Here is a 113288-nt window from a genome sequence, read left to right on the forward strand (position 1 = left end):
GAGCAACGAAGGCAACGCCGAGTGGGCCGCCGAGCTCTCGCGCAAGCGCCAGAAATGGTCGCCCAACATCAAGACGCACCGCGAGGCGATCGACGCCGAGCAGGACAAGCTCGCCGCGATCGAGAAGAAGCTGTTCCTGCCGCTGACCGACATCAAGGAAATCAACCGCGCCATGTCGATCGGCGAGGCCAAGGCCCGCCGCGCCAAGAAGGAGATGGTCGAGGCGAACCTGCGCCTGGTGATCTCCATCGCCAAGAAGTACACCAACCGCGGCCTGCAGTTCCTGGACCTGATCCAGGAGGGCAACATCGGCCTGATGAAGGCGGTGGACAAGTTCGAATACCGCCGCGGCTACAAGTTCTCGACCTACGCCACCTGGTGGATCCGCCAGGCGATCACCCGCTCGATCGCCGACCAGGCGCGCACCATCCGCATCCCGGTGCACATGATCGAGACGATCAACAAGTTGAACCGCATCTCCCGCCAGATGCTCCAGCAGTTCGGCCGCGAGCCGACGCCGGAGGAGTTGGCCAAGGAGATGGAGATGCCCGAGGACAAGATCCGCAAGGTGCTCAAGATCGCCAAGGAACCCATCTCGATGGAGACCCCGATCGGCGACGACGAGGACTCGCACCTGGGCGACTTCATCGAGGACACCAACGCCTCCTCGCCGATCGAGTCGGCGACCGAGACCGGCCTGATGGAGACCGTGCGCGACGTGCTCGCCGGCCTCACCCCGCGGGAAGCGAAGGTGCTGCGCATGCGCTTCGGCATCGACATGAACACCGACCACACCCTCGAGGAAGTCGGCAAGCAGTTCGACGTCACCCGCGAGCGCATCCGCCAGATCGAAGCCAAGGCGCTGCGCAAGCTGCGTCACCCGAGCCGCTCGGAGCAGCTGCGCTCGTTCCTCGACCTCGAGTAAGCGCGATCCGAAGCATCCGACGACGCCCGCCTTGCGCGGGCGTCGTCGTTTCCGATCATTCGTGTGCCAGCATCGATGCAGCGTTGGCGGCCGGCCACCTGACCGCTACCATGCATCGCCTGCCTTCGTGGCACACAGCGTCGGGCCTATAGCTCAATGGTTAGAGCAGGGGACTCATAATCCCTTGGTTCCAGGTTCGAGTCCTGGTGGGCCCACCAACCTATGTGCAGACTGCACAACTTATGCGTTAAAGCATAGGGAATCGTCCCGATGGCCAGCTTTTGAGGGGGCGGAGTCAAGTTAGAAGTGCGTCATCGATCGCCTGCGCGAGGTCATGCCGCCCCAGCGCGCGCATGAACATCTGCGCGAGCGGCAGCACATTTTTTTTGATAAAACAGGCCCAGCGGATCGTTGATACGGCCGCTTAAAACCTAAGAGTCACTTTCTAGCTGCCACGATGTAGATAGTATATAAACAATGCTAATGAAGACCCGATTAAAACAACGGAAAGCACCACTCCATACCAGAACAATATCGGGTGCTCATTCCTTTTAACTTGAATGTATAGTAATCGTATATTACCGACCCTCAGGCCGTTAACCATATCGTAAACGAAGAACGCGGCTGCGAACAGAAATATGCCCGCATCTCGCAAGTCAGTGTTCACAGGCGGCCTCTTCTTCTAAAGTCGCACTTGACACTTGACCAAGAAGCGAGCTAGCAGCCGCTCTTTGAGCCATTCCCAAATCCGCAAAACCTTTACCTACGGCTCCGGCGCTGATTTTGTCTACTAGCCCCCCCATAACCAATGCTCTAAGCCCTGCCGCTCCTCCGCGAGCATATCCCTTTACCGTATCTCCGAATGTTGACAAGTTGCCACCAAACTCAATTAGTCTGGCGGCAGACGCATCAATCGGCACTTCGACCTCAAATCCTTCTGGCGCGAAAAATTCAGCTACGGCATCCACAGCGATAATTCCAACACCGATCTGCGAGGTTGTTGATCCTAGCGAGGACAGCTGTTGCCCTAGTTGTACCAATTCAGCTTTGGCGGCGGCACATTTCTGCTCGTCGCATAGGCCTAACGGATCGAAAAGCATTAGCGGATCATTTCTTACGTAAGTGTAGGTATTGATACCACCGCCTAAACCCGAGAGGTCACTTTCCAAGTACCGCCCCAGTTGTGTGTTGTAGTCTCGGAAGCCGTTATTCCACGTTGCTGTCTCTGCATCGTCTGCGATAGGTTGCCATTGGCATCGTAAGTCCGGCTATGGTTGGTCGCCCCACAGGTGGATACGGCATCGTCGCTCACCTGAGACAGCTGACCGTTATAAGCACCACCCGAACCGTCGGTGCCATCGTAAGTCAGGACCGAACGATGACCGAGCGCATTGGTGACCGTGGTCTGCACGTTGCCAGCGGCGTCCTTGCCGTAAACGACGGCAATACTTTCGGAATTATCGGCCAGGTAATTACCTGTCGCCCATCCATAATAAGGATCGGTCGACGTCGAATCGTACGAGGTGTAGTCATAGGGCGCGCCGTTGTAGTCGACCTCGGTCAAGAGGTTAGGCAACACCGATAGTGAATACTTGAAAGAAACCGTTGTGGCCGGAGTGCCCGGGTAAGTTATAGAAAGGAAATTGCCGCTTCCCGTTTCTTGTAACGTATAAGCGTTGCCCGCAGGATCGGTCACAGTAATGGGACCGGCCGTTCCGTAAAAAATGGAGTAGGACTTGCCGCTGCTGTGCGTGACCGTGTCGGTGATGCCGCTGGATGACGATGACTCGGTAATGATCCAGCTGATACCCGAAGAATTCGTGATTGACTTAAGATCGCCGTTTACGTCAAAAACCTTGGTTGTCGCGTCTTCATCGTGAAGGGTGTACGTTGACGACGCACTGTCGTACGACAATGTAGCCAATCCACCGCCGCCATTTTCTGTATAAGGCCCGCCCTGCGGGGCGCCGTTGAAGGTTATTTCTGACCCATCAGGGCGTAGATAGATCAGCGCGCTGCATATCGGCTCCCCGGTCTGCTTGCTGATAAAGCAATGAGCTGCATTGAGGGTGTATTGCAGATTGGTTGACCAGTAGGGATTCGATTGCGACTGAGGGATTTTCAGCGCCGAATTGTAGTAAAGGACGAGACTTAACCCATTTCCCCTGGCAGGGCAAAGACCGGATATGTTTCAACTTTCGTGCCGCTGTTCAGGACAATGGGCCTGGCTCCGAAATTCGAGCATCCACTTCTATCTCTGGGCTCTTTATTTGTCGGCGATTTGTTGTTGTTCTGCGTAAGCGGAGCACCACCATTGCCATCGCTAGGCCCTGTGTCCCCAGCCACCCCCGTGTCTGGAACGCCGCTGTTATCGTGGACGCCCTCAGAATTTTGCGTTGAGGTAACGCCAGTAGTGGGGGGTAGGTCTACAGTTACTTGAATGGTGGGAAGTTTCTTGACTTCTGGAACATTTTTGACCGCGGCGACCTGCGGCGACCAAAGCGCGGAGCTGAATGCAATTCCGCAGAGCAGGGTTGTCTGGACCGAACCCGCCATCCAACCAAAACGCAACTTACCCAGCCGCGATCCTTGCGAAGTCATGCCTTGTCCCCTATGAGGCTCACGCGTTGCACGCGAGCGATGCGGTGTTGACACTACCAATGCCTTTGGCTTAAAGGCAACTACGCAAGAAATTTCGCTTTTAGAACTAGTTTTTACGCAAATCTCTTCGCTCGCCTGCAGAGACCCGGCGGGTCATGGATCGCCAATAACTCCATTTGGAAGATGCGCGGACACGCTCCGGCCGCCCTTGCCATGAGGAGGTATAGGAGCAACACCTGTTTGTGGGTTTGAAATTGCCTCAGAGACAGGGGCTGGTCGACCACACACAAGTGTCCTCGTCGCTAGACCAGTCCACCTCGTATCCGCTTCTGGCGACCCAATGGGTGGTGGCAGCGCAACCGGGGGGCGCGCACTCATGCAGCTGTCGTGGTGCTTGCGCCTGTCGGCACACCAAGCAGGTGTTGCAGGGCCTCGCTTGGCAGGCCCACTTTCTCCTACGGCCCCACGCTGGCCACGTTATAATTTGACGTTACGGTCCAGCTATGCGTTCGCGAGCAGCACGCCGCGCATCGCTCTTGTCCGTTCCCGCCGGTCGCCTGGAGCGGCGCGGCTCCACGCCTGCGAGAGGTCCTGAAGTGTCCGATAGCCCGAAGATCATCTACACGCTGACCGACGAAGCGCCCTTCCTCGCGACCCAGTCGCTGCTGCCGATCGTGCAGGCGTTCGCGCATACGGCGGGCATCGAGGTTCAGACGCGCGACATCTCGCTGGCCGGGCGCATCCTGTCGCAGTTTCCCGAGTACCTGAAGGACGACCAGAAGATCGCCGACGACCTGGCCGAGCTCGGCCAGCTGGCCACCACGCCCGAGGCCAATATCATCAAGCTGCCCAACATCAGCGCCTCGGTGCCGCAGCTCAAGGCCGCCATCAAGGAGCTGCAGGCGCAAGGCTACGCGCTGCCGGACTACCCGGACGAGCCGCACGGCGACGTGGAGAAGTACAACGTCAAGGCGCGCTACGACAAGGTCAAGGGCAGCGCGGTCAACCCGGTGCTGCGCGAGGGCAATTCGGATCGCCGCGCGCCGCTCTCGGTGAAGAACTACGCGCGCAAGCATCCGCACAAGATGGGCCCGTGGAGCGCCGACTCGAAGACGCGCGTGGCGCACATGGACGGCGGCGACTTCTACGGCAGCGAGCAGTCGGCGACGATGGACAAGGCTGGCAGCCTGAAGATCGAACTGCTCGCGAAGGACGGCACCGCCACCGTGCTCAAGGAAACGGTCGCCGTGCAGGCGGGCGAGATCGTCGACGCCGCGGTCATGAGCCGAGCCGCGCTGGCGCGTTTCGTCGACGCCGAGATCGCGCGGGCCAAGGCCGACGGCGTGCTGTTCTCGCTGCATCTGAAGGCCACCATGATGAAGGTCTCCGACCCGATCATGTTCGGCGTGGTGGTGGGCGAGTTCTACAAGGACGTGCTCGGCAAGCACGCGGCCGAGCTCAGGCAGATCGGCTTCGACGCCAACAACGGCATCGGCGACCTCTACGCGCGCCTGGCCCAGCTGCCGGAAGACAAGCAGGCGGCGATCAAGGCGGACATCCAGGCCGAGTACGCCAAGCGCCCCGCGGTGGCAATGGTCAACTCGGACAAGGGCATCACCAACCTGCACGTGCCCTCCGACGTGATCGTCGACGCCTCGATGCCGGCGATGATCCGCGACTCCGGGAAAATGTGGAACGCGCAGGGCCAGCTGCAGGACACCGCGGCGCTGATTCCCGACCGCTGCTACGCCGGCATCTACCAGGCGGTGATCGAGGACTGCAAGGCACACGGCGCGTTCGACCCAGCCACCATGGGCTCGGTGCCCAACGTGGGCCTGATGGCGCAGAAGGCCGAGGAGTACGGCTCGCACGACAAGACCTTCCAGGCCGCCTCCGCCGGCACGGTGCGCGTGACCGACCAGGATGGCCGCACGCTGTTCGAGCACGCGGTCGAGGCCGGCGACATCTGGCGCATGTGCAACACCCGCGACGCGGCGATCCGCGACTGGGTCAAGCTCGCCGTCACCCGCGCGCGCCTGAGCTCCACGCCTGCCGTGTTCTGGCTGGATCCTGCGCGCGCGCACGATGCGCAGCTGATCGCCAAGGTCGAGCGTTACCTCAAGGAGCACGACACCGCGGGCCTGGATATCCGCATCCTGCCGCCGGTCGAGGCGATGGCCTTCTCGCTTTCGCGCATCCGCAAGGGCCAGGACACGATCTCGGTGACCGGCAACGTGCTGCGCGACTACCTCACGGATCTCTTCCCGATCATGGAGCTGGGCACCAGCGCCAAGATGCTTTCGATCGTGCCGCTGATGGCCGGCGGCGGCCTGTTCGAGACCGGCGCCGGCGGCTCGGCGCCCAAGCACGTGCAGCAGTTCCTGGAAGAGGACTACCTGCGCTGGGACTCGCTGGGCGAGTTCCTCGCGCTGGCCGCCTCTTTCGAGCACCTGGCCGAGCGCTACGGCAACCGGCGCGCCGCCGTGCTGGCCAAGGCGCTGGACCAGGCCAACGGCAAGATCCTGGACAACAACAAGTCGCCCGCGCGCAAGGTCGGGGAGCTGGACAACCGCGGCAGCCACTTCTACCTGGCGCTGTACTGGGCGCAGGCGCTGGCCGCGCAGGACGAGGACGCGCAGCTTGCGGCCACCTTCGCGCCGCTGGCCAAGGCGCTGGCCGACGACGAAGCGACCATCGTGGCCGAGTTGAACGGTGCGCAGGGCAAGCGCGTGGACATCGGCGGCTACTACCACCCGGACCTTGCGCGCACCGGCGCCGCGATGCGGCCCAGTGCGAGCTTCAACGCCGCGCTCGCCAAGCTGGGCAAGTAGCGCCATGCGGGGCCACCGGCTGGCGCTGGGGTGGATGCTGGCGCTGGCCGGCGGCGCGCCGTTGCACGCGCAGTCGGCGCCGGCCGCTGCGTCCACCGTGAACGCGGTGGACCTGCCGACGGTCTCGGTCAGCGGCGTGCAGCCCGGGCCGGGCCTGTGGAAGATCAGCCGCGGCGGTCACGTGATGTGGGTGCTGGGCCTGGTGCCGGCGATGCCTGCCCAGGTGCAGTGGCGCTCGGACGACGTGGCCGCCGCGATCGCCGGCTCGCAGGAGCTGCTCGAGCCGCCGCACGCCGAATTCGAGGTCAAGGCGGGGTTCTTCGCCAAGCTGTTCCTGCTGCCCTCGGCCTATGCGGCGCGCAAGAACGAGGATGGCCGGCGCCTGCAAGAGGTGCTGCCCGCGCCGCTGTACCAGCGCTGGCTGGCGCTCAAGGCGCGCTTCATCGGCCATGACAACGGCATCGAGCGCTGGCGGCCCATGTTCGCCGCGATGGAACTGGAAAAGCGCGCACGCAACGCCTACGGCCTGACCGGCGATGCGGGCGTGCGCAAGGCGGTCGATGCGCTGGCCGAACAGCACGGCGTGCCGCGCATACACGCCGACTACAAGGTGGTGATCGAGCATCCGCGCGACGCGCTCAAGGCCTTCCGCAAGGCCGGGCCGCAGGACGTGGAGTGCTTCGCGCGCACGCTCGACAGTGTCGAGCACGACCTGCCGGCGATGAGCGCGCGCGCCGATGCCTGGGCCGTCGGCGACGTCGAGGCGCTGCGGGGCATGCCCGACAGCCAGGCGCGCGATGCCTGCGTGCAGGCGCTCTCGGCGGCCGGGTTCGCCCGCCAGCTGGGCATGGCCGACGTGCCGGCGAAAGTCGTCGCCACCTGGGTCGCCGCCGCACGCGAGGCGCTCATCACCCACCAGCAGACCTTCGCCCTGCTGCCGATCGACGAGTTGCTGCGGCCGGGCCCCTACCTGCAGGCGCTGCGGGCGGACGGCGACACGATCGAGGCGCCAGACGACGCAGGGCCGGAGGCGGGCGAAGCCTCACCCGCCAAGCCCGCATCCGGCGGCTGAAGGCTCAGGCTTCCGCGCTGGCCATGTCCAGCTGCGCGATCTCGTCCGGCGCCAGCGAGAGCCGCACCGCACCCAGCAGCTCGTGCAACTGCTCCACGCGGGTGGCGCTGGCGATCGGCGCGGTGAGGCCGGGGCGGGCGATCAGCCAGGCCAGCGCCACCTGCGCGGGCGTGGCGTGGTGCGCAGCGGCGACCCCGTCCAGCGCGGCGAGCACGCGCAAGCCTTGCGGGTTGAGGAAGCGCCTGGCCGCGCCGCCGCGTGCGCTGCTCTTGGCCAGATCCGCCTCGCTGCGGTACTTGCCGGAGAGGAAGCCGCTGGCCAGCGCGTAGTAGCTGATCACGCCGACCTGCTCTCGACGCACCAGCGGCTCCAGCTCGCGCTCGTAGCCGGCCCGACGCAGCAGGTTGTATTCGGGTTGCAATGACTCGTAGCGCGGCAGGCCGTGCTCGGCCGACACCCGCAGCGCCTCGGCGAAGCGGTCGGCGGTGTAATTGGAGGCGCCGATCGCGCGCACCTTGCCCTGCTCGATCAGCCGTCCGAACGCGCCCAGCGTCTCGGCCAGCGGCACCGAGGCGTCGTCCTCGTGGGCCTGGTAGAGGTCGATGCAATCGATCTGCAGGCGCCTGAGCGAGCCTTCCACCGCCTGCTGGATGTTGACCGGCGACAGGCCCGGCTGCTCGGCCCACTTGGCCACCTTGGTGGCGATCACCACCTTGTCGCGCTTGCCGCTGGCCTTGAGCCACCGGCCGATGATCGTCTCTGACTCGCCGCCCCGGTTGCCCGGCACCCACGCCGGATAGACGTCCGCCGTATCGACGAGGTTGAAGCCGGCATCGACGAAGGCGTCGAGCAGTTCGAAGGCGCGCGGTTCGTCCACGCTCCAGCCGAACACGTTGCCGCCGAAGGCGAGCGGGGCGATGGAGAGCGGCGAGCGGCCGAGCGGACGCAGTTGCATGGTGATTCCTGTCGCAGCGGGGATCCTTATGCAGATGGAGCGGCGCCCGCAGGGAATCAAGCGTTGCCTGGTGCGCGCGACCCGCCAGGCAACGCCGTGGACTGTGGGACTAGCCGATCAGCGCGGCGCGCACCACCGCGCGCCAGCGCAGCATCGGCGCTACCGGCTTGGCGGCGGGCGCACGGCGGCCGCGCGTTGCCGGCGCGTCTTCGCGCCAGCGCAGTTCGGTGGTCGGCAGGGTGTGGCCGTGCAGGTACAGCAACTGCTTCCAGAGCGGTTTCATGGGGAAGTCCGATGGGGTTGTTGCTTTGGGGTGCGCTCAAGGTACGCCGCGGGCGAGGGGCCAAAAAGCGATATATTCGCAAGTCAGCCTTGACCGGAATTCAAGGGTGAGGGCGTTGAACCGGGCTGCCGCCGCGCTGCGGCAGGCCGCCTGCCTGGCAAGGAGGAGCACCGATGAAAGGCATCCGCTGGAGGGCGCCGCGCCGCGCCTCTTTCACCCCGAGCCCGTTTCTTTTGGGCCTGTTTCTTTGCCTGTCTCTCATGGGCCTGTTCACCCTGGATGCGATGGCCACCGCCGCCGCCGCGGCGTCGCCCTCGCCGGCCGGCCCGTCCGCCTCGCCCGACGCCCGTGCGCATGCCCTGCTCGCCCGGATGACGGAGGCGGAAAAGTTCCAGCTCATCCGCAGCGCGTTCGGCGAGCCCGACGCGGCGCATGGCCTGGCCAAGCCGGCCGGCGCGCTCGGCTCGGCCGGCTATGTCGCCGGCATACCGCGGCTGGGCATCCCCGCGCAGCAATTGAGCGACGCCGGCCTGGGCGTGGCCAACCCGATCAACGTGCGCCCGGGCGACGGCGCCACCTCGCTGCCTGCGGGCCTTGCCACCGCGGCCAGTTGGGACCCGCAGGTGGCCTATGCCGGCGGCGCGATGATCGGCGACGAGGCCTGGCGCAAGGGTTTCAACGTGCTGCTGGCCGGCGGCATGGATCTCGAGCGCGAGCCGCGCAACGGCCGCAATTTCGAGTACGCGGGCGAGGACCCGCTGCTGGCCGGCACGATGGTCGGCGCCGCGGTGCGCGGCATCCAGGACCAGCACGTGCTCGCCACCGTCAAGCACTACGCGCTCAACGACCAGGAAACCGCGCGCAACACCATCGACGCACGCATCGACGAGAAGGCCATGCGCGAGTCCGACCTGCTCGCCTTCGAACTGGCGATCGAGCGCGGCAAGCCCGGCGCGGTGATGTGTTCCTACAACAAGGTCAACGGCGACTGGGCCTGCGAGAACCGCTTCCTGCTCGAGCAGGTGCTCAAGCATGACTGGGCCTATCCCGGCTACGTGATGTCCGACTGGGGCGCGGTGCACAGCGCGGCGAAGGCCGCCAATGCCGGGCTCGACCAGGAATCGGCCGCCGAGGCGTTCGACAAGGAGGTCTACTTCGGCAAGCCGCTGGAGCAGGCGGTCGCGCGCGGCGAGGTGAGCCAGGCGCGGCTGGACGACATGGCCCTGCGCATCCTGCGCAGCATGTTCGCGGTGGGCCTGATGGACCATCCGCCGCAGCCGGGGCCGATCGACCAGCAGGCCCACCTGGCGGTGGCGCAGCACGCGCTGGAGGCCGGCGCGGTGCTGCTGCGCAACCAGGAGGCGTTGCTGCCGCTGGCAAGCGAACTGAAGTCGATCGCCGTGATCGGCGGCCATGTCGACAAGGGCGTGATGGCCGGCGGCGGCTCCTCGATGGTGACGCCATACGGCGGCAATGCGGTGCCGGGCCTGAAGCCGGCGACCTGGCCGGGGCCGGTGACGTTCGATCCGTCCGCGCCGCTGGCCGCGGTCCAGGCGCTCGCCAGCGGAGCGAAGGTGGGCTTCGCCAGCGGCGACGACGTGGCCGCGGCCGCCGCGCTGGCCGCGCAGGCGCAGGTTGCGGTGGTGTTCGTCACGCAGTGGGCGGCCGAGTCGTTCGACGCGGCCGACCTCAAGCTGCCCGGGAACCAGGATGCGCTGGTGGATGCGGTCGCCCGGGCCAATCCGCATACGGTGGTGGTGCTCGAGACCAACAGCCCGGTGGCGATGCCGTGGCTCGATCGCGTGGGCGCCGTGCTGCAGGCCTGGTATCCGGGCAGCGCCGGCGGCCCGGCCATCGCGAACCTGCTGTTCGGCAAGGTCGATCCGTCCGGCCGGCTGCCGATCACCTGGCCGCGCGCACTGGACCAGTTGCCGCGACCGCAGTTGCCGGGCGCCACGGCCGGCATGGCCGCGGCGACCAGCGTCGACTACGGCATCGAAGGCGCCGACGTCGGCTACCGCTGGTTCCAGCGCACGCACCGCGAGCCGCTGTTCCCGTTCGGCTTCGGCCTTTCCTACACCCGCTTCGCCCACGGCGAGCCGGCGGTGGAGGTGCGCGACGGCCGGCCGCGCGCGCGCGTGACCGTGCGCAATACGGGCAAGCGCGCCGGCGCGGACGTGGTGCAGATCTACGTGCAGGTGCCCGGCTCGCCGGTCCGCCGTCTGGCCGGCTTCGGCAAGGTGGCGCTGGCGCCGGGGCAGGCGCGCGAGGTGAGCATCGAGCTGGAGCCGCGCCTGCTGGCCGATTTCGACACGGTGACGCGGCGCTGGGTGATCCACGCGGGCCGCTACGCGGTCTACGCCGGCCGCTCGGCCACCGAGCTTTCGGCGCCGCACTACGTGCAGTTGTCCGAACGCCGCCTGTAGCGCCGGAGCGCCCGATGAGCCAGATCCCGCTGGGCCTGCTGCAGCAGTTCGTGCGCGTCGCGCGTCTGGGCAATCTTTCGCGCGCCGCGGCGCAGGCCCACCTCACCGTCAGCGCGCTGAGCCACCAGGTGCGCCAGCTGGAGGATCGGCTCGGTCGCCGCCTGTTCGAGCGCGGGCCGCGCGGGGTGACGCTCACAACCGAAGGCTGCAGCCTGCTCGAGGCGGTGGGCGGGCACTTCGACGGCATCGACCACGCCCTCGCGCGCTACCGCGAGCGCCGGCACGACTCGCTCACCCTGAGCGCGAGCTCGGGGATCATGTCCAGCTGGCTGGTGCCGCGTCTGCCGGATTTCGTCGCGGCGCACCCGGAGCTGGAATTGAACCTGCAATCGAGCTCCACGCTGGTGGACTTCGAGCGCGAGCCGGTCGACGTGGCGCTGCGCTACGGCCGCGGCCAGTGGGACGGCCTGCGCAGCGAGCGACTGTTCGGCGAATGGCTGGCGCCGGTCGCCACGCTCGAGCTGGTCGCGCGCATGGGCGCGGCCGACCCGCAGGAGCTGGCCGCATGGCCGCTGCTGGGCGACCCGGGCAACCGCTGGAACGACTGGTTCGCGCACTTCGGCGGCGAGCCGCCGAAGCGCTACGTGGCGCACTTCGACAGCACCGACGCGCTGCGCCATGCAGCACTGGAAGGCCTTGGCGTGGCGCTGGGGCGGATGGTCACCTCGCGCTCGCTGATCGACGCCGGCCGGCTGGTGGTGCTGGGCGAGCGCTACATGTCCGTGCGCGAAGCCTACTGGCTGGTGTATCCGCCGCGCTCGCAGGAACATCGCGGCCTGCAGGTGTTCCGCGACTGGCTGCTCGCCGAGGCCGACGCCTACTGCACGCAGATGCCGCGCTTGCGCGAGGGCGAAGCGGCCAGCGCCTGATGCCGCGCGGGCCGGCGGTTTCTTCCGCGGCGGCCGCGCGGCATGATCGGCGTTTGCCCTCACCCGCTGGAGCCGCCCCATGAAATCCCGTGCCGCCGTCGCCTGGGAAGCAGGCAAGCCGCTGTCGATCGAGGAAGTGGACGTGGCCGGTCCCAAGGCCGGCGAGGTGCTGGTGCGCATCGTCGCCACCGGCGTCTGCCACACCGACGCCTTCACCCTTTCGGGCGCCGATCCGGAAGGCCTGTTCCCGGCGATCCTGGGCCACGAGGGCGGCGGCATCGTCGAGGAGGTCGGCGAGGGCGTGGCCACGCTGGCGGTGGGCGACCACGTCATCCCGCTGTACACGCCCGAGTGCGGCACCTGCGAATTCTGCCGCTCGGGCAAGACCAACCTGTGCCAGCGCATCCGCGCCACCCAGGGCCAGGGCCTGATGCCCGACGGCACCTCGCGTTTTTCCAAGGACGGCAGGGCGATCCGCCACTACATGGGCACCAGCACCTTCAGCGAGTACACCGTGCTGCCGGAGATCGCGCTGGCGAAGATCGACAAGGCCGCGCCGCTGGAAAAGGTCTGCCTGCTCGGCTGCGGCATCACCACCGGCATCGGCGCGGTGCTCAACACGGCGAAGGTCGAGCCGGGCGCCAGCGTGGCGGTATTCGGGCTGGGCGGCATCGGCCTGTCGGTAGTGCAGGGCGCGGTGATGGCCAAGGCCGGGCGCATCGTGGTGGTCGACACCAACCCGTCCAAGTTCGACATGGCGCGCCTGCTCGGCGCCACCGACTTCGTCAACCCGAAGGACCATCCGGACACGCCCATCCAGCAGGTGATCGTCGAGCTCACCGGCGGCGGCGTGGACTATTCGTTCGAGTGCATCGGCAACGTGGAAGTGATGCGCTCGGCGCTGGAGTGCTGCCACAAGGGCTGGGGCGAGTCGATCATCATCGGCGTGGCCGGCGCGGGGCAGGAGATCCGCACGCGGCCGTTCCAGCTGGTCACCGGGCGCGTGTGGCGCGGCTCGGCGTTCGGCGGCGTCAAGGGCCGTTCGCAGCTGCCCGGCTACGTGGAGCGTTACCTGGCCGGCGAGATCCGCATCGACGAGATGGTCAGCCAGGAGCTGCCGCTGGAGCGCATCAACGAAGCGTTCGACGCGATGCACGCGGGCACGGTCATCCGCTCGGTGATCCGCTATTGATCCTATCCTTCCCCCGCGTCCGCGGGGGAAGGATAGGGACGCGGCCCTCCGCTAGAATGCGCGCGCTTCCGGCACCCTGAAGGAATTCCATGCAACGCACCGCCATCCTGGTCGACGGCGCCTTTTTTCTTGCCCGTTACCGCAAGGTGTGGGGCGAGCGCGACGCCAGCGACGCGCGCACGGTGGCCAAGACCGCGTTCGGCATGGCGCTGGAGCACCTGAAAGCGCTGGACCGACCGCGGGAGGCGCTCTACCGCATCTTCTTCTATGACTGCCCGCCGCTGGAGAAGGTGCTGGTGCGCCCGCTCAGCGGCGAGGCGGTCGACTTCTCGCGCACGGGCGCAGCCGCGTTCCGCCGCGAACTGCACGACCAGCTGCGCCGGCAGCGCAAGCTGGCGCTCAGGCTGGGCCGGCTGGCCGAGCGCGGCGAGTGGAAGCTCAGGTTCCACGCCTACCAGCAGCTGCGCGAGGGCACGCTGGCATGGGCGGACCTGGGCGACGAGCATTTCGAGCCGGACATGCGCCAGACCCAGGTCGACATGAAGATCGGCATCGACATCGCGGCGCTGGCCTACAAGCGGCTGGTCGATCAGATCGTGCTGGTCGCCGGCGATGCCGATTTCATTCCCGCGGCCAAGCTCGCCCGCCAAGAAGGAATCGACTTCATACTCGATCCGATGTGGCAGGGTATCGCCCCGGACCTGCACGAGCACATCGACGGCCTGCAGTCGGTCTGCCCGCGCCCTTTCTGAAATTCCAAGCGTTTCCCACGCGCGGCCCATACGGAGATCACCATGAAGACGCTGCTGCTTTCAGCCTTCTGCACCGCCGCCCTGCTGGCCGGCCCGGCCCGGGCGCAGGACCAGCCCGCCGACGCCCTGGTGCCGCCGACCAGCGCCAGCGACTACACCGCGGCCCAACTGGACCAGGTGATCGCCGGCGACTGGCGGTCGGCCGCCCACCGCGCGCGCGACGTCTACCGGCACCCGAAGGCCACGCTGGAATTCTTCGAGGTGCGCCCGGACCAGACGCTGATCGAGATCACCCCCGCCGGCGGCTGGTATGCGGAGATCCTCGCGCCGCTGCTGCGCGACAACGGCCGCTACGTCGCGGCCGAAACCCACCCGACCGCCGGTGCGGAGGCGCGCAACGACGACGACGCGCTGCGCAGGCTCTTCGCCGCGCACCCGGCGCAGTTCGACCATGCCGCGATCGTCGCCTTCGATCCGAAGGCGCCGGTGCTCGGTCCGCCGGCCTCGGCCGATCGCGTGCTGACCTTTCGCAACGTGCACAACTGGGCGATGGCCGGCAACGCGCCGGCGATGTTCAAGGCCTTCTTCGCCGTGCTCAAGCCCGGCGGCGTGCTCGGCGTGGTCGACCATCGCGCCGACCAGGGCGCCACGTTCGAGCAGGTCAAGAGCAGCGGCTACCTGCCGGTGGACTACGTCGTCAAGCTGGCGACCGACGCCGGCTTCGTGCTGGACGGCAGCAGCGAGATCAACGCCAATCCCAAGGACGACCACGACCATCCCAAGGGCGTGTGGACGCTGCCGCCGACGTTCGCGCTGGGAAATCAGGACAAGGCCGACTACCAGGCGATCGGCGAGTCCGACCGCATGACCCTGCGCTTCGTCAAGCCGGCCGCGCCGGCGCACGCGGGATCGGCGCCGTAGGGCCCGTGCTGATCGCGCTCAACAAGCCCTACGGGGTGCTCTGCCAGTTCTCCGGCGACGGCAGCCGTCCCACGCTGGCCGGCTACGTGGGCGAAAAGGACGTCTATCCGGCGGGGCGGCTGGACCACGACAGCGAAGGCCTGTTGCTGCTCACCGACGAGGGCGGCCTGGCGCACCGGCTGACCGATCCGAAGCACAAGCTGCCCAAGACCTACCTGGTGCAGGTGGACGGTGCGATCACCGACGAAGCGCTGGCCGCCCTGCGCCGGGGCGTCGTGCTCAACGACGGGCCGACGCTGCCGGCCGGCGCCGAGCACGCGGCCGAACCGGACTGGCTGTGGCCGCGCGATCCGCCGGTGCGGTTCCGCAAGGCCATTCCCACCAGCTGGGCCAGCGTCACCCTGCGCGAGGGGCGCAACCGCCAGGTGCGGCGGATGACGGCGGCGGTCGGTTTTCCCACCCTGCGGCTGATCCGCGTGCGGGTGGGCGACTATGCCCTGGACGGCCTGCCTCCCGGCCAGACCCGTCGCCTGCTCTAGCGCGGGCGGGTGTGTGCGGGCCCGGAGCGAGGCGCAAGCCTGGGGCGGTCCAGACCGGGTGCGCAAGGTGCGCTGGCCGTTCTTCACCCGCGTTGGCCGCATCGCCTGATCCCTCCTTGAGTCCGCCTGCAGCTCCCTCTCCCCTCCGGGGAGAGGGTTGGGGTGAGGGGTCGGGGCTTGCGGGGATACCGGCGAGCACTCTGTCGCTCCAGAGCATCCGATCGCCTTCGGCGCTCGGGTCACTTTCTTTGCTGGCCCACGCCCGCGCCCGGAGCGCGGGCGAACAGCGAAGCTGGCCCGAAGGGCGAAGGGCAGGATGCCCGGAGTAAAGAAAGTAACCAAAGAAACGGCCTGGCTCAGCCCGGGGAGGGATAAGAGCTAGGCGCCTTTTCGCCTTGTCGGGCGAATCTCTCGCTCTTAGAGGAGCTGCAGCCGCTTTACCGCGGGCGCTCGGGAGCTGAGGCGGGAGAGGCATGCGGGAGGTTGGGAGGGATCGGCTTTAGCAATCTGTACGTGGCGCGATTCGGCAACGCGGATAGGGGGTGCGCTATAGCCCGAAGAACGCCGTCGCCGCCGCCGTGCTGTTTGCCGCGGTCACTTCGGCGGGTTCGCCGCGGTCGCGCGCGACTTCCTCGCAGATGTGCTTCAGGTACATCGGCTCGTTGCGCCGGTGGCTCGGCTGCGGGCGTACGGTGCGCGGCAGCAGGTAGGGGGCATCGGTTTCCAGCAGCAGGCGGTCGGCGGGGATCTCGCGCACGAACTGCTTCAGGTGCGTGCCGCGGCGCTCGTCGCAGATCCAGCCGGTGATGCCGATGTGGCAATCCAGCGCCAGGTAGTCGTGCAGCGCCTCGCGGGTGTCGGTGAAGCAGTGCACCACCGCCGCCGGTACGCGGTCGCGGTAGCGCCTGAGCAGGGCGAAGAAATCCGCGTGCGCGTCGCGCTGGTGCAGGAACAGCGGCTTGCCCATCTGCGCGGCGATCAGGAGCTGCTGCTCGAATACGCGAAGCTGCACTTCGCGCGGGGAATAGTTGCGGTGGTAGTCCAGCCCGGTCTCGCCCACGGCGCGCACCTGCGGCAGCAGGGCCAGTTCGCGCAGGCGCGCGTCGGTGGCCTCGTCGTAGTCGATCGCGTGGTGCGGATGCACGCCCGCCGTGGCCCACAGCACGCCCGGGCGTTCCTGCGCCAGCGCCAGCGCCTCCTCGCTGCCCTCGCGCGAGGCGCCGGTCACCACCATCCGCGTGACGCCCTGCTCCGCGGCCCGTGCAAGGACTTGTGCGAAGTCGTGCCCGAAGGACTCGTGGGTGAGGTTGGCGCCGATGTCGATCAGCTGCATGGCCGGCCCGCAAAAGCGGGCATTGTTGCAAAGCGGCCCGGTTTGGCAAGCCATCGGTTCGTTGGCGGACTCCGCCGCCGCCGGCGCGACCACCATGATGCCGATAGGTGCCGCCGCGACCGCCGGTACGACGGCGCTGGATGCGGCCGCAGCGGCCAGCACCGCTACATGCCGGCCGCTTCACGTTTCGCTGAACTCGGCGGCGGGATGGTAGTCCGACCTTCCGCGGCCTCCCGCCCCCGTGCTCGCGCCCGGGCCGCGGGATGTGCTACCAATGGGTTTTCTCGTCGACGCAGGGGGTGTTGACGGGTTGGCGTGACTGGCGGGAGACACTGCATGTCGGCAGTTCCAACGCCGGCGGCTACCTGGGCGCTCACCGTGGACGACCGCGAAGCGGCTGTCTGCGCACTCCTGGTGTCGCGCGGCAACCTCAAGGACAGCGACCTCCATCGCGCGCGCCGCCTCCACGAGGAGGCGCCGGAGGGCACCCTGACCGCGCTGATGGCGCGGCTGGGGCTGGTGTCCGAGCGCGACCTGGCCGAGGCCTGGTCCGAACTGCTCGGCGTGCCGCTGCTCGTCGCGCGCGATGCCCCGGAAATGCCGCCGGCCGAGCCGGAGCTGTCCCTGCGCTTCCTCAAGCAGCAGCACGTGGTGCCGGTGCGCGAGGGCGAGGACGATCTGGCGCTGGTGGTGGCCGATCCGGCCGATCCCTATCCGCTGCAGGCCGTCGAGCTGGCCGCCGGCCGGCCGGTGGCGCTGCGCATCGGCCTGCGCTCGGAGATCGACGACCTGATCGAGCGCTACTACGGCAGTGGCCGCTCGGCCATGGGCACGATCGTGGAGAACCTGGGCGGCGAAGCAAGCGAGGAGGACGACGTCGAGCACCTGCGCGACCTGGCTTCCGAGGCGCCGGTGATCCGCCTGGTCAACCTGATCCTGCAGCGCGCGGTGGAGCAGCGCGCCTCCGACGTGCACATCGAGCCGTTCGAAAACCGCCTGAAGGTGCGCTACCGCATCGATGGCGTGCTGCACGAGGTCGAGGCGCCGCCGTCCTCGTCCACCGCGGCGGTGATCAGCCGCGTCAAGATCATGGCCAAGCTCAACATCGCCGAGCGCCGGCTGCCGCAGGACGGGCGCATCCAGCTGCGCGTGCAGGGCAAGGAGCTGGACCTGCGCGTGTCGACCGTGCCGACCGCCTACGGCGAGTCGGTGGTGATGCGCATCCTCGACCGCGAGTCGGTGGTGTTCGACTTCGCCTCGCTCGGCTTCACGCCCGAGTTCGAGAAGCGCTTCGTCGAGGTGCTGGAGCGGCCCAACGGCATCCTGCTGGTGACCGGCCCCACCGGTTCGGGCAAGACCACCACGCTCTATACGGCGCTGTCGCGGATCAATACGCCGGACGTCAAGATCATCACCGTCGAGGACCCGGTCGAGTATCAGCTCGAGGGCATCAACCAGATCCAGGTCAAGCCGCAGATCGGGCTGGATTTCGCCAACGCCTTGCGCTCGATCATGCGCCAGGACCCGGACGTGATCATGATCGGCGAGATGCGCGACCTGGAGACCTGCCGCATCGCGATCCAGTCCGCGCTCACCGGCCACCTGGTGCTCTCCACCCTGCACACCAACTCGGCCGCCGGCGGCGTCACGCGCTTGCTGGACATGGGCGTGGAGGACTACCTGCTCGGCTCGACCGTCAACGCGATCCTGGCCCAGCGCCTGGTGCGCCGGCTCGACCCGGAAACGGCGATCCCCTACGAGCCCACGCCCGAGGTGATCGCCGAATTCGAACTGGACAAGTACACCGACGAGCGCCCGATCCGCCTGTGGAAACCTGGCGGCAGCGCCGCCAACCCCACCGGCTACCGCGGCCGCCGCGCCATCGTCGAGTTCCTGGTGATGAGCGAGCCGCTGCGCCGGCTGGTGATGCAGCGCGCCGACGCCAGCGAGATCGAGCGGCAGGCCCGTGCCGAAGGCATGCGCACCATGTACGAGGATGGCATCGCCAAGGCCGTCGCCGGCGTGACCACGCTGGAGGAGGTGCTGCGTGTCACGCAGGAGGGCTAGCGCCCTGGCGGGCGTGGGAACGGGGAACGGGGAACGGGGAACATGCCCGTCACCCGTGCTCACCGTCGGCGCTCTGCAGGCTGCCTGCAGAGCGCGACGCGCCGGCTTCGCCGCGTACCGACCGTTCCCCGTTCCCTGTTCCCCGTTCCCCGCTGCGAAGCCATGACCCAGTTCCGCTACCGCGCCATCAGCGCCGCCGGCGAGGCGCTCGAGGGGCAGATCGAGGCGCCGAGCCTGGAGGAGGCGATCGGCCGCCTGCAGGACCAGGGCCACACGCCGCTGGAAGCGCGGCCCGCCGACGCGATCGGCGAGGGCTCGGCGCTCGCCGCGCTGTTCAAGCGCGGGCCGTTCACCGGCGACCAGCTGGCGCAGTTCACCCACCAGCTGGCGACCCTGCTCGGCGCCGGCCAGCCGCTGGACCGCGCGCTGGGCATCCTGCTGGAGCTGCCCGAGGGCGAGCGCGCCAAACGCCTGGTCGAACGCGTGCGCGACCGCGTGCGCGGCGGCACCACGCTGTCGCAGGCGCTGGACGAGGAGCACGGCGTGTTTCCCAAGCTGTACGTCTCGCTGGTGCGCGCGGGCGAGGCGGGCGGTTCGCTGGAGGACACGCTGCGCCGCCTGGCCGACTACCTGGAGCGCGCGCAGCAGCTGCGCGGTTCGATCATCAACGCGCTGATCTACCCGGCCTTCCTGCTGGTCGGCGTGCTCGGCTCGCTGGTGCTGCTGCTGGCCTACGTGGTGCCGCAGTTCGTGCCGATCTTCGAGGACATGCAGGTGCCGATCCCGTGGATCACGCGGGCGGTGCTGTTCATCGGCAGTGTGCTGCAATCGTGGTGGTGGTTGATGCTGCTGGTACTGGTGGGCGGGACGCTGGTGTGGCGCGCCCGCCTGCGCGACCCGGCCCAGCGCATGGCCTGGCACGCGAGGCTGCTGACCTTGCGCGTGGTCGGGCCGCTGCTGCTGAAGGTCGAGACCGCACGCATCGCGCGTACGCTGGGCACGTTGCTCAGGAACGGCGTGCCGCTGCTCGCGGCGCTGGGGATCGCCCGCCAGGTCACCGGCAACACCGCGCTGGACGATGCGCTGGCGCAGGCCGCCGAGCAGGTCAAGGGAGGCGGGGGCCTGAGCGCCGCGCTGGCGCGCTCGCAGCGCTTCCCGCGGCTGGCCCTGCAGATGGTGCAGGTGGGCGAGGAGGCCGGGCAGCTGGACAGCATGCTGCTCAAGGTCGCCGACACCTTCGACATCGAATCCAAGCGCGCGATCGACCGCCTGCTCGCCGCGCTGGTGCCGGCGCTGACCATCGTGATGACGATGCTGGTGGCGATCATCATGGCGGCGATCCTGCTGCCGCTCCTGAGCCTGACCTCGAACATTCAGTGACGTTGGAGAGACCTATGATTTATCAGACAAGGGAACGGGGGATGGGGAACGGGGAACGTCCATGCTGCGGCAGGGCTGCGCTTTTCCCGTTCCCGATTCGCCGTTCCCCGCGCGTCCAGCGCTCGCCGCGCGCCAAGGGCTTCACCCTGCTGGAGATGCTCGCCGTGATCGTGCTGATCGGCATCATCGGCGCGGTGGTGGTGACCCAGGTCGGCAAGAACGTGGACAAGGGCAAGTACGGCGCCGGCAAGGCCCAGCTGACCACGCTCAGCCAGAAGATCGAGAACTACGCGCTGGACAACGGCTCGCCGCCCGCGCAGCTGAAGGACCTGGTGGCCAAGCCGGCCAACGCGCCGAACTGGCAGGGGCCGTATGCCAAGCCCTCCGACCTGGTCGATCCCTGGGGCCATGCCTTCGGCTACAAGTACCCCGGTGAACACGGCAGCTTCGACCTGATCTTCTACGGCCGGGACGGCCAGCCCGGCGGCGACGGCTACGACAAGGATGTCGGGAACTGGCAATGAAGGCAGGGAACGGGGAATGGGGAACGGGGAACGTGCTGGCCTCAGAGGCCCGCCGCTCCGTGCCTGTTCGTGGCCGGAAGCGGGGCCTGCACGGCGGACCCGCATGTTCCCCGTTCCCCGTTCGCCGTTCCCGGCGCGCAACGCGCGCCCATGGCTTCACCCTCCTCGAAATGCTCGCCGTGATCCTGCTGATCGGCATCGCCGCGGCGGCGGTGTCGGTATCGGTGAGCCAGGGCCTGGCCAGCGCGCGCGTGCGTGCGGCCAGCATCGAGCTCGCGGCCGCGCTGCGCGCCACGCGCGCGCAGGCCATCGTCAAGGGCCAGGATCAGACCTTCGACGTGGACACCCGGGCCGCCAGCTACCGCGCCGCCGGCGGCAAGCCGGTGGCGCTGCCCAAGGGCATGCGCCTGTCCATCACCAGCGCGCGCGAGGACCAGCCCGACCGCCACACCGGCCGCATCCGCTTCTTCCCCGATGGCAGTTCCACCGGCGGCCACATCCTCCTGCAGCGTGGCGCGCGCCGCTGGCAGGTCAACGTGGCCTGGCTCACCGGGGCGGTGAGCGTGGTGACCTCGTGAGAACGGGGAACGGGGAACGGGGAACGGGGAACGTGCGGGCCGCTGAGGCCCGCCGCTCCGTGCCTGTTCGTGACCGGAAGCGGGGTCTGCACGGCAAAGCCGCACGTTCCCCGTTCCCCGTTCCCCGTTCCCCGTTCCAAACATCCGTTCCCCGCACCCCGCGCACCCAGCGCCCCCGCGGCTTCAGCCTGCTCGAAGTCATCGCCGCGGTGCTGCTGCTGGCGATCACCTTCGCCTCGCTGATGCGCGTGGCCGGCAGCTCGCTCAACCTCACCGCGCGCTCGGCCGAACGCAGCCAGGCGGCGATGTGGGCGCATAGCCTGCTGGACAGCGCTTTCGTGCTGGAGCCTATCCGCGCCGGCCGCAGCAGCGGCCGTTTCGACCCGCGCTATCGCTGGCAACTGGACGTGGAGCCCTTCCAGCCCGCGCCGACGGCGCCCGTCGCCGGGCCGCAACCGCAGTCGCCAGCCTCGCCGCTGAAGCTCTACCGGCTCGACCTGGACGTGCTGTGGAGCAGCGCCGGCCACGACTACAGCGCGCGCTTCAGCACGCTGCGCGTGGGTGGACCGCAGCCGGTGGCGGGGAACGGGGCATGAGCACCTCGCGCATCCGCGGCTTCAGCCTGATGGAAGTGCTTGCCGCACTGGCACTGTTGGCGCTGCTGCTGGTCGGGGTGTACTCGGGCATCCGCACCGCCTCGCACAGCGTGCGCGCGGGCAGTGCGGCGGTGGAACGCCTCGATGCGGTGCGCTCGGCGCAGGACTTCCTGCGCCGCGAACTGGCCCAGGCGATGACCCAGCAACTGGCCAAGAACCCCGATAACGACGAGCCGATCTTCTTCAAGGGCGATGCCCGCTCGATGAGCTTCGTGGCGCCGCTGCCGGGTTACCTCGGCAAGCTCGGCCCGCAGGCGCAGACGCTCGAGCTGGTGGACAACGGCAAGGGCGGGCAGCGCCTGCAGGTCCGCTTCGCGTTGCTGCCGCCGGGCGGCCAGCCGCTGCCGGCCGGCCCCCCGCAGGTGCTGTTGGATGACGTGCGCGCCGGCGGTTTCCAGTACCGCGGGTCCGACCCGCAGGGCCGCGTGGGTGCGTGGAGCGCCAGCTGGCCGCAGGGCGATCGCCTGCCGCAGCTGGTGCGCATCGACCTGCGCCTGGCCGGCACCGGCTACTGGCCGCAGCTGACCGTGCCGCTGCGCGTGGATGCTTCGGCCAACCAGCGCGCCTTCGCGATGCTCGAGCGCGAAGGCCCGGTGCTCGCCTGGAGCCGGCCGTGAACACGCGCGGCCTCCGTACCCAGCGCGGCGTCGCCTTGCTGCTGGTGCTTTGGGCCTGCACGCTGCTGGCGATCATGCTCGGCGGCTACGCCATGCTGGCGCGCTCCGAAGGCCTGCAGGCGCGCTACCAGTTCGCCCAGACGCAGGCGCAGTACGACGCCGAGGCCGGCCTGGCGCGGGCGATCTACGGCCTGCAGGACACCCGGTTGCCGCAGCGCTGGCTGGCCGACGGGCGGCCGTACATCTTCACCTTCGCCGGCGCCAAGGTGCGGGTGAGCGTGGTCGACGAAGGCGGCAAGGTGGATTTGAACAGCGCCTCGCCGATCGTGCTGCAGGGGCTGTTCCGCGCCGCCGGCGTGAACCCGGACGCGGCGCAGAAGCTGGCCGCTGCGGTGGTCGACTGGCGTGGCGCCGACCTCGGGACGAAGGTGGGCCTGGACGTCTATACGGCCAACGGGTACAAGCCGCGCCATTCGCCCTTCCTCAGCATCGAGGAACTGCAGCAGGTGGCGGGCATGACCCCCGCGCTCTATCGCGCGGTGGCCGGCGCGGTCACGATCTGGTCCGGTCGCGAGAGCCCCGATCCCAATACCGCCCAGTCGCTGGCGCTGGCGGCGATCCCCGGCATGACGCCCGAGCGCGTGGCGCAGGTGACCGCGGCGCGGCAGGCCACCCGTCCGGGCGTGGCGGGCCTGTTCGCCGGCAATGGGGTGACGCATAGTATCCGTTCGGAGGCCACGATGGCCGACGGCACGCGCGCCGTACTGCATGCCACCGTGCGCCTGCAGGGCGTGCGTGCGGGTGCGCAGCCCTACGCGGTGCTGCACTGGCGGGAGGGTGACCGCGAATGACGACCGCAACGCAATCGCTGCGTCCGCAGCTGGACCGCCTGCGCCGTGGCTGGCGCGCCTCGCCGCTGCCGCGCTTCTTCGCCTGGTGGGGCGGTGAACTGGCGGCGCTGCTGCCGGCCTCCTGGCGCAGGCTGTTCGGCGGCGGCGCCCAGTGGTACCTGCTGCAGCGGACCGACGGCCGCTGGGAACTGCGCCGCGCAGGCGAGCCGGAGCTGCGCGCGCAATGGCCGCGCGGCACCGAGGCGGCGATAGAACAGGCCGCGTTGTCGTCGGCCATCCGCGAGGTCGATCGCGAGGACCTGCGCCTGGCGCTGCTGCTGCCGGCCGCCGCGGCGCTGCGCCGGCGCCTGCTGCTGCCGCGCGCGGCAGCGGACAACCTGCAGCAGGTGGGCGCCTTCGAGATGGACCGGCAGACGCCCTTCCGCGTCGAGCAGGTGTACTACGCGCTGATCGAACTGGACACGCCCGCGCCCGCGGGTCGTTTCTTCGCCGAACTGGTGGCGGTGCCGCGCGACGCGCTCGACCCGCTGCTGGCCGAGCTGGAAGGCGCCGGCATCCGGGTCGACGCGGTGGACGTGGCGCAAGGCGCCGGTCGGCTCGGCGTGAACCTGCTGCCGCCGGCGCGGGTGCCGCGTCGCGCCAACCCCCGCCAGCGGCTCAACCTGGCCCTCGGCGCCGCCGCCGTGTTGCTGCTGGTGCTGGTGCTGGCGCAGTGGCTGGGCAACCGCACCCAGGCGCTCGCCGCCATGCAGGCGCAGGTCGAGGGCATGCAGGCCGAGGCGCAGCAGGTCGGCGCGCTGCGCCAGGAGCTGCAGGACAACGCCGGCGCGGCGAGCTTCCTGGTGAGGCGCAAGCAGACCCGCGTCACCATGCTCGACCTGCTGCTGGACCTCACCCGCCGGTTGCCGCAGAGCGCCTGGCTGGAGCGGCTGAGCGTGGACCCCAGCGGCCAGGTCGGCTTCCAGGGGCAGGCGCCGCAGGCGGCGGCGCTGATCGACGCGCTGAAGGATTCGAAGACCGTGCGCGACCCCAATTTCCAGGGCAGCATCCAGCCCGATCCGCAGACCGGCAAGGAGCGCTTCTACATGGTCGCGCAGCTGCGCCAGGCCGGCACGACCGCCAAGGGCGCGCCGGCCCGCGCCGCCTCGGAGGCGCAGCCATGAGGCAGCTCGTGCTCAAGCCGCGCGACAGCCGCATCGCCGCCGTGCTGCTGCTCCTGCTGGCGCTGGCGCTGGTGTACTTCCTGTTCATCCACTGGTGGTTCGTGGCGCCGCTGCGCCAGGTCGATGCGCAGATGGCCGAGCTGCGCGACACGCAGAGCCGCTATGCCGCGGCGATCGCCGAGAAGCCGCAATTGCAGCGGCGCATCGCCGAGCTCGGCGCAGGCCAGGCGGCCAGCGCCGCGTTCCTGCCCGAGGCCGACCCCAACGCCGCCTCGGCCGGCTTGATGCAGCGCGTGGTCGACGCGGTGGGCACGCATACCGCCGGCGGCGGCTGCGAGGTCACTCAGAAGATGCCGCTGCCCAATCCGCCGGAGGACGACAACAGCCCCTACCGCAAGGCGGCGGTGAGCATCAGCCTGCGCTGCGACATGGAACCGCTGGTGGCGGTGCTCAACGCGCTGGAGCAGGGCACGCCGTACCTGTTCGTCGACGACTTGAGCCTCTACCGCAACCCGGTCGCCGCGCAGCAGGGCAACCAGCCGTCGCTGGAGGTGCAGTTCACGCTCTCCGGCTACGTGCGTCCGGCGCGCACCCCGGTGGCCGCACCGCCCGCACCGGACAACGGCGCCGACAACGGGGAGGCGCCATGAACGCCGCCGCGCAACGCCGGCTCACCGCGCCGCTGGCGGCGGCGGTGCTGCTGCTGGGCGTGCTGTTCCTGGCTCTGCTCGCAGGCATCGGCCGCGGCGTGCACTGGGCGCCGCCGCGTGCGAGCGCGCCGCTGCCGGCGCAGCACGCCGCCACGCTGCCGCCGCCGGTGCCGCTGGAGCACTATGCGCCGGTGTGGCAGCAGCCGCTGTTCGATCCGGGCCGCAAGCCGGTGGCGCACGCCGCCAGCGGCGGCGGCCAGCTGGGCGACATGCAGCTGACCGGCATCATCGTGACGCCGACCCTGCGCATGGCCCTGCTGCACAACAAGCGCGAGGGCGAGAACGGCCAGGAACTGCGCGTGCGCGAAGGCACCCGCCTGCCCGACGGCAGTTGGACCCTGGTCGAGGTACGTCCGCGTTCGGCGGTGTTCGACTCCGCCAGCGGCCGCGTCGAGCTGCAGCTGCCGGTCGGCGCGCCGATCGAACAGACGCATGGCGGCCAGGAGCCGGCCGGTCGTCCGGCCGAGGCCTCCTCGGTGCCCAATGAACTGCCCGAGGGCTCCGGCCAGCGGCCCGCGCTCGAGCCGGAGCCGGCCAAGACTGAAGATCAGCCCGGCGCCATCCCGGCCGCTCCGCAGAGCGGCGGCGGCGGAGGCGAAGGCGGAGCGCCCTCCGGCGGCGCCGCCCTCTCCGCCCTGCGCGGCGGTCCAGCGAACGTGGACGTGAGCAACGACGAGCGCCAGGCCGCGCGCGTGCGCCAGCTCAGGGCCGCCATCGAAAAGCGCCGCGCCGAACAGGCCGCCGCGCAAGCAAATCAAGGAGAACGCTGAACCATGTCCACCCTAGCCCTGCACCGTCTGTTCCGGATCGGCGCGATAGCGCTGATGGTCTGGCTTGCCGGCTGCTCCAGCATGCCGCAGCCGCACGATGACTACGCCCTGCAGCGCGAGGCCGTAGCCGGCACCGAGAAGCCCGCGCCGGCGCCGCTGCCGCTCAACAACGGCGCCAATCCCGCCGAGGAGGGCAATCCGGCGCCGCAGGTCAACAATGGCACCGGCCAGTTCATCCGTCCGCAGGCGCTGGCGCGGCCGCGCCCGCCGGCACACGGCGAGAACGCGGTGACTTTCAACTTCGAGAACCAGCCGGTGCAGGCGGTGGTCAAGGCGATCCTGGGCGATTTCCTGAAGAAGAACTACACCATCGTGCCGGGCGTGCAGGGCAACATCTCCTTCTCCACCTCCGAGCCGATCGACGCCAGCCAGGCGCTGCCGGTGCTGGAGACGCTCTTGTCCTGGACCGGCAATGCGCTGGTGCAGCAGAACGGCAGCTACGTGGTGCTGCCGGCCAAGAACGCGGTGGCCGGCAGCCTGGTGCCGAGCCTGGGCGCGGTGGCGCCACAGGGCGGCATGCAGGCGCGGCTGTTCCCGCTGCACTACATCTCCGCCACGCAGATGCAGAAGCTGATCAAGCCGTTCGCGCGGCCCGACGCGATCCTGCTGGTCGACTCGGCACGCAACCTGCTTGTGCTGGCCGGCACGCCCTCCGAGCTGGACAACTACGCACGTACCGTGCGCACCTTCGACGTGGACTGGTTGAAGGGCATGTCGGTGGGCGTGTTCAGCCTGCAGCGCGCCAACGTCACCGACCTGATGCCCAAGCTCGATGCGATGTTCGGCAAGCAGGGCGACACGCCACTGGCCGGCATGCTGCGCTTCATCCCGATCGAGCGCACCAACGCGCTGGTGGTGATCAGCGCACAGCCGGACTACCTGCAGGAAGTGGGCGACTGGATCGCGCGGATCGACCGCGGCGGCGGCAACGAACCGCAGCTCTACGTCTACGACGTGCGCAACATCAAGGCCTCGGATCTGGCCAAGTACCTGGCGCAGATCTACGCCAACGCGGCCGCTGGCGGCAGCAGCGGCGGCGAGGTCGGGCCCGGTCTTTCCTCCGGCACGCTGGGCAGCGCCGAGAACGCCAACGGCACGCCGATGGGCAGCACGGCCGGCGGCTTCGGCAACAGTGGTGGGATTGCCGGCGGCGAAGGCGGCCTCAAGGGCGGCAATGACCTGGGCGGTGGTGGCGGGTTGGGTGGCAACGGCGGCGGCCTGCTGGGCGGCGGCAACAATGGCACCGGCGCTCTGGGCGGCACCGGCGCCAGCGGCGGCTTCGGCAACAACAGCGGCCTGGCCGGCGCGACCAGCGCCGCCAACGACCAGCAGTACAGCTCCGCCGACGGCTCGATCAAGATCAGCTCGGTAGACGCGAACAACCAGCTGCTGGTGCGCGCGCGGCCCTCGCAGTGGTCGGAGATCGAGGCGGCGATCAAGCGCCTGGACACGGTGCCGCTGCAGGTGCAGATCGAGACGCGCATCCTGGAAGTGCAGCTCACCGGCGCGCTGCAGTTCGGCGTGCAGTGGTACCTGGAAGGCCTGATCGGCGGCACGCCCAACAGCAGCGGCGGCATCACGCCGGGCCAGCCGGGCAACCAGCAGCAGTGGGCGCTGGGCAAGGGCGGCATGATCTACAACCCCAACAACGACTCGTTCTTCTACTCCTTCCTCAACCACGACCTGCAGGTCGCGCTGCACGCGCAGGAAACCAACGGCAACGTCAAGACGCTCTCGGCGCCCTCGCTGGTGGTGCTGAACAACCAGGTCGCGCACATCCAGGCCGGCGACCAGATCCCGGTCAACCAGACCTACTTCACGCCGGGACTGGGCACCATCGGCAGCCAGAACCCCACCACCATCGGGCAGGTGCAATACATCAGCACGGGCGTGATCCTGGACGTGCAGCCGCGCATCAACCCGGGTGGCCTGGTCTACCTCAACATCAAGCAGCAGGTGAGCGTGCCCTCGACCAAGGACACCAACGGCAACTACACCATCCAGCAGCGCGAGATCGCCACCCAGGTCGGCGTGCAAAGCGGGCAGACCGTGCTGCTCGGCGGCCTGATCCGCCAGGACGAGGGCAACACCGACACCGGCATCCCGGGCCTCAACCGCGTACCGATCGTGGGCCGGCTGTTCGGTTCCACCGACCGCCACCGCAACCGCTCCGAGCTGATCGTGCTGATCACTCCGCGCGTGATCGGTTCCAGCGACGACGCCAGGCGCATCACCGACGAATACCAGGCCAAGTTCGAATCGCTCGCGCCGCTGCGCGCCGAGCGCGCCAAGCAGCCGCCGCCGCCCGCCGCCTCGCCGGTCGACGTGCCGCTGCCCACGCCGCCGGCCACGCCCGAGCAACTGAACCAGCAGGCCGAGGCCGCGCTCAGGCAGACCGACTACGCTGCCGCGCAGCGCCTGGCGCTGGAGTCCTGGCGCAACGGCCCGCAGCACGGCGACCTGTGCGCGCGCAACTGGCAGATCATCGCCGACGTGCGCATACACCTGGGCGATACCGAGGGCGTGGCGACGGCGCGCAAATGGGTCGCGCAGTGCATGGCGGGGAAGTAGGGCGCAAGCGGTGACCCTCCCGTATCCGCTGGGGAGGGCTGCCGCGGCTTTTGCTCCTCCCCCGTTTGACGGGGAGGGTGCCCGAAGGACGGATGGGGAGGCCTTGCCCCAGCCCTTATCATCCGCGCCAATGAAGCAAGCCGATTTCCCCATCACGCCGCTGCTCGCCGAGCTGCGTGCTTCGCTCGACGCCCATCCGCGCCTGGTCCTCGAGGCGCCGCCCGGCGCCGGCAAGACCACCCAGGTGCCGCCGGCGCTGCTCGATGCCCCGTGGCTGGCCGGCCGCCGCATCGTGATGCTGGAGCCGCGCCGCATCGCCGCGCGCGCCGCGGCGCAGTTCATGGCCGCCCAGCGCGGCGAGGAGATCGGCCAGACGGTCGGCTACCGCATCCGCTTCGAGTCGAAGGTCAGCGCGGCCACCCGCATCGAGGTGGTCACCGAAGGCATCCTGACGCGGCTGATCCAGGACGACCCCGAGCTCGAAGGCATCGGCGCGATCCTGTTCGACGAGTTCCACGAACGCCACCTGGCGGGCGACCTGGGCCTGGCGCTCGCGCTCGAGGTGCAGGCCGGCTTGCGTCCGGACCTGCGCCTGCTGGTGATGTCCGCCACGCTCGATGGCGAGCGCATCGCGCGCTGGCTCGACGCGCCGCGGCTGTCCAGCCCGGGTCGCAGCTTTCCCGTGCGCATCGAGCATCCGCCCTCGCGCGCGCAGGAAACACCCGAGCACCAGCTCGCCCGCGTCGTGCGCCTGGCGCTGGAGGAGAACGAGGGCGACGTGCTGGTGTTCCTGCCCGGCCGCCGCGAGATCGGTCGCGCGCAGGCGCTGCTGGACAAGGCGCTGCCAGCGTCCATCGGAAAGGATGCGGTCGGCGCGGCTGATCGCGCTTCGCCGCCGGCTCCCGGGAGCGGCGGATTCGAGCTCGAGATCGTCGCGCTGCACGGCGAGCTGTCGCTGGCCGAACAGCAAGCCGCGCTGGCGTCGGCCGAGCCCGGCACGCGCCGTGTGGTGCTGGCCACCAACGTGGCCGAGTCGAGCGTGACCCTGCCGGGCATCCGCGCAGTGGTCGATTCGGGCCTGGCGCGCGAGCCGCGCTTCGATCCCAACTCAGGCTTCTCGCGGCTGGAAACGGTAGCCATCTCGCAGGCCTCGGCCGACCAGCGCGCCGGCCGCGCCGGCCGCGTGGCCGAAGGCACGGCCTATCGCCTGTGGCCGCAGAGCCGCCGCCTGGAGGCCGCGCGCACGCCGGAGATCGCGCAGGCGGAACTCTCCGGCCTGGCGCTGGAGCTGGCCGCCTGGGGCGTCGCCGGCGACGAAGGCCTGCGCTGGCTCGACCCGCCGCCGCCCGGCGCACTTGCGCAGGCGCGCGAGCTGCTCGCCTCACTGGGGGCGCTCGATGCCAGCGGGCGCATCACGCCGCTGGGCCGGCGCATGCTGGAACTGGGCGCCGCTCCGCGACTGGCCGCCGCGGCCCTGCGCGCGCCGGCCGAACTGCATCCACTGGCGGCCGATCTGCTGGCGCTGGTGGAAGCACGCACGCCGCTGCGCGGCGAGCAGGCGCGCAGCGACGATTTCCGTGCCCGCGTGGTCGCGTTGCACGCCTGGCGCGACCGCCGCGCCGCGGCGCCCTCGTCGTCGGCGCGCGCCGGCGTGGACCACGGCGCGCTGGCCGCCATCGAGCAGGCGGCCAAGGGCTGGCGACGACGGCTGGACACGCGCACCCCCGCCAGCGGCGTGCCCGACAGCCACGCCGTGGGCGACCTGCTGCTGCACGCCTGGCCCGACCGCATCGCCCGCCAGGACGCCGCCAACCCACGCCGCTACACGCTGGCCAACGGCCGCGGCGCGGTATTGCACGAGGCCACCGCGCTGCTCGGCGAACCGTGGCTGGTGGTGCTCGACCTCAAGCGCGAGGCGCGCGACAGCCTGATCCTCGCCGCCGCGCCGTTCGATCCGCGCCGGCTGGAGCAGGAGTTACCGCAGCGTTTCCAGCGCGAGCGCACGCTGGGCTGGAACGAAGCGCGCGGCGCCGTGGAGGCGTTCGAGGAACGGCGCTTCGGCGCCATCGTGCTCGAGCGGCGCAGCGTGCCGGTCCAGCCCGGGGACGCGCTACCCGCCCTGCTCGCCGCGGTGCGCAGCCGCGGCCTGGATGCCTTGCCCTGGAGCGAAGCTGCGCGCCGCCTGCGCGCCCGCATGCAGGCGCTGGCCGGCTGGATGCCCGAGCTCGGTCTGCCGGACGTGTCCGAACCGGCGCTGCTCGCCACGCTGGAGGATTGGCTGGCGCCGTACCTCGCCGGCAAGCGCAAGCTCGATGCGCTGGGCAGCGACGAGCTCTCGCAGGCGCTCGCCGCGCAGCTCGACTACGAGCAACGCCGCCAGCTCGACGCGCAGGCGCCCGAGAGCCTCACCGTGCCCAGCGGCCAGACGCGCAAGCTCGATTACGCGGACGGGCCGCCCGTGCTCGCGGTGAAGCTGCAGGAACTGTTCGGCCTGGCCGACACGCCGCGCGTCGCCGGCGGCCGCGTGCCGGTGACCCTGCACCTGCTCTCGCCGGCCGGGCGTCCGATCCAGGTGACGCAGGACCTCAAGGGCTTCTGGGAGCGCACCTATCCGGAAGTGAAGAAGGAACTGAAGGGCCGCTACCCGCGCCACCCCTGGCCGGACGACCCGTGGTCGGCCACGCCGACGCACCGGGCCAAGCCGCGCGGAACGTGACTCCATCGCAAGGACCCCCATCCGCCTGCTGGCGCCTGCCCCGTGAACGGGGGAAGGACCCACGCGTTGGGCTTGGGAACCCTTCCGCCACGAGGCGACGGGAAGGATTCACACGTGGGACTCACGATCCCTTCCTCCGCGAAGGGGGGGGAAGGCGCCCGCAGGGCGGATGGGGGCGACTCTGCGAAGAACCCGCACCTTTCGCCGGCCAGCGAACCGCCCTTGCCACCGTCGGCACTAGACTCCCGCCATGACCCAGGCCTCGCTCACCCCACACCAGTTGGCCGAGTTCGGCAGCCTGCTCGCCGAGCCGGCGCGCGCGGCGATGCTGCTCGCGCTGGTCGACGGCACCGCGCGGCCGGCCGGTGAGCTCGCGCAGGCCGCCGGCATCGGCGCGCCCACCGCCAGCGCGCACCTGAAGCGCCTGCTCGAGGGCGGCCTGCTCGCGGTGCAGGCGCAGGGGCGCCACCGGTATTACCGGCTGGCGAGCGACGAGGTCGCCGGCTGGCTGGAGGCACTGGCGCTGCCGCGCCGAAATGTGGCGCCGCCGACCGGCGATGCCGCCTTGCGTCGCGCACGCAGCTGCTACCGTCACCTCGCCGGCCAGCTCGGCGTGGCCCTCTGCGCCGGGCTGCTCGAACGCGGCCACCTGGCGACCACCAGCGATGGGCTGATGCTGGCGCCCGCCGGCGCCGCCGCGCTCGCGGACGCGGGCCTGGACCCGGCCGCCACGCGGCGCCTGCCGGACCTGCGCGGCCGCGGCTGCCTGGACTGGACCGAACGCCGCCTGCACCTGGGCGGTCCGCTCGGCGTGGCGCTCACCGGGGCCCTGCTCGAAGCGGGCTGGTTGCGCCACGCCACCCGCGGCCGCGCACTGCTGCCGAGCGCGGAGGGCCTGCGCCGCTTCGGCCTGCTCGGTGTGCGGCTGCCCGGCTGAACCGGGCCGTGACGCCCGCTCCGCTCCCCTCCGAGCGGGAGACGCGCTGCACGTGGGCGCCCGTTTCGGCATGTTCGAGCTAATGCGCGAGCACGAACCTGCTCCTTCTCTTGCCTCAGCCTCCGAGCGCCCGCGGTAAAGCGGCTGCAGCTCCTCTATGAGCATGCGACTTTGTCGACAACGCGAACAGGCACGTAGCTCATTTCTCGCCCCGGGTCGAACCGGGCCGTTTCTTTTGGTTACTTTTCTTTACTCCGGGCATCCTGCCCTTTGCCCTTCGGGCCAGCTTCGCTGTTCGCCCGCGCTCCAGGCGCGGGCGTGGGCCAGCAAAGAAAAGTGACCCGAGCGCCGTCAGGCGATCGGAAGCCCGCCGCAGGCGAGCCAAGTCGCGGAGAGCCCTCGCAAGTGCGACATGAAAAATCAGGCGGCAACGGCGATCCCCGCGAGCCCCGGCCCCTCACCCCAACCCTCTCCCCTGAGGGGAGAGGGAGCAAGGCAGGCTACCGCCCCAGCACGAAGCCGGTCAGCACCTGCGCGGTGGCCTCCGGCTTCTCCATCATCGGCATGTGGTTGCAGCCGCTGAGCAGACTGGAGCTGATCGAGGCGGCCTGAGTGAGGCCATCGCGCAGGCTGTCCAGCGCGGAGGGATCGACGATGCGGTCCTCGCGGCACCACAGGCCCAGCACCGGCATGGTCAGCCGGCCGAGGTCGTTCTGCAGCGAGAGGTAGTTGGCGGGCTGGCGCAGCTCGGCCAGGGTGCGCTCGATGAACGCGCGGTCCGCGCGGTTGCGCGCGACGAACACGTCCTCGATCCGGCCGGGCACCGCGGGCGGCTGCAGGAACGCCAGCTTCATCGAGGCCTCGTAGCCGGCGCGGTCGTCGTAGACGAACGGGTCCTTGCCGGCCAGCACGTCTCGGTCGAAGTCGTTCAGGCGGGACTTCAGGCCGTAGGCATCCAGCAGTGCCAGGGCCGCCACGTCTTGCGGATGCTCGGCCGCGTACACGCCTGCGATCGCACCGCCCATCGAGTGGCCGACCAGCACCACGCGCTGCAGGTTCAGAGCCGCCAGGAAGGCGTGCAGGCGCTGTGCCTGCGCCTGTACGCCGTAGCTGGCGCCCGCGTTGCGCGAGGACTCGCCCCAGCCCGGCAGGTCGGGGATCACCAGGTGGAAGTGCGCGGTGAGCTGCTCGGCCAGCGGCAGCCAGACCGTCTTGTCCGCGGCGAAGCCGTGCAGCAGCACCAGCGTGGGGCCGTTGCCGCCCTCGTAATAGCTCCAGTCGGTGTCGCCGGCGCGCAGCGCGTGCTTCTCCACGTGCGCGGCCATCGCCTCGCGCGTCTGCTGCGCACCCAGCAGCCACTGCGGCGCGAACAGGTAGCTGCCGCCCAGCAGCACGACCACCAGCGCCGCCAGCACACCCAGGAACTTCAGGCGACGCAGCAGCATGCGCTTCCACAGCGGACGGGTGTCGGGAGTTCGGTTCATCGGTGGCGTCCGGCTACTTCGACGATGCCTTGGCCAGGATCGACTCGATCGCGCCCTGGGTCATCGGGTGGTAGCCGTCCTTCGCCCGCGCGTAGGCGGCCTTGGCGTAGGCCAGGCCTTCCGGCGTGGCGGCGAAGGCCTTGTACACCGGCAGGGTGAGGTACATGCGGCCGATCCGCGTCATGTGCTCGCGCGCGTCCTCCCACACCGCCTTGTCGCCGGCGGCGATGGCGTGGCTGTACCAGCGCATGCCGATCTCGGCGTTGGGCGTGCCGGTGAGGTGCCAGGCGGCATCGAGCTGGCGCATCTTGGAAAGCGGCGGCGCGTCGGGCAGGCGGTCGAGGAAGTACATCCATTCCTGCGTGTTCCAGCCCTTGGCATCCAGTTCACTGGCATCCAGCGTACCGGCGAGGAAGGCCGCGCGTTCCTTGTCGATGGCGTCGAAGCGCGCCGAAGTCGGCAGCGGCGCATCGGCGGGGATGCCGCTCTGGTAGACCCATGCCTTGGCCTGCGCCCAGTCCATCTTGCCCGGATGGGTGTCGAACAGGTTGGCCTTCATGTCATCGAGCATCTGCTCGGTGGTGATCGAGGTGAAGGCGTGGCGGTGGAAGTAGGCCTTCAGCCAGGTGTCGAAGGTCTCGCGGCCGAAGCGCTGCTCCAGCGTGCGCAGGAACCAGGAGCCCTTGTCGTAGGCCACGTCCGAGAGCGAGTCGTCGGCGCCCACGCCGCGCGGATCGGGTGCGAGCTTCTGCGAGTTGGCGGGCATCTGCCCGATCGACTTCTGCAGCGCGCGCGCCGACAGCAGCGCCTCCTCGTCGGCCAGCACCTTGCCGTAGACGGCCTCGGTGATGCGGCCCTGCACGTAGGTGGTGAAGCCCTCGTTGAGCCAGATGTCGCGCCAGCTCGCGGCGGTCACCAGGTTGCCCGACCAGGAGTGCGCCAGCTCGTGCGAGACCAGCGAGACCAGGCTCTTGTCGCCGACCAGCACGGTCGGCGTGGCGAAGGTCATGTTCGGGTTTTCCATGCCGCCGTAGGGAAACGAGGGCGGCAGCACCAGGATGTCGTAGCGGCCCCAGGCGTAGGGCCCATAGAGCTTCTCGGTGGCTTCGATCAGCTTTTCGGTGTCCTCGAACTCGTGTGCCGCCTTGCCGGCCACCGAAGGTTCGGCGTACACGGCCGAGCGCGGGCCGGTCTCCTTGACCGCGATGTCGCCGGCGGCGATCGCCAGCAGGTAGGAGGGGATCGGGTGCGGCTGGTCGAAACGGAAGTCGCCGTCGAGCGGGTGCCGGGCGTCATTGAGCGCGCTCATCACCACGCGCACGTCCTTCGGCGCGGTCACGTGCGCGCTGTAGGTGAAGCGGATCGCCGGCGAATCCTGCAGCGGCACCCAGGAACGCGCGTGGATCGATTCGGACTGCGAGAACATGAAGGGCAGCTTCTTGTCCGCCGTCTGTGCCGGCGTGAGCCACTGCAGGCCGGAGGCGGCCGGCACGGTCGCGTAGGCGATGCGCACCTTGGCCGGGTGCCTGGGCGCCTGGATGGTGAGCTTGCTGCCCAGCTCCTTGTCGCGCGGCGCCAGCGCGAACTTGAGCGCGGTGGCGCGGCCGGCGGCGTCCAGGCCTTCGACCTTGGCGATCTTCAGGTCGCGCGTGTCCAGCACCAGCGAGGGCGCCTTGGGGTTCTTCCAGTCCAGCGTGAGCGTGGCCTGGCCCTCGAGCGCCTTGTGCGGGAAATCGACCGCCAGCTCCAGGTCCAGGTGGGTCACGCGGACCTGGCCCGGCTGCGCATACGAGTGCGGGTCGGCGGCCAGGGCGGACAGCGGCAGCACGAGCGCGCCGAGGGCGAGGGCAGGGATCACACGCATGCGAGGTTCTCGGATAGGGAAGGGTCGAGTATGCCATTGGGCCGCGCGCGGATGCCCGTGACACAAGGCCTGCCCCGCGCGCGCTCCGGCCGGGCGGCGGTGTGCCGCCGGTTCCCTTGGGTCCACGCCCACCGATCCCGAGCGCCCCGCTGCATGCCCGCAAAGAGGGCGAACGGTTGCGGGTTTTACTTCATAAATGTAATATAGCTGAAGCAGTAAACATCCCATGAGCAGCTTCCTACCCACCGAACAGCGACTCGCCGTCACCCGCCGGCGCCATCCGGCTTTTCCGCGCGGACCGGCCGTGCTGGTGCGCCTGATCAAGCACCTGCACAAGCGCATCCACGACGACGCCAACACCGCGCTCAAGGCGTTCGGCCTGAACCATCCGCAGTACAACCTGCTGATGATGCTGTACGGCACCGCGGACCATGCGCTGCACCCCTCGCAGCTGGCCGAGGCCGCGGGCGAGAAGGCGGCCAACATCACGCGGCTTACCGACGAGCTGTGCGAGAAGGGCCTCATCGAGCGCGCCGCCAGCGCGGACGACCGCCGCAAGCTGGTGCTCACCCTGACGCCCGCCGGGCTCGACCTGATCGAGCAGTTGTTGCCCTCGATCTGCGACCTGCTGGAGGAGCAGACCCAGGGCATGAGCGCGCGCGAACAGGCCGAGCTGGAGCGCCTGCTGAAGAAGTTCCTCGACGGCTTCGACCGCCGCGGCTGAAGGTCCCGCATGTCCGCCACCGCTACCGCAACCCTGCCGCGCAGGCCCTGGCTGGGCGCGTTCCTTGCCGAGGAGTCGCGCGCGTGGCTGTTCGTGGCCAAGACCCTGCTGGCGATGTACGTGGCCGCCTGGCTGGCCATGTGGCTGAATCTGGAGCAGCCCTCGACCACGATGATCACGGTCTCCATCGTGATGCATCCGCACAGCGGCATGGTGCTGGCCAAGAGTTTCTACCGGGCGCTGGGCACGCTGGCCGGCAGCCTGTTCGGGCTGGCGCTGATGGCGCTGTTTCCCCAGCAGCGGGAGCTGTTCTTCCTCACCCTTTCGCTGTGGCTGGCGCTGTGCGCCGGCGGCGCCACGCTGTACCGCAACTTCATGGCCTACGGCTTCGTGCTGGCCGGATACACCGCGGCCATCGTCACGCTGCCGGCGCTGGGCAATCCCCTGAACGGCTTCGACTCGGCGGTGATGCGCGTGAGCGAGGTGCTGCTGGGCATCCTGGTCGCTGCGGTGTTCAGCGACCTGCTGCTGCCGCAGCGGCTGCGCGTGGTGCTGCGCCAGAGCGCGCGCACGCAGTTCGCGCACTTCGTCGACTTCGTGCGCGACAGCACCGGCGGCGTGCTGCCACGCGCCAAGATGGAACAGGCGCACCTGGAATTCGTGCGCGCCGCCGTGCACCTGGAGGACCTGCGCACCTCGGTGATCTTCGAGGACCCGGAAGTGCGCACGCGCAGCGCGCGCATGCGCCTGCTCAACCAGCGCTACATGGCCGCGGCGACCAGCTTCCAATCGCTGCACCACCTGATCAACCGGCTCGCGCGGCGCGGCCGCGACGCGGTGGCGCAGGCGCTGATCGGGTCGTACCGGCCGATCGGCGAGGCGCTGTCCACGCCGCCGGGCGAGCGCCACGACCTAGCCGTGCTGATCCGGCGCCTGCGTGCCTGCCTCACCGCCCTGCCGGCGCGCATCGCCGCATTGCGCGCGCCGTTCGAGCAGCCGGCGGCGCGGCTGGAATTCGATACCGGCGCGGCGCTGGTGCTGCGCTTCGCCGAGGAGCTGGCCGACTTCACCGCGGTGGAGGCCTCGTTGCGCGCGGGCAAGCTGCGCGGCAGCGTGGAACGCGTGCATTTCCGCCGCGGCAACGACCTGGCCGGCGCGGCGGTGGCGGTGCTGCGCACCTTCCTCACCATGCTGGTGCTCGCCGCGTTCTGGCTGGCCAGCGGCTGGGCCTTCGGCGGCAGCGCGATGCTGCTGGCGACGATCTTCGCGGGGCTCCTGGCCGCCTCGCCCAACCCCATCGCCTCGGCCGCGCACACGCTGTATGGCTACGCCGCCGGCATGGCGGCGGGCTTCATCGCGGTGTTCGTGCTGCTGCCGGGCAGCGACGGCTTCGCCATGCTGGTCTGCGCCACCGCGGGACTGCTGCTGATCGGCCCCTATCTGAGCACGCGCGACACGCTGTCGGGCGTCGGCGCCGGCTACACGCTGGGCTTCGTCTACATCCTGGCGCTGAAGAACCCGATGGTGTACGACCCCGAACACTTCCTCAACGACGCCATCGCGCAGGTCGCCGGGCTGGGACTCTCCGGCGTCGCCTTCATGGTGCTGCCCGGCGTCACCGGCACGCGGTGGCAACGCCGGCGCCAGCTGCGGCTGTTGCGCGAGCAGGTCGCGCTGGCGGCGAGCGCGCCGCTGGAAGGCCTGGCATGGCGCTTCGAGAGCGTCGTGCGCGACCTGCTGCAGCAGGTGGTGGCGCACACGCGGCCGGACAGCGAGGAGTCGCGCCACCTGCTGGGCTGGTCGCTGGCGGTGCAGGAGAGCGGCCGCGCCGTGATCGAGCTGCGCCAGGACCTGTCCGGCAGGGAGCTGCCCGCCGCCGCCAACGATGCCGCGCTGCGCGCGCTGGACGCGGTGGCGCGGCTCTACCGCGCACCCGATGCCGCGCGCTGGCAGGCGGCCGATGCGGCGGTGCTCGGGGCCATCCAGGCCGCGCCGCGCGGGGTGGCCGTGCGCCGCCATCTGTACCAGTTGCGCAGCGCGCTGCGCGACGAGGAATCGCCGCTGGCTCCCTACCTGGGCGCACCGGAGGTGGCCGATGCCGCCTGAAATCGAGTTCTACGGTGTGCTGCTGCCCGGCCTGCTGCCGGTATTCCTGCTGAGCCTCGTGCTGATGGTGCTGCTGGATCTCATGATCGGCCGGCTCGGCCTGTACCGGCGCCTCTGGCATCCCTCGCTGCTGCGCTTCGCCCTGTTCGTCTGCCTGTTCGGCGCCGCCGGACTGCTGTTGATCCACTGACTCCCATGCCCACGAAAGCCGCTTCCTTGTTGAGATTCCTGATCACCGCCGCGGTGGTGGTGCTTGCCGTGCTGCTCGGCCACGCGCTGTGGAAGCGCTACCTGTACGCGCCGTGGACGCGCGACGGCCGCGTGCGCGCCGAGGTGGTGCGGGTGGCGCCGGACGTGTCCGGGCTGGTCGACCGCGTGGCGGTGACCGACAACCAGTTCGTGCGCAAGGGCGATGTGCTGTTCGTGATCGACCAGGCGCGCTTCCGCAACGCGCAGGCGCAGGCGCAGGCCAACCTGGCCGCCGCCGAGGCCAGCGCGCGCGCCGCCGGCGCCAACATCAGCGCGGCGCTGGCCAGCGCCAAGGCAAAACAGGAGGAATACCAGATGTATGCCGAGCAGGCCGCGCGGCGCCAGCAGATCGGCAACGTGATCTCGCAGGAGGCGCGCAACGACGCCGCCGCCACCGCCAGCGCCGCGCGCGCCAGCTGGCAGCAGGCGCAGGCCGGCGGCCACCAGGCCAGCGCCGCGCGCGAGCAGGCCGCGGCGGCGGTGGAGCAGGCGCAGGTGGCGCTGGACCGCGCCGACCTCGACCTGGCCCGCACCGAGGTGCGCGCTCCCGTCGACGGCTACGTCACCAACCTGGACGTGCGCGTGGGCGACTACGCCGCCACCGGCGCGGCGCGGCTCGCGCTGATCGACGCGCACGGCTACTACCTCTACGGTTACTTCGAGGAAACCAAGCTGCCGCAGCTGCGCGTGGGCGATCCGGTCGACGTGCGGCTGATGGCCGGCGGCGTGCGCCTGAAGGGCACCATCACCGGCATCGCCCACGGCATCACCGACCGCGACAATCCGGCGGGCGCCGACCTGCTTGCCGACGTCAACCCCACCTTCAACTGGGTGCGGCTGGCGCAGCGCGTGCCGGTGCGCATCGCGATCGACCCGGCCTCGGTGCCGCAGGGGATGGTGCTGGCGGCGGGAATGACCGCGACGATCGAGGTGCATCCGCGCTAGCGCGGACGCGCCGGGGAGTGCCGCCGAGGTCGTTTAGCCGGCCAGCCGCGCCAGCCGCAGCTCCAGCCAGCGTGATACGTCCGGCCACTCCCGTTCGAGCACCGAATAGCACACCGTGTCGCGCAGGCTGCCGTCGGGACGGCGCTTGTGCGCGCGCAAGACGCCTTCGCGCGTCGCGCCCAGCCGCTCGATCGCGCGCTGCGAATCGAGGTTGCGCCCGTCGGTGTGCAGCTCCACCGCCACGCAGCCGAGCCGCTCGAACGCATGCGCCAGCAGCAGCCGCTTGCAGGCGGTGTTGACGTGGCTCTTCTGCCAGCGCCGGGCATACCAGGTGTAGCCGATCGCCACGCGCGGCGGATCGCTGACGATGTCGTAGTAGCGCGTGCTGCCGACCAGCTCGCCGGTGCGCTTCTCGCGGATCGCGAACGGCAGCATGCGGCCCTCGCGCTGGCCGGCCAGCGCCTTCTCTACGTAGGCCGTCATCTGTCCCGGCGCGGGCACCGAGGTGAACCACAGCTTCCAGAGCTCGCCGTCGGCGGCGGCCGCTTCCAGCGCGGGGACGTGTTCGGGGTGCAGCGGCTCGAGGGCGACATAGGCGTCCTCCAGCGTCGGTGGCATGGGCATCGGTTCAGGCGTCAAGGTCGGGGATCAGCTTGCTTTCGAGCCGGGCGATGGCGTCCTTGAGCAGCAGCTTGCGCTTCTTCAGCCGGGTCAGCTGCAGCTCGTCGCGCGCCGGGTGCGTGGCCATGTGGCCGATCGCTGCGTCCAGGTCGCGGTGTTCCTGGCGCAGTTCGGCCAGGCGGCGGGCGATCTGGATGGGGTCCTGTACCTGCATGACGGACGAGGGCGGACGGAACAGGCGGCCAGTGTACGCCGCGGGGCTGCGCTAGTGGGCAAGGTACAATGTCGCCATGTCCTCCCCCGTTTGTCCCGAATCCCGCCTCGACCGCAAGCGGGCCCATGAGGCCGCGCGGCTGGCCAAGCGGTTGCGCCACCAGGTCGGCCAGGCGATCGCCGATTACCAGATGATCGAAGAGGGCGACCGCGTGATGGTCTGCCTCTCCGGCGGCAAGGATTCCTACACCCTGCTGGACATCCTGCTCTCGCTCCAGGCCAAGGCGCCGGTGCGCTTCGAGCTGATCGCGGTGAATCTGGACCAGAAGCAGCCGGGTTTTCCTGAACACGTGTTGCCCGATTACCTCGGCGCGCGCGGCGTGCCGTTCCACGTCATCGAGCAGGACACCTATTCCACCGTCGTGCGGGTGGTGCCCGAAGGCAGGACGATGTGCAGCCTGTGCTCGCGGCTGCGCCGCGGCGCGCTGTATCGCTGGGCGGCGGAGAACGGCATCACGCGCATCGCGCTGGGCCATCACCGCGACGACATCCTGGCGACGTTCTTCCTCAACCTGTTCCACGGCGCCAACCTCAAGGCGATGCCGCCCAAGCTGCTCTCGGACGACGGCCGCCACGTGGTGATCCGGCCGCTGGCCTATTGCCGCGAGAGCGACATCGCCGCCTATGCGCAGGAACGGGCTTTCCCGATCATCCCGTGCAACCTGTGCGGTTCGCAGGAGAACCTGCAGCGCAAGGCGATCGGCCGTATGCTTGCCGACTGGGATGCGCAGCATCCGGGTCGTTGCGAGAGCATTTTCCGTGCGCTGGGCAACGTGGCGCCCTCGCAGCTGGCCGACCGCAAGCTGTTCGACTTCGCCGCGCTGGGCGCGCGCACGGGCGCGGCGCGCGCCGACGTCCATGGTTGGCTCGCCGGCGAGCCGGAAACCGACGCTGGCGCCTAGACGTCCACCCCTTCACCTTCACTTTCCAGAGCGAGCCCAAGTCGTGTCCCACTTCGCTTCAGTTGAAATGGCCCCGGGCGATCCGATCCTCGGACTGACCGAGGCCTACCTGGCCGATCCGCGCCCGCACAAGGTGAACCTGGGCGTGGGGATCTACGTCGACGAGCAGGGCCGCATCCCGCTGCTCAAGGCGGTGCGGCAGGTCGAGCAGGCGCTGGCCGCCGACGCCAAGCCGCGCGGCTACCTGCCGATCGACGGCCTGCCCGCGTACGACACGCTTTCGCAGCAGCTGCTGTTCGGCGCCGAATCCCCGTTGCTGGCCGCCGGCCGCGTGGCCACGGCGCAGACCATCGGCGGCAGCGGTGCGCTGCGCGTGGGCGCCGACCTGCTGAAGAAGGCGCTGCCCGCAGCGCGCATCGCGATCAGCAGCCCGAGCTGGGAAAACCACCGCGTGGTGTTCGGCAACGCAGGTTTCGAGATCACCGATTACCGCTATTACGACCCGGCCACGCACGGCCTGGACTTCGCCGGCATGCTGGAAGACCTCGGCAGGCTCGAGCCCGGCACCGTGGTGCTGCTGCACGCCTGCTGCCACAACCCCACCGGCGTCGACCTGGACGCGCAGCAGTGGCAGCAGGTCGTGGACCTGGTGCGCGAGCGCAGGCTGCTGCCCTTCATCGACATCGCCTACCAGGGCTTCGACGAGGGCATCGACGCCGACGCGACGGCGATCCGGCTGTTCGGCGCCTCCGGCATCGAGGCCTTCGTGGTGGCCAGTTCGTATTCGAAGTCGTTCTCGCTGTACGGCGAACGTGTGGGCGCGCTGTCGCTGGTCGGCGCCGACCGCGACGAGGCCGCGCGTCTGCGCTCGAAGATGAAGCAGACCATCCGCGCCAACTATTCCAGCCCCGCCACGCACGGCGGCGCGCTGGTCGCCGGCGTGCTCGGCAGCGTCGAGCTGCGCGCGCTGTGGGAGGCCGAGCTGGCCGAGATGCGCGAGCGCATCCATGCGATGCGCGCCGGGCTGGTCGAGAAGCTGGCCGCGCACGGCGCGCCGCAGTTCGGCTTCGTGCAACGGCAGGCCGGCATGTTCTCCTACTCGGGCCTGTCGCGTGCCCAGGTCGAGCGGCTGCGCGAGGAGTACGGCATCTACGCGCTTTCCACCGGCCGCATCTGCGTGGCCGCGCTCAACCGCGGCAACCTCGGAACCGTCGCCGCGGCCGTGGCTGCGGTGAGCCGTTAATTCTCCACATCCCGCGAGCGCTTCGACTTCGCTGCGCTTCGACCCAGCGCCAACGGCTATCGGATAACCTCGACCGTTCGCCCCGAGCGCAGGCCCGCAGGGCCGACGTCGAAGGGCCGCTCGATCGAAGCGCAAGCCCCCAACCGGATCTTTCATGTTCTTCCGCAACCTCACGCTGTTCCGTTTCTCCCCCGCCGTCGCCGAGGACCTTTCCCGCCTGGACGAGGCCCTCGGCGAGCACCGCCTGCGCCCCTGCGGTCCGCTGGAGCTGTTCACCAAGGGCTTCGTGCCGCCGATCGGCCGCGGCGAGGAAGCCGCGCTCACCCACGCGGTCAAGCACTGCACCTGGGTTTCCGTGGGCGGCGAGGACAAGCTGCTGCCGGCCGCCGTGGTCAATGACGAGCTGCACCGCCGCGTGCAGAAGATCGCCGAGGAAGAAGGCCGCAAGGTCGGCGGGCGTGAGCGCAAGCGCATGAAGGAGGACCTGCTCAACGAACTGCTGCCGCGCGCCTTCGTGCGCAGCTCGCGCATGTCCGCCTATGTCGACCGCCAGCATGGCTGGCTGGTGCTGGACACCGCCAGCCGCAAGTCGGCCGAGAACGCGCTGACGCAGATCCGCGAGGCGCTGGGCAGTTTTCCCGCCGTGCCGCTGGCGCCGGAGGAAGGCCCGCGCGTGCTGATGACCGACTGGCTCGCCAACGGCACCCTGCCGGCCGGCCTGGCCCTCGGCGATGAGGTCGAGCTGCGCGACGCCGGCAGCAACACCGGCGCCATCGCCCGTTGCCGCAGGCAGGATCTGGAAAGCGAGGAGATCAAGGAGCACCTGCGCAACGGCAAACAGGTGTTCCAGCTGGGCCTCGTGTTCGACGACCGCCTGAGCTTCGTGCTGGGCGAGGACCTGGTGCTGCGCAAACTCAAGCTGCTGGACGTGGTGCTCGACGAGCTCGCCGACAGCGCCCCGGACGCCGCCGCCGAACTCGACGCCCGCTTCGCCCTGTTCACGCTGGAAGTCGAGCGCCTGCTGGGCAAGCTGGAGGAGTGGTTCGGCCTGCCGCGGCCCAAGGACGCCTGAAGCCCAAGTGGCGATCCTTCCCCTCGCGTTCGCGGGGGAAGGATCGGCCAAAGGCGAGTCTCAATGCGGCGTGAAATCAGCCGCGCCCGATCCGGCCTCCAACCCTTTCCTCACACCCCCCGTTGCAAGGTTATGCTCTACCCACGGGCGCGGATCATGGCAGCACAACTTCAAGGCGACTGGCTGGAACTGGCAACGGCGAGCGGCAGCACCATCCGGGTGCTCAAGGCCGCCCATCCGCGTGCACGGCGGCTGCGCCTGACGGTCACGCCCAAGGGGGCACGGGTCTCGTATCCGGACGGCACCCATCCCTCGCAGGTCAGCGCCTTCCTGCGCAGCCACGCCGACTGGCTGGAAAAGAAGCTCGACGAGCTCAACCTCATCGTCAAGCCGCTGCCGCCGCTGCGCGTGGGGCACGCCACCCAATTCCCGCTGCGTGGCGAAACCACGCTGCTGGACTGGGCCGAGGGCCCGTATCCGCGGGTGGAGTCGTTCGACGGCGGGCTCACGCTGGTGATTCCGCGGCCGCACACGCGCGCCCTGCCGGTGGCGCGCGGCCTGCTGGCCTCGCATTTCGAGGCGCAGATGCGCCGCGACGTGGCGCGCTGGATGGCCGGGTACGTGCCGCAGCTGGGCCTGGCGCCGACCTCGCTGCGCATCCGCCCCATGAAAAGCCTGTGGGGCAGCCTGGACACGCGCGACCGCATCAACCTGGACCTCGCCCTCGCCCTGGCGCCGCCGGCCGCGCTGCGCTACGTGCTGGCACACGAGCTGTGCCACCTGAAGGTACGCAGCCACGCGCCGCGCTTCTGGGCGCTGGTGGCCACGCTGTTTCCCAACTGGCGCGAACAGCGCGACTGGCTGCGCGTCAACGGCGCCTCGCTCAAGGCCGAGCTGGACCGCCTGGTGGCCGACGTGGCCGATTGAGGGACGGCGCCGTTCCGCTATGCGGCCGATCGGCCGATAATGCCGGCCTTGCGCCACTCCCGCCGCACCGTCCAGCGTGTGGCGGGGCCCTGAGGAGACGGCATGATCCCGGTAATTCTTTCTGGCGGCTCGGGCACGCGCCTGTGGCCGCTCTCGCGCGAGGCCTATCCGAAGCAGTTCCTGCCGCTGGTGGGCAAGGACACCATGTTGCAGGCGACCTGGCAGCGCATCGCGCCGCTGGCCTCCGCCGCGCCGATGGTGGTGGCCAACGAGGAGCACCGCTTCATGGTGGCCGAGCAGCTGCGCCAGGTCGGCTGCGTGCCCTCGGCGATCCTGCTCGAGCCGGTCGGGCGCAACACGGCGCCGGCGATCGCCGTGGCCGCCCTGCAATCGATGCGCGAGGGGGCCGATCCCTTGCTGCTGGTGCTGCCCTCCGACCACGTGATCACCGACGCGCCGGCCTTCCAGGCCGCGGTGCGGCAGGCCGAACCGGCGGCGAGCCAGGGCCGGCTGGTCACCTTCGGCATCGTGCCGTCCGGCCCCGAGACCGGCTACGGCTACATCCGCGCCGGCGCGGCGCTGGCCGATGGCGTGCGCGCGGTGGCGCAGTTCGTGGAGAAGCCGGACGAGGCCACCGCCAAGGGTTACGTGGATTCGGGCGAATACTTCTGGAACAGCGGCATGTTCCTGTTCCGCGCCTCGGTGTTCCTGGCCGAGCTGGAACGCCAGCAGAGCGCGATGCTGGCCGCCTGCCGCGCGGCGCTGGCGGGCGCCTCGCGCGATGCGGACTTCGTGCGGCTGGACAAGGCGGCCTTCGCCGCCTGTCCGTCCGACTCGATCGACTATGCAGTGATGGAGCACACCGACGCGGCCGCCGTGCTGCCCATCGACGTGGGCTGGAACGACCTCGGCAGCTGGTCGGCGCTATGGGAAGTGGCCGAGCAGGACGGCAACGGCAACGCCCACCACGGCGACGTGCTGGCGCAGGACTGCCGCAACACGCTGGCCTGGGGCGACGGCCGGCTGCTCGCGTTGCTGGGATTGGATAACGTGGTGGTGGTCGACACCGCCGACGCCGTGCTGGTCGCGCACAAGGACCGCGTGCAGGACGTCAAGGGCATCGTCGGCAGGCTCAAGGCCGAAGGCCGCAGCGAGCCGACCAGCCACCGCAAGGTCTACCGGCCTTGGGGCAGCTATGATTCGATCGACGTCGGCGGGCGCTTCCAGGTCAAGCGCATCACGGTCAAGCCGGGCGCTTCGCTGAGCCTGCAGATGCACCATCACCGCGCCGAGCACTGGATCATCGTCTCGGGCACCGGGCGCATCACCCGCGGCGAGGAAGTATTCACCCTCGCCGAGAACCAGAGCACCTACATCCCGCTGGGCGTCAGGCACCGGCTGGAGAACCCCGGCCGGCTGCCGCTGGAGCTGATCGAGGTGCAATCGGGCAGCTACCTGGGCGAAGACGACATCGTGCGCTTCGAGGACGTCTACGGGCGTGGCTGAAGCCCTTGTTCCTCCCCCCGCGAACGTGGGGGAGGTGCCCGCAAGGCAGGACGGGCGCGTTCTTCGCGCACGCCGTCACCGCGCCCCAGGCGAACGCTCGAAACTCCCGGCGTCTCCCGGAAACACCACCGGGCTCTCGTAGCCGTCGGCCGACACCGCCGACACGCCGAAGAACCAGTCGTCGATCACCACGTCCTGCAGCACTGCATGGTCCACGTCGCCGACCACGCGCGCGTGCTGCCACTGCGGCGCGGTGGTGTCGCGCCAGTGCACGCGGTAACCGGCGGCGCCGGGCACCTTGTGCCACATCACCGTGGTGTCGGTGGCCAGCGCGCCCTTGATGTCCACGCCGGTGGGCGGCGCGGGGGCGCGGGCCAGGCTCGCCAGGGTGATGGCGTTGAGCGCGGTGACCCGGGCCAGGTAGCGGAAGTCGATGCCGTCGAGGGTGTCGCCGTAGCCCGGGCGCAGGTCCTGGTGCTGGCGGGTGTAGTCCTCGTGGCCTTCGGTGACGCGCACGGCGGGGAAGCCAGCCTGCAGAAAGGGCACCTGGTCGCCGCCGCGGCCGTAGCGGTCAGTGCGGTAGACCATCCGCACGCGGAAGTCGGGCAGGTAGCTGTCGGCCAGGCGCTCCATGTAGCGGGCCAGGTTGCGCGAGGGCGAGTCCACCTCGCCGCCGTGATAGCGGCGATAGGCCGCCTGCTCGAGCGTCTCGTTGCTCTTGGTGCCCTCGGAGAACACGCGCACCACGGTGCTGTCGCGCACGCCGTTCTGGCCGCGGCTGTTGCCGACGATGTCGTTGTTGAGCTCAGCCTCCACCCGCCAGCCGTGCGCCACGGCGTAATCGGCCAGTACCTTGCCGCCGTACAGGCCCTGCTCCTCGCCCGAGAGCGCGGCGAAGACCAGGGTGGCGCGGTTGTCCTGCTTGGAGAGCAGGCGCGCCGCCTCGATCAGCGCGGCCACCCCGGAGGCGTCGTCGTTGGCGCCGGGCGCGTCGTGGCGGGCATCCATGACGTCGCTGGCACGCGAGTCCAGGTGCCCGGTGATCACGATCATCCGGTCCGGATCGCCGGTGCCGCGCTTGATCGCGACCACGTCCATGACCTCGACTGGCTTGGGGACACGCTCGCCGCTGAACTCCTGCGAGGGCGTGAGGATTTGCAGGCAGCCGCCGCAGTCGCGCCCGATCCGCTCGAAACGCGTCTGGACCCAGCGACGCGCGGCGCCGATCCCGCGTTTGTCCGAGCGGGTGTCCGAGAGCGTGTGGCGGGTGCCGAAGCCGACCAGCGCGGTGATCGTGGCGCGCAGTTCCTGTTCGCTGGGCGCACTGGCCAGCGCATGCAGTTCGGGGTGCTCGGCGGGCTGGGCGGGCACCTCGGCGGCCAGGGCCGCACCGCTGGAGGCAAGCAGGACGAGGGCAGGCAGGAGGCGGGCGAGCGACATGGGCGGATGTCCGACGTAGGACACCTACCTTACCGCGCCCTCCCGGTCGCGTACGGTACGCAAACCCGGCGCAGGCTCTGGCGCGGCCAACGGATCGAGCATGCATGGGCTTTACACATAACTCCATTGCGCGTAAACCGGAACCTTCCAGACTGCCCCGGTCGCAGCCGCGACGCCCTCTGGAGACCCGCCATGAAGACATCCACCTGCCTGCTCGCCCTGGTTCTCGCCTGCGCCTTCACCGGCGTGGCGCCCGCCATGGAGATGCCGTCCACCCACACTGCCGCCATGCCGGCCGCACCCAAGCTCGATGCCGCCCTGCGCTCGCTGTGGCACGGCCACGTCGTGCACACGCGCGACTACGCGCTGGCCGTGCACGCCCACGACGCGGCCAAGGCCAAGGTCGCGGCCGACGCGGTGGTCGCCAATGCCAAGCAGATCGCCGACGCGGTCGGCGGCTTCTACGGCAAGGCCGCCGGCGCACGCATGCTCGACCTGCTCGCCGGCCACTGGGGTGGCGTCAAGGCGCTGACCGACGCGCGTGCCGCCAACGACAAGGCTGCCGAAAACAAGGCCATGGCCACGCTGCAATCCAACGCCAGCGAGATCGCCAAGTTCCTCGCCGGCGCCAACCCGAACCTGCCCGAAAGCGCCCTGCAGGGCCTGCTGGCCACCCACGTGGCGCACCATGCCACGCAGATCCAGCAGATCATGGCCGGCGACATGAAGGGCGAAGCGGCCACCTGGCAGGCCATGCAGGCGCACATGGACACGATTTCCGACGCGCTGGCGGCAGGCATCGCCAAGCAGTTCCCGGCCAAGGCCAGCTGAGCATGGGTGCGCTCGCCCGGCTCGGTTCCACCCAGCAGCGCCTGCTGCGCCAGTTGCTGATGGCGCCGGAGGGCTGCTCGGTGGAGCAGCTGTGCGAGCGCCTGCGCATCAGCCACAACGCGGTGCGCCAGCACCTGAGCGCCTTGCTCGCGCGCGGCCACGTCGAGCGCGGGCAGGTGCGGCCCACTGGCGGTCGGCCACAGGCGCGCTTCCGCCTCACCGAAGGCGGACGGGCGCTGTTCCCGCGCAACTACGGCCTGCTGAGCACCGCGCTCCTGTCCAAACTGCGCGAGCGCTATGGGGAGGCCGAACTGGAAGCGACGCTGCAGGAGTTGGGCCGCACGCTGGGCAGCCACGAAGTGGCGCCGCCCGCCGAGGCCAGCGCAGCCGAAGTGGCAGAGCGTCTGGCCGGCCAGCTCGATGCGCTGGGCTACGAGGCGGTGGTGGCGCGGCATGGACAGGAGCAGCACGTGGAGGCGTTCAACTGCGTGTTCCATGCGTTGGCGCGCAGCGTGCCGCAGGTATGCAAGTTCGACCTGGCCTATATGGAGGCGGTCAGCGGGCGGCGCATCCACCACATGGAATGCATCGTCCGCGGCGGCCACGTTTGCCGCTTCCGCGTGGGCGAACCGCGGCACCAGGCGGCGGCCGCGGAAGCCCAGGACGGGCAACCTTCCTAGCCGGGTATCAGCCCAGCGGCCGCACGCGGAAGTTGCGCCCCTTGATGCGCCCGGCGCGCAGCCGCTCCAGCCCCTTGTTCGCCTGCGCGCGGCTGATCGCGACGTAGGCGCGCGTGGCGAACACGTCGATCTTGCCGATCTCGCTGGCGGCGAGCCCGGCCTCGCCGGTGAGCGCGCCGAGGATGTCGCCTGGGCGCAGCTTGTCCTGCCGGCCGGCGTCGATCACCAGAGTCTTCATCGGCGCCAGCTGCAATGTCTTGCCGCGCGGCGGCGCGAGCTTGAGTGGATGCCACGGCAGCGGCGCGCCGCTGGCCAGTCCGATGTTCTCCGCCTTGGGCCGCTCGCGCGGCGTGCACAGCGTGATCGCCAGGCCGCTCTGGCCCGCGCGCCCGGTGCGGCCGATGCGGTGGGTGTGCGTGTCCGGGTCGTGGGCGACGTCGTAGCTGATCACCAGCGGCAGCGCGGCGATGTCCAGTCCGCGCGCGGCGACGTCGGTGGCCACCAGCACGGTGCAGCTGCGGTTGGCGAAGCGCACCAGCACCTCATCGCGGTCGCGCTGCTCCATGTCGCCGTGCAGCGCGAGCGCGGAGAAGCCGCGGCGGTCGAGCTCCTGCGCCACCGTGTCCACGTCGCGGCGCATGTTGCAGAACACCAGCGCGCCTTCGTGGCCCTCGGTGGCCGCGGGGCGGCGCGTATCGGCCAGCACCTGCGCCAGCGCGTCGGTCTTGCGCGCCGGCTCCACCTCGTGGAAGCGCTGCTCGATCGCCGGCTGCGCCGTGTTTTCTGCGACCACCGTGACCGCCACCGGCTCGCGCTGCAGCCGCCCGCTCACCGCGCGGATCTCCTCCGGATAGGTGGCCGACAGCAGCAGCGTCTGATGGTGCTTGGCGATGCGCCTGACGATGTCGTCGATCGCTTCGGCAAAGCCCATGTCGAGCATGCGGTCGGCTTCGTCCAGCACCAGCACCTTGACGCCGCCGCCGTGCAGGCTGCCGCGCTTCAAATGCTCCTGCACGCGGCCGGGCGTGCCGACCACGATGTGCGGATCGTGCGCGAGCGAGGCCAGCTGCGGGCCCAGCGGCATGCCGCCGCACAGGGTCAGCAGCTTGACGTTGGGGATGGCCGCGGCCAGCTTGCGGATCACCTTGCTGACCTGGTCGGCCAGTTCGCGCGTGGGGCAGAGCACCAGCGCCTGCAGCCGGATCGTCTCCACCTCGACCGCCTGCAGCAGCGCCAGCCCGAACGCGGCGGTCTTGCCGCTGCCGGTCTGCGCCTGCACGGTCACGTCGCGCCCTTCGAGCATCGGCGGCAGGCTTTGCGACTGCACCGGGGTCATCGTGGCGTAGCCGAGCGTGTCGAGGCTGGCGAGCAGGGCGGGCTTGAGCGGGAGCGTATCGAACGAGGTCATGCGGCATGATCGCACGCGCGCCGGCCCGCCCGGCGCCCGCTCATGCGCAGATCACCACTGCGTACGGCCGGGCAGCAGGCCCTTGAGCTCGGCGTCGGTGAGGTTGCGCCACTGGCCAGGCTTCAGATGCCCGAGCCTGACGTTGACGATGCGCACGCGGCGCAGCTGGGTGACGCGGTAGCCAAAGGCCGCGGCCATCAGGCGGATCTGCCGGTTGAGCCCTTGCGTCAGCACGATGGCGAAGCCGAACCGGGCGATCCGGCGCACCTTGCAGGGCAGGGTCATCTGGCCGTGGATGCGCACGCCGCGCGCCATGCCGGCGAGGAACTCGTCGGTCACGGGCTTGTTCACCGCCACCAGGTATTCCTTCTCGTGGCGATTCTCCGCGCGCAGGATCTCGTTGACGATGTCGCCGTTGCTGGTGAGCAGGATCAGTCCCTCGGAATCCTTGTCCAGCCGGCCGATCGGAAAGATCCGCTGCGCGTGGTCGACGAAGTCGACGATGTTCCCCGCCACGCCCTGGTCGGTCGTACAGGTGACGCCGACCGGTTTGTTCAGCGCGATGTAGGTGGCCCGCTTGGCCGCCGGCGTGGCGGCCAGGATGCGCGCCTTGACGATCTCGCCGTCGACCCGTACCTCGTCGCCCTCCAGCGCCTTGGCACCCGTGCCCACCACCTCGCCGTTGATGGTCACGCGCCCGGCCGCCAGCAGCTCGTCCGCCTCGCGGCGCGAGCACAGCCCGGCTTCGCTGATGTACTTGTTGACGCGCATCGGCTCGCCTCAGGAACGCAGGCCGACTCCGCGCCTGAGCAACTGCAGCGCCACGATGGAGAGACCCGCGACGAACGCCAGCATCACCAGGAAGGCTACGCCCACGTTGACGTCGCTGATGCCCAGCACGCCGAAGCGGAAGGCGTTGACCATGTACAGGATCGGATTGGCGCGCGAGATCGCCTGCCACGGTTCGGCGAGCATGTTGACCGAGTAGAACACGCCGCCCAGGTAGGTCAGCGGCGTGAGCACGAAGGTCGGCACCAGCGCGATGTCGTCGAACTTCTTGGCGTAGACCGCGTTGACGAAGCCGGCCAGCGAAAAGATCGCCGAGCCCAGCAGCACCGAGCCCAGGGTCACCAGCGGGTGCGCCACGTGCAGCGAGGTGAAGAACAGCGCGATCAGCAGCACCAGTACGCCCACCACCACGCCGCGGGTCACCGCGCCGGCGACGTAGCCGAGCAGGATCACCCAGTTGGGCATGGGCGAGACCAGCATTTCCTCCACCGCGCGGCTGAACTTGGCGCCGAAGAAGGAGCTGGAGATGTTGCCGTAGCTGTTGGTGATGATGCTCATCATCACCAGCCCCGGCACGATGTACTGCATGTAGGTGAAGCCGCCCTGGATCGTGCCGATGCGGCTGCCGATCAGCTTGCCGAAGATCACGAAGTACAGCGTCATGGTGATCGCCGGCGGGATCAGCGTCTGCGTCCAGATGCGCATGATGCGCACGATCTCGCGGCGCACGATGGTGTGGAGGGCGACCAGATTGGTGGTGGTGTTGCTCATGCTTTGCCCTTTGCTTCTTCTGCCCGCGAAACCGGGAGAGGGGGTTTGTTTTTTTCTCCTTCTCCCCCGGCATCGCCGGGGGGGAGGGAGCCTTCAGGCGGCGTGCGCGCGCCCACCCTCGACCAGCCGCACGAACAGCTCCTCCAGCCGGTTGGTCTTGTTGCGCATCGACTTGACCGTGATGCCGTGCATGGAGAGCGCGGCGAACAGCGAATTGAGGTCGTGCTCGCGCGACATCTCCGCCTCCAGCGTGTAGTCGTCCACGCGGCGCAGGCCTACACCAGGCATCGCGGGCAGCGTGTTCGGCACGCCGGCCACGTCGAACACGAAGGTCTCCACGTCCAGCGTCGCCAGCAGCCGCTTCATGGTGGTGTTCTCCACGATGGTGCCGTGGTCGATGATGGCGATGTTGCGGCACAGCTGCTCGGCTTCCTCCAGGTAGTGCGTGGTGAGGATCACCGTGGTGCCGGCCGCGTTGATGGCGCTGACGAACTGCCACATCGAGCGGCGGATCTCGATGTCCACGCCGGCGGTGGGCTCGTCCAGGATCAGGAGCTTGGGCTCGTTCATCATCGCGCGGGCGATCATCAGGCGCCGCTTCATGCCGCCGGAGAGCATGCGCGCCTGATGCTGCGCCTTGTCCCACAGGCGCAGCTCCTTGAGGTACTTCTCCGCGCGCTGCGCCGCGATCTTGCGCGGGATGCCGTAGAAGCCCGCCTCGTTGACGCAGATGTCGAACGGCTTCTCGAACTGGTTGAAGTTGATCTCCTGCGGCACCAGGCCGATCAGCTTCATCGCCTCGTTGCGCTGCCGGTTGACCGACACGCCGAAGATCCGCGCGTCGCCGCCGGTGGAGTTGACCAGCGAGGAGAGGATGCCGATCAGCGTGGACTTGCCGGCACCGTTGGGGCCGAGCAAGGCGAAGAAATCACCCTGCTGCACGGTCAGCGAGATGCCCTTCAGGGCTTCGACGCCGTTGCCGTAGGTCTTGCGCAGGTTGTCGACGACGAGGGCGGGAACAGGGGACATGGGCGGCCTTGGCAAGGAGGGACGGCACGAAGCCCGCTACGTGCGGGCGCGACGGCGGGGGATCAAGCGCCCGAGCGGCGCGACACCGCGGGCGGCCCGCCGTTGCTCAACGTTTCGGCCAGCCCATTATTATACGGGGCCATTTCATGCCGCCCGCGCACGCCGGGCGTGCGCCTCCCTTCGGAATCCTCATGGCCGACCACTTCACGCTCCGTCTCGTCGACAGCTTCATGCTCGCCCCCACCGTGCGCCACCTGGTGTTCGAGCGCGTCGACGGCCAGCCGCTGGCGTTCCAGCCGGGCCAGTTCCTGCAGGTGCACTTCCATTACGACGACGGCACGGCGACCAAGCGCAGCTATTCGGTGGCCACCGTCGGCGACGGCAGCTCGCCGGCCATGCGCATCGAGATCGCGGTGAGCTACGTCGAAGGCGGCGCCGCCACCAAGCTGCTGGGCAACCTGCAACCGGGCGAAACCATCGAGGCGAGCGGCCCGTACGGGCGCTTCTGCCTGCATCCGGGCGACACCCACCCGCGCTACCTGCTGCTCGCCACCGGCACCGGCGTCACCCCCTACCGCGCCATGCTGCCGCAGATCCGCCAACTGCTCGCCCAGGGCGGGCGCGAAGTGGTCCTGCTCTATGGCGCACGCAGCGAGGCCGAGCTGCTCTACGGCGAGGAGTTCGAAGCCTTCGCCCGCGAAAACCCCGGTTTCACTTTCCACGGCTGCCTGAGCCGCCAGCCCCGCGCCGAACCCCGTCCGCACGACCGCCAGGGCCACGTGCAAACCGTCCTGGCCGAGCTTGGCCCCCATCCCGACCGCGACATCGCCTACCTGTGCGGCAACCCCAACATGGTCGATGCCGCGTTTACCGCACTGAAGGACTACGGCCTGCCGGTGGCGCAGATCCGGCGGGAGAAGTACATCAGCTCGCGTTGATATCTTTTCGCCGGCGCGACCTCAAAGATCGCAGGCGCGCGCGAGGCCGCTGTGCGTCCCTGACGGGTCCTGGCGATCTGGCTTCAAGTTTGTTTCCACCACGTCGATAAGTACCCGGGCAGCGCACGCACGCTGCTCACCGCCCATGCGCTAAACCGTCTCCGAAAGGGAAGCCGTCAAAAGTGTGACGGTGTTCGCGCTTTCAGACGGAAGTCCGCCGCGCGCCATAAAGGCCACGCGGACGCCGCCGAAAGCACCTTCAGGCCGGCACGTTTTCGTGTGCCGGGAGGGAATGGCTATGCATGGTGGGCACCGTTGGTTGGCCTGCGCCCTGAGCATCCTGGCGATGCTCGGCGCCCCGGGTGCGCGCGCCGCCAGTGGCCGGATAACCTTCAGCGGCGCCATCGTGATGCCCACCTGCACCGCAGCGGTCGATGTGGCGCAAGCCGATGGCGAGGCCATCGCCAGCCGCACGTATGCGTGTGGCGGCCGATCGCAAGGGACGGACCCTTCCGATGCCTCCATGTACCAACTTTCGGTGGTGCGTCTTGACGAGGCGAAGGCTGCCGGGAGCCCGCTATTGCGGTACTTCGTTGGCTATCGCGCCTCCATGTCCGCAGCCGATGCGCGCATGGTGACGCAGACGTACGAATAGCTACTGGTAGTTCAGCGTGTAAGTGGCGATGCCCTTCACCGTGCCGGCCGATACGGCCGCGCCCGTCTGGTAATAGCGGGCGTACAGGTTGATGACGTAGCCGCTGGACGAAGTGGTGCCCGTGCCGAAGGGGGTGTCGAAGGTGACGGCCGTGGCTCCGTCGGCCTTGAGGATCTGCACACCGACGCCGCCCGCATAGCCCGCCCCCGTCGTGGGCGCAATCACGCCGGCAGCGCCGGGTTGCGGATTGGCGGTGCTGAGCGTGATGAAGACACCCAGGTTGTTGGGGCAATTGGTCAATTGCAGGCTGAAGGGCGTGCTGCCCGCGGTCGTGCCCTGCCCGGAGAGCTGCACGGTGTTGATGCTGGGCAGGGTGACTATCTTGTTCACCGAGCCCGGGTCGACGTTGCAGGTGGGAACCTGGATGACGATGTTGGCGTTGATGTTGAAGGTTTCCACTGCCTGGGGCGACACGGAACCGTTGCAGCCAAGGTAGTAATACCCGAAAACAATGTTTGGGTTGCTGCAGATGTCGATCTTCCACTGCGACAGCTGCCCGGTCAGGGTGGCGTTGTTGGGCGGCAGGTAAGGTCCGGTGTAGACCAGCTGCAGGTTGGACGAGACGCTGAAGGTGCCGCTGCCGGTCGGGTAGTTGGGATACAGCGCCAGCAAGGTGCTGGCGTCCGGATGCAGCAGGCGGTAGGAAATGCCTGGGATGCCGGTGGGAATCAGCGTGTTGTCCCCATTGACCGGGGCCGATGCGGCAATGGTGTTGACGATGCCGCCATTGGTATTTCCATCGCACGCCAGCACCGGTGGGTTGGCGGGAGCGGCCGTATTGGACGTCCACAGAACCGTGTTGAGCTGAGTGCTGGGCGTGAGCGTGATGGTGCCGGCGTTGAAGGTGACGGTGGTCGCGGCTCCGCTGGTGAACCAACACGTTGCGTGCGCCATCCCCGGCACGATGGCCATGCCGATGAACAACAGGCATGCGAAGAACCGGCCGAACAGCCGACGCATGGTTTCCGATGACTCGCGCTGCGACGCAAAGGGGACGGTCAGATGCATGTCGTGAGCTCGCGAATCGTGCGCAGTGAGGTGGTCGCCTGCACGGCTGCCGCCCGGCGTGCGGGGGAACCGGTCACGGCGCGCTCCCGCTGCGTTTTGGGATAGATGGTGCGTTCGTGACGCAGGTGGCGTCGATGACGGCCTGGCCTTGCGCAGGCCGGTTCGGTGCGTTGACCGCGTAGGCGAACGAGCAGGCCTGCGCAGCGCCCTCAGGCTCCTGCCACTGTGCGGCGAGCTGTCCGGATCGGCTGCCCACCCGCAACAGGGTCAGCCCGCCCTGCCCCACCGTGCCGATGACCTGGCCCTTGGCATCCCGAACCTCGGTGCCGAACGGCAGCGCCTTGCGGTCCGCCGTGCGGATGCGTGCGATCAGCGCGCGGCCGTAGCGGCTCTTGAAATCGACCCTCACCACCGCGCCGGCATAAGGAGCGACGGTTGCGCTGGTGGCATCCAGCTGCACGTCCAGCGGCAGGCCCTGCGGGTCGATCTGGATGGTGTCCAGCTGATAGGGCGCGAGATAGGGCACCAAGGCATAGCCGGAACGCCCCACGCGAAGTCCCGGGGTATTGACGACGTGCGCGCCGGCCGCGCCGGGCACGTGCACGATGGCCACGGTATCGCCTGTCGGCTGGCCGAAGGTGATGCCGCCCTGATGCGCAACGACCGCGCCGCCGGCACTGAAAGAGGCCTGCGAATAACCGCCGCCATGGCCGACGCTGGCGTTGAGCGTGGCGTATGGACCGTTGTAGCCGGCATTCACGCTGAAGGTATTGCCGATGCCCTCGCCAGCGTGCGAGGCGGACGCGCCATAGGTGTACTGATTCCACTGGCCCAGCGTGCCGTTGAGCGTGGTCTGCTCCTGCGAACCGGTGTTGTCGCCGTGGGTGAGGTTGAACGAGAGGCTCGGGGCGTGCGAGCTGTCGCCCAGCGGCAGGCTGGCGTTGAAGAACACCTGGTTGTCGTAGCCGCCGAACTGCGTGCGCCCGCGGCTGACGGACACGCCCCAGGCCAGCCTGCGGTAGTGGCTGTTGTAGCCCAACTGGAACTGGGTGTCGCGCCCGCGGTGGTTCCAGTAGTCGCTGGCCGTGGCGTTGGCGTACAGCGAACTTCCGCTTCGTCCCAATTGCTGGCTGAGCGTCAGGGTGAAGCGGTTGCGCTGCTGCAGCAGGCCGCGCGAGGCGTAGGGGTTGTTGCCGCCGTTGGCTGCTCCGGTCAAGGCCGCGATCTGGGCCGGCGTGAGCAGGCTTTGCATGGGCACGCCATCGATCGTCGGCACGCCGGGCGGCAGGTATTGCAGGGCATCGAGTCCGCGGCGTGCGTAGTCGCGCGCGTACGCCGCGTCGTTGAGGCTCAGGAAGCCGCTGGTCGAGTAGCGGTAGGCCGCCACGCTGAGCGAGGTGTTCGTCGCGGGGACGATCTTGCTGTAGGTGACGCGATAGCTTCGGCCGTTGTAGCTGCCGTTGCCGGGAATGGACGCATGCGACTGGGTGACGTCCAGCGCCAACGCGCCCAGGCGAGTGTTGAGCGCGCCGCCGACCAGCGCCGCGGCATAGCCCGCCGAGCCCTGCACGCCGGCGTAGCCGGTGAGGCGGTTGCTGAAACCGTGCTGCAACGCGACCTGGACCACGCCTGGCTTGTCATGCAGGGCGGTATCGCGCAGCTGGCCCGCGGCGACGTCGAAGCGGGTGACGCCGGGACGCATGAGCTGCGACACCGAGGCATAGGGCACCTTGAAGCTGTGCTCGCGGCCGTCGGCTTCGGTCACCGTCACGACCAGGTCGCCGCCGTAGCCGGTGGGGTACAGGTCGCCGATGACGAACGAGCCCGGCGCCACGGTGGTCTGGTAGATCTGCATGCCGTTCTGGCTCACCGTGACCTTGGCGTTGGTGTCGGCCACGCCGCGCACCACCGGCGCATAGCCGCGCAATGACTGCGGCAGCATGCGGTCGTCGCTGCCCAGCCGGACGCCGCGCAGGCCGTAGCTGTCGAATACGGCGCCGTCGGTGAAGGTGTCGCCCAGGCTCAGCACCGCGCGCCACTGGGGCAGCGCGCGTTGCGCGTAGGTGTCGATGTTCTGCCAGCGGCGCTGGGCGCGCTGGCCGGCGTTGCCCGATTGCCAGGTGACGGTGCTGTCCTGCCGCAGCTGCCAAAGGCCGACATTCAGGCCCGCACGAAGTCCCAGATAGGTGCTGGTCAGGGCCTGGCCCTGGCTGGTGGTGCGGTAACTGTTGAGGTTGTAGTTGAGCAGGAACGCCGGCACGCCGGGGTTCCACGAGGCCGGGTTGACCCAGCCGCGCGGCATCTGGTTCATGTAGGCCTGCGGCACGCTGGCATCCAGGCGCAGGTTGGGCATGTCCACGATCAGCCGGGCGCCGGGAATCAGCTCGGCCAGGTCCACGCAGGCGCCGGCCGTCTGCAGCCGCGCAGCGGCGGCGGCGGCGGATTTGACCGGCGCCAGCCCCATGCGGTCGAGCAGTTCGGCACTGACGCAGGGCACGGCATTGGCATCGGGCGAGGGCGCCGCGAAGCGCACGTCCATTCGGCCGACCCAGTCGCCGTCGAGATAGACGTCCAGGTTGTAGGTGCCGGGAAACACCAGGTTGCCGCGTTCGAAGCGCGCGAGGTCCGCACTGCCGCCTGCGCCGGCCAGCAGGCTGCGGTCGAAGTCGGCCACGCCGCCCGCAGCGGTGGCTCCGCCGGGGGTCGCGCTTGCGGCGGCGGCAAAGGCCGGTCCGGATGCGCCCAGGCCGGCGGCCAGCACCACGCCACAGGCCACCGCGAGCGCGGTGAGGCGCGCCGGGGGGTGGCTCGAGCGGGCGCGGCGCGGACCCATTACGGCGCCACGGCGCCCTTGTGGGAATCTGCCGCGCCGAAGTCGTTGATGGTGACGAACGCGACCGGCGTGCCGACGCCAGGCGATCGAGCGGCGCCCTTCAGGAGCAGTCGCAGGTCGCCGAAGGGCGCGACCATGCCATTGACGTCGGCGGCAGGCTTGGTGTCGACGCCGACGGACAGGCTGCTGATCGTGACGTAATAGGGCGTGGGGTTGTGCACTTCCAGTGCCGGCTCGTGGCCGGCAGCGGCCTTGAAGACCAGCCTGTCAGGCGCCTTCAGCGCATCACCCGGCAGATCGGCCGGGCGGTAGAACAGCTTCAGCCGCGAGCGGATCGCGAACTGCAGATAGTTGCGATCGGCTTTCTGGGGGCCAGCGGGCTTGGGTGGAATTTCCAGCACGTTCAACCAGAAAACCGACTCGCGGTCTGCCGGCAACGGCTGGGCGCCCTGCGTGGCGAGGATGCGCAGGCTCTGGTCCCTGTGCGGTTCCATGCGGAACAGCGGGGGCGTGATCAGGAACGGGGTGCTGACGGTGTCCGGCGTGGAGTCCTGGTTGCCGGTATCGATCCAGGCCTCGACCAACGCCGGCTGCTCGCCTTCGTTGGACAGGCGCACGGTCACCTCGCCCTGCTGGGCGGGGAACACCACGCGGGTGCCGCCGACGACGATGCCGGCGTGAGCCACCGGCATCGACAGGCACACAGCAACTATCGCCGCGCCAAGTGCACGGGTCAGGGTGTTCATGGGCGCCTCTTGCGGTGTGGCCGGTTGCAGCCGGCTGCCGCATCCTGACGAATGCGGCAGCCGGACGTTCGCTTAGTTGTAGGTAAGCGTGTAGGTGACCGACGCGGTCACCGTGCCGGCGGTCACCGCCGTGGACGTCGGCTGGTAGTACTGGGCCTGGTAGGCCAGCGTCGCCGTGCCGCCGGCCGAGATGGTGGCGTTGACCGGGTTCGGGTTGGTGTTCAGGTTGAAAGGCGTGGTGCCGGCCGCGTTGGTCAGCTGCACTTCCACGTTGGAGTTGCCGGCGCCGGTCGCGTTCTTGATGGCGCCGGTCGTCGTATCGATGCTGGCGCCGGAGAAAGCGGCGCCGACCACCACGCCCGACGGCGTCGTCGGGCAGCCGGTCAGGTTCAGCGAGAACGGCGTAATGCCCGCGACCGAGCCCTGCGAGCCAAAGCTGCTGACGGGAATGGCGGGAAGGGTGACCGCCACGTTGCCGCCGGACGCGTTGCTCACGGTGCAGGTGGAGGACAGGATCTTGCCGTTGAAGGTAACGGTCCCGTCCGCAGCGAGAGCAGCCTGCGGAGCGAACGCGGCGAGGCCGAGAACGGCAAGCAGTGCGGTGGAAAGAAGACGCTTGGACATCGCAGATTTCCTCTGAAGTTTTTGTGGTGCGGCTGACTACAAGTGGTCCCTGATGCGGTGCAGGCACTGCAGAAGCTTTCGAGCTGCCGTCCGCGTGTGGCTGGCAGACCTGGGTGAATTCAGGACCTGCTGTGATCTGGTTCGCAATTCCTGTGCCAACGGATACGCAGCCCCGCCAAGGGATTGGCAGGCAAGGGGTTGCGTCAAAAAACATGCGCCCGGAGCAGGCGGTGTGGCTTCCTTTCCCCCTGGACGCCCCAGTCACGGACTGGCCCCTGTGCGTCACTTGCTTCACATTGTGATCACAATCACAGTTTGCGCACTTCAGTCGTTCAAGGCAAGGCCGATATGCGTCGTTTGTAAAGGACGCTTGACAGACACGGAAGTCGCGCCTAATCTGCCTGTCAAGCACACTTGACACGGACGGGAGTAGATCATGCGCAACAAGCTCAACCGCTTCATCGCCGCGGCCTGCAGCCTGGCCCTGGCGGGCTTGGCCACCCAGCCGGCCCGGGCCGCCGAGGCGGCCACCCTGCAGGTCGGCACCCTTTCGGTGCAGCAGCACGGCAGCCATGGGCGGCCGGTGATCCTGATCCCCGGCCTGAGCAGCGGCGCGTGGGCCTGGGCGCAGACCGTGCCGGCGCTGGCGAAGAATCATGTGGTCTATACGGTGACGCTGGCCGGCTTCGATGGCACCCCGGCGCCCAGCGGCAGCGATTACCTCGCGCAGGCCGAACGCTCGCTCGTTCGCCTGATCGGCGAGCAGCACCTGACCAAGCCCGTGCTGGTCGGCCACAGCCTGGGCGGCACGCTGGCGCTCAAGCTGGCGAGCGAGCAGCCGCAGCTGCTCGGCGCGGTGGTCGCGGTCGACGGCCTGCCGGTGCTGCCGATGACCGAGAACCTGCCCGCCGCCCAGCGCGGCGCGATGGCGCAGGCGATGAAGGCACAGCTCGCCGCGGCCACGCCGGCGGCGTTCCAGGCGCAGCAGCTGGGTTACATGCGTTCGATCGGCACTATCGATCCGGCGCGCGCCGCGCAGTACGCCGCGCTGAGCAGCCGCAGCGACCCCAAGGCGGTGGCCGAGTACGCGGCCGAGGATCTCGCGCTCGACTTCCGCGCGCAGATGAAGAACGCCACCGTGCCGATCCTGGAGATCTCGCCCTACTACGCCGCCGACGGCAAGGCCGCCGCGCAGCCCTATACCGAGGCGCAGAAGACGGCCTACTGGAAAAGCCTGCTCGGCGCGGCACCGCATGCCACGGTGGCCTCGATCAGTCCCTCGCGCCACTTCGCCATGCTCGACCAGCCGGCGCAATTCCAGCAGACGCTGGATGGCTTTCTCAAATCGCTCTGAGGACACGTCGCCATGGCTCGTCTGACGCCACGCCAGTACCAGCGCTACACCCTGCTCGCGATGAGCGGCTATGTCGGCTTCATGCTGCTGGCCTGGCCCATGGTCCGCACCGTCGACAGCACGCTGCTCAAGGTGCTGCTCGCGCTGGTGCCGGTGGTGCCGATGCTTTATGTGATCGGGCTGATGGCCCGGCGCATCCTGGACGCCGACGAGCTGGAGCAGCGCACCCACCTCGTCGCCCTGGGGGCGGCGACGGCGGTCGTCGGCGGGTTGAGCCTGGTCGGCGGCTTCCTCGCCGCCGCCCAGGTGTTCAAGACCGACGGCGCGATCCTGATCTGGGTGTTTCCGGTGATGATGCTGAGCTACGGCGTCACGCGCTGGTGGGTCGGGCGGCGCTACGGCATGAGCCTGAGCTGCGAGGACGACCGCGGCATGCCGATCGCCTGGCGCTTCCTGCTCGCCGCGGTGGCGACTGCGGCGATCGCCTGGCTCGGTCGGCACAGGTTCGATGACATGGGCCTGGGCCTGCTGTGCGGCATGAGCGCGGCGTTCCTGTCCGCCGGTGTGGTGCTGAGCTGGATGCGTTGGCGTGCGCGTCGTGGTGGCCGGGGCGCGGCATGACCGCGCGGGCGACTGAGCCGGCGAGCGCCGGCCGGGAGGCCTCGCGATGAAGAACCACGTGCGCGACCTGCGCGGCGAACAGGGCTGGTCGCAGGCCGATCTGGGCGAGCGGCTGGATGTGTCGCGCCAGACGGTCAATGCGATCGAGACCGGCAAGTATGACCCGAGCCTGCCGCTGGCGTTCAAGATCGCTCGGCTGTTCGGCCGTCCGATCGAGGCGATTTTCGAACCTGATTGAAGTGCGATCCGGCGGGGGCCGGCGTACCGAATGGCATGGAGACCGCGCTCGCGCGGGCTTCAATACCGCAAAACCGAAGGGGAGTGGGGCACATGGCTTTGAAACCGCGCACCGTGTTGCGCATCGTAGCGGTCGTGGCCGGGCTGGGACTGCTGGCATGGAAGCAGTGGGGTCCGCACGGCGCCCACCAGCCCGATGCGCCGTCCGGGCAGACCGCCGCATCGGCCGCAAAAGCCCAGCCACCGGGCAAGCGGCCGACCTGGCGCATCGGCACGCTGACCCTGACCGCCTGCGAGCTCGGCCGGTCGGACAGCGGCCTGACCACGGCCGCCTGGTGCGCGCCCTTCGAGGTGCCGGAGAACCGCGCCGACCCGCACAGCCGCAAGATCACCCTGAAGCTGGCGGTGATCCGTTCCGACGCGCAGGTGCCGGCCAAGGACATGCTGGTCTTCCTGGCCGGCGGCCCCGGCCAGGCGGCCACCGAAACCTGGCCGATGGTCGCGCCGGCGCTCGCGCCGCTGCTGGCCCACCGCGACGTGTTGCTGATCGACCAGCGCGGCACCGGCGGCTCCAACCCGCTGGATTGCAAGGCGACCGAGAAGGCCGCGGCGGACGCCGAGTCGGCGGGCTTCGACGCGCAACGGCTGCGCACGCAGACCGCCCAGTGCCTTTCGGAGATCCAGGCCAAGGCCGATCCGCGCTTCTACACCACCACGGTCGCGGTGCAGGACCTGGAGGACGCGCGCCGAGCGCTCGGCTCGCCCAGCTTCGACCTGGTCGGCGTGTCCTACGGCACCCGCGTGGCGCAGCAGTACGCCATGCACCATCCGGACGCCGTGCGCAGCGTGCTGCTCGACGGCGTGGTGCCCAACGAGCTGGTGCTGGGCGAGGATTTCGCCCGCAACCTGGACGATGCGCTCAAGGCACAGTTCGCGCGCTGCACCGCCGAGCCCGAATGCAAGGCGCGCTTCGGCAACCCGTACCAGACGCTCTACCAGCTGCGCGACGCGCTGCGCGCCAACCCGCACAAGGTGAGCTTCCGCGATCCGCAGAGCTTCCAGAGCGTCGAGCGCACGCTCAGCGACGACGCGCTGGTCAGCGTGGTGCGCCTGTTCGCCTATTCGCCGGTGACCGCCGCCTTGCTGCCGCTGTCCATCGACGAGGCCGCGCACGGCGACGTCGGGCCCCTGCTGGGCCAGGCCAAGCTGATCAGTGGCGACCTGGGCGACAGCATGAACGGCGGCATGCAGTCCTCGGTGATCTGCAGCGAGGACGCCGACCTGCTCGCCCCGCGCCCGCAGGACGCCGACACGATGCTGGGCACGCGCATGATCGACACGCTGCAGGCGGTGTGCGCGGTGTGGCCACGTGGCACGCGTCCGGCCGACTTCCACCAGCCGTTCAAGAGCGCCGTCCCCACGTTGCTGCTGTCGGGCCAGTACGACCCGGTGACGCCGCCGCGCTACGGCGACGAGGTGCTCGCGGGCCTGTCCCATGCGCGCCATCTCGTGCTCCAGGGCCAGGGCCACAACGTGATCGGCGCCGGCTGTGCGCCCAAGCTGGTGCAGCGGTTCATCGAGGACCTGGATCCGAAAAAACTGGACGCCAGTTGCCTGGAGCGCCTGCAGCCGACCCCGCTGTTCATCGATTTCAACGGAGCGACCCCATGATCGAGGTCAAGGATCTACACAAGGCGTTCGGCGCGGTGAAGGCCGTCGACGGCGTCAGCTTCGCCGCCCGCGACGGCCAGATCACCGGCCTGCTCGGGCCCAACGGCGCCGGCAAGACCACCACGCTGCGCATGCTCTACACGCTGATGGCGCCCGACCGCGGGCAGGTGCTGGTCGACGGCATCGACGCGGCCGCCGATGCGCTGGCGGTGCGCCGCCGGCTCGGCGTGCTGCCCGATGCGCGCGGGCTGTACAAGCGCCTCACCGCGCGCGAGAACATCGACTATTTCGCGCGCCTGCAGGGGCTGCCCGAGGACGAACTGCGCACGCGTCGCGAGGCGCTGATCGACGCGCTGGAGATGGGTGACATCGCCGAGCGCCGGACCGAAGGCTTCTCGCAGGGCCAGCGAGTGAAGACCGCGATCGCCCGCGCGCTGATCCACGACCCGCGCAACGTGATCCTGGACGAACCCACCAACGGGCTGGACGTGATGGCCACCCGCGCGCTGCGGCAGTTCATGTTGAAGCTCAAGGCGGAGGGCCGCTGCGTGCTGTTCTCCAGCCACATCATGCAGGAGGTGGCGGCGCTGTGCGATCGCATCGTGGTGATCGCGCACGGGCGCGTGGTCGCCGACGAGACGCCCGACGCGCTGCGCGCGCAGACCGGCGAGGCGAACCTAGAGGAAGCCTTCGTGAAACTGATCGGCAGCGAAGAGGGACTGGCCGCATGAACAGGATGGACAACCCACCGCTGCGCCGCAGCCGCGCCTTCATCACCGTCTTCCTCAAGGAGGTGCGCGAGAACCTGCGCGACCGGCGCACGCTCACCAGCGCGTTCCTGACCGGACCGCTGATGACGCCGCTCTTGTTCATGATGCTGATCAGCTTCACCGTCAACCGCGAGCTGGACAAGGCCGAACAACCGCTCAAGGTGCCGGTGATCGGCGCGCAGTACGCGCCCAACCTGGTCGGCGCGCTGAAGGCCGGCGGCGTGGTGCCGCAGCCTGCGCTCGCCAACCCCGAGCAGGCCGTACGCGAGCAGGAGGCCGACCTGGTCCTGCGCATCGCGCCCGACTACGCCAAGGCCTGGCGCAAGGGCGAACCGGTGCAGGTGGAGCTGATCTACGACTCCTCCCAGCGCGATGCCAACACGCCGGTGGAGCGGGTCACCAAGCTGGTGGAGGACTACGCGCGCCAGCAGGGCGCGATGCGCCTGGTCGCGCGCGGCCTGGCGCCGGGCGTGGCGGTGCCGGTGGTGGTGGCCAAGCGCGACCAGGCCACCGCGCAATCGCGCGCGGTGCTGATGTTCAACATGCTGCCCTACCTGTTCGTGCTGACCATCTTCATCGGCGGCATGTACCTGGCGATCGACCTGACCGCCGGCGAACGCGAGCGGCAGTCGCTGGAACCGCTGTTCGCCAACCCGGTGCCGCGCTGGAAGGTGTTCCTGGGCAAGCTGGCGGCGATCTGCGCCTTCTCCACCGCCAGCCTGGTGATCTGCCTGATCGCCTTCGCCGTGGTCGGCCGCTTCATTCCGACCGAGAAGCTGGGCATGGAGATCAACCTGGGACTGGCCTTCGCGCTGCACGTGCTGCTGCTGCAGTTGCCGCTGATCGTGCTGCTGGCCGGGCTGCAGTCGCTGGTGGCCGCCTTCGCCAAGAGCTACCGCGAGGCGCAGACCTACCTCTCGCTGCTGATGCTGTTGCCGATCCTGCCGAGCATCGCGCTGATGGTGATGCCGATCAAACCGCAGCACTGGATGTACGCCGTGCCGCTCTTGGGCCAGCACCTGGGCATCCTGGACCTGGTCCGCGGCGAGGGCATCGGCGCCGTGCCGCTGGCGCTGTGCCTGGGCGGCAGCGCGCTCGCCGCGCTGGTGGTGGCGCTGGTGACGATGCAGTTGTACCGGTCGGAGCGGTTGGCTATTTCGGGGTGAGGGACGGACTGCTGCAGGTAGAGGAAAGCCTTGTTCGGTCGGCGTTGGACAAGGGGAACGAAAGGCCTCCCCTTCTCCCCGACCCTCTCCTCCGGTCGTTGGCCGGATGGAGAGGAAGGCGAGCACAAGCGTTGCGGCGACCTACGCTTTGCTCCCTCTCCCCCGGCGCAGTCGGGGGAGAGGGTTGGGGAGAGGGGGAGGCCTTTGCTTCGGACCATCCTCAGCGCGAGGAAGCACTCGCCGGCAACGGCTGCACCGGCGTGCTGTCCTGCGGCCGCCGTACCAGCTTGCCTTCCTTGAACAGCTCCGCCGCCACCTGGTAGTAAGCCGTGGCGTCGTCGGCATCGGCGGCATTGCGTTCTTTCACCGACACCGCGTCGCCGCTGGCGAAGTCCGGATGGAACTGCTCGACCTTCTTCTGCGGTTCCAGGATCGTCAGCAGGTCTCCGCGAAGGTAGCCGAGCTTCTCGTAGGTGGCCGGGAAGGCGCGCTCGCGCCCGGGCTGCAGCTGGAAGATGTCGTAGCCGAAGAAGCGGCTGCGATAGCTGAAGTTGAGCAGCCCCAGCAGGGTCGGCGGAATATCGATCTGGCTCATGAAGCGATCCACCCGCCGCGGCGCGATGTGCCTGGGTGCGTAGATCCACAGCGGAATGTGGTAGCGGTTGACCGGAATGCTGGCCTTGCCCGCGCTGGAGGCGTCGTGGTCGGCGGTGATCACGAACACGGTGTCGTCGAAGTAGGGCTTGGCGCGGGCGCGCCGGATGAAGTCGGCGATCGACCAGTCGGTATAAGCCACCGCGCCGGCGCGCGAGCCCTGCGGGAAATCCACGCGGCCGGCCGGGAAGGTGTAGGGCCGGTGGTTGGAGGTGGTCATGATGTGCAGGAAGAACGGCTTGCCTTCACCGTGGATCTTGTCCATCTGGCCCAGCGCCAGCGTGTAGAGATCCTCGTCCGCCACGCCCCAGACGTTCTCGTGGTGGATGGTCGCGTCCTTGGGGATGTCCTTGCGGTCCACCGCGACGTAGCCGTTGTGGCTGAAGAAGTAATTCATGTTGTCGAAGTAGCCGTAGCCGCCGTAGACGAACTCCGACTCGTAGCCGCGATCGTTGAAGATGTCCGCCAGCGAGAACAGGTTCTCGTTGTGCTTCATCTTGAGCACCGAATCGCCGGGCGTGGGCGGGATCGACAGCGACAGCGCCTCCAGCCCGCGCACCGTGCGCGTGCCGTTGGCGTATAGCTTTTCGAAGAACAGGCTCTGGTCGGCCAGCGCATCCAGATTCGGGGTGAGCTTCTGGGTGTTGCCGAACCGGCCCAGGTAGTCGGCCGAGAGGCTCTCCACGCTGATCAGCACCACGTTGAGGTGCTGCTCGGGTCCGGGGTGAACGATGGCGCGGGTGAGGTCGGTGGGATCGTCGCTGACGTAGTGCGCCTCGGGCGTGGCCAGGCCGGCGCGCACGCGCGCGAAGGCATTTGCATCGGGCAGCGTGCGGTAGAAGCGTGCGTAGTCCAGGTGATTGCTGCGGAACGCGGCAAAAAACTGGTAGACGCCGTTGCCGGCCAGCTCGTTGACGTAGGTGTTGCCGGTGCGGTCCTTGAGCGCGCCGTTGACGCCGATCACCGAGGCCACGGTCAGCACCAGCCAGACCAGCGCCACCGCGCTGCGTCTGCCGAAGCGGCTGCCGCTGTCGCGCGCGCGCAAGCCGCGTCGGCTGAGCCACAGGATCGCCAGCGCCAGCGCGCCGATCAGCGTCATCCACAGGCCCACCGGATAGGACTCGCGGATGTTGCCGATCACCTCGGTGGTGTAAACCAGGTAATCCACGGCGATGAAGTTGAAGCGCACGCCGAACTCATTCCAGAACACCAGTTCCGAGGCGGCCACGAACAGCAGGCCGAAGATCGTCGCCAGGTACAGCACGTGCAAGGCGGCGCGCCCGCTGGCGCGGTTGTAGGCCAGCGCCGGCAGCGGCAGCAGGTAGAGGAACAGCAGCGCCAGCGGCCGGATGTCCGACGCGCTCGCGCGCCATAGCGCGTGCAGACCCAGCCAGCACAGGCCATAGGCCGCCACCAGGATCAGCAGCCAGCCCAGCCAGCGCAGCGGCGTGCGGACCCAGGCCCGGTCGGTCGGCGCGATCCACAGGAACAGCATCAGCGGCCAGGCGACGTAGAGCAGGGTCACCAGGTCGTAGCAGGCGCCGATGCCGAACGCATACAGCCAGTACAGCGGATTGAACGGCACGCCGCTGCCGCTCATCGCCAGCAGCACGATGCGCGTGGCCACGCCGATCAGCAGGTAGGTCGCGCCCAGCCACCACAGCGGTCGGAAGCGCTGGCGGAGCGATCGGTCGGGCGTAGCGGACAAGGACATGGCAACCCTTTGCAGAGACACGGTGCGGCGTGCCTTTATACATGGCGGCGCTTGGCCGCGGCTTAGAAACGTGGCGCTCTCGCGCGGCGGAGTTCAGCTGCGCGCCGGTCGCGGCAGCGCGGCGATCGCCGCCGTGCGTGCCTTCTCCATCGCCGCTCCGATCGCCGGGCCGGTCAGGCCGCGCGCCAGGAACCCGGCGGCATCCACGCGCGCCGCGGCGTCCCGCGCCGCGCGCAGGAAGGCGGCCTGCGGATAGGACGCTTCGCCGCGTCCCAGGCGGCCGCGCTTGTCCGCCTCGCACACGACCAGGAACGAATCCAGGCGCCGCGGGCGGCGCAGCGCGTCCAGCGTCGTCAGCAACCGCAGGACGGTGGCCGGCCGCAGTTCGAGCGCGCGGTGCGCGTTGAGGTGCTCGCGGCAAACCAGTTCGGCCAGCGCCGCGTGCTCGGCCGGCACCTTCAGGCGCGCGGCGAGCGCACGCAGCGGCGCCACGCCGGCATGCTCGTGGCCGATGTGGCCGGGTAGCACCTCGGCTGGAGTGAGTGCCTTGCCCAGGTCGTGGCAGAGCGCGCCGAAGCCGACCAGGTCGTCGCCGGGGGCGAGCCGTGCGGCCATGTCCAGCACCAGCTCCAGATGCGTGCCGGTATCGATCTCCGGGTGGAATTCGGCGCGCTGCGGCACGCCGTAGAGCGCGTCGACCTCGGGGAACAGCGCCGCCAGCGCGCCGGCCTCGCGCAGCACGCGCAGGAACGCCGAGGGCTGCGCCTCGCCGAGCGCGCGGCGGGTCTCGGCCCACACGCGCTCGGGCACCAGGTGATCGACCTCGCCGTTGGCGACCATGGTGCGCATCAGCGCCATGGTCTCATCGGCCACGGCGAACCCCAGCGGCGCGAAGCGCGCGGCGAAACGCGCCACCCGCAGCAGGCGCACCGGGTCCTCGACGAAGGCCGGCGACACGTGCCGCAGCACGCGGCGCTCGATGTCGCGCTGGCCGTGGAAGGGATCGACCAGCGCGCCGTGTTCGTCCTGCGCGATGGCATTGATGGTGAGGTCGCGCCGGGCCAGGTCCTCTTTCAGCGTCACGCCCGGATCGGCGTGGAAGGCGAAGCCGTGGTAGCCGTGACCGGTCTTGCGCTCGGTGCGCGCCAGCGCGTATTCCTCGCCGTTGTCCGGGTGCAGGAACACCGGGAAATCCTTGCCTACCGGCCGGAAGCCCCGCGCCAGCATGTCCTGGGGCGTGGCCCCCACCACCACGTGGTCGTGGTCCACCACCGGCCGTCCCAGCAACCGGTCGCGTACCGCGCCGCCCACCAGGTAGCTGCGCATGTCAGCGCGCCGCGCCCGTGCCGGCGACCGCGCTGGACGCTGCGGCGGGTGCCGGCGTGGCGGGGCAGGTCACGTCCCTGCGCGGCGTACGGACGTCCGGAAGGCTGTACGGCTGGCCGACCGGCGGCATCCGCGAGGCCAGCGGCAGGGCCTTGCCGGACAGGCGCCAGTCGTAGATCACCGAGAAGGCCATCACGCGCGCCACGTAATCGCGGGTCTCGCGGTAGGGGATGGTCGCCACGAACAGGTCCGGCGGCAGCGTGCCGCGCGCGTCCAGCCACTGGTCGACCTTGTTCGGGCCGGCGTTGTAGGCGGCGCTGGCCAGCCACGGCGCGCCGTTGTAGCGCGCGGCCATCTGCGCCAGGTAGCGGGTGCCGAGCATGACGTTGACCACCGGGTCGTACAGCGAATCGCCGCCGCTCCAGCCCAGCCCGTACTGCTTGGCCACCCGCGCGGCGGTGGCCGGGACCAGCTGCATCAGGCCGCGCGCGTCGGCGCCCGAGCGCGCGTCGCTCACCCACGCGCTCTCGGCGCGGGCGATGGCGTAGGCCCAGGACGGGTCGATCCCGGCCTGCTGGGCCTGCGGCACCACGCCGTCGGGACTGGCCAGCGGAAAGCGTTCGTCGTAGTAGCGCAGGGCGGTGCCGCTGGAGAACGTGAACACGGCGCGGTCGTACCAGCCCTGCGCATAGGCCAGCTTCGCGGCGGCGCGCAGGGTCGCCGCGTCCGCGCCGTCCAGCGCGCGCGACCACTCGCGGCGCGCCAGCCGGGGCAGGTCGACCGCGTACAGTTCGAACGCGCGTCGCAGGCCCGCATCGGCCTGCAGCGCCTGCTCGCGCTGTGCGTCGTCGGGCGGGGTGGCCGGGCAGATCGCGTAGTCGCCCTGCGTGCGGTCGGCGGCGAGGAAGCCGTAGTAGGTCGGTTCGCGCGCGAGCTCGGCGTACAGCGCGTCCGCCGCGGCGTCCTGGCCGGTCGCCGCCAGTGCGCGGGCGCGGAAATAGCGCCACTCGTCCTGGCCCTGCTGGCTCGCGGGCATCGCGTCGATGGCGGCCAGCACGGCGGTCCAGTCCTGCCGGGCCAACGCCACGCGCGCGCGCCATTCGCGGCTGGCCTCGGTCTGCGCGGCGGCAGGCAGGGCGGCCAGGCGATCGAGTGCGTGCTCGTCGAAATCGGTCGCGTGATACAGCGCCAGCGCGTACGTCACGCCGTCACGCTGCGACGGCGTGAAGGCGAAGCGCGCCTGCAGCCGCTGCCACGCGGCATCGGCAGCCGAGGTATCGCGGCGCGCGAGCCGTTGCAGCGCGAGCGCGGCGGCCTGGCGCCCGCGCGGCGTATCGGGCCAGTTCACCGCATCGGCCACCGCCGCGGCCGGGTCGCGCAGCGCCTGCGCCAGGCGCTCGGCGGCCTTGCCTTCCCCGGCCGGCAGCCAGGCGGCCAGCCCCGCGACGGTGCCGCCCTGGCCGGCGTCGACCGCACGGTCGATGCGCGTCCACAGGCGCGCATCGGTGAGCAGGCCGGCCGCGTGCGCGGCGTCGATCACCGGGTCGCAGGCGTTGGGCAGGCTGGGCTTGGCCCACAGCGTGGCGAGGTCGCGCTGGAAGTCGAGCGTGCCGCCCTGCGCCAGCTTCGCCTGCAGCGCGTCGCAGGCGAGCGTGTCGCCCAGGCCGTTCTGGTAGAACGCCAGGAAGTCGTCCCAGTGCTGCTGGCGCGCCTGTTCCAGCAGCCAGGCGCGGCGCAGGTCGGCGGCCGGCAGCAGGTCGGGGTAGCGCTTGAGGAAACCGGCCACGGTGGCGCGGTCCAGCGTGGCCGCGTCGTGCTCGAGCGCGGCTTCTTCAAGATACGGATACAGCGGATAGCCAGCCAGCTTGCCGGCCCACGCGCGCCAGCCGTCGCCGCCTTGCTGGGCGACCGCCCAGGCCTGCCTGAAGGCGATGCGCTGTTCGGCCAGCGAGGGCGTGGCGCTCGCCGCCGCCGCGAGGCCGAACCAGGCGGTCAGCAGGGCAAACAGGAGATAAGGCAAGGGACGCCGCGCGCGCGCGGCCTGAGAGGTGTTCGGGATCATTGCCGCAAGTGTAGTAAGCGCGACCCGGAAGTGCGTTAACCGGCGCTGCTGCTAAGCTCGCCGGTTTCGCCGCCACGCCAGGAAGGGCATGTCGATCACGCCGCCGCCCCGCTCCCGTCCGCACTGGCCCGTGTGGCTTGCGCTCGCGCTGGCGGCCATCGCCGGTCTGGCGGGCTGGTGGTGGATGGGCCGGCCGGTGGCCCTGCCGGATGCGCCCTCCTCGCGGATCGCCTGCGTGTCTTATGCGCCGTACCGTCGGCCAGGCGAGACGCCGTACGACGCGGCCACCTTCATCAGCCCCGAGCGCATCGACGCCGACCTGCACGCGTTGTCCCAGCGCTTCGACTGCGTGCGCACCTACGCGCAAGGGCAGGGCCTGGCCGCCGTGCCGGCGATCGCGCGGCGCCATGGCATGCAGGTGCTGATGGGCATCTGGCTCGGTCGCGACCTCGAAGCCAACGCGCGCGAGGTGGCCATGGGCATCGCCACGGCGAGGGCGAACCCGCAGGCGCTGCGCGGGGTGATCGTGGGCAACGAGGTGCTGCTGCGCGGGGAGCTCTCGCCGCAGGCGCTGGCCGGCTACGTGCGACAGGTGCGCGCGGCGGTCCCGGCATCGGTGCCGGTGAGCTATGCGGACGTGTGGGAGTTCTGGCTGCGCTTTCCGCAGATGGCCGAAGCGGTCGATTACCTGACCATCCACATCCTGCCCTACTGGGAGGACGAGCCGGTGCCGCCGGAGCACGCGGTGCGCCACGTGGCCGAGGTCTACGCGCGCATGCAGCAGGCGTTTCCCGGCAAGCGGGTGATGATCGGCGAGACCGGCTGGCCCAGCGCCGGCCGCCCGCGCCGAGCGGCGCGCGCCACCCTGGTCAACGAGGCGCGCTACCTGCGCCAGTTCCTGGCCTACGCCGGCACCGTGCAGATGCCCTACAACGTGATCGAGGCCTTCGACCAGCCGTGGAAGCGCGTGCAGGAAGGCACCGTGGGCGGCTACTGGGGCATCTTCGACGTGCACGCGCGGCCGAAGTTTTCGATGACCGGCCCGGTGGTGGAGGAGCCCCGCTGGTGGTGCGGCTGGCTGGCCGGCGCGCTGGGCGCGGCGGCGTTCGCCATGGCCGCGCGCGTGCGCGGACGCGGCCTGGGCGCCTCGCTACTGGCCGGCTTCGCCACGGGTGCGGCGCTGGCCTGGCAGGGGCGGCAGATGGTCTACGCCTGCCGCGACTTGTTCGAGTGGGGTGTTTCGGCCGCCGCCTGCCTGGCCGCGCTCGCCACCGGGGCGTGGCTGGCGCGCGGCATCGCGCGCCGCCTGGCCGGCATGGGCGAGGGCGTGCCGCCGCCAGCATGGCTGCGGTTGGGCTGGCTGTTCGGGCTGGCCTGGTACGGCCTGCTGATGGTGTTCGATGGGCGCTACCGCGACTTCCCGCTGGGCCTGTTCGCGCTGCCCTGCGTGGGCTATGCGCTGTCCGGCTGGTTGTCCGCAAAGCCGGCGATGCCGCCGGCGGAGCATCGCCTGCTCGCCTGCGTGCTGCCCGTGCTCGGCACGCTGGTGGTGGTGCAGGAGGCGGGGCTGAACTTCACCGCCTGGCTATGGCTGGGGTTGAACCTCACCCTCGCCCTGCCGGTGCTGCTCGCCTGGCATGAAGTCGCCGGCCTGCGCACGCAGCAGGCGTAGTGCGCCGACCAGCAGCGCGAACGCGCCGGCCTCGAAGCAGTACAGCACCAGTGCGGCGAAGCCCAGCGCGGCGGCCAGCCAGGCCGCCAGCGGATGGCGCGCGACCAGCGCGACGAAGGCGGCGGTGAGCGCGGCGTAGCCGTAGCCGTAGCTCAGGAAACCCAGCACCGCCCACTGCCGCCAGGCGCACCAGCCCGGGCCGCCGTCGACGCCGCACAGGCGCGCCACCGAGGCCGGCTCGATCACCCCGTAGCGCAACGTGGCGGCGGCCAGCGCGACCAGCGCGATGGCGAACCAGGGCAGGGTCAGGCGTAGTGTGCGGTTCATCGGCGCAACCGTTGGGCGCGCGGCGCCAGTGTGGCCGGCAGGCGGATCTCGGCCGCCAGCGGCAGGTGGTCGGAAAACGCCTGTGGCAGCGCCCACACGCGTTCGAGCTGCAGCGATTCGGAAAGCAGGATGTGGTCCAGCGCCCAGCGCGGCTTCCAGCTGGGGAAGGTCGGCGTCGGCTGCGTCGGCGGCTGCAGCGCGCAGCGCGCGAACAGGTGGCGCATCTCGGCGCTGTTCGCCTCGGTGTTGAGGTCGCCCATCAGCACCACGTTGGGGTAGTCCTGCAGCACTTCGGCGATGAAGGCGAGCTGGCGCGCGCGCGCCTGCGCCGAGAGCGAGAGGTGGGCGATCATCACGGTCAGCGCCTCGGCCTCGGCGCCGTAGCGCACCAGCAGCGCGCCGCGGCCGGGAATGCGGCTGGGCAGCGGGTAGTCGTAGACGCTGTGCGGTTCCATCCGGCTGATCAGGCCGTTGGCCGAGTGCGCCAGGCGCGCCATCGGCCGGTTCGGCTGGTGGCTCCAGAACGGCAGGCCGGAGGCCTCGGCCAGGTAGCGGGTCTGGTTGAGGAAGCCCGAGCGCAGGCTGCCGGCGTCGGCTTCCTGCAGGCCGATCACGTCGAACTGCGGCAGCACCTCGGCCAGGCGGTCGAGGTTGTCCAGCTTGCTGCGCCCCGGCAACACCGCGTTGATGCTGCGGGTGACGTATTCGCTGTAGCGCTGCACGCTGGCGCCGGCCAGGATGTTGCAGCTGAGCAGGCGCAGGCGGCGTTCGGATGAAGCGGGATCGGAGGCGGCTCGGGTCATCGAGGTGCGGCGGTCGGAACCTTGGGCGGCGATGCGCGGAGCATCGCCTGCCGTGCGTGAACGCGAGGCTGCGAGGCCGTGGCCTACTTGCCCGTCAGCTCGCGCTTGGCCAGCCACTGGGTGAGGTCCACCAGTTCCTGCAGGGACTTCACCTGCGCGGTGCGGTATTTGCCGTCGACCACCAGGGTCGGGGTGCCGCCGATCTGCCATTTCTGCAGCAGCGCGAAATCCTTCTTCAGCTGCTCGGTGGCTTCGGGCGAGGTGGCGATGCGCATGAACCGGGCGCGGTCCACGCCGTGGCTGGCGTAGAAGTCGGCCAGCTCGTCCAGCGTGTTGATCGGGTAATGCTGGTCGAACTTGGCCTGGAACAGCGCCAAGTGCGTACGCTCGACCACGCCCAGCTTGTCCGCGGCGTAGTAGGCGCGCGCGTACGGCAGCCATTCCTCGCTGAAGGGCGCCGGCATCAGCTTGAACACCACGCCCTTGGGCAGCGACTTGCGCAGCTGCTCGGCCAGCGGCGCGAAGTGCGCGCAGTGGATGCAGCCGTAGGAGAACACCTCGACCACCTCGACCTTGCCCTCGGGGCTGTAGCGCTGGTACGGCGCGGGCAGGGTCACGTACTGGTCGCCCTCGGTGTACGGCGCGGGCGTCTGCGGTGCGGCGGTGCAGATGCCGGCCAGCAGCAGACCGCCCAGCAGGGTCAGCAGGCGTAAGCGGGCGAGGTGCTTGATCATCGGGTTCTCCCTGGATTCGAGGTTGCGTGCGAGGGCACGGCCTGCGCCCATTGAAGCACCGCCGCGTCGTCGCAGGCGATGCGCCGGTCACGGGCGGGAACCGCGGTTGGACCACGCGCGGGCGGCGCAAGTTTCGTCGGCGCGGGAACGGAGGGCAGGCGCGCCCCGCATCGCCGCAACCGCCGTTTCCCGCCGCGCTGGGCGCGGGAAGGGCTTACTTGCCGGCCGCTTCCTTGGCCACCAGCCAGTTGGCCAGTTCGATCGCCTGCGGGTAGCCGCCGGCGCTGCTGACGTCGAAGCGGTACTTGCCGTCGACCACGATGGTCGGCGTGCCGGCGACGCCGTATGCCTTGATCAGGTCGTCGGCCCGCTTCATCTGGGTGTTGATGCTGAAGGAGTTGGCGACCGCGACGAATTCCTTGGGATCGGCGCCGTACTTGGCATAGACCTTCGCGGCGTCCTCGATCGTGGGCAGCGCGTCCTGCGGCTTGAGGCCGGTGCCGGTGGGGTTCATCGCGGACAGTTCGCCGCTCTTCCACACCGCGTCGTACATCGCGTCGTTGCCCTTGTCGGCCACGCCCAGCGCCTTGGCCGCAAAGTAGGCGCGCTGCAGCATCGGCCAGTTCTCCTGCGGGATGAACGAGGCCGGCAGGTAGGCCATCACCGCGTTGGCGGGGAGGCTCGCCGCGAGCTTCTCGACGATCGGGTGGAACTGGTTGCAGGCCGGGCAGCCGTAGGAGAACACCTCGGTCACCTCGATCTTGTCGGTGGAGGTGGCCTTGGGCTGGGCCGGCTCGATGCGGAAGTAGTTCTTGCCTTCCACCCATTTGCCATTGTCGACAAACGGCTGGGCCGGCGGAGCGGCCGGTGCCGGCGACGCGGCAGCCGAGCTGCCGGCGCTTGCCGGCGCGCTGGCCGCGCCGGCGGGAGCCGTGCTGCCCGCGGCGCTGGTCGTGGAGGCCGGAGTCGTGGCCGGTGCCGTCGCGGCCGTGCTGCTGGCCGACGGCGCCGCCGGCGCGCTGCCGTTGTCGCTGCCGTGGCTGCAGGCGGCGAGCGCGAGCAGGGCGGCACACAGGATGGGCAGGCGCTTGAGCATGGCGGACCTCGGGCTGGGCGATGGCTTCGAGACGGGACACGCCGGCGCGAGGGCCGGCGTGCGTGGATCGATCAGGGCGTGGCCGGCTTGGCGGCGGCCGCGCCGTCGGCCGTGTGCAGGCCCTCGACGTAGCTGGCCAGCGCAGCGATGTCCTTGTCGTCCAGCTTCTTGGCGATCGCCGGCATGATCTTGGCCTGCGCGTCATCGCCCCAGGTGGTGCCGTCGTGCCAGGACTTGAGCGTCTTCTCGACGTACTGCGCGTGCTGGCTGGTCAGCTGCGGATAGGCCGCGCCCGGGTTGCCGCGGCCGTCGATGCTGTGGCACGCCATGCAGGCGGGGATGCCGCGGTCGCTGTCGCCCTGGCGGAACAGCTTCTCGCCCTGCTCGACCAGCGCGGCGTCGGCCACGCCCGGCAGCGACTGCTTGCTGGCGAAATAGGCGCCCAGGTCGTGCATGTCCTGCTCCGACAGCGGGGCGGCCATGCCCATCATGATCGGGTTCTGCCGCTGGGCAGCCTTGAAGTGGGTCAGCTGGCGGACGATGTAGGCCTCGTTCTGGCCGGCCAGCTTGGGGTACTGCGCGTCGGAGGAGTTGCCGTCCATGCCGTGGCAGGCGCCGCAGGCGGCGGCCTTGCCCTGGCCGGTGGCGGCGTCACCGGCCTTCACCGCGGCGGTGGCTTCGGCCGGCGCGGCCGGGTGCGCGGCGGAGGCAGCCGCGGTCGGCGTGGCGGCGGCCTGCTGGCCGTTGTTGGCCGGCGCCGGCGCGGCGCTGCTGACGGCCGGCTTGCCGGCGTGGCTGCTCTGCTTGGCGGCGGCCGCGGTGGCGGGCGCGCGCGTCGCGGGCTTGGCCTCCTGCGCCACGACCACGCTCACCGAGAGCGCGAAGACGAGGGCGACCATGCCCTTCAAGGCAGCAGGCCGGAAACCGGCGGACCGAAAACTCATACACTTGTCTCCCGAAAGACCGCTCACATCCGCCGCGAACCGCTGCCAACATGGCCCGCGGCAGGCAGAAACCGCGGGATTATCCCTGCGCCCACGCATCCGGGTCAAACCGTTCCATGTCCAATCCCCTCAACGGCGCACAGTTCGTGCTGGCCGCCCATCGCATCAGCCAGCTGCCGGCAGACCAAGGCGCGGAGGTGGCCTTCGCCGGCCGCTCCAACGCCGGCAAGTCGAGCGCGCTCAACGCGCTGACCGGGCACAAGGGGCTGGCGCGCACCTCCAAGACGCCGGGCCGCACCCAGCAGATGGTCGCTTTCTCGCTGCCGCCGCTGGCGCAGGGCGAAGGCGCAGAGGCGCCGCTGGACGCACGGCTGATCGACCTGCCCGGCTACGGCTACGCCAAGGTGCCCGAGGAGCTGCGCGAACACTGGAAGCAGGAGATCGACGCCTACCTGCACCGCCGCCAGAGCCTGCGCGGCGTGGTGCTGATCGCCGACATCCGCCACGAGCTGAAGGAATTCGACCGCCTGATGCTCCGCTTCTGCTTCGAGACCGGGCTGCCCTGCCATCTGTTGATGACCAAGGCGGACAAGCTCTCGCGCAACCAGGCGATGCAGGCGCTGGCCGCGGTGCGCAAGGGGTTCGCCGACGGCATGCAGGCGACCGCGCAAGTGTTTTCCTCGGCCGACGGCACCGGCGTGGAGCCGGCGCGCGAAGCGGTGCTCAGGCTGCTGCGCACGCCGCGCGGCTGAGCTTCCGCCCGGCGCGGGCGGCTCAGGCAAGCGATGCCATGAACACCGCGCACAGGGCGGCCATGCCGGCGCGATCGTCCTCGTCGAAGCGGCCCACGCGCGGGCTGTCCACGTCCCACACGCCCAGCAGCGAGCCGTCGGCCTTCACCAGCGGCACCACGATTTCCGACTGCGAAGCCGCGTCGCAGGCGATGTGGCCCTCGAACGCATTGACGTCGCGCACCAGCTGGATCTCCCGCGTCTGCGCCGCCGTGCCACACACGCCACGGCCCAGCGCGATGCGCACGCAGGCCGGCTTGCCCTGGAACGGTCCCACCACCAACTCGGTGCCGTCGAACAGGTAGAAGCCGGCCCAGTTGAGATCGTGCAGGCTGTGGAATACCAGCGCGCTGAAGTTGGCCGCGTTGGCGATCAGGTCGCGCTCGCCCGCGAGCAGGCCGCGCGCCTGGCTGGCGAGCTCAGCGTAGTGTTCGCGCTTGCTGGCGAAGGTGGTCGTGGACAGATGGAACATGGCGCGGCTTCCGGCGACAAAGCCCGTATTATGCGCCGCACGACCAGGGGGGCGGGGAGGAAACATGAGCCTGACCGAACAGCGCGAAGGGATCGAAGCCGGCCGGCTGGACATGCTGGTGGATGGCGCCTTCGCCTTCACCCTGACCTTGCTGGTGATCGGCGGCAACGTCGTACCACGCGGCACGGCCGAGTTGTTGCAGACCCTCGGCAACATTCCCGCCTTCGCGGTGTGCTTCCTGCTCATCATGTTCTTCTGGCACGGCCACGTGCGCTGGCGCCATTGCTGCATGCAGGCCGACGTCACCGGACGCTGGCTGTCGCTGCTGCTGGTGTTCTTCGCGCTGATTTTCGTCTACCCGCTGCACATGATGTTCGCCAGCCTGTTCAACACCTTCAGCGGCGGCGTGCTGCCGAGCGATTTCAAGCTGGTCTCCCTGCGGGACGTGCGCACGCTGTTCGTGGTTTACGGCATCGCCTTCACGTGCATGGCCGGAACGCTGGTACTGCTGTTCGGCCATGCGGCGCGTCGCGCACGTCGGGAAGGACGCTCGCCCCTGGATGCGCAGCGCGAACGACTGGTATGGACGGTGCCGACCGTGCTGGGGCTGGGATCCGCGTTGCTGGCAGTGCTGATGCCGGCCTCGTCTCCCCCGCTGTCGTGGGGTCTGCCGGGCATGCTCTACAGCCTCATGTTCCTGATCGGTCCGCTTACCGCGCGCTTTCGCCGGCGCCACGCACGCGCATGAGCAGGGGACTGTTTATCGCCGGCACCGACACCGGCATCGGCAAGACCCACGCGGCCTGCACGCTGATCCACGCACTGCGCGCGCACTACCCCGGCGTGTGCGGCATGAAGCCGGTGGCGAGCGGCTGCCTGCAGACGCCCGAGGGCCTGCGCAACGAGGACGCACTCGCCCTGCAGGCGGCCGGCGGCAACGCGCTGCCGTACGAGGCGATCAACCCGGTGGCGTTGCGCGAGCCGCTCTCGCCGCACCTGGCGGCGCGGCTGGAGGGTGTCGCCATCGAACTGGCCCCATTGCGCGCGGCGTTCGAGGCGCTGCGCGCGAGCCACGACGCCGTGGTGGTCGAAGGCGTCGGCGGCTGGATGGTGCCGCTCGCGCCCGGCTTGCTGGCCTCGGCCATCCCGCAGCAGTGGAACCTGCCGGTGGTGCTGGTAGTCGGCCTGCGGCTGGGCTGCCTCAACCACGCCCTGCTGAGCGCGCGGGCGATCGAGGCTGACGGCTGCCGCCTGGCCGGCTGGATCGGCAACCGCATCGATCCGGCGATGGCCGCGCTGGAGGACAACCTGGCAACCTTGCGCGAACTCCTGCCCGCGCCCTGCCTGGGCGTGCTGCCGCACGGGCTGGCACCGGCGCAGGCGGCCACTCGGCTGCAACTGGCCGCGCTCAACTAGCGGGCCGAAGTGGCAGCGGCTTCACGCCGCGCATGCTTCCATCCGACTTGGACTTTCGCAGGAGCGCGCATGAGCAGCCGCAATCACTACTACCTTTCGGTCGATGACATCCGCCAGGCGCACGGCGCCGATCCGGCGCTGGCCTGGCAGGGCAGCAGTCCGGACGACCTGGCCGCGACGGTGCAGGAGGCCCTGCGCGGCACCGGCCTGTTCGAGCGCTGGCGCGCGCAGCAGCCGGACCCAGACGAGGTCGACATGAGCCAGGCCGCGACCGATCCGCAGGCAACCGTACGCGCCAAGGTCGCCGACCTGCACGTCGACATGGACCTGGTCACCGACCTGCCGATGCGCGTGGTGCGCCAGCGGCTGGAATGGCTGATCGGCTCGAGCTGGAAGCTGCGCGACATGCGCGCGGCCTGAGCAGGCGCGCGCGCGGTCCGTCTTCCAGCCCTTGGACGTCCCGCCCCAGTGTGGTTAGAGTCGATCGCTTGACTCATCCGTCCGCGCCGCGGACGCCACCCTTGGGGAACCCGATGCCTCGTCTTCGCTTGCTCGTGATCGCCACTTCGATCGCCATGGCCGCCTGTTCGCATTCGTCCAACGAAGCCAACCCGTCCACGCCCGCCCCCGCCGCGAGCGCGCCGGCGGCCGGCGCCAGCACGGCCGAGGTGAACGCCGCCAACCCGTTCTTCGCCGTCAGCACGCTGCCGTTCCAGGCGCCGCCGTTCGACAAGATCAAGGAAGGCGACTACCAGCCGGCGATCGAGGAGGGCATGCGCCAGCACCTGGCCGAGATCGAGAAGATCGCCGACAACCCCGCAGCGCCGACCTTCGAGAACACCTTGGTGGCGATGGAGAAGGCCGGCGCGCTGCTCAAGCGCGCGATGCTCGCCTTCGATGCGGTCACCGGCGCCAACACCTCCGACGCCCTGCAGAAGGTGCAGGAAGAGGAAGCGCCCAGGCTCGCCGCGCACCAGGACGCGATCTATCTCAACCCCAAGCTGTTCCAGCGCATCCAGGCGATCTACGACCAGCGCGACAAGCTGGGCCTGGATGCCGAGTCGCTGCGCCTGGTCGAGGTCACCTACAAGGACTTCGTGCACAACGGCGCCAAGCTATCCGATGCGGACAAGGCCAAGCTGAAGGACCTCAACAAGGAAGAGTCCACCCTCAGCACGCAGTTCACCAACAAGCTGCTGGCCGCGACCAAGGACGGCGCGCTCGTGGTCGATGACAAGGCCAAGCTCGCCGGCCTTTCCGAGGGCGCGCTCGCCGCCGCGGCCAAGGATGCCCAGGGCCGGCACCTCGACGGCAAGTGGCTCGTGCCGCTGCAGAACACCACCCAGCAGCCGGCGCTGCAGGACCTCGGCGATCGCAGCACCCGCGAGGCGCTGTTCAAGGCCTCATGGGACCGCGCCGAAAAGGGCGACGCCAACGACACCCGCGCCACCATCGAGCGCCTCGCGCAGATCCGCGCGACCCAGGCCAAGCTGCTGGGCTACCCGACCTACGCGGCCTGGAAGCTCGAGGACCAGATGGCCAAGACGCCGGACACGGCGATCTCCTTCATGCAGGACCTGGTGCCCGCCGCCACCGGCCGCGCCCAGCGCGAGGCCAAAGACATCCAGGACGTGATCGACGCCCAGCACGGCGGCTTCAAGCTCGCCGCGTGGGACTGGCAGCATTACGCCGAGCAGGTGCGCAAGGCCAAGTACGACCTGGACGAGAACCAGATCAAGCCGTATTTCGAGCTGGACAACGTGCTGCAGAACGGCGTGTTCTATGCGGCCAACCAGCTCTACGGGCTGACCTTCAAGGAGCGCCACGACATCCCGGTCTATCAGCCGGACGTGCGCGTGTTCGAAGTGTTCGACAAGGACGGCACCTCGATGGCGCTGTTCTACTGCGACTACTTCAAGCGCGACAACAAGAACGGCGGCGCCTGGATGAGCAACCTGGTCGAGCAATCCACGCTGCTGGGCACCAAGCCGGTGGTCTACAACGTGGCCAACTTCACCAAGCCGGCGCCGGGGCAGCCCGCGCTGCTGTCGTTCGACGACGTGACCACGATGTTCCACGAGTTCGGCCACGCGCTGCACGGCATGTTCGCCGACACCAAGTACCCCTCGCTGTCCGGCGCCAACACCGCGCGCGACTTCGTCGAGTTCCCCTCGCAGTTCAACGAGCACTGGGCGACCGATCCGAAGGTGTTCGCGCACTACGCGATCAACTACAAGACGCACGAGCCCATGCCGCAGGCGCTGGTCGACAAGATCAAGCAGGCGCGCAACTTCAACAAGGGCTACGACATGACCGAGCTGGTCGCCGCCGCGCTGCTGGACATGGGCTGGCACACCCTGCCGGCCGACGCGCCCAAGCAGGACGCCGACAAGTTCGAGATGGACGTGCTTACCAAGGACAAGATCAACCTGCCCTACGTGCCGCCGCGCTACCGTTCCAGCTACTTCCAGCACATCTGGGGCAACGGCTACGCCGCCGGCTACTACGCCTACCTGTGGACGCAGATGCTGGCCGACGACGGCTTCGAGTGGTTCAAGGAGCACGGCGGCCTGACCCGCGCCAACGGCGACCGCTTCCGCCAGATGGTGCTCTCGCGCGGCAACACCGAGGACCTGGCCAGGATGTACAAGGACTGGCGCGGCAAGGACCCGAGCGTCGAGCCGATGCTGATCGACCGCGGGCTGAAGGAAGCGCCCAAGGGCAACGGGAAGTAAGCGAAAGGGCCGGCGCGAGCCGGCCCTTTTTTTTGACTGCCCGCGCCGAGGTCGCGCGCGACGGTGATCCCGGGCGGATGTCTCTGCTCTGACGCCTCAGTAGGCGAACTCGCGGAACACCGGGTCTACGCTGCCGCCCCACGGGCCGTGAAAGAGTTCGAGCTTGCGTTCCGCCGGCGTCTGGTTGGCTTCGACGATCTCGATCATCGGTTCGAGGAAGATGCCCTCGTCGGCGCCGTTCTTGTTGAGCCGCGCGCGGCGCTTGAGCCCGTGGGAGGCGATCTTCAAGGTTTCACGGGCCAGGTCGCGCACCGAGCCGCGGCGGAACGGCAGCTTCAGCGCCTGCCTGGGCACGCCATCGCGCAATGCGTGGCGCTCCTGCATCGAGAAGTCCTTGACCAGGTCCCACGCCGCATCCAGCGCTTCGTCGTCGTAGAGCAGGCCGACCCACAGCGCGGGCAGGGCGCACAGGCGGTTCCACGGGCCGCCGTCGGCTCCGCGCATTTCCAGGTACTGCTTCAGGCGCACTTCGGGGAAGGCGGTGGTCAGGTGGTCGGCCCAATCCTTCATGGTGGCGCGGGTGCCGGGTACGGCTTCCAGCCGGCCGTCCAGGAAGCGCCGGAAATCCTGGCCGGACAGGTCGATGTAGCGACCGTCCTGGTAGCTGAAGTACATCGGCACGCCCAGCATGTAGTCGACGTAACGCTCGTAGCCGAAGCCCTCGTCGAACACGAAGTCGAGCATGCCGGTGCGGTGCGGATCGGTGTCGGTCCACACCTGCGAGCGGTAGGAGAGGAAGCCGTTGGGCTTGCCTTCGGTGAACGGCGAATCGGCGAACAGCGCGGTGGCGATCGGCTGCAGCGCGAGACTGGCGCGGAACTTCTTGACCATGTCCGCTTCGCTGGAGAAATCCAGGTTGACCTGCACGGTGCAGGTGCGCGTCATCATGTCCAGGCCCAAGTTGCCGACCTTGGGCATGTATTCGCGCATGATCTTGTAGCGGCCCTTGGGCATCCACGGCATCTCGTCGCGGCGCCATTTGGGCTGGAAGCCCATGCCGAGGAAGCCCAGGCCCAGGCCGTCGGCGATCGAGCGGACCTCCTCCAGGTGCGCGTTCACCTCGCAACAGGTCTGGTGGATGGTCTCCAGCGGCGCGCCGGAGAGCTCCAGTTGCCCAGCCGGCTCCAGCGTGATGTTGGCCTTGCCGCGGGTCAGCGCCACCGGCGTCTCGCCCTCGCGGGCGATCTCCCAGCCATAGCGCGCCGCGATGCCTTCCAGCAGCGCGCGGATGCCGCGCTCGCCTTCGTAGGCAGGCGGCCGCAGATCGTCCGTGCGGAAGCCGAACTTCTCGTGCTCGGTGCCGATGCGCCAGTCCTCGCGCGGCTTCTCGCCGGCGGCGAGATAGTCGGCCAGCTGCTGGCGGCTCTCGATCGGGGTGCTCTTTACGGCACTGGGTATGGACACAGGCGACGCCTTGCAGGAGGGGAGCGGCCACTATGGGGTCGCACAGGGCCACGAAAAGGGGGCCCAGCCGAAATAGTGTACGTCGGGGTTCTGGATGGTGCCCGTGAAATGTCGGGTCCGCTGCGCCGGACGCGCTGGTGGATGGCCCCGCTACCGGGCAGGACAGCGCAAGCGCACCGCCAGCCGGTCAGGCAGCCCGGCGCGCTTGCCCAGCACGGCCAGCGATCGAGCCTGGCCGTGGAGATGGGCGCGCCGGTCGAAGTGGCACGAGGTTGCGCCGTGATCCAGTAGCAGCGCCACGATGGCGGCGTTGCCTTGAAGGGTGGCGTCGGTCAGCAGGTCGACCATGTTTGGCGCTGACGGTTGCATGCGTGCGTCGGCGCCCTGCCCGAGGAGCATGCCGACCATGGCCTGATCGCCGCAGCTCACCGCGGCGGCCAGTGCCGGGCCGAAGGTTCGTGCATGCTCGCCCGGGTCATGTTGCTGATGGGCGAGGACCTGCAACTGCGGCGACAGCGCACCCGCGAGAAAGGCGCTCCGGTAGGCGGGGAGCCAGGCGGTCTGGTTGATGGCCGCACCATCGCGCAGCAGCGCCGACGCTTCGGCCTGCCGGCCGGCATACACCGCGGTCAGCATCGCCGCCTGTCGCCATCGCGGCTGCTCGGCCGCGGGCAGCCGACGCAGGCCCGACCGTACCTCGGACAAGCGGCCGTCGATGGCGTCGACCAGCAGTTGTGCGATCTGCGGCGATACGTCCATTGCGCCGTGCAGATACGCCTGGCGTCCCGTCTGCGTTGCCTCGCGGCAAGGCTCGGGTGCCACGGGCAGGCCGGCGGCATGCAGCAAGGGAGCGGACAGCAACCCCAGGACCAGCAAGACCGCGCGACCGGGCATCCGTGCGTCTCCATTGAGAGAGACGGATTCCAACGGAAGTTCGGTCGGGCGGCAAGCGCCCATGAAAAAGGCCGGCACAGGGCCGGCCTCTTCAGGACGTCGCGTATTCAGCGTTTCATCGAGTTGAAGAACTCGTCGTTGGTCTTGGTGTTCTTCATCTTGTCGAGCATGAACTCCATCGCCGCCAGCTCGTCCATCGGATGCAGCAGCTTGCGCAGGATCCAGATTTTCGCCAGGAGATCGGGATCGATCAGCAGATCCTCGCGGCGGGTGCCGGAACGGTTGATGTCGATCGCCGGATAGACGCGCTTTTCGGAAATGCGGCGGGACAAGTGCACTTCCATGTTGCCGGTGCCCTTGAACTCCTCGTAGATCACCTCGTCCATCTTGCTGCCGGTGTCGGTCAGCGCGGTGGCGATGATGGTCAGCGAACCGCCTTCCTCGACGTTGCGCGCGGCGCCGAAGAAGCGCTTGGGCCGCTGCAGCGCGTTGGCGTCGACGCCGCCGGTGAGCACCTTGCCGGAGCTCGGCACCACGGTGTTGTAGGCGCGCGCCAGGCGGGTGATCGAATCGAGCAGGATCACCACGTCGCGCTTGTGCTCGACCAGGCGCTTGGCGCGCTCGATCACCATCTCGGCGACCTGCACGTGGCGCACCGCCGGTTCGTCGAACGTCGAGCTGATGACCTCGGCGCGCACGGTGCGTGCGATCTCGGTCACCTCCTCCGGGCGCTCGTCGATCAGCAGCATGATCAGGTGCACGTCGGGATGGTTGTACTGGATCGACTGGGCGATGTTCTGCAGCATCATCGTCTTGCCGGACTTCGGCTGCGAGACGATCAGGCCACGCTGGCCGCGGCCGATCGGCGCGACCAGGTCCAGGATGCGGCCGGTGATGTCCTCGGTCGAACCGTTGCCGCGCTCGAGATGGAACGCCTTGCGCGGGAACAGCGGCGTCAGGTTCTCGAACAGCATCTTGTTCTTCGACGCCTCCGGCGGATCGCCGTTGATGTCGTCGACCTTGAGCATCGCGAAGTAGCGCTCACCTTCCTTCGGATGGCGCACGCGCCCGGTGATGTAGTCGCCGGTGCGCAGGTTGAAGCGGCGGATCTGGCTGGGGCTGACGTAGATGTCGTCCGGGCCGGCCAGGTAGGACTCGTCCGCCGAGCGCAGGAAGCCGAAGCCGTCCTGCAGGATCTCCAGCACGCCCTCGGCCCAGATGCCGCCGCCGGAGCGGGCGTGCGCCTTGAGGATCGAGAAGATCACGTCCTGCTTGCGCGCGCGCGCCACGCCTTCCTGGATGCCCAGCGATTCGGCGAACTCCAGCAGCTGGATCGCGTTCTTGCGCTTGAGCTCGGTGAGGTTGATCAGGCGGTCGCTGCTGCCGGCGTCGGCGTTCTCGTCGTCCTCGGGCAGGCCGCGCGGGTTGTTGCGGTTGGGCTGGCCCTGGTTGCCGCCGCCGCCCTGGCCACCACCCGGTCCCCCTTGGGGACGCTGGCCGCGCTCATGGCGGCGCCGGCGGCCGCGGCCGTCGCGCTCGTTGCGGTCATTGCGGCGCTCGTTGCCGGCGTTGCCTTGCTGGCCGTTGCCGCCCTGGCCGCCCTCGCGCGATTCCTGCCCGACCCGCTGGCCATGGTCGCCTGGTTCGATCGGCAGGTTGGCCTGCGCGGGTGCGGGTGGTGCCGGGGCAGGGGCAGGAGCCGATGCCGCGGGCGCGGCTGCCGGAGCAGGCGGTGCGGCAGCGGCCGGCGCCGGGCTGGGCCCCGGGGCGGCGGCCTTGTCGGCGGCGGTTTTGCGCGGCGCGCGGGTGCGCGGCGCGTCCGCGCTCTTGGGCTCGGCGCGCTTGGCGTCGGACGGGTCTTGGGTTTCGATATCGGACACGGGCAAACCTCGTTGGGGGCGCCGTTGAGGAAACAGGAGGGAGGACGAGCGTCGCGCGGTACGCGCGGGAGGGGCGAAGCGGACCGCCCCTTTCGGTCGTTCGGGAAATCTAGCACCCGCCGCGCGGCGCCGTAAAGCGCGCGGCAGGGGAGGACGCCTCAGAGCGTCTTGTCGATCATCTGGGCGAGCTGGCCCTTGCTGACGGCGCCGATCTGGGTCGCCTCGACCTTGCCGTGCTTGAACACCATCAGCGTGGGAATGCCGCGCACGCCGTAGGTACGGGGGGTCTTCTGGTTCTCGTCGATGTTCAGCTTGACGATGCGTAGCTTGCCCTCGTACTGCTTGGCCAGTTCGTCCAGCATGGGCGCGATGGCCTTGCACGGGCCGCACCATTCGGCCCAGAAATCGAGCAGGACAGGCGTGTCGGACTCGAGCACTTCCTTCTGGAAGGCATCGTCGTTGACGTGGGTGATCAGGTCGCTCACCAGGATCTCCGTGGGTTGCGTGGAAAGGGGCCGGGACCGCGCAGCCGGCACCGGCTACGTGCATCGGCTACACTGGGGCGCCCATGTTGCGCGGGCTCCAACCGGAAGACTGCGGGGATTTGCCGTTGCGGCAGGCCTCCATTCCAGCGTAACTCGGGTCGCGATTCAAGCGATTCAAGGGCGGCGACGGAGGGTTCCGTTGTCATAGGCGAGCGGATCGGCCGCGCCGGCCCGTTCGCCTATGCCAGCGGGACCGTCGGTCGCAGGCTTCCACCGGCGGAGTTGAGCGACGGTGCGCGCGCCGGACCGGTCCCGACGGATCGGCAGGGCGCACGCGCGGTCGGCCGCCCCGCAACCTTCAACCGTTCCGCGCCTGCCTGGCCGCGGAGCCGGGCCCGCTTCGTGGCCCGCACCCCACTTCTGATGACTCCATGTCCCAAACCGTACTGACCGACACCTTCTTTACCAACTTCGACCTCCACCCGCTGTTGCAGCAAGGCCTCGCCGAGGCCGGCTTCACCCGCTGCACGCCGATCCAGGCGCTGACCCTGCCGGTGGCGCTGACCGGCCGCGACGTCGCCGGCCAGGCGCAGACCGGCACCGGCAAGACCTGCGCCTTCCTCGTCTCGCTGATGAACCGCCTGCTGACCCAGCCGGCGGTGGCCGAGCGCAAGGACTCCGACCCCCGCGCGCTGATCATCGCGCCGACCCGCGAGCTGGCCATCCAGATTGACAAGGATGCGCGGAACGTCGGCCGCTACACGGGCCTGAAGACCGCGCTGATCTATGGCGGCGTCGACTACGACAAGCAGCGCCAGCAGCTCAAGGACGGCTGCGACATCATCATCGCCACGCCCGGCCGCCTGCTCGACTACTACAAGCAGCAGGTTTTCGGTTTCAACGGCGTCGAGGTGATGGTGGTCGACGAAGCCGACCGCATGTTCGACCTAGGGTTCATCAAGGACGTGCGCTTCATCTTCCGCCGCCTGCCGGCGCGCGAGCAGCGCCAGGTGCTGCTGTACTCGGCCACGCTCAGCCACCGCGTGCTGGAACTCGCCTACGAGCACATGCACGAGGCCGAAAAGCTGGTGGTGGAAACCGACAACGTCACCGCCGACAAGGTGCGCCAGGTCGTCTACTTCCCGGCCAAGGAAGAAAAGATGCCGCTGCTGCTCAACCTGCTGGAGCGGGAAAAGCCCAGCCGCAGCATCGTCTTCGTCAACACCAAGGCCGCCGCCGAGCGCATCACCGAGCGCGTCAAGCGCCAGGGTTACCGCGTCGGCGCGCTGTCCGGCGACGTGCCGCAGCTCAAGCGCCAGAAGCTGCTGCAGCGCTTCCAGGACGGCCAGCTCGACATGCTGGTGTGCACCGACGTGGCCGCGCGCGGCCTGCACATCCCGGCGGTCAGCCACGTCTTCAACTACGACCTGCCGCAGGACGCCGAGGACTACGTCCACCGCATCGGCCGCACCGCGCGCCTGGGCGCCGAGGGCGACGCGGTGAGCTTCGCCTGCGACCTTTACGCGATGAGCCTGCCCGAGATCGAGGTCTACATCGGGCAGAAGATCCCGGTGGCGACGGTCGAGCCGGACATGCTGATCATGCCCAAGCCGCGCGCGGTCGATCCGCAGTTCGCCGCGGACGCGGCGGCTGACAGCGCGCAGTTCGGCGACAAGGTCGAGCCGCGCGGCGACGAGCGCAAGGGCCCGCGCAGCGGTTCGCGCCAAGGCGGGCGCGGTGGCGAACGTGGTCCGCGCGAAGGCCGCGCGCCACGCCCGCCGCGTGCGGAGGGCGAAATCGCCGCGGCGACCGAGCCGCAACCGGGTGTGGTGGCCGTCGATGCGGCTGCGCCGGCCGGTGGCCCGGCGCAGGAAGGTGGCGAGGGCGCGCACAAGCGTCGCCGTCGCCGCGGCGGCCGCGGCCGTCGCCGCGAGGGCGGCGAAAACGCGGCGCCGCAGGTGCAGGCTCCGATCGAAAACCGCACGCCGCACGGTGAGCGCAAGCCGCCGCGCGAACGCGCCGCGGCCGCCCCGTCGCGGCCCTCGCGCCAGGTGGCGGTGCAGTCGGGCGTGAACGAGCCGGCCAAGAAACCGGGCTTCTTCCGCCGCCTCACGCGCCTGTTCACCGGCCGCTGAGCGTGCCTTTGATCCTTCTCCCCCTCCAGGGAGAAGGTGCCCCGAAGGGGCGGCGCCCCCGGTGGGCTCGATCAGGACTATGTTTCGACGTGGCTCTTCCGCAAGGGCATCCCCCACCCGGCCCTCTACCCGGAGCGGCGAGGGAGCTTGATCTGCGAAACACGTGGATTCCGCACGTGCATGGCACCAACCACCGCGGCATCCCTTATCCTTGCCGCTGGTGCGGGATAAGGGGCCAGATGCGGTGATCCGCTTCGACCAGGTGAGCAAACGCTACGAGGGCGGCCACGAGGCGCTCTCGCAATTGTCCTTCGAGGTGGCGGCCGGCGAGATGGCCTTCGTCACCGGCCATTCCGGCGCCGGCAAGAGCACACTGCTCAAGCTGATCGCCCTGATCGAGCGCCCCTCGCACGGGCAGATCGTGGTCGACGGGCAAGCCCTGGCCAAGGTCGGGCGCGGCGGCATCCCTAAGCTGCGCCGCCGCCTGGGCATGGTGTTCCAGGACCATCGCCTGCTGATGGACCGCTCGGTGTTCGCCAATGTCGAGCTGCCGCTGATGATCGGCGGCATCGCGCCGGCCGAGCGCAGCCGCCGCGTGCGCGCGGCGCTGGAGAAGGTCGGCCTGTTGTCCTACGAGCGCCAGTTGCCCGATTCGCTCTCCACCGGCGAGCAGCAGCGCGTGGGCATCGCGCGCGCCATCGTGGCGCGTCCGGCCGTGCTGATCGCCGACGAGCCGACCGGCAACCTCGATCCCCAGCTGGCGGTCGAGATCATGGGGCTGTTCGCCGAGTTCCAGGAGCTGGGTACCACCGTGCTGGTCGCCAGCCACGATCTGCCGCTGATCAAGCGCATGCACAAGCGCGTGGTGGTGCTCGACCATGGCCGGCTGGTCGCCGACATCGCGGCGGAGGAGGTGCTGTGAACGCGCCGGCCGTGACGGACAAGACCGCTCCGCGCAGCGAGCGCAGCCAGGCGCGCCGTTTCGGCGGCTGGCGCGAACACCACGGCTGGAGCGCGGTGGCGAGCCTGCGCCGGCTCGGCGCCCGCCCGCTCGGCACGCTGATGACCGTGGCCGTGCTGGGCCTGGCGCTGGCCTTGCCGCTGGCCTTCTACCTGCTGCTGGCCAACGTGCAATCGATGGGCAACGCCCTGGGCCGCAACCCGGCGATCAGCGTGTTCCTCAAGGCCGACCAGGCGGGCGCGCAGGCCAATCTGCTGGCCGGCGAGCTGCGCGGCCGCAGCGGGGTGGCCGCTGTGACCATCAAGACGCCGCAGCAGGGTCTGGACGAGCTGGCCGCCCTGCAGGGTTTCTCCGGAGCGGTGCACGCGCTGGACGACGCCAATCCGTTGCCGTGGGTTCTGGTGGTGCAACCCCAGGCCGGGCTGGATGCGCCAGCGGTCGATGCGCTGGTCCAATCGCTGCGTAGCGAACGTGCGGTCGACCTGGTGCAGGACAGCGGCCAGTGGCGGCAGCGGCTCGATGCGCTGCTGGGCATGGGCCACCGCGTGGTGCTGGTGCTCGCCGGCCTGCTCGCGCTGGCGGCGTTGCTGGTGGTCGGCAACACCGTGCGTACCGACATCGCCAGCCGCAGCGAGGAGATCGGCGTGCTGCTGCTGGTCGGCGCCAGCCGCGCCTTCGTGCGGCGGCCCTATCTCTACGCCGGCATCTGGTATGGCCTGATCGGCGGCGTGCTGGCCTCGCTGCTGGCGTTGGCGATCGAACTGGCGTTGGCAGGCCCCGCCGCCGAGCTCGATCGCGCCTATGGCGGAGCGTTGACGCTCGGCGCGTTGCCCTGGTGGCTGCTGCTGGCCGCGCCGCTGGCGGCGGCCGCGCTCGGCTGGCTCGGCGCCCGGCTGGTCAGTGCCTGGCAGCTGCGCCAGGCAGCCTGATGGATCGTTGCGCGGGTGACCGCCTTCGCAACCGGCGCCGGCACGATGATGCAAGATAGCGCCGGCGTGCGCGCGGGGCGCACGATGGGGTATTCGATGTGGATGGGTGGGGCATGAATGCAGGCATCGGCGGCCGCAGCGCCGGCACCGCTCCGCGGGTGCTGGTGGTCGACGGCTCCAAGGTGGTGCGTCAGTTGATCGCCCGCGTGCTGCAGGCCGAGTTGCCGGAAGCCGAGCTGGTCGGCTGCGGCAGCGGCGCCGAGGCGCGCGAGCTGCTCGGCCAGGGGCCGTTCGACTTCATCACCATCGCGCTGCGCCTGCCCGACATGGACGGACTCGAGCTGGCCCGCCACGTGCGCGAGTCCGCACAGGCCTACGTGCCCATCGTGGTCGTCTCCGGCGACGTCGACACCCGCCTGCACAAGCGCACCCTGGGCGAGCACGTCACCGACTATTTCGACAAGGCGCTGGGCTTCCAGGCCCTGGCCGACTTCATCCGCGGCTACGTGCGGCCGGAGGCCACCGCCGAGGGCACCGTGCTGTACGTGGAGGACAGCCGCGTGGTCGCGCTGGCCACCCGCCGCATGCTGGAGAAGATCGGCCTGACCGTGCGCCACGTGGTCAGCGTGGAGGATGCCCTGGCCATGCTGGAGACCGATCGCGCGCAGGGCCAGATCGGCGCCGACGTGGTGCTCACCGATGTCAGCCTGAAGGGCGAGCTCACCGGCGGCGACCTGCTCGAGCGCATCCGCACCCAGTTCGGCTACGGCAAGGGCCAGCTGCCGGTGCTGGTGATGACCGGTGACGAGAATCCGGCCAACCAGGCTGCGCTGCTGCGCGCCGGGGCGAACGACCTGGTCGAGAAACCGGTGGAGGAGAAGCTGCTGGTGACCAAGCTGCTGTTCCAGTTGCGGGTGGCCAAGCACCTGCGCACGCGGAACCAGGACGCGTCGTGAGCGAGCTCGCCGAAGCCGAGCGGATCCGCCTGGAGCCCTCGTGGAAGGCGCGCCTGGGCGGGATCCTCGAACAGCCCCAGATGCGCGCGCTGGCGGAATTCCTGCGTAGCGAAAAGCGCGCCGGCAAGGTGCTCTATCCGCCCGGGCCGGAGATTTTCAACGCTTTTGCCCATACCCCCTTCGACGCCGTGCGCGTGGTGATCCTGGGTCAGGATCCCTACCACGGCCCCGGCCAGGCGCACGGCCTGTGTTTCTCGGTGCGGCCGGGCGTGCCGGTGCCGCCGTCGCTGCAGAACATCTTTGCCGAGATCGAGCGCGACCTGGGCCTTCCACGCCCCGGCCACGGCTGCCTGACGTCCTGGGCCGACCAGGGCGTCCTGCTGCTCAACAGCGTCATGACGGTCGAGCAGGGCCGTGCCGGCGCGCACCAGAACAAGGGCTGGGAGGGCTTTACCGACGCCGCCATCGAGGCGCTCAACCGCGAGCGCGAGGGGCTGGTCTTCATGCTCTGGGGCGCCTATGCGCAGCGCAAGGGCAAGCTGGTCGACCCGCACCGGCACCTGGTGTTGAGTTCGGTCCATCCCTCGCCGTTGTCGGCGCACCGCGGCTTCATCGGCAATGGGCACTTTTCCGCCGCCAACCGCTACCTGGAAAGCCGCGGGCAGACGCCGATCGACTGGTCCCTGCCGCCGCGCGCAACCTTGCAGGGCTGACGCGCCCGGACGCTAGATCTCCGTCCACATGCGCAGCAGGTTCGCATGGGACTTGCTGATGGCATCGAAGGTGGCGCTCTTGCCCTCGCGGCCGAAGACGTGCCGCTTGGCGTTGTCCAGGTCCCACAGCACTTCGCGCCGGGCCGGATCGCGCACCTGGCTTTGCACCCAGATGATCGCGGCATGCCGCGTTCCCTGGGTGACTGGTGCCACGTGATGCAGGGTATTGGCCGGGTAGGCGATGGCGGCGCCTGCTTCCAGCTTGAACTCGCCACCCATGCCCAAGGTGTGCACCACCAGCTCGCCGCCGTTGTACGAGCGCGGGTCGGAAAGGAAAACCGTGATCGCCACGTCGCTGCGGACGGCGCTGCCCATGCCTCCCATGACCGGGGCGTCGACATGGGGGCCGTACTGCATGCCCACGTCGTACCGGTTGAACAGCACCTGCGACATCGCCGCCGGCAACAGTGCCGTCTGCAGCATGCCGTTGCGCAGGAAGGCATTGCGCACGATGTCCTGCATCGCGGGCAACCGGTTGCTGTCGAGGTTGACCTGCAGGTTCTTCTTCACCTCGCGTGCCGACCAGCCGGCCGTCGTGGCGCCATCGACGAACGCGGCGCCCTTGAGCTCGGCCTGCAGCACCTGCAGCTCATCGGCGGCCAGGACGTTCGGAATACACAGAATCAAGGCGATGTCCCCTGGAGGTCGGAAGGTCGTGCGGCAGAAAAGAGCCGTGCATTCCGCTGAGTATAGTGAGCGGCATGGGCCCATACGCATGATTGGCATTGCCGCGGCGACCGGGCGCCGCCGTCCGTACCGCCGGGCGGCGATCCACTGCAGCTGTCGCGAGCCTGCTCGACAGACGCGGCCCGTCAGTTCACGGTCGATAGATCGCCGGTATGAACAATGGGCGCATGACCGAACGGCGGGGCTGGCAATGCCGCCCATATTGCTGTACGATTCGGTACAATAAATCCCGCAGCCGAACTTCTCGACTCTTTAGCACTCTCAACAGTGGAGTGCTAAGCTGCGATTTACTTACCGGAGGTTCCAAATGTCCCAAGCCTTGGTGACCGCCAACCTGCCGATCCCCAGCGTCGTTGGCAGTCTGGATGCCTACATCTCTGCGGTGCACCGCATTCCGGTGCTCAGCCACGACGAGGAGCAGGCGCTGGCGCGCCGCTTCAACGAGGAAAACGACCTCGACTCGGCCAAGAAGCTGGTGATGTCGCATCTGCGATTCGTGGTGCACGTGGCCCGTGGTTATTCGGGCTACGGCCTGCAACTGGGCGACCTCATCCAGGAAGGCAACATCGGCCTGATGAAGGCGGTCAAGCGCTTCGATCCCGACCAGGGCGTTCGCCTGGTCAGTTTCGCGGTGCACTGGATCCGCGCCGAGATGCACGAATTCATCCTGCGCAACTGGCGCATCGTGAAGGTCGCCACCACCAAGGCGCAGCGCAAGCTGTTCTTCAACCTCCGCAAAAGCAAGAAGCGCCTGGGCTGGATGAACGCCGAGGAAGTGCGCGTGGTGGCCAAGGACCTCGGCGTGCCGGAGGCGACCGTGCGCGAGATGGAATCGCGCCTGTCCGGCCGCGACATCGGTTTCGAGGCGCCCGCCGACGCCGATGACGACGCCAAGCCCGCACCCGAGGCGTTCCTGGTCGACGATGGCGCCGATCCGTACGAAAACGTGGCCGATGCCGACCAGGCCGACAACCAGATGGACACGCTCTCCACGGCGCTGGCCAGGCTCGACGAACGCTCGCGCGACATCATCCAGCGACGTTGGCTCAACGAGAACAAGGCCACGCTGCAGGACCTGGCTGACGAGTACGGCGTGTCGGCCGAGCGCATCCGCCAGGTCGAGGCCAACGCGATGAAGAAGATGCGCGCCCTGTTCTAGGGTCTAGGGAACGCGCTTCATGTAACGACAGCGGCGGCCCCCTCGTGGGGCCGCCTTCTTTTGTTGACTCTGCTCTCTGTCTCTCTCTCCCTATCTCTCCCTATCTCTCCCTCGAGGAAGAGCAGGGAGCAAAGCTCAGAGCCGCTCGGCCAGCAGTTTCTCCAGCTGCCGCTGGTCCGCGGCGAACTTGCGGATGCCGTCGGACAGCTTATCGCTGGCCATCGCGTCTTCGTTCATGCCCCAGCGGAAACGCGCCTCGTCCATCGCCGGCGGGCGTTCGGTACGGGTGCCGTCCGCCGCGAGGCGGCGCGGCAGGTCCTCGCTGGAGGCTTCCAGCTCCTTGAGCAGGTCGGGGCTGATGGTCAGCCGATCGCAACCGGCCAGGGCCTGGATCTGACCCACGTTGCGAAAGCTGGCGCCCATCACCACGGTCTTGTAGCCGTGGGTCTTGTAGTACTGGTAGATCCGGCGCACCGACTGCACGCCCGGATCTTCGTCGGGCGCGTACTGCTTCACACCGGTATTGGCGACATACCAGTCCATGATGCGGCCGACGAAGGGCGAGATCAGGAACACGCCCGCCTCGGCGCTGGCGACCGCCTGCTCGAAGGCGAACAGCAGGGTCATGTTGCACTGGATGCCGCGCCGTTCGAGCTCGCGTGCGGCGCGCACGCCCTCCCACGTGGTGGCCAGCTTGATCAGCACGCGGTCGCGCTTGACGCCGGCATCCTCGTACAGGCCGATGAGCCGCTCGGCCTTGGCGATGCTGGCGTCGGTGTCGAACGACAACCGCGCGTCCACCTCGGTGGAGACCCGCCCGGGGACCAGCTCCAGAATCTTGCGCCCGACCGCCACCGCCAGATGGTCGCCGGCGTCCACCAGCTGCTGTTCGCGCGAACGGCTGCGCGCGCGCGCCCAGTCGAGCGTTTCCTCGAGCAGCGGCGCATACGCGCTCTGCGTGACGACCTTGAGCAGCAGCGAGGGATTGGTGGTGGCGTCGACCGGCTTGTAGCGGGCGATCGCCTCGATGTCGCCGGTATCGGCGACCACGGTGGTGTACTGGCGCAGTTGTTCGAGTTGGGAAGGCACGTTGGGATCCGGAAGCTTGGGAAACGTTAGGAGGAGCGCTCCTGCGCGGGCGGAGAAGCATCGGCGTCGGTTCCGCTGACGATGCGGGCGTGGCGCTGGCAGGTCCGATAGGCCCAGTCCAGCAGCACCACCAACCGGTTATGGAAGCCGATCAGGAAGTAGATGTGGGCGACCAGCCATGCCCACCATGCGGGCGGGCCCGACAGCCGACCGCCCGAATTGTGCCACCGCGGCCATGCGGCCGGTGGTGGCGAGCGCGCCCTGGTCGCGGTAGTGGAACGGAGCAGGCGTCGAATCGGCGTCGATGCGTGCGCGGACGCATCGGGCGACGTCGATGCCCATCTGCCTGGCCGCGGTCGCGACGCCCGGTACCAGCGGGCGGTCGCCTCTAGTAGAGGTCGATCGGGTCCACGTCCAGCGACCAGCGCACCCGGCGCGCCGAGGGCAGGTCGGCCAGCGCTCGCTGCCACGGACGGAGCACCGCGTGCAGCGGACCGCGCACGTCCGCCTCGAGCAGCAGCTGGCCGCGATGGCGGCCGGCGCGCAGCGGCATCGGCGCAGGCATCGGGCCGGCCACGCGCAGCGCGGGATTGGCCGGCAGCGCGGCGTGCGCCTCGGCGAGGAAGGCATCCACCGCGGCGTGCTGGTGGGCTTCCACGCGCAGCAGTGCCTGGTGGCTGTAAGGCGGCAGCATGGCCTGGCGGCGCTCGGCCAGCAGGCCCCGCGCCGCGGCGGCATAGCCGTGCGCGAGCAGGCCGCGCAGCAAGGGATGGTCCGGGTGATGGGTCTGCAGCAGCACGCGGCCGGGCTTGCGTGCGCGGCCGGCGCGGCCGGCCACCTGCACGACCAGCTGCGCCAGCCGTTCGCCGGCGCGGAAATCCACGCTGAACAGGCCTTCGTCCACGCCCACGATCGCCACCAGCGTGAGGTTGGGCAGGTCGTGCCCCTTGGCCAGCATCTGCGTGCCGACCAGGATCGCCGGCTGTCCGTCGCCGAGGCCGCCCAGCAATTGCTCGAACGCATCGCGACGACGCGTGGTCTCGCGATCGATGCGCAGCACCGGTACGTCCGGGAAATGCGCGGCGAGGGCTTCTTCCAGCCTTTCGGTGCCCTGGCCCTGTGGCTTGAGGTCGGCGGCGCCGCAGGACGGGCACGCCGGGGGGACGGCGGCGTGGCGGTCGCAGTGATGGCAGACCAGCACGCGGCGCCGCGCGTGCAGCGTGAGGGGGCGCTCGCAGCGCGGGCACTCGGCGTGCCAGCCGCAGGCATGGCAGAGCAGCACCGGCGCGTAGCCCCGGCGGTTCTTGAACACCAGCGCCTGCTCGCCGCGCCCGACCGTGTCGGCCACCGCCGCGAGCAGGGCCGGCGAGAGGCCGTGGTCTAGCCGCTGCGCGCGCATGTCGATGATCTGCACCTGCGGCGGGTGCGCCGCGGCGGGCCGGGCCCGCAGATGCGATGCCTGGTAGCGCCCGGCCAGGACGTTGGCCAGCGTTTCCAGCGACGGCGTGGCCGAGCCCAGCAGCACCGGCACGCCCAGGGCGCGACCGCGCACCAGCGCCAGGTCGCGCGCGTGGTAGCGGAAGCCCTCCTGCTGCTTGTAGGCGCCGTCGTGCTCCTCGTCGACGACGATCAGGCCGGCCTGGGGCAGCGGCGTGAACACCGCCGAGCGGGTGCCCAGCACCACGCGTGCCTCGCCGCTGCGCGCGCGCAGCCAGGCGCGCGCGCGCTCGCCTTCGGCGAGATTGGAGTGGATCACCTCCACCGGCACGCCCAGGCGCTCGCGCAGGCGGCGGACGGTCTGTGGCGCCAGCCCGATCTCCGGCACCAGCAGCAGGCTCTGCCGGCCCGCGGCGAGTGCCTGGGCGATCAGCGCCAGGTAGACCTCGGTCTTGCCGCTGCCGGTGACGCCATCGAGCAGGAAGGGCTGGAAGCGGCCGAACGCGCCGGCCACGGCAGCCACCGCCGCGGCCTGCTCGGCGCCCAACACGGGTGCGGGCATGGCCGTCGCGATGTCCGCGGCGCCCGCGTGCCGTTCGATCAGCCCCGTCTCCTGCAGCCGGCGCGCGGCGGCGCGCCAGCCGGACAGGGCGAGGTCGAGCTGGCCGGCGTCCCGTGGCGCCGCGGCCAGGATGTCGAGCAGCGCCCGGCTGGCGCCGCGCCGGCTGCCGGCGTCGCGCGCGCTCTGCCCGGCGGCGGTGAGCGCATAGAGGAGCTCGGCGGCTTCCGGCAGCGGCCGCGGCTCGCGCAATGCCAGCGGCAGCGCGTTGGCATAGGCCTCGCCGGGAGCGGCCAGCCAGTAGTCGGCGGCCCAGGCCAGGGTATGCATCAGCTCGCCGTCGAGCAGCGGGCCTTCGTCCAGCGTGCGCAGCACGCTGCGCAGGCGCGTGCCTGCCACGCTGGCTTCGACCCCGGCGGCCACCACCACGCCGACCATCTTCTTGCGCCCGAACGGCACCAGCACGCGGCTACCGACGGCCACGCCGCCTGCGGGCGGCAGGTAATCGAACAGGCGGGCGAGCGGAACCGGCAGGGCGACGCGGACGACGGCGGGCATGGCGACCTCGAGGGCGGGCCAGTGTAGCGGCTCGTGCACGGGGCCTCGTGGGATGGCGCGCGCCTGCTTCCCTGTCATCTAGGAATCGTGCCTAAGTGGCTCTGGCCCGGCGGAAATTTCCCTTATCCACAAAGGCTGTGGATAAGTCTGTGGACGGGCCGGGGAGAGCGGCGTCAAAGCCCTGTCATGGTGGCCTCGGGCACGCGCTGGGCAAAAAATAGCCAGCAAATTTAGGCTCCAAAAATCAGGGACTTGGATGATCGTGCGTGATGGTGTTCACGTCGCGCTCATGCTTCCCTGGACGGCCTTGACAGGCTCATGACGCTGTGCACAACCGCCGCGACAGCCATGCCGGGCCCCATTGTTCAGTGGCCTGCACCCATGACCGCGGCCACGGTCAGCACGACGACCAGAAGCCAGAAGTAGCACCAGCCCACGCACCAGTACTTGAGCAGGGTCATCGGCCAGCCCTGGCGGTAGACGCGCTTCTGCATCACCAGCAGGTAGGCGGGCATCCACAACACTACGGCCGCCTCCAGGAAACCCAAGCCGTGGCCGGCCCAGGCCGCGTGCGGGCGCAGCCAGGTCGACAGCATGCCGAGCAGGGTGACCAGCAGGAGGGCGAGGAACAGGAACGCATGGCTGTGCAGGGCGACGATCAGGTGCTCCATGTAGAGCCGGCGCTTGAACAGGTAGAACAGCTTCAGCAGCAAGGCGAAGATCGGGATCATCACGACCATGGCTTGCGGCAGCACCGAAAAGACGCCGGTGACCAGGCGATCGCGTGCGGCTTGCCTTGCCGCCGGGTCCGGATCCTTGAGGCCGCGGAAATTCGCCAGCATGCGGTGGAGATCGGTGTTCACGCGCTCGTTCATGAACTGCGGCAGCCAGTCCGATTCGAACTTCTTGCCATCCAGCTTGCTGCTGACATGGCCTGGGCCCTCTGCCTCGGTGCCAATCCCCTGCGGGGCCGGGGCGTTCGCTCCGGTCGCCGGTATCGCGTCCGGCGCGAGCGGGGGCGCTCCCAACGCGGCCAACCGCTTGTCCGCGAGAACGCGAAGCTGGCGCTCGCTCGCATCGAGTGCGGGGTGGGCCACGGCCGGAGTGGTGCCCCGGGCGATTGCCAACCCGCGCAACTGGTCGGCCAGCTCTTTGCGGACCTCCTGCGGCGTGTCGGCGTCAGCGAACGTGTCCTTGTCCACGCGCTGCCCTATGGTCAGGTCGATGCCGCGGCCCTCCAATTGCACGTCCACCGCGATGTGCATGGCGAAGAACGCCAGCAGGCAGAGCACGAACATCAGCCGGAACGGGGCGACATAGCGTTGCCGCCGTCCGGAGAAGTACTCCATGGTGAGGAACCCGGGCTTGGTCAGCAGCGGCGGTACCGAGTGGAAGATGCGCCCGTCCACGTGCAGGAACATGTCCATGCCGTCTTCCAGCATGTGGTGCACGGGCTTGAGCACGCTGTGCACGGACTGGCCGCAGTGGTGGCAGAACTCGCCCTCCAGCGACGTGGCGCAATTGGCGCAATACAGTTTCCCGGCGTCGGTCAGCTCGTTCATCGGAAGCCCGCCCCTGTGAAAGCGTGCGATCTTGGCACAGCAGGCCGTGCGGGGCAGCTCTGCCGGCTCGGCTAGAATGGCGAGCCCTCCTGGATGCAAGAGCTCATGAAGACCATCGACCGCGCGCGTGTCGTGCACGAGGTCGGCGCCACCGTGCGCCTGGCCCTGCCGCTGGTGCTCGCGCAGCTGGCGGCGGTCGGCACCAACGTGGTCGACGCGCTGCTGTCCGGCCACCTCAGCGCGCACGTGCTCGGCGCGGTGGCGGTGGGCACCAGCATATGGTCGCTGGCGATCGTCAGCGGCATCGGCGTGATGATGGCGGTGCCCCCTTCGGTGGCCCAGCTGGACGGCGCGGGGCGCCGGGCGGAGGTGGGCGCGGTGTTCCGCCAGGCGTTGTGGCTGGGGGTCATGCTGGGCGTGCTGCTGTGGTTTGGAGTGCGCCATGCCGGGCCGCTGGTCAGCCTGATCGGCGTGACGCCGAGCCTGCGTCAGGACGTCGAGGAGTTCCTGCACGCGATCAGCTGGGGCGCGCCGGCGCTGGCGTGCTACTTCACGCTGCGCGGGCTGTCCGAAGGACTTTCGCTGACCCGGCCGTCGATGATCTTCAGCCTTGGCGGACTGGCCGTGCTGGCGCCGCTGGGCTACGTCTTCATGTTCGGCAAGCTGGGCCTGCCGCCGCAGGGCGCACGCGGCTGCGGCATCGCCACCGCCACGGTGCTGTGGCTGGAGATGACCGGCCTGCTGGTCTACGTGCTGTGCCACCCCAACTACCGCGGGCTGAACCTGTTCGAGCGCTTCGAATGGCCGCACTGGCGGCGCATCGGCGCGCTACTGCACATCGGCCTGCCGATGGCGGTGACGCTGCTGGCCGAAGCGGGGCTGTTCGTCGCCACGGCGCTCTTGATCGGCACCATGGGCGAGGACATCGTGGCCAGCCACCAGGTGGCGATCAATGTCGCTTCGCTGTTCTTCATGGTCCCGCTGGGCCTGGCGATGGCGATCACCGTGCGGGTCGGCAACGCGGTCGGCCGCAACGACGCGCGCGGCGTGCGCTACGCGGGCTTCTGCGGCATCGGCCTGGCGCTGCTCACCCAGCTGCTCTCGGCCGGGATGATGCTGGGCCTGCCGCATGCGATCGCCTCGCTCTATACCCACAACGCCGGCGTGATCGCCCTGGCGACGCAGCTGCTCGTGCTGGCCGGGCTGTTCCAGTTCTCCGACGGCATCCAGGTCGCCTCCAACGGCGCGCTCCGTGGCCTCAAGGACACCCGCGTGCCGATGGCGATCACCCTGTTCGCCTACTGGGGCGTGGGCATGCCGGTGGGCTGGTGGCTGGCGTTCCATCGCGGCCTGGGCGCGCGCGGCATGTGGATGGGGTTGATCGCGGGCCTGAGCGTGGCGGCGGTGCTGCTGTTCACCCGGTTCTGGCGCAGCGCCTGGCGCCATCGCTGGGTGGCCGCTCCGCCGGCCGACGACATGACGGTGCGTTCGCAAGCGGTTACGCTGAACGATCACCTGTGAGGAACGACCGATGAGCACCCCGCCGCCGCTGCGCCGCCCCAACGGGTTCTGGGCCTTCCTGCGCGTGCTCGGCCGCGGCTTCAACGTGGTACGGCTGGTGGTCCTCAACCTGGTGTTCTTCTTCCTTTTGTCGATCGTGCTGCTGCTGATCATCGGCGGCGTGGCCGCCAACCGGGTGGCGCGCACGGTCAAGGACGGCAGCGTGCTGGTGATCCAGCCCAAGGGCGAACTGGTCGAGCAGTACAGCATCGAGCCGCTGCAGCGTGCGCTGCAGGGCCTCTCGGGCGAGCCGCCCAGGCAGGTGCAGCTGCGCGACCTGACCGGCGCCATCGACGCCGCCGCGCACGATGCGCGGATCAGCCGCATCCTGCTGCTGCCGGACCAGCTGCAGGGCGGCGGCTTTGCGGCCCTGCGCGAGGCCGGCGCCGCGCTGGACCGCTTCCGCGCGGCCGGCAAGCCGGTGATCGCGTGGGGCGTGAACCTAGACCAGGGCCAGTATTACCTGGCCGCGCACGCCGACCGCATCCTGCTCGACCCGCAGGGCGGCGTGATGATCACCGGACTGGCCAACTACCGGCTGTTCTACAAAGACCTGCTCGACAAGCTCGGCGTGGACGTGCACCTGTTCCGCGTCGGCCGCTACAAGAGCGCCGCCGAGCCCTACATCCTCGACCACGCCTCGGACGACTCCAAGGCGGCCGACGGTTTCTGGATGAACGGGCTTTGGGGCGAGTACATCGACGAGGTCGCCGGGCTGCGCAAGCTCGATCCGGCCACCGTGCGCGCGGACATCGACCAGTTGCCGCAAGCCATCGACCGCACCGGCGGCGACCTGGCGAAGCTGGCCCAGGACGAGCGCCTGGTCGACGGCACCGCCACGCGCGAGCAACTGGACACGATGCTGCGCAAGGCGGGCGTGCCGGCCGGCGACAAGCCGCAGGAGGGCTTCCGCCAGGTCGGCCTGGAGCGTTACGTCGCCAACCTCGACCGGGACGACGCCTTCGGCCCAGGCGTCGCCGTGGTCGTGGCCGAAGGCGAAATCGTCGGCGGCAAGCAGCCGCAGGGCAGCGTGGGCGGCGAGTCCACCGCCGCGCTGATCCGCGCCGCGCGCCACGATCGCCGCACCAAGGCGCTGGTGCTGCGCATCGACTCGCCCGGCGGCGAGGTCTATGCCGCCGAGCAGATCCGCCGCGAAGTGGAACTGACCCGCGCGGCCGGCATCCCGGTGGTCGTTTCGATGGGCAACGTGGCCGCCAGCGGCGGCTACTGGATCGGCATGAACGCCGACCGCATCTACGCCGATCCCAACACGATCACCGGTTCGATCGGCATCTTCGGCATGTATTACGCGGTGCCGGGCGCGCTGGACAAGATCGGCATCCACAGCGACGGCGTCGGCACCGGCCCGATGGCCGGCGCCTTCGACGTGACCCGGCCGCTCGACCCGAAGGCAGGGCAGGTGATCCAGGCGATCATCAACAAGGGCTACCGCGATTTCGTCGGCAAGGTGGCGCAGGCGCGCGGCAAGAGCTTCGAGGCGATCGACGCGATCGCGCAGGGGCGCGTGTGGACCGGGCGGCAGGCCCTCGAGCGCGGCCTGGTCGACCAGCTCGGCGGCCTGGACGCCGCCCTCGACCAGGCGGCCGCGCTGGCCCGGCTCGGCAAGAACTACCGCGTGCGCTACGTCGAGGAACCGCTGGGCGGCCTGCAGCAGTTCCTGCTCGGCGTGAACCAGAGCGCAATGGTGCAGATCGCGCAGGGCTATGGCCTGCGCCTGCCGGACTGGCTGGCGGAGCTGCCGCGCCTGGCGCCGGAACTCAAGCTGCTGCGCACCGCCCAGGCCGGCCGGCCCAACGTCTACGCCTACTGCTTCTGCGCGCCGCGCTGAAGCACGTTCGATGCTTCGTACACCTCTCCGCGTGCTCGGGGGAGATGTTCAAAGGGCAGACGGGGAGGCCTTGCGAAGGGCCGCCCATGCATCTCGCCTGGAATGTCTACGGCGTTACTGCTCGGCCTGCTCCAGCGCCTTCTGCTGCTGCTTGGCCTGGTCGTCGACCAGCTTCTGCACGTCCTTGGCGCGCTGCTCGTCCTTCTTCATGCCGTCCCACGGCGTGGCGGTCCGCTGGGACGTGGCCGCGGCCTGCGGCGCGGGCGCCTTGTTGGAGCAGCCGGCCAGAGCCAGCAGCAAGGCGATGGGCAAGATGGCTTTCATGCGGTTCCCCTCCGTCGGCATGGCCGCAGTCTCCCGCCGCGGCGCGATTGCGGCAAGCCGCATCGGCTAAGCTTCCTTCCCCATGAGCCTACGCACCGACGCCTGGCAGCTCCACGGCCACACCGCGCTGATCACCGGCGCCAGCAAAGGCATCGGCCTGGCCTGCGCACGCGAACTCGGCGGGTTGGGCGCCGACCTGCTGCTGGTGGCGCGCGACGAGGTTCATCTGGAACAGGTGCGTGCGGAACTGGCCGAGGAACTGCCCGGCCGCGAGGTGCTCGCCTTCGGCGCGGACCTGGCCGAGCAGGAGGAGCGCCTGGCGGTCTTCGACTGGGTCGCCGACCTCGGCGCGCCGGTGTCGCTGCTGATCAACAACGCCGGCGGCAACCGGCCGGCTCCCACGCTTGCCTATGACGGCGAAGGCTACCGGGCGATCTTCGAGCAGAACCTGTTCAGCGCCTTCGAGATGTGCCGGCTGGCGCATCCGCACCTGGCCGAGCACGGCCATGCGGCGATCGTGAACGTCGGTTCGGTATCCGGCGCCGTGCACGTGCGCACCGGCTCGCCTTACGGCATGACCAAGGCGGCGCTGCACCAGCTCACCCGCAACCTGGCGGTGGAGTGGGCGGTCGACGGCATCCGCGTCAATGCGGTGGCGCCCTGGTACATCCGCACGCAGCGGTCGGAGGCCGCGTTGGCCGATCCGGATTACCTGGAAGAAGTGCTCGAGCGCACGCCGCTCAAGCGCATCGGCGAACCGGAGGAGGTCGCCGCCGCGGTGGCTTTCCTGTGCCTGCCGGCGGCCGGCTACATCACCGGCCAGGTGCTGGCGGTGGACGGCGGTTTCCTGGGCCTGGGTTTCTGACGCGAGTCGTCAGCCGCCGCAACTGGCCAGTTGCGCGCGCAGCTCGGCGTCGCGCCGTTCCAGCGGCGGACGTTGGCTCTGGAACGCGTTGTGCAGCTTGTGCGCGTTCTGCGCGTAGGCGCCCTGCAGCGCCTGGCAGGTCTCGTCCGGATCGAGCCGGCGGCACTGGTCCTGCACCCACACGTAGTTGCTTGCCACCAGGCCGCGGGTGACCCGCCCGCGGTTGGATTCGGGCGCGGAGATGCTGGCCGCGCCGCGGTCCGGTGCATACACGTCGGACAATGGCTGCTGCTCGGCGCCGAGCATGCCGTAGGGCGCCTGGTACGGCGCGGGATCGCCGTTGGCGCTCAGATAGGTCTTGCCGTCGGTGGCGCGGACGCAGGCATACATCACCGGCAGCGGCGCGGCTGGCGCAGGCTCGGCCATCGGTGGCGGGCTGCCCTCCGGGGCTGCGGCTACGGGCACCGCGGCCGCCGCGGGCCGGATCGAAGGCACATCGCGCACCTGCAGCGACTGCTGGCGCTGGCCTGGGCGGCAGGGCGTGTCCTGGTACACCTTGCGACCATCGGCGCCCACGCATTCGTAGACCTGGGTGGCCGCGGCAGGGCGCCAGGCCAGCCCGATGGCCAGCAGCAGGGAGCCTGACAGGAGCAGGGCGGAGGAGCAGCGCATGCGCCCGATTCTAGGCGCGGGCGGGCGAATGCGCGACGGCTCAGAACTCGGCTTCGTGCTCCTCGGCGGCGAAGCCGAGCGTGACCGCGCCTTCGCCCACGTTGACCATGCCGGTGATGCTCATCGGCGCCTCGAGCAGGGTCACGCCGGTCTCCTCGCAGGCCTGGCGCAAGGCCTCGTAGCCGGGCAGCCGGGCCAGCTCGGCCAGGTCGCCGCCGTAGCTGACGCACACCACCGGCGCCAGCAAGCCGGCGCGCACCCGGCGGGCGGCGTAGCCGAACAGGGTTTCGGCGCCGTGCTCGAAGCCGCGCACCTTGCCGACCGGGCCGGTTTCGCCGCGGAAGCAGCGCAGCAGCGGCTTGATGTCCAGCGCGGTGCCGACCACCGCGCTGAACAGGCTGACGCTGCGGTCGCCCTTCTTCTTGGTGCGGTTGCGCAGGTGATGCAGGTCGCGCGGCAGCATGTAGGCATAGGTCTGGTTGGCCACCGCGCCCAGCCGCTCGCGGATGATGGGCGGCGTCTCGCCGGCCTGGATCAGCCGTACCGCCTCGAATACCGCCGGTCCTTCCCCGGCGAACACGTTGCGCGTGTCGACCACCCGCATGAGGAACGGCCCGGCGATGCCGGCCCGTTCGCGTACCTCGCGGTACTGCTTGAGGATCGCGAAGCTCGCCTTCACCACGTGGTCGTGGATCGGGCTGCGCGTGGCGGTGATGGTCAGGCAGAACACGCAATCGCGTTCCAGCACCAGCCTGTCCAGAAACAGCCGCTGCACGTCTTCCACCGAGCAGGGCTCGGTCTCGGCGGCATGGGTGCCGGCCAGCTTCATGGCCAGGAAGCGCTCGATTTCCTGCGGGTCACGCTGGTCCTTGAAGACCGTGCCGTCCAGTTTCACGGCGATCGGCATCACTGCGATGCCGTGCTCCTCGAGGAACGCCTGCGGCAGATCGCAGGACGCATCGATCGCCAACCCCATCCGCATATCGTCATCCCCCTGGCCAATGACGGGTCGACCATATCACGCGCGTCGATGTCGTGAACTGGGTCTTGCCCGGAGATTCTCCCGGCGCCTCGCCGGGTGACGGCCGCGGGCCGGCGCACGTAGAATGGCGTCGACTCGAGAATGGTTCCTGCCGGCGTGGCGTCGCCGGCGCTGCGTGCCGCCACCGCGGTGCGTTCCCGAGATACCCCATGAAAGACAAGCGAGAGATCGTCTCCAACTGGCTGCCGCGCTATACCGGCACGTCGCTGGAGCAGTTCGGCCAGCACGTGCTGCTGACCAATTTCGGCCTTTACGTAGACCTGTTCGCCCAATGGCACGGCGTGGAGGTGCGCGGCCGCGACCGGCCCATGCCCAACGCCACGGCCGACGGCATCACCCTGATCAATTTCGGCATGGGCAGCCCCAACGCCGCCACGGTGATGGACCTGTTGAGCGCGGTGCAGCCCAACGCGGCGCTGTTCCTGGGCAAGTGCGGCGGGCTTAAGAAGAAGAACCATCTCGGCGACCTGGTGCTGCCGATCGCGGCGATCCGCGGCGAGGGCACCTCCAGCGACTATCTGTTGCCCGAGGTGCCTGCGCTGCCGGCGTTCCAGCTGCAGCGCGCGGTGTCCACCATGATCCGCGACCTCGGCCACGACTACTGGACCGGCACGGTCTACACCACCAACCGGCGCGTGTGGGAGCATGACGAAGCGTTCAAGGATTATCTGCGCCGCACCCGCTGCATGGCGGTGGACATGGAAACGGCGACGATCTTCGCCGCGGGTTTCGCCAACAAGATCCCGTGCGGCGCGCTGCTGCTCGTGTCCGACCAGCCGATGATCCCCGAAGGCGTCAAGACCGAGGCCAGTGACCGCAGCGTGACCGAGCGCTATGTCGAGGCGCACATCCGCATCGGCATCGAGGCGCTCAAGCTGGTACGCCGCAACGGGCGCAGCGTGAAGCACCTGCGCTTCGAGGACGAGATGGAAGGCGAGTGAGCATGCATGCCCTCGCCGCGACGGCGAGGGCGTCCGGGTCGCAGAAACATGCGTCGGGCATTGCGTCGGCATCGCATCCCTTTCACCCGGGCATGACCGCGGGCACGGCAAGGTAAGGCAGTCCGATCCCCAGCGCGTGTCGGCCCGGCGCCCCGCCGCATCGCCGATCCTTGCCAGATCCCGCAGCTCTGACAGGTACGCGCGTCCAGCGCGAGGCGAGTCCTTGCGCCCCGTCCGCGGCGTCCCCGCCTGCAAGGAGCCAACCATCCATGAGCGAAACCGTCGGCGATTTCATCCTGCAGCGCCTCACCGACTGGGGCATCCGGCGCATCTTCGGCTTTCCCGGTGACGGCATCAACGGAATCATGGGCGCGATGGGCCGCGCCGCCGACCGCTTCGACTACGTACGCGTGCGCCACGAGGAAATGGCCGCCTTCATGGCCGGCGGGCATGCCAAGTTCACCGGCGAGATCGGCGTGTGCATGGCCACTTCCGGGCCGGGAGCGATCCATCTGCTCAACGGCCTTTACGACGCGCAGATGGACCACATGCCGGTGCTGGCGATCGTCGGCCAGTCCGCGCGCAACGCGATCGGCAGCGACTTCCAGCAGGAGGTCGACCTGCAGGTGCTGTTCCAGGACGTCTGCGGCTACGTCCAGACCATCCTCACGCCGGTGCAGGCGCGGCAGGTGGTCGACCGTGCGATCCGCATCGCCGCGGCGCGGCGCACCGTCACCTGCGTGATCGTGCCGAACGACATCCAGGAGCTGCCGGCGGTGAAGCATCCGCCGCGCAAGCACAACGACATCTACACCGGCATCGGCTACGCCAACCCGTGCCCGGTGCCCAGCGACGAGGACATCAAGCGCGCCGCCGACGTGCTCAACGATGGACGCAGGGTGGCGATCCTGATCGGCGCCGGCGCCCTGCACGCCGGCGACCCGGTGGTGGCGGTCGCCAACAGGCTCGACGCGGGCATCGCCAAGGCGCTGCTGGGCAAGGCCGCGCTGCCGGACGACCTGCCGTTCGTCACCGGTTCGATCGGCCTGCTGGGCACCAAGCCGAGCTGGGACATGATGAACGACTGCGACACCCTGCTGATGGTCGGCACCACCTTTCCCTATTCGGAGTTCCTGCCCGAGGAAGGCCAGGCGCGCGCGGTGCAGATCGACATCGACCCGCGCAACGTGTCGATGCGCTACCCGACCGAAGTGAACCTCATCGGCGACAGCGCGCAGGTGCTCGAACGCCTGCTGCCGCATCTGCGCCCGAAGGACAATCCAGACTGGCGCGAACGCATCGAGCTCAACGTGCGCAAGTGGTGGCGCGACCTGGAAGCCAAGGCGATGGAGCCGGCCAACCCGATCAATCCGCAGCGCATCTTCTGGGAGCTTTCCCCGCGCCTGCCGGACAACGCCATCATCTGCGGCGACTGCGGCTCGCACACCAACTGGTACGCGCGCGACGTGAAGATCCGCAAGGGCATGATGGCCTCGCTCTCGGGCAAGCTCGCCACCATGGGCAGCGGCATGCCCTACGCCATCGCGGCGAAGTTCGCCCATCCCGGGCGGCCGGTGCTGGCGATCGTCGGCGACGGCGCCATGCAGATGAACGGCAACGCCGAACTGATCACCGTCAAGCAGTACTGGAAGCAGTGGTCCAACCCCTGCTTCGTGGTGATGGTGCTGCACAACGACGACCTCAACCAAGTGACCTGGGAGCAGCGCGCGCTCGGCGGCGATCCGAAGTTCACCCAGGCGCAATACGTCGAGGAGTTCTCCTACGCCAAGTACGCCGAGTTGCTCGGCTTCAAGGCGATCCGCGTGGACCGTCCGGAGGAACTGGGCACCGCCTGGGAGCAGGCCTTCGCCGCCGACCGCCCGGTGCTGCTGGACATCATCGCCGACCCGGACGTGCCGCCGCTGCCGCCGCACATCACCTGGAAACAGGCCAAGGACTACATGACCGCGCTGGCCAAGGGCGACCCGGACGAGGGCGGCATCATCAAGCAAAGCCTGCGCCAGGTGCTCGCCGGCATCCTGCCGCACAGCCAGCGATGAACGTCGCGCGGCCCTGCCACGCCGCGACCGTTCCTGCAACGCGCCGCATCGCCCGCATCGAGGTGGACGCCTACCGCGTCCCCACCGACGCGCCGGAAGCCGATGGCACCATCGCCTGGGACGCCACCACCCTGGTGCTGGCGCGGGTCTGTGCCGGAGGCCACAGCGGCCTGGGCTGGACCTACGCCCACGCCGCCGCGGGTGCAGTGATCGCCGATCCCCTGCGCGACGTCCTGCTCAACCGTGACGCGGACGACATCCCCGGCGCCTGGCACGCGATGAACCGCAGCCTGCGCAACATCGGCCGGCCCGGCGTCGGGCTGATGGCCATCGGCGCGCTCGACGTCGCGCTGTGGGATCTGAAGGCGCGCCTGCACGGCACCTCGGTGGTACGCCTGATGGGCCGCGCGCGCGAGGCGGTGCCGGTGTACGGCAGCGGCGGTTTCACTTCCTACCCGGTCGAGCGCCTGCAGCGGCAGTTGGCCGGCTGGGTGGAGCAGGGCATGGCGCGGGTGAAGATGAAAGTGGGCACGCACCCGCACGAGGACCCGGCGCGCGTGCGCGCGGCGCGCGAGGCGATCGGCACGGCGCCCGAGCTGATGGTCGACGCCAACGGCGCCTATACCGCCAAGCAGGCGCTGGCGCTGGCCGGCTGCTACGCGCAGGAGGGCGTGGGCTGGTTCGAGGAGCCGGTGTCCTCCGACGACCTGGAAGGGCTGCGCCTGCTGCGCGACCGCACGCCGGCGGGCATGGACATCGCCGCCGGCGAGTACGGCTGGGACAGTTGGTATTTCCGCCGCATGCTCGAAGCCGGCGCGGTCGACGTGCTGCAGATCGACGGCACCCGCTGCGGCGGCTTCACCGGTTTCCTGCAGGCGGCCGCGCTCGCCCACGGCTTCGGCATCCCGGTCTCGGCGCACTGCGCGCCGCACCTGCACGCGCACGTGTGCAGTGCGGTGGGACACCTGAAGCACGTGGAGTACTTCCACGACCACGCGCGCATCGAATCGATGTTCTTCGACGGCCTGCCCGAACTGCGCGACGGCGCCCTGGTGGTCGACGCGGGCGCGGCGGGACTGGGACTCACCCTCAAGGCATCGGACGCGGGGCGTTACCGCGTCGAGGAAGGTTGGCAGGCATGACCAAGCAGAGAGAGCACGGCTCCGTCCCCTCATTCCCCCGCACGCCTCGATCCCAGGGCGCCGAGGCCGCGGCCACCTCCGCCGACGGCCGCGACCGCCAGGAACACTACCGCGACGCTGCCGTGCTGCCGCTGGCGCCGCCGCGCGTGCGTCATTCGCACAGCAATCGCTTCGCCTTCTCCAGCGCGGCTGCGGCCGTGCTGGCGCTGGACCTGGCCGCGGCCCTGGAGGGCGAGGTCTGCTTCGACGACGGCAGCCGCGCGCTGTACGCCACCGACGGCTCGATCTACCGCCAGGTGCCGATCGGCGTGGTCAAGCCGCGCCATGCGAAGGACGTCATCGAAACCCTGCGCCTGTGCCGCGAGCACGACGCGCCGGTGCTTTCGCGCGGCGGCGGCACCAGCCTGGCCGGGCAGTGCTGCAACACCGCGGTGGTGATGGATTTCTCCTATCACTTGAACCAGATCATCGAGATCGACGTGCAGAACCATCGCGCGCGCATCGAGCCCGGCTGCGTGCTGGACGACCTGCGCGACGAGGCGGAGAAGCACCACCTCACTTTCGGTCCCGACCCCTCCACCCACGCGCACAACACGCTGGGCGGCATGATCGGCAACAACTCCTGCGGCGTGCACTCGGTGATGGCCGGACGCACTGCCGACAACGTGCATGCGCTGGAAATCGTCACCTACGACGGCGTGCGCATGCGCGTAGGTCCGACCAGCGAGCAGGAACTCGAAGCGATCATCCGCGAGGGCGGCCGCCGCGGGGAAATCTACGCGGGACTCAAATCCATCCGCGACCGCTACGCCGACCTGATCCGCGCGCGCTATCCGAAGATCCCGCGCCGGGTCTCCGGTTACAACCTCGACGAACTCTTGCCCGAGAACGGCTTCAACGTGGCGCGCGCCCTGGTCGGCACCGAAGGTACCTGCGTGACCATCCTGGAAGCCGAGGTGCGCCTGGTGCCCAGCCCGCCGGTGCGCTCGCTGCTGGTGCTGGGCTACCCGGACGTGTTCCAGGCGGGCGACCACGTACCACAGATCCTTTCGTTCGGCCCGGTCGGCCTGGAAGGCATCGACGATGCGCTGATCGCCGACATGAAGCGCAAGGACATGCATCCGAAGGACCGCACCCTGCTGCCCCCGGGCGGCGGTTGGCTGATGGTCGAGTTCGGCGGCGACTCCAAGGAGGACGCCGACGCCAAGGCGCGCAAGCTGATGCAGGCGCTGAAACAGGACGACCACCCGCCGAGCATGAAGCTGTTCGACGACAAGGCTGAGGAGGGCATGCTGTGGACCATCCGCGAGTCGGGCCTGGGCGCCACGGCGCGCGTGCCCGGCCAGCCGGACGGTCATCCCGGCTGGGAGGATGCCGCCGTGCCGCCGGACCAGGTCGGCCCGTACCTGCGCGACTTCCGCAAGCTCTTGGCCAAGTACGCCTACACCTGCGCGCTGTACGGCCACTTCGGCGACGGCTGCATCCACTGCCGCATCGACTTCGACCTGTCCACGCCGGAAGCGGTGGCGCAATGGCGCGCCTTCATGGACGAGGCCTCGGACCTGGTGCTGTCCTACGGCGGCTCGCTGTCCGGCGAGCACGGCGACGGCCAGGTACGCGCATCCTTCCTACCCAAGATGTTCGGCGACGAGCTGGTGCAGGCTTTCGGCGAGTTCAAGGCGTTATGGGACCCGCGCGGCCGGATGAACCCCGGCAAGGTGGTCGACCCCAACCCGATGGACGCCGACCTGCGCGACGGTCCCGGCTACCAGCCGCCCAAGCTCAAGACCGCGTTCGCCTATCCGGCCGACGGCATGAGCTTCGCCCAGGCCGCGCGCCGCTGCGTGGGCGTGGGCAACTGCCGCAACAAGCACAAGAACGTGATGTGCCCCAGCTACCGCGCCACCCACGAGGAGAAGTGGAGCACGCGCGGCCGCTCGCACCTGTTGTTCGAGATGCTCGAGGGCGATCCGCTCAAGGACGGCTGGCGCAGCGAGCCGGTGCGCGATGCGCTGGACCTGTGCTTGGCCTGCAAGGGCTGCAAGAGCGATTGCCCGGTCAACGTGGACATGGCCACCTACAAGGCCGAGTTCATGTACCACCATTACAAGGGCCGCCTGCGCCCGCGCGCGGCGTATGCGATGGGGCGCATCTTCGACGTGGCGCGGGTAGCCTCGCATGTGCCGTGGCTGGCCAACGCGATCCTGCAGACGCCGGGCCTGTCGCATCTGGCCAAGGCGATCGGAGGCATCGCCCAGCGGCGCGCGATGCCGCGCTTCGCCGGCGAGACCTTCCGCGACTGGTTCGCCGCGCGCGAGCGGTCGCGCGCGCGCGGGCCGGAGGTGCTGCTGTGGCCAGACACCTTCAACAACTACCTTCATCCGGAGCCGCTCAAGGACGCCGTCGGCGTGCTGGAGGCGGCCGGCTACCGCGTGGTGGTGCCGCAGGCGCCGCTGTGCTGCGGGCGCCCGCTGTACGCCGAAGGCATGCTGGACAAGGCGCGCGCGCAGCTGGCCGACATCCTGGACACGCTCTCGCCGCACATCGACCGCAGCGTGCCGGTGGTGGGTCTGGAGCCGTCGTGCGTGGCCGCCTTTCGCGACGAGCTGCCCAATCTCTTTCCCGCGGACGAGCGCGCGCACTGGCTTTCGCG

General features: G+C 69.5%; 98 protein-coding genes and 1 tRNA gene (2 of these 99 running past the window's edge). 61 read left to right on the forward strand and 38 right to left on the reverse strand.

Features of this window, described 5'->3' with window-relative positions:
• Positions 1–925: the final stretch of an RNA polymerase sigma factor RpoD gene (rpoD, locus tag VGU03_RS14230; RefSeq protein ID WP_327481615.1), read on the forward strand. It extends 941 nt beyond the left edge of the window; the window shows 925 of its 1866 coding nt (coding positions 942–1866); its start codon lies off the left edge, out of view; it ends in the stop codon at positions 923–925.
• Positions 926–1067: 142 nt separating this feature from the next.
• Positions 1068–1143: transfer RNA gene (locus tag VGU03_RS14235), tRNA-Ile, on the forward strand.
• A gap of 438 nt (positions 1144–1581) precedes the next feature.
• On the opposite strand, the gene VGU03_RS14240 is transcribed toward VGU03_RS14235, so the two are convergent.
• Both VGU03_RS14240 and VGU03_RS14245 read right to left on the reverse strand, forming a co-directional pair.
• Positions 1582–2166, reverse strand: a complete 585-nt coding sequence (locus tag VGU03_RS14240) for an RHS repeat-associated core domain-containing protein (RefSeq protein ID WP_414655969.1) — start codon at positions 2164–2166, stop codon at positions 1582–1584.
• On the reverse strand, positions 2070–2840 hold the full coding sequence (locus VGU03_RS14245; RefSeq protein ID WP_327481618.1) for a hypothetical protein: 771 nt from the start codon (positions 2838–2840) through the stop codon (positions 2070–2072). The genes VGU03_RS14240 and VGU03_RS14245 overlap by 97 nt, the downstream gene beginning before the upstream one ends.
• 1282 nt (positions 2841–4122) lie before the next feature.
• Between VGU03_RS14245 and VGU03_RS14250 the strand changes: the two genes are divergently transcribed.
• Together VGU03_RS14250 and VGU03_RS14255 are read left to right on the forward strand one after the other, a co-directional pair.
• The gene (locus VGU03_RS14250) at positions 4123–6357 is read left to right on the forward strand and encodes an NADP-dependent isocitrate dehydrogenase (RefSeq protein ID WP_327481620.1); all 2235 of its coding nucleotides are present in this window, start codon (positions 4123–4125) and stop codon (positions 6355–6357) included.
• A 4-nt stretch (positions 6358–6361) separates the two neighbouring features.
• Entirely contained in the window at positions 6362–7429 is a 1068-nt protein-coding gene (locus tag VGU03_RS14255) for a TraB/GumN family protein (RefSeq protein ID WP_327481622.1), read from the forward strand.
• Positions 7430–7433: 4 nt separating this feature from the next.
• Here VGU03_RS14255 and VGU03_RS14260 read toward each other — a convergent pair whose 3' ends face one another.
• On the reverse strand, positions 7434–8384 hold the full coding sequence (locus tag VGU03_RS14260) for an aldo/keto reductase (protein ID WP_327481624.1): 951 nt from the start codon (positions 8382–8384) through the stop codon (positions 7434–7436).
• Positions 8385–8493: 109 nt separating this feature from the next.
• Entirely contained in the window at positions 8494–8667 is a 174-nt protein-coding gene (locus tag VGU03_RS14265; protein ID WP_327481626.1) for a hypothetical protein, read from the reverse strand.
• A gap of 260 nt (positions 8668–8927) precedes the next feature.
• On the opposite strand from VGU03_RS14265, the gene VGU03_RS14270 reads away from it, so the two are divergent.
• From VGU03_RS14270 to VGU03_RS14295, 6 genes are all read left to right on the forward strand, one after another.
• On the forward strand, positions 8928–11093 hold the full coding sequence (locus VGU03_RS14270) for a beta-glucosidase family protein (protein WP_327481628.1): 2166 nt from the start codon (positions 8928–8930) through the stop codon (positions 11091–11093).
• A gap of 14 nt (positions 11094–11107) precedes the next feature.
• Positions 11108–12022: a LysR substrate-binding domain-containing protein gene (locus tag VGU03_RS14275; RefSeq protein WP_327481630.1), complete on the forward strand. Its 915-nt coding sequence runs from the start codon at positions 11108–11110 to the stop codon at positions 12020–12022.
• 79 nt (positions 12023–12101) lie between these two features.
• The gene (locus VGU03_RS14280) at positions 12102–13214 is read left to right on the forward strand and encodes an S-(hydroxymethyl)glutathione dehydrogenase/class III alcohol dehydrogenase (RefSeq protein ID WP_327481632.1); all 1113 of its coding nucleotides are present in this window, start codon (positions 12102–12104) and stop codon (positions 13212–13214) included.
• A gap of 89 nt (positions 13215–13303) precedes the next feature.
• Positions 13304–13966: an NYN domain-containing protein gene (locus VGU03_RS14285; protein ID WP_327481634.1), complete on the forward strand. Its 663-nt coding sequence runs from the start codon at positions 13304–13306 to the stop codon at positions 13964–13966.
• A gap of 42 nt (positions 13967–14008) precedes the next feature.
• Positions 14009–14887 carry a methyltransferase gene (locus VGU03_RS14290; RefSeq protein WP_327481636.1) on the forward strand — a complete coding sequence of 293 codons (879 nt, stop codon included), beginning with the start codon at positions 14009–14011 and terminating at the stop codon, positions 14885–14887.
• A 5-nt stretch (positions 14888–14892) separates the two neighbouring features.
• Complete coding sequence (locus tag VGU03_RS14295) at positions 14893–15426, forward strand: pseudouridine synthase (RefSeq protein WP_327481638.1); 534 nt, start codon at positions 14893–14895, stop codon at positions 15424–15426.
• Between the two features lie 547 nt (positions 15427–15973).
• Here the strand turns inward: VGU03_RS14295 and VGU03_RS14300 are convergent.
• Complete coding sequence (locus VGU03_RS14300; RefSeq protein ID WP_327481640.1) at positions 15974–16759, reverse strand: TatD family hydrolase; 786 nt, start codon at positions 16757–16759, stop codon at positions 15974–15976.
• Positions 16760–17095: 336 nt separating this feature from the next.
• On the opposite strand from VGU03_RS14300, the gene gspE reads away from it, so the two are divergent.
• The 13 genes from gspE (at position 17096) to VGU03_RS14365 (ending at position 32359) form a co-directional block, all read left to right on the forward strand.
• The gene (gspE, locus tag VGU03_RS14305; RefSeq protein WP_327481642.1) at positions 17096–18826 is read left to right on the forward strand and encodes a type II secretion system ATPase GspE; all 1731 of its coding nucleotides are present in this window, start codon (positions 17096–17098) and stop codon (positions 18824–18826) included.
• A gap of 162 nt (positions 18827–18988) precedes the next feature.
• Positions 18989–20206, forward strand: coding sequence for a type II secretion system inner membrane protein GspF (gspF, locus tag VGU03_RS14310; RefSeq protein ID WP_327481644.1), 1218 nt, complete (start codon positions 18989–18991; stop codon positions 20204–20206).
• Positions 20207–20247: 41 nt separating this feature from the next.
• Positions 20248–20730 (forward strand): type II secretion system major pseudopilin GspG, encoded by a 483-nt coding sequence (gene gspG / locus VGU03_RS14315; RefSeq protein ID WP_327481646.1) that lies wholly within the window; start codon positions 20248–20250, stop codon positions 20728–20730.
• A gap of 86 nt (positions 20731–20816) precedes the next feature.
• The gene (locus VGU03_RS14320) at positions 20817–21308 is read left to right on the forward strand and encodes a GspH/FimT family pseudopilin (RefSeq protein WP_327482122.1); all 492 of its coding nucleotides are present in this window, start codon (positions 20817–20819) and stop codon (positions 21306–21308) included.
• 59 nt (positions 21309–21367) lie between these two features.
• A complete protein-coding gene (locus VGU03_RS14325; protein WP_327481647.1) occupies positions 21368–21904 on the forward strand; it encodes a prepilin-type N-terminal cleavage/methylation domain-containing protein in 537 nt (178 codons plus the stop codon).
• The gene (locus VGU03_RS14330; RefSeq protein ID WP_327481649.1) at positions 21901–22581 is read left to right on the forward strand and encodes a type II secretion system protein GspJ; all 681 of its coding nucleotides are present in this window, start codon (positions 21901–21903) and stop codon (positions 22579–22581) included. Before VGU03_RS14325 ends, VGU03_RS14330 begins: the two co-directional genes overlap by 4 nt.
• Positions 22578–23432 (forward strand): type II secretion system protein GspK, encoded by an 855-nt coding sequence (locus VGU03_RS14335; RefSeq protein ID WP_327481651.1) that lies wholly within the window; start codon positions 22578–22580, stop codon positions 23430–23432. The genes VGU03_RS14330 and VGU03_RS14335 overlap by 4 nt, the downstream gene beginning before the upstream one ends.
• Entirely contained in the window at positions 23429–24595 is a 1167-nt protein-coding gene (locus VGU03_RS14340) for a PilN domain-containing protein (protein WP_327481653.1), read from the forward strand. The genes VGU03_RS14335 and VGU03_RS14340 overlap by 4 nt, the downstream gene beginning before the upstream one ends.
• The gene (gene gspM / locus VGU03_RS14345) at positions 24592–25245 is read left to right on the forward strand and encodes a type II secretion system protein GspM (RefSeq protein WP_327481655.1); all 654 of its coding nucleotides are present in this window, start codon (positions 24592–24594) and stop codon (positions 25243–25245) included. The genes VGU03_RS14340 and gspM overlap by 4 nt, the downstream gene beginning before the upstream one ends.
• The gene (locus tag VGU03_RS14350; protein WP_327481657.1) at positions 25242–26075 is read left to right on the forward strand and encodes a hypothetical protein; all 834 of its coding nucleotides are present in this window, start codon (positions 25242–25244) and stop codon (positions 26073–26075) included. Before gspM ends, VGU03_RS14350 begins: the two co-directional genes overlap by 4 nt.
• A gap of 3 nt (positions 26076–26078) precedes the next feature.
• Positions 26079–28706 carry a type II secretion system secretin GspD gene (gene gspD / locus VGU03_RS14355; RefSeq protein ID WP_327481659.1) on the forward strand — a complete coding sequence of 876 codons (2628 nt, stop codon included), beginning with the start codon at positions 26079–26081 and terminating at the stop codon, positions 28704–28706.
• A gap of 130 nt (positions 28707–28836) precedes the next feature.
• Complete coding sequence (gene hrpB, locus VGU03_RS14360; protein WP_327481660.1) at positions 28837–31422, forward strand: ATP-dependent helicase HrpB; 2586 nt, start codon at positions 28837–28839, stop codon at positions 31420–31422.
• 250 nt (positions 31423–31672) lie between these two features.
• Positions 31673–32359 carry a helix-turn-helix transcriptional regulator gene (locus VGU03_RS14365; protein WP_327481661.1) on the forward strand — a complete coding sequence of 229 codons (687 nt, stop codon included), beginning with the start codon at positions 31673–31675 and terminating at the stop codon, positions 32357–32359.
• A 500-nt stretch (positions 32360–32859) separates the two neighbouring features.
• Here VGU03_RS14365 and VGU03_RS14370 read toward each other — a convergent pair whose 3' ends face one another.
• Positions 32860–33804 (reverse strand): alpha/beta fold hydrolase, encoded by a 945-nt coding sequence (locus tag VGU03_RS14370; protein ID WP_327482124.1) that lies wholly within the window; start codon positions 33802–33804, stop codon positions 32860–32862.
• Positions 33805–33856: 52 nt separating this feature from the next.
• Positions 33857–35707, reverse strand: a complete 1851-nt coding sequence (locus VGU03_RS14375; RefSeq protein ID WP_327481662.1) for a M1 family metallopeptidase — start codon at positions 35705–35707, stop codon at positions 33857–33859.
• Between the two features lie 226 nt (positions 35708–35933).
• On the opposite strand from VGU03_RS14375, the gene VGU03_RS14380 reads away from it, so the two are divergent.
• From VGU03_RS14380 to VGU03_RS14395, 4 genes are read left to right on the forward strand one after another with little or no spacing between them, the layout of a single operon-like run.
• A complete protein-coding gene (locus VGU03_RS14380; RefSeq protein WP_327481664.1) occupies positions 35934–36431 on the forward strand; it encodes a MarR family transcriptional regulator in 498 nt (165 codons plus the stop codon).
• Positions 36432–36440: 9 nt separating this feature from the next.
• Positions 36441–38537 (forward strand): FUSC family protein, encoded by a 2097-nt coding sequence (locus tag VGU03_RS14385; RefSeq protein WP_327481666.1) that lies wholly within the window; start codon positions 36441–36443, stop codon positions 38535–38537.
• The gene (locus VGU03_RS14390) at positions 38527–38727 is read left to right on the forward strand and encodes a DUF1656 domain-containing protein (protein WP_327481668.1); all 201 of its coding nucleotides are present in this window, start codon (positions 38527–38529) and stop codon (positions 38725–38727) included. Before VGU03_RS14385 ends, VGU03_RS14390 begins: the two co-directional genes overlap by 11 nt.
• Positions 38728–38732: 5 nt before the next feature.
• Complete coding sequence (locus VGU03_RS14395; protein WP_327481670.1) at positions 38733–39731, forward strand: HlyD family secretion protein; 999 nt, start codon at positions 38733–38735, stop codon at positions 39729–39731.
• Between the two features lie 33 nt (positions 39732–39764).
• On the opposite strand, the gene VGU03_RS14400 is transcribed toward VGU03_RS14395, so the two are convergent.
• Both VGU03_RS14400 and VGU03_RS14405 read right to left on the reverse strand, forming a co-directional pair.
• Complete coding sequence (locus VGU03_RS14400; protein WP_327481672.1) at positions 39765–40349, reverse strand: GNAT family protein; 585 nt, start codon at positions 40347–40349, stop codon at positions 39765–39767.
• Between the two features lie 10 nt (positions 40350–40359).
• Positions 40360–40566: a YdcH family protein gene (locus VGU03_RS14405; RefSeq protein ID WP_327472509.1), complete on the reverse strand. Its 207-nt coding sequence runs from the start codon at positions 40564–40566 to the stop codon at positions 40360–40362.
• A gap of 76 nt (positions 40567–40642) precedes the next feature.
• Here VGU03_RS14405 and ttcA point away from each other — a divergent pair, with 76 nt between their 5' ends.
• From ttcA to VGU03_RS14430, 5 genes are all read left to right on the forward strand, one after another.
• Entirely contained in the window at positions 40643–41527 is an 885-nt protein-coding gene (gene ttcA, locus VGU03_RS14410; protein ID WP_327481674.1) for a tRNA 2-thiocytidine(32) synthetase TtcA, read from the forward strand.
• A gap of 43 nt (positions 41528–41570) precedes the next feature.
• Positions 41571–42770, forward strand: coding sequence for an amino acid aminotransferase (locus VGU03_RS14415; RefSeq protein ID WP_327481676.1), 1200 nt, complete (start codon positions 41571–41573; stop codon positions 42768–42770).
• A 154-nt stretch (positions 42771–42924) separates the two neighbouring features.
• Entirely contained in the window at positions 42925–43842 is a 918-nt protein-coding gene (locus VGU03_RS14420) for a recombination-associated protein RdgC (protein ID WP_327481678.1), read from the forward strand.
• Positions 43843–43998: 156 nt separating this feature from the next.
• Entirely contained in the window at positions 43999–44769 is a 771-nt protein-coding gene (locus tag VGU03_RS14425; RefSeq protein WP_327481680.1) for a M48 family metallopeptidase, read from the forward strand.
• 102 nt (positions 44770–44871) lie between these two features.
• The gene (locus VGU03_RS14430) at positions 44872–46275 is read left to right on the forward strand and encodes a mannose-1-phosphate guanylyltransferase/mannose-6-phosphate isomerase (RefSeq protein WP_327481682.1); all 1404 of its coding nucleotides are present in this window, start codon (positions 44872–44874) and stop codon (positions 46273–46275) included.
• A 75-nt stretch (positions 46276–46350) separates the two neighbouring features.
• Here VGU03_RS14430 and VGU03_RS14435 read toward each other — a convergent pair whose 3' ends face one another.
• Positions 46351–47715 (reverse strand): M28 family metallopeptidase, encoded by a 1365-nt coding sequence (locus tag VGU03_RS14435; RefSeq protein WP_327481684.1) that lies wholly within the window; start codon positions 47713–47715, stop codon positions 46351–46353.
• 192 nt (positions 47716–47907) lie between these two features.
• Between VGU03_RS14435 and VGU03_RS14440 the strand changes: the two genes are divergently transcribed.
• Positions 47908–48546: a hypothetical protein gene (locus tag VGU03_RS14440; RefSeq protein WP_327481686.1), complete on the forward strand. Its 639-nt coding sequence runs from the start codon at positions 47908–47910 to the stop codon at positions 48544–48546.
• Between the two features lie 2 nt (positions 48547–48548).
• Positions 48549–49226 carry a helix-turn-helix transcriptional regulator gene (locus tag VGU03_RS14445; RefSeq protein WP_327481688.1) on the forward strand — a complete coding sequence of 226 codons (678 nt, stop codon included), beginning with the start codon at positions 48549–48551 and terminating at the stop codon, positions 49224–49226.
• Positions 49227–49233: 7 nt separating this feature from the next.
• Here VGU03_RS14445 and dbpA read toward each other — a convergent pair whose 3' ends face one another.
• The 4 genes from dbpA to VGU03_RS14465 all read right to left on the reverse strand — a co-directional run bounded on the left by dbpA (position 49234) and on the right by VGU03_RS14465 (position 53223).
• The gene (gene dbpA / locus VGU03_RS14450) at positions 49234–50634 is read right to left on the reverse strand and encodes an ATP-dependent RNA helicase DbpA (RefSeq protein WP_327481690.1); all 1401 of its coding nucleotides are present in this window, start codon (positions 50632–50634) and stop codon (positions 49234–49236) included.
• Positions 50635–50685: 51 nt separating this feature from the next.
• Positions 50686–51405, reverse strand: coding sequence for a pseudouridine synthase (locus tag VGU03_RS14455; RefSeq protein WP_327481691.1), 720 nt, complete (start codon positions 51403–51405; stop codon positions 50686–50688).
• 9 nt (positions 51406–51414) lie between these two features.
• Positions 51415–52194: an ABC transporter permease gene (locus tag VGU03_RS14460; RefSeq protein ID WP_327481693.1), complete on the reverse strand. Its 780-nt coding sequence runs from the start codon at positions 52192–52194 to the stop codon at positions 51415–51417.
• A gap of 93 nt (positions 52195–52287) precedes the next feature.
• Positions 52288–53223 carry an ABC transporter ATP-binding protein gene (locus tag VGU03_RS14465; protein ID WP_327481695.1) on the reverse strand — a complete coding sequence of 312 codons (936 nt, stop codon included), beginning with the start codon at positions 53221–53223 and terminating at the stop codon, positions 52288–52290.
• Positions 53224–53414: 191 nt separating this feature from the next.
• On the opposite strand from VGU03_RS14465, the gene VGU03_RS14470 reads away from it, so the two are divergent.
• The gene (locus tag VGU03_RS14470; RefSeq protein ID WP_327481696.1) at positions 53415–54161 is read left to right on the forward strand and encodes a ferredoxin--NADP reductase; all 747 of its coding nucleotides are present in this window, start codon (positions 53415–53417) and stop codon (positions 54159–54161) included.
• A gap of 346 nt (positions 54162–54507) precedes the next feature.
• Positions 54508–54816 carry a hypothetical protein gene (locus VGU03_RS14475; RefSeq protein WP_327481698.1) on the forward strand — a complete coding sequence of 103 codons (309 nt, stop codon included), beginning with the start codon at positions 54508–54510 and terminating at the stop codon, positions 54814–54816.
• On the opposite strand, the gene VGU03_RS14480 is transcribed toward VGU03_RS14475, so the two are convergent.
• From VGU03_RS14480 to VGU03_RS14495, 4 genes are all read right to left on the reverse strand, one after another.
• A complete protein-coding gene (locus VGU03_RS14480; protein ID WP_327481700.1) occupies positions 54817–55884 on the reverse strand; it encodes a fimbrial protein in 1068 nt (355 codons plus the stop codon). It lies immediately after the preceding gene.
• 73 nt (positions 55885–55957) lie between these two features.
• A complete protein-coding gene (locus tag VGU03_RS14485) occupies positions 55958–58717 on the reverse strand; it encodes a fimbria/pilus outer membrane usher protein (protein ID WP_327481702.1) in 2760 nt (919 codons plus the stop codon).
• Positions 58717–59463, reverse strand: coding sequence for a fimbrial biogenesis chaperone (locus tag VGU03_RS14490; protein WP_327481704.1), 747 nt, complete (start codon positions 59461–59463; stop codon positions 58717–58719). Before VGU03_RS14490 ends, VGU03_RS14485 begins: the two co-directional genes overlap by 1 nt.
• Positions 59464–59535: 72 nt before the next feature.
• A complete protein-coding gene (locus VGU03_RS14495) occupies positions 59536–60087 on the reverse strand; it encodes a fimbrial protein (protein ID WP_327481706.1) in 552 nt (183 codons plus the stop codon).
• 436 nt (positions 60088–60523) lie between these two features.
• Here VGU03_RS14495 and VGU03_RS14500 point away from each other — a divergent pair, with 436 nt between their 5' ends.
• The 6 genes from VGU03_RS14500 (at position 60524) to VGU03_RS14525 (ending at position 65906) form a co-directional block, all read left to right on the forward strand.
• Complete coding sequence (locus VGU03_RS14500; protein ID WP_327481708.1) at positions 60524–61441, forward strand: alpha/beta hydrolase; 918 nt, start codon at positions 60524–60526, stop codon at positions 61439–61441.
• A gap of 12 nt (positions 61442–61453) precedes the next feature.
• The gene (locus VGU03_RS14505) at positions 61454–62062 is read left to right on the forward strand and encodes a hypothetical protein (protein ID WP_327481710.1); all 609 of its coding nucleotides are present in this window, start codon (positions 61454–61456) and stop codon (positions 62060–62062) included.
• Between the two features lie 46 nt (positions 62063–62108).
• Positions 62109–62300 carry a helix-turn-helix transcriptional regulator gene (locus tag VGU03_RS14510; protein ID WP_327481712.1) on the forward strand — a complete coding sequence of 64 codons (192 nt, stop codon included), beginning with the start codon at positions 62109–62111 and terminating at the stop codon, positions 62298–62300.
• Between the two features lie 92 nt (positions 62301–62392).
• On the forward strand, positions 62393–63970 hold the full coding sequence (locus VGU03_RS14515) for an alpha/beta hydrolase (RefSeq protein WP_327481714.1): 1578 nt from the start codon (positions 62393–62395) through the stop codon (positions 63968–63970).
• Positions 63967–64701: an ATP-binding cassette domain-containing protein gene (locus tag VGU03_RS14520; RefSeq protein ID WP_327481716.1), complete on the forward strand. Its 735-nt coding sequence runs from the start codon at positions 63967–63969 to the stop codon at positions 64699–64701. The genes VGU03_RS14515 and VGU03_RS14520 overlap by 4 nt, the downstream gene beginning before the upstream one ends.
• Positions 64698–65906, forward strand: coding sequence for an ABC transporter permease (locus VGU03_RS14525; protein WP_414655968.1), 1209 nt, complete (start codon positions 64698–64700; stop codon positions 65904–65906). Before VGU03_RS14520 ends, VGU03_RS14525 begins: the two co-directional genes overlap by 4 nt.
• Positions 65907–66126: 220 nt before the next feature.
• Here the strand turns inward: VGU03_RS14525 and VGU03_RS14530 are convergent, their stop codons facing one another.
• The 3 genes from VGU03_RS14530 to VGU03_RS14540 all read right to left on the reverse strand — a co-directional run bounded on the left by VGU03_RS14530 (position 66127) and on the right by VGU03_RS14540 (position 71662).
• Positions 66127–68274 carry an LTA synthase family protein gene (locus VGU03_RS14530; RefSeq protein ID WP_327481718.1) on the reverse strand — a complete coding sequence of 716 codons (2148 nt, stop codon included), beginning with the start codon at positions 68272–68274 and terminating at the stop codon, positions 66127–66129.
• Between the two features lie 93 nt (positions 68275–68367).
• Positions 68368–69600, reverse strand: a complete 1233-nt coding sequence (locus VGU03_RS14535; RefSeq protein ID WP_327481720.1) for a multifunctional CCA addition/repair protein — start codon at positions 69598–69600, stop codon at positions 68368–68370.
• Position 69601: 1 nt separating this feature from the next.
• Positions 69602–71662 (reverse strand): transglycosylase SLT domain-containing protein, encoded by a 2061-nt coding sequence (locus VGU03_RS14540; RefSeq protein WP_327481722.1) that lies wholly within the window; start codon positions 71660–71662, stop codon positions 69602–69604.
• Positions 71663–71750: 88 nt separating this feature from the next.
• Here VGU03_RS14540 and VGU03_RS14545 point away from each other — a divergent pair, with 88 nt between their 5' ends.
• Positions 71751–73334: a glycoside hydrolase family 17 gene (locus VGU03_RS14545; RefSeq protein ID WP_327481724.1), complete on the forward strand. Its 1584-nt coding sequence runs from the start codon at positions 71751–71753 to the stop codon at positions 73332–73334.
• Here the strand turns inward: VGU03_RS14545 and VGU03_RS14550 are convergent.
• The 5 genes from VGU03_RS14550 to VGU03_RS14570 form a co-directional block, all read right to left on the reverse strand.
• Positions 73248–73661: a hypothetical protein gene (locus VGU03_RS14550; RefSeq protein WP_327481726.1), complete on the reverse strand. Its 414-nt coding sequence runs from the start codon at positions 73659–73661 to the stop codon at positions 73248–73250. The two genes, VGU03_RS14545 and VGU03_RS14550, sit on opposite strands and share 87 nt — an antisense overlap.
• Entirely contained in the window at positions 73658–74464 is an 807-nt protein-coding gene (locus VGU03_RS14555) for an endonuclease/exonuclease/phosphatase family protein (RefSeq protein WP_327481728.1), read from the reverse strand. Before VGU03_RS14555 ends, VGU03_RS14550 begins: the two co-directional genes overlap by 4 nt.
• A gap of 83 nt (positions 74465–74547) precedes the next feature.
• Positions 74548–75198 (reverse strand): thiol:disulfide interchange protein DsbA/DsbL, encoded by a 651-nt coding sequence (locus VGU03_RS14560; protein WP_327481730.1) that lies wholly within the window; start codon positions 75196–75198, stop codon positions 74548–74550.
• Positions 75199–75412: 214 nt separating this feature from the next.
• Positions 75413–76294 carry a thiol:disulfide interchange protein DsbA/DsbL gene (locus tag VGU03_RS14565; RefSeq protein WP_327481732.1) on the reverse strand — a complete coding sequence of 294 codons (882 nt, stop codon included), beginning with the start codon at positions 76292–76294 and terminating at the stop codon, positions 75413–75415.
• Positions 76295–76365: 71 nt separating this feature from the next.
• The gene (locus VGU03_RS14570; protein ID WP_414655970.1) at positions 76366–76959 is read right to left on the reverse strand and encodes a c-type cytochrome; all 594 of its coding nucleotides are present in this window, start codon (positions 76957–76959) and stop codon (positions 76366–76368) included.
• A 395-nt stretch (positions 76960–77354) separates the two neighbouring features.
• Here VGU03_RS14570 and yihA point away from each other — a divergent pair, with 395 nt between their 5' ends.
• Entirely contained in the window at positions 77355–77990 is a 636-nt protein-coding gene (yihA, locus tag VGU03_RS14575; RefSeq protein ID WP_327481734.1) for a ribosome biogenesis GTP-binding protein YihA/YsxC, read from the forward strand.
• Between the two features lie 22 nt (positions 77991–78012).
• Here the strand turns inward: yihA and VGU03_RS14580 are convergent, their stop codons facing one another.
• Complete coding sequence (locus tag VGU03_RS14580; protein ID WP_327481735.1) at positions 78013–78501, reverse strand: GAF domain-containing protein; 489 nt, start codon at positions 78499–78501, stop codon at positions 78013–78015.
• A gap of 64 nt (positions 78502–78565) precedes the next feature.
• On the opposite strand from VGU03_RS14580, the gene VGU03_RS14585 reads away from it, so the two are divergent.
• The 4 genes from VGU03_RS14585 (at position 78566) to dcp (ending at position 82652) form a co-directional block, all read left to right on the forward strand.
• Positions 78566–79249 carry a TMEM175 family protein gene (locus VGU03_RS14585; protein ID WP_327481736.1) on the forward strand — a complete coding sequence of 228 codons (684 nt, stop codon included), beginning with the start codon at positions 78566–78568 and terminating at the stop codon, positions 79247–79249.
• The gene (gene bioD, locus VGU03_RS14590) at positions 79246–79917 is read left to right on the forward strand and encodes a dethiobiotin synthase (RefSeq protein ID WP_327481738.1); all 672 of its coding nucleotides are present in this window, start codon (positions 79246–79248) and stop codon (positions 79915–79917) included. Before VGU03_RS14585 ends, bioD begins: the two co-directional genes overlap by 4 nt.
• A gap of 69 nt (positions 79918–79986) precedes the next feature.
• A complete protein-coding gene (locus VGU03_RS14595) occupies positions 79987–80337 on the forward strand; it encodes a hypothetical protein (RefSeq protein ID WP_327481740.1) in 351 nt (116 codons plus the stop codon).
• Positions 80338–80450: 113 nt separating this feature from the next.
• The gene (dcp, locus tag VGU03_RS14600; protein ID WP_327481742.1) at positions 80451–82652 is read left to right on the forward strand and encodes a peptidyl-dipeptidase Dcp; all 2202 of its coding nucleotides are present in this window, start codon (positions 80451–80453) and stop codon (positions 82650–82652) included.
• 96 nt (positions 82653–82748) lie between these two features.
• On the opposite strand, the gene VGU03_RS14605 is transcribed toward dcp, so the two are convergent.
• The 4 genes from VGU03_RS14605 to trxA all read right to left on the reverse strand — a co-directional run bounded on the left by VGU03_RS14605 (position 82749) and on the right by trxA (position 87378).
• Positions 82749–84116: a glutamate--cysteine ligase gene (locus VGU03_RS14605; protein WP_327481744.1), complete on the reverse strand. Its 1368-nt coding sequence runs from the start codon at positions 84114–84116 to the stop codon at positions 82749–82751.
• A 150-nt stretch (positions 84117–84266) separates the two neighbouring features.
• Positions 84267–85010, reverse strand: a complete 744-nt coding sequence (locus tag VGU03_RS14610; RefSeq protein WP_327481746.1) for a hypothetical protein — start codon at positions 85008–85010, stop codon at positions 84267–84269.
• Positions 85011–85117: 107 nt separating this feature from the next.
• A complete protein-coding gene (gene rho, locus VGU03_RS14615; protein ID WP_327481748.1) occupies positions 85118–86890 on the reverse strand; it encodes a transcription termination factor Rho in 1773 nt (590 codons plus the stop codon).
• Between the two features lie 158 nt (positions 86891–87048).
• Positions 87049–87378 (reverse strand): thioredoxin TrxA, encoded by a 330-nt coding sequence (trxA, locus tag VGU03_RS14620; RefSeq protein WP_327482128.1) that lies wholly within the window; start codon positions 87376–87378, stop codon positions 87049–87051.
• 428 nt (positions 87379–87806) lie between these two features.
• Here trxA and VGU03_RS14625 point away from each other — a divergent pair, with 428 nt between their 5' ends.
• The 5 genes from VGU03_RS14625 (at position 87807) to ung (ending at position 93069) form a co-directional block, all read left to right on the forward strand.
• Positions 87807–89510: a DEAD/DEAH box helicase gene (locus VGU03_RS14625; RefSeq protein WP_327481750.1), complete on the forward strand. Its 1704-nt coding sequence runs from the start codon at positions 87807–87809 to the stop codon at positions 89508–89510.
• Between the two features lie 244 nt (positions 89511–89754).
• The gene (gene ftsE, locus VGU03_RS14630; RefSeq protein ID WP_327481752.1) at positions 89755–90432 is read left to right on the forward strand and encodes a cell division ATP-binding protein FtsE; all 678 of its coding nucleotides are present in this window, start codon (positions 89755–89757) and stop codon (positions 90430–90432) included.
• Positions 90429–91400 carry a permease-like cell division protein FtsX gene (gene ftsX, locus VGU03_RS14635; RefSeq protein ID WP_327481754.1) on the forward strand — a complete coding sequence of 324 codons (972 nt, stop codon included), beginning with the start codon at positions 90429–90431 and terminating at the stop codon, positions 91398–91400. Before ftsE ends, ftsX begins: the two co-directional genes overlap by 4 nt.
• A 113-nt stretch (positions 91401–91513) precedes the next feature.
• On the forward strand, positions 91514–92356 hold the full coding sequence (locus VGU03_RS14640) for a response regulator (protein WP_327481756.1): 843 nt from the start codon (positions 91514–91516) through the stop codon (positions 92354–92356).
• Positions 92353–93069, forward strand: coding sequence for a uracil-DNA glycosylase (gene ung / locus VGU03_RS14645; RefSeq protein WP_327481758.1), 717 nt, complete (start codon positions 92353–92355; stop codon positions 93067–93069). The genes VGU03_RS14640 and ung overlap by 4 nt, the downstream gene beginning before the upstream one ends.
• Positions 93070–93081: 12 nt before the next feature.
• Here ung and VGU03_RS14650 read toward each other — a convergent pair whose 3' ends face one another.
• A complete protein-coding gene (locus VGU03_RS14650) occupies positions 93082–93756 on the reverse strand; it encodes a Fe2+-dependent dioxygenase (protein ID WP_327481760.1) in 675 nt (224 codons plus the stop codon).
• 367 nt (positions 93757–94123) lie between these two features.
• Here VGU03_RS14650 and rpoH point away from each other — a divergent pair, with 367 nt between their 5' ends.
• Positions 94124–94975: an RNA polymerase sigma factor RpoH gene (gene rpoH / locus VGU03_RS14655; RefSeq protein WP_327481762.1), complete on the forward strand. Its 852-nt coding sequence runs from the start codon at positions 94124–94126 to the stop codon at positions 94973–94975.
• Between the two features lie 135 nt (positions 94976–95110).
• Here rpoH and tal read toward each other — a convergent pair whose 3' ends face one another.
• From tal to VGU03_RS14675, 3 genes are all read right to left on the reverse strand, one after another.
• Positions 95111–96064 (reverse strand): transaldolase, encoded by a 954-nt coding sequence (gene tal / locus VGU03_RS14660; RefSeq protein ID WP_327481764.1) that lies wholly within the window; start codon positions 96062–96064, stop codon positions 95111–95113.
• Positions 96065–96452: 388 nt separating this feature from the next.
• A complete protein-coding gene (locus VGU03_RS14670; RefSeq protein WP_327481766.1) occupies positions 96453–98618 on the reverse strand; it encodes a primosomal protein N' in 2166 nt (721 codons plus the stop codon).
• A 365-nt stretch (positions 98619–98983) separates the two neighbouring features.
• Complete coding sequence (locus VGU03_RS14675; protein WP_327481768.1) at positions 98984–100180, reverse strand: DUF3667 domain-containing protein; 1197 nt, start codon at positions 100178–100180, stop codon at positions 98984–98986.
• A 105-nt stretch (positions 100181–100285) separates the two neighbouring features.
• Between VGU03_RS14675 and VGU03_RS14680 the strand changes: the two genes are divergently transcribed.
• Together VGU03_RS14680 and sppA are read left to right on the forward strand one after the other, a co-directional pair.
• Positions 100286–101701 carry an MATE family efflux transporter gene (locus VGU03_RS14680; RefSeq protein ID WP_327481770.1) on the forward strand — a complete coding sequence of 472 codons (1416 nt, stop codon included), beginning with the start codon at positions 100286–100288 and terminating at the stop codon, positions 101699–101701.
• Positions 101702–101711: 10 nt separating this feature from the next.
• The gene (gene sppA / locus VGU03_RS14685) at positions 101712–103589 is read left to right on the forward strand and encodes a signal peptide peptidase SppA (RefSeq protein WP_327481772.1); all 1878 of its coding nucleotides are present in this window, start codon (positions 101712–101714) and stop codon (positions 103587–103589) included.
• Positions 103590–103703: 114 nt separating this feature from the next.
• On the opposite strand, the gene VGU03_RS14690 is transcribed toward sppA, so the two are convergent.
• Complete coding sequence (locus tag VGU03_RS14690) at positions 103704–103913, reverse strand: hypothetical protein (RefSeq protein ID WP_327481774.1); 210 nt, start codon at positions 103911–103913, stop codon at positions 103704–103706.
• An 82-nt stretch (positions 103914–103995) separates the two neighbouring features.
• On the opposite strand from VGU03_RS14690, the gene VGU03_RS14695 reads away from it, so the two are divergent.
• Positions 103996–104778: an SDR family oxidoreductase gene (locus VGU03_RS14695; protein WP_327481776.1), complete on the forward strand. Its 783-nt coding sequence runs from the start codon at positions 103996–103998 to the stop codon at positions 104776–104778.
• A gap of 9 nt (positions 104779–104787) precedes the next feature.
• Here the strand turns inward: VGU03_RS14695 and VGU03_RS14700 are convergent, their stop codons facing one another.
• Together VGU03_RS14700 and VGU03_RS14705 are read right to left on the reverse strand one after the other, a co-directional pair.
• Positions 104788–105450, reverse strand: a complete 663-nt coding sequence (locus tag VGU03_RS14700; RefSeq protein ID WP_327481778.1) for a DUF4124 domain-containing protein — start codon at positions 105448–105450, stop codon at positions 104788–104790.
• Between the two features lie 40 nt (positions 105451–105490).
• Entirely contained in the window at positions 105491–106432 is a 942-nt protein-coding gene (locus tag VGU03_RS14705; protein WP_327481780.1) for a DegV family protein, read from the reverse strand.
• A 209-nt stretch (positions 106433–106641) separates the two neighbouring features.
• On the opposite strand from VGU03_RS14705, the gene VGU03_RS14710 reads away from it, so the two are divergent.
• From VGU03_RS14710 to VGU03_RS14725, 4 genes are all read left to right on the forward strand, one after another.
• Complete coding sequence (locus VGU03_RS14710; RefSeq protein WP_327481782.1) at positions 106642–107433, forward strand: AMP nucleosidase; 792 nt, start codon at positions 106642–106644, stop codon at positions 107431–107433.
• A gap of 269 nt (positions 107434–107702) precedes the next feature.
• Positions 107703–109493: a thiamine pyrophosphate-requiring protein gene (locus VGU03_RS14715; RefSeq protein ID WP_327481784.1), complete on the forward strand. Its 1791-nt coding sequence runs from the start codon at positions 107703–107705 to the stop codon at positions 109491–109493.
• The gene (locus VGU03_RS14720; RefSeq protein WP_327481786.1) at positions 109490–110635 is read left to right on the forward strand and encodes an enolase C-terminal domain-like protein; all 1146 of its coding nucleotides are present in this window, start codon (positions 109490–109492) and stop codon (positions 110633–110635) included. Before VGU03_RS14715 ends, VGU03_RS14720 begins: the two co-directional genes overlap by 4 nt.
• A protein-coding gene (locus VGU03_RS14725; RefSeq protein ID WP_327481788.1) for an FAD-binding and (Fe-S)-binding domain-containing protein crosses the window boundary here: on the forward strand, positions 110632–113288 show its 5' portion. The gene runs 493 nt beyond the window's last position; the window shows 2657 of its 3150 coding nt (coding positions 1–2657); its start codon is at positions 110632–110634; its stop codon lies beyond the right edge, outside the window. The genes VGU03_RS14720 and VGU03_RS14725 overlap by 4 nt, the downstream gene beginning before the upstream one ends.

The sequence above is a fragment of the Frateuria sp. genome (assembly GCF_035944355.1).
In the GTDB taxonomy this organism is placed as follows: Bacteria; Pseudomonadota; Gammaproteobacteria; order Xanthomonadales; family Rhodanobacteraceae; genus Frateuria_A.

What these genes read in the sequence shown, in the direction of transcription:
- VGU03_RS14255 (WP_327481622.1), top strand. Translation starts at nt 6,362, where the DNA reads ATGCGGGGCCACCGGCTGGCGCTGGGGTGGATGCTGGCGCTGGCCGGC.
- VGU03_RS14260 (WP_327481624.1), bottom strand. Translation starts at nt 8,384, where the DNA reads ATGCAACTGCGTCCGCTCGGCCGCTCGCCGCTCTCCATCGCCCCGCTC.
- VGU03_RS14265 (WP_327481626.1), bottom strand. Translation starts at nt 8,667, where the DNA reads ATGAAACCGCTCTGGAAGCAGTTGCTGTACCTGCACGGCCACACCCTG.
- VGU03_RS14270 (WP_327481628.1), top strand. Translation starts at nt 8,928, where the DNA reads ATGGGCCTGTTCACCCTGGATGCGATGGCCACCGCCGCCGCCGCGGCG.
- VGU03_RS14275 (WP_327481630.1), top strand. Translation starts at nt 11,108, where the DNA reads ATGAGCCAGATCCCGCTGGGCCTGCTGCAGCAGTTCGTGCGCGTCGCG.
- VGU03_RS14280 (WP_327481632.1), top strand. Translation starts at nt 12,102, where the DNA reads ATGAAATCCCGTGCCGCCGTCGCCTGGGAAGCAGGCAAGCCGCTGTCG.
- VGU03_RS14285 (WP_327481634.1), top strand. Translation starts at nt 13,304, where the DNA reads ATGCAACGCACCGCCATCCTGGTCGACGGCGCCTTTTTTCTTGCCCGT.
- VGU03_RS14290 (WP_327481636.1), top strand. Translation starts at nt 14,009, where the DNA reads ATGAAGACGCTGCTGCTTTCAGCCTTCTGCACCGCCGCCCTGCTGGCC.
- VGU03_RS14300 (WP_327481640.1), bottom strand. Translation starts at nt 16,759, where the DNA reads ATGCAGCTGATCGACATCGGCGCCAACCTCACCCACGAGTCCTTCGGG.
- gspE (WP_327481642.1), top strand. Translation starts at nt 17,096, where the DNA reads ATGTCGGCAGTTCCAACGCCGGCGGCTACCTGGGCGCTCACCGTGGAC.
- gspF (WP_327481644.1), top strand. Translation starts at nt 18,989, where the DNA reads ATGACCCAGTTCCGCTACCGCGCCATCAGCGCCGCCGGCGAGGCGCTC.
- gspG (WP_327481646.1), top strand. Translation starts at nt 20,248, where the DNA reads ATGGGGAACGGGGAACGTCCATGCTGCGGCAGGGCTGCGCTTTTCCCG.
- VGU03_RS14330 (WP_327481649.1), top strand. Translation starts at nt 21,901, where the DNA reads ATGAGCACCTCGCGCATCCGCGGCTTCAGCCTGATGGAAGTGCTTGCC.
- VGU03_RS14340 (WP_327481653.1), top strand. Translation starts at nt 23,429, where the DNA reads ATGACGACCGCAACGCAATCGCTGCGTCCGCAGCTGGACCGCCTGCGC.
- gspM (WP_327481655.1), top strand. Translation starts at nt 24,592, where the DNA reads ATGAGGCAGCTCGTGCTCAAGCCGCGCGACAGCCGCATCGCCGCCGTG.
- VGU03_RS14350 (WP_327481657.1), top strand. Translation starts at nt 25,242, where the DNA reads ATGAACGCCGCCGCGCAACGCCGGCTCACCGCGCCGCTGGCGGCGGCG.
- gspD (WP_327481659.1), top strand. Translation starts at nt 26,079, where the DNA reads ATGTCCACCCTAGCCCTGCACCGTCTGTTCCGGATCGGCGCGATAGCG.
- hrpB (WP_327481660.1), top strand. Translation starts at nt 28,837, where the DNA reads ATGAAGCAAGCCGATTTCCCCATCACGCCGCTGCTCGCCGAGCTGCGT.
- VGU03_RS14365 (WP_327481661.1), top strand. Translation starts at nt 31,673, where the DNA reads ATGACCCAGGCCTCGCTCACCCCACACCAGTTGGCCGAGTTCGGCAGC.
- VGU03_RS14370 (WP_327482124.1), bottom strand. Translation starts at nt 33,804, where the DNA reads ATGCTGCTGCGTCGCCTGAAGTTCCTGGGTGTGCTGGCGGCGCTGGTG.
- VGU03_RS14375 (WP_327481662.1), bottom strand. Translation starts at nt 35,707, where the DNA reads ATGCGTGTGATCCCTGCCCTCGCCCTCGGCGCGCTCGTGCTGCCGCTG.
- VGU03_RS14380 (WP_327481664.1), top strand. Translation starts at nt 35,934, where the DNA reads ATGAGCAGCTTCCTACCCACCGAACAGCGACTCGCCGTCACCCGCCGG.
- VGU03_RS14385 (WP_327481666.1), top strand. Translation starts at nt 36,441, where the DNA reads ATGTCCGCCACCGCTACCGCAACCCTGCCGCGCAGGCCCTGGCTGGGC.
- VGU03_RS14390 (WP_327481668.1), top strand. Translation starts at nt 38,527, where the DNA reads ATGCCGCCTGAAATCGAGTTCTACGGTGTGCTGCTGCCCGGCCTGCTG.
- VGU03_RS14395 (WP_327481670.1), top strand. Translation starts at nt 38,733, where the DNA reads ATGCCCACGAAAGCCGCTTCCTTGTTGAGATTCCTGATCACCGCCGCG.
- VGU03_RS14400 (WP_327481672.1), bottom strand. Translation starts at nt 40,349, where the DNA reads ATGCCACCGACGCTGGAGGACGCCTATGTCGCCCTCGAGCCGCTGCAC.
- VGU03_RS14405 (WP_327472509.1), bottom strand. Translation starts at nt 40,566, where the DNA reads ATGCAGGTACAGGACCCCATCCAGATCGCCCGCCGCCTGGCCGAACTG.
- ttcA (WP_327481674.1), top strand. Translation starts at nt 40,643, where the DNA reads ATGTCCTCCCCCGTTTGTCCCGAATCCCGCCTCGACCGCAAGCGGGCC.
- VGU03_RS14420 (WP_327481678.1), top strand. Translation starts at nt 42,925, where the DNA reads ATGTTCTTCCGCAACCTCACGCTGTTCCGTTTCTCCCCCGCCGTCGCC.
- VGU03_RS14425 (WP_327481680.1), top strand. Translation starts at nt 43,999, where the DNA reads ATGGCAGCACAACTTCAAGGCGACTGGCTGGAACTGGCAACGGCGAGC.
- VGU03_RS14430 (WP_327481682.1), top strand. Translation starts at nt 44,872, where the DNA reads ATGATCCCGGTAATTCTTTCTGGCGGCTCGGGCACGCGCCTGTGGCCG.
- VGU03_RS14435 (WP_327481684.1), bottom strand. Translation starts at nt 47,715, where the DNA reads ATGTCGCTCGCCCGCCTCCTGCCTGCCCTCGTCCTGCTTGCCTCCAGC.
- VGU03_RS14440 (WP_327481686.1), top strand. Translation starts at nt 47,908, where the DNA reads ATGAAGACATCCACCTGCCTGCTCGCCCTGGTTCTCGCCTGCGCCTTC.
- VGU03_RS14445 (WP_327481688.1), top strand. Translation starts at nt 48,549, where the DNA reads ATGGGTGCGCTCGCCCGGCTCGGTTCCACCCAGCAGCGCCTGCTGCGC.
- dbpA (WP_327481690.1), bottom strand. Translation starts at nt 50,634, where the DNA reads ATGACCTCGTTCGATACGCTCCCGCTCAAGCCCGCCCTGCTCGCCAGC.
- VGU03_RS14455 (WP_327481691.1), bottom strand. Translation starts at nt 51,405, where the DNA reads ATGCGCGTCAACAAGTACATCAGCGAAGCCGGGCTGTGCTCGCGCCGC.
- VGU03_RS14460 (WP_327481693.1), bottom strand. Translation starts at nt 52,194, where the DNA reads ATGAGCAACACCACCACCAATCTGGTCGCCCTCCACACCATCGTGCGC.
- VGU03_RS14465 (WP_327481695.1), bottom strand. Translation starts at nt 53,223, where the DNA reads ATGTCCCCTGTTCCCGCCCTCGTCGTCGACAACCTGCGCAAGACCTAC.
- VGU03_RS14470 (WP_327481696.1), top strand. Translation starts at nt 53,415, where the DNA reads ATGGCCGACCACTTCACGCTCCGTCTCGTCGACAGCTTCATGCTCGCC.
- VGU03_RS14475 (WP_327481698.1), top strand. Translation starts at nt 54,508, where the DNA reads ATGCTCGGCGCCCCGGGTGCGCGCGCCGCCAGTGGCCGGATAACCTTC.
- VGU03_RS14480 (WP_327481700.1), bottom strand. Translation starts at nt 55,884, where the DNA reads ATGCATCTGACCGTCCCCTTTGCGTCGCAGCGCGAGTCATCGGAAACC.
- VGU03_RS14485 (WP_327481702.1), bottom strand. Translation starts at nt 58,717, where the DNA reads ATGGGTCCGCGCCGCGCCCGCTCGAGCCACCCCCCGGCGCGCCTCACC.
- VGU03_RS14490 (WP_327481704.1), bottom strand. Translation starts at nt 59,463, where the DNA reads ATGAACACCCTGACCCGTGCACTTGGCGCGGCGATAGTTGCTGTGTGC.
- VGU03_RS14495 (WP_327481706.1), bottom strand. Translation starts at nt 60,087, where the DNA reads ATGTCCAAGCGTCTTCTTTCCACCGCACTGCTTGCCGTTCTCGGCCTC.
- VGU03_RS14500 (WP_327481708.1), top strand. Translation starts at nt 60,524, where the DNA reads ATGCGCAACAAGCTCAACCGCTTCATCGCCGCGGCCTGCAGCCTGGCC.
- VGU03_RS14505 (WP_327481710.1), top strand. Translation starts at nt 61,454, where the DNA reads ATGGCTCGTCTGACGCCACGCCAGTACCAGCGCTACACCCTGCTCGCG.
- VGU03_RS14510 (WP_327481712.1), top strand. Translation starts at nt 62,109, where the DNA reads ATGAAGAACCACGTGCGCGACCTGCGCGGCGAACAGGGCTGGTCGCAG.
- VGU03_RS14515 (WP_327481714.1), top strand. Translation starts at nt 62,393, where the DNA reads ATGGCTTTGAAACCGCGCACCGTGTTGCGCATCGTAGCGGTCGTGGCC.
- VGU03_RS14520 (WP_327481716.1), top strand. Translation starts at nt 63,967, where the DNA reads ATGATCGAGGTCAAGGATCTACACAAGGCGTTCGGCGCGGTGAAGGCC.
- VGU03_RS14525 (WP_414655968.1), top strand. Translation starts at nt 64,698, where the DNA reads ATGAACAGGATGGACAACCCACCGCTGCGCCGCAGCCGCGCCTTCATC.
- VGU03_RS14530 (WP_327481718.1), bottom strand. Translation starts at nt 68,274, where the DNA reads ATGTCCTTGTCCGCTACGCCCGACCGATCGCTCCGCCAGCGCTTCCGA.
- VGU03_RS14535 (WP_327481720.1), bottom strand. Translation starts at nt 69,600, where the DNA reads ATGCGCAGCTACCTGGTGGGCGGCGCGGTACGCGACCGGTTGCTGGGA.
- VGU03_RS14540 (WP_327481722.1), bottom strand. Translation starts at nt 71,662, where the DNA reads ATGATCCCGAACACCTCTCAGGCCGCGCGCGCGCGGCGTCCCTTGCCT.
- VGU03_RS14545 (WP_327481724.1), top strand. Translation starts at nt 71,751, where the DNA reads ATGTCGATCACGCCGCCGCCCCGCTCCCGTCCGCACTGGCCCGTGTGG.
- VGU03_RS14550 (WP_327481726.1), bottom strand. Translation starts at nt 73,661, where the DNA reads ATGAACCGCACACTACGCCTGACCCTGCCCTGGTTCGCCATCGCGCTG.
- VGU03_RS14555 (WP_327481728.1), bottom strand. Translation starts at nt 74,464, where the DNA reads ATGACCCGAGCCGCCTCCGATCCCGCTTCATCCGAACGCCGCCTGCGC.
- VGU03_RS14560 (WP_327481730.1), bottom strand. Translation starts at nt 75,198, where the DNA reads ATGATCAAGCACCTCGCCCGCTTACGCCTGCTGACCCTGCTGGGCGGT.
- VGU03_RS14565 (WP_327481732.1), bottom strand. Translation starts at nt 76,294, where the DNA reads ATGCTCAAGCGCCTGCCCATCCTGTGTGCCGCCCTGCTCGCGCTCGCC.
- yihA (WP_327481734.1), top strand. Translation starts at nt 77,355, where the DNA reads ATGTCCAATCCCCTCAACGGCGCACAGTTCGTGCTGGCCGCCCATCGC.
- VGU03_RS14580 (WP_327481735.1), bottom strand. Translation starts at nt 78,501, where the DNA reads ATGTTCCATCTGTCCACGACCACCTTCGCCAGCAAGCGCGAACACTAC.
- VGU03_RS14585 (WP_327481736.1), top strand. Translation starts at nt 78,566, where the DNA reads ATGAGCCTGACCGAACAGCGCGAAGGGATCGAAGCCGGCCGGCTGGAC.
- bioD (WP_327481738.1), top strand. Translation starts at nt 79,246, where the DNA reads ATGAGCAGGGGACTGTTTATCGCCGGCACCGACACCGGCATCGGCAAG.
- VGU03_RS14595 (WP_327481740.1), top strand. Translation starts at nt 79,987, where the DNA reads ATGAGCAGCCGCAATCACTACTACCTTTCGGTCGATGACATCCGCCAG.
- dcp (WP_327481742.1), top strand. Translation starts at nt 80,451, where the DNA reads ATGCCTCGTCTTCGCTTGCTCGTGATCGCCACTTCGATCGCCATGGCC.
- VGU03_RS14610 (WP_327481746.1), bottom strand. Translation starts at nt 85,010, where the DNA reads ATGCCCGGTCGCGCGGTCTTGCTGGTCCTGGGGTTGCTGTCCGCTCCC.
- VGU03_RS14625 (WP_327481750.1), top strand. Translation starts at nt 87,807, where the DNA reads ATGTCCCAAACCGTACTGACCGACACCTTCTTTACCAACTTCGACCTC.
- VGU03_RS14640 (WP_327481756.1), top strand. Translation starts at nt 91,514, where the DNA reads ATGAATGCAGGCATCGGCGGCCGCAGCGCCGGCACCGCTCCGCGGGTG.
- rpoH (WP_327481762.1), top strand. Translation starts at nt 94,124, where the DNA reads ATGTCCCAAGCCTTGGTGACCGCCAACCTGCCGATCCCCAGCGTCGTT.
- VGU03_RS14670 (WP_327481766.1), bottom strand. Translation starts at nt 98,618, where the DNA reads ATGCCCGCCGTCGTCCGCGTCGCCCTGCCGGTTCCGCTCGCCCGCCTG.
- VGU03_RS14675 (WP_327481768.1), bottom strand. Translation starts at nt 100,180, where the DNA reads ATGAACGAGCTGACCGACGCCGGGAAACTGTATTGCGCCAATTGCGCC.
- VGU03_RS14680 (WP_327481770.1), top strand. Translation starts at nt 100,286, where the DNA reads ATGAAGACCATCGACCGCGCGCGTGTCGTGCACGAGGTCGGCGCCACC.
- sppA (WP_327481772.1), top strand. Translation starts at nt 101,712, where the DNA reads ATGAGCACCCCGCCGCCGCTGCGCCGCCCCAACGGGTTCTGGGCCTTC.
- VGU03_RS14690 (WP_327481774.1), bottom strand. Translation starts at nt 103,913, where the DNA reads ATGAAAGCCATCTTGCCCATCGCCTTGCTGCTGGCTCTGGCCGGCTGC.
- VGU03_RS14695 (WP_327481776.1), top strand. Translation starts at nt 103,996, where the DNA reads ATGAGCCTACGCACCGACGCCTGGCAGCTCCACGGCCACACCGCGCTG.
- VGU03_RS14700 (WP_327481778.1), bottom strand. Translation starts at nt 105,450, where the DNA reads ATGCGCTGCTCCTCCGCCCTGCTCCTGTCAGGCTCCCTGCTGCTGGCC.
- VGU03_RS14705 (WP_327481780.1), bottom strand. Translation starts at nt 106,432, where the DNA reads ATGCGGATGGGGTTGGCGATCGATGCGTCCTGCGATCTGCCGCAGGCG.
- VGU03_RS14710 (WP_327481782.1), top strand. Translation starts at nt 106,642, where the DNA reads ATGAAAGACAAGCGAGAGATCGTCTCCAACTGGCTGCCGCGCTATACC.
- VGU03_RS14715 (WP_327481784.1), top strand. Translation starts at nt 107,703, where the DNA reads ATGAGCGAAACCGTCGGCGATTTCATCCTGCAGCGCCTCACCGACTGG.
- VGU03_RS14720 (WP_327481786.1), top strand. Translation starts at nt 109,490, where the DNA reads ATGAACGTCGCGCGGCCCTGCCACGCCGCGACCGTTCCTGCAACGCGC.